We start from the raw sequence: 115,343 nt of genomic DNA on the forward strand, positions 1-115,343 counted from the left end.
CTGCGTTGCTGCGCGCTGCAAAGGCGGTGCGCAGCCGGCAGCTCGATGGTGACTGTGTTATCGATCTCCTGGTGGCAGCCTGTGAAGGAATTGAAATGCGCGGACACGCAGTGACCGGCGAGAAAACCATGGTCGATGCGTGGGAGAGTGCGGTGAAGGCGGCGCAGGTTGCCGCATTGTCCGGGGCAGACACTCAGCAGGTTCTCGTTGCGGCTGCACAGGGGGCGTGTGCGGGGGCGGACGCGACCGTTGCGATGCGCGCATCAAAAGGCCGGTCAAGTTACTTGGGGGAGCGGTCTGTGGGACATAGGGACCCGGGAGCGCAGTCCACTGCCCTTATCCTGAAGGCTGCTGCACAAACCGCCACGAACGGAGAATTCCATGACTCATGATGTTGCCCTTGTCTTTGTGTCCCATAGCCCTCACCTTGCCCAAGGCATCGTGGACTTATGTGCGCAAATGGCGCCAGACGTTGTCATGGTTCCTGCTGGAGGACTTGAGGATGGATCGTTGGGCACATCTTTTGACACGATTTCTGATGCGATTGAACGAGCTGCGGGATTTGTGGAAGACCATGATGGTCCGTTGCGTGACGTTGTTGTTTTCGCGGACCTGGGGTCTGCTGTGCTGTCGACTCAGTCAGTGCTGGAGTTCCTTCCGGCTGAACTTGATGGACGGATCACGCTGGCGCAGGCTCCTTTTGTCGAGGGTGGGGTTGCCGGCAGTGTAGCCGCAGCCCAAGGTGCAGGAGCAGCTGAAGTGGTCCGCCGGGCCCACCAAGCGGCCTCGGAGCTGCTCACTGACTTAGCTCACGACCCGACACCTGCAGCTGAGATAACCGAGGAGCCAGGGACTGTGTCCTCGTCAGTAACTGTCAGCAACGCCTTAGGCTTACACGCGCGTCCTGCGGCAGTTCTTGCTCGCCTCATCGCTGGTTTTGATGCCCAAGTGACACTGAACGGAGCGAACGGCAGCTCGGTGATTGACATCATGAAACTCGGGGCAACCGGGGGACAAGCCCTCACCGTGGTGGCGCAAGGCAACCAAGCGAAACAAGCACACGATGCAGTGGTTGAGGCCATAGCTGGTGGGTTCGGAGAGGCAGAGGTGTCATCCGATAGTCTTGGTCAGTGACCAACGCTCCCCAACCTGGTTCGCGCATTATCGCGAAACCCAGTGCACGCCGCCAGTTCCTGGCCACCACGCTCGCACTGGAGGCTTTTGTTGTTTTGTTCGCAACGCTTGTTGCTGTCCGTTTCTCGGCGGCAGGCCTGATCCAGGCACCACAAACCACCCTATGGATCATTGGTGGTTGCCTCATGGTGACTCTTCTCGTGGTCTCACGAGTGCAGCACACGCGGTTGGGTATCGTTGCGGGCGGCCTTACACAAGTGGGATGGATGGTGACTACAGCGTTCGTTGACCCCACATTCCTCATTGTGGCGTTCGTGTTCCTTGGCGTGTGGGTGGCCTCACTGGTCTTGGGAACCAAAATTGACACTGAACGAGCGCACTACGATGCGCACCACCCAGACACAGCCCCAAACGTCCCGCCACAGTAACGATGTTTCCACGCACCCAAGTGCGTTCGCTAAAGTGATGACCATGACACACACCCAGACAGAACGCACGCTCGTCCTTGTCAAACCAGATGGTGTCCGCAGGGGGCTCATCGGAGAGATTATCCGCCGCATCGAAGCGAAGGGATACCGCATCGCCGAAGCGCACCTGCGCACAGCAGACCGCGATGTGTTGACACACCATTACGAGGAACACAAAGGTAAACCATTCTATGAACCGTTAGTTTCCTTCATGTCATCAGGACCACTCATGGCGCTCGTTGTCGAAGGTAACCGTGTCATCGAGGGATTCCGTTCTCTTGCCGGAACAACAGACCCCACCACGGCCGCGCCCGGCACCATCCGTGGTGACCTTGCACGAGACTGGGGACTACCCGTTGCCCAGAACCTTGTCCACGGCTCTGATTCCCCACAATCTGCCCAACGCGAGATCGCTCTGTGGTTTCCACACATTCACCAAGGTCACTGATTGCACCTCAAAACACTGACCGTCCGCGGTTTTAAATCCTTTGCCTCAGCAACGCGTTTCGACTTTGAGCCCGGAATTACGTGTGTTGTGGGGCCCAACGGTTCAGGCAAGTCCAATGTGGTGGACGCTCTAGCCTGGGTCATGGGTGAACAGGGGGCAAAAACACTGCGCGGCGGCAAGATGGAAGACGTCATCTTTGCGGGCACTTCTGCTCGACCTGCACTGGGCCGAGCAGAAGTGTCACTCACCATCGACAACTCTGACGGGCGTTTGCCCATTGAGTTCTCCGAAGTGACTATCACCCGCACCCTGTTTCGCCAAGGTGGATCCGAGTACGCCATCAATGGCGCACCAGTCAGACTCTTGGATATTCAAGAACTCCTCTCTGACACAGGGCTCGGCCGCGAAATGCACGTCATTGTGGGGCAAGGACAACTCGACACCGTTCTTCGTGCAACCCCCACCGAACGGCGCGGATTCATTGAAGAGGCAGCCGGTGTACTTAAACACCGCCGTCGTAAAGAAAAAGCTCTACGCAAACTGGATTCCATGCAAGGAAACCTCTTACGCCTTGCCGACCTCCTTGCTGAACTCAGCCGTCAACTAGGGCCGTTGGCCCGACAAGCACAAGCCGCGCAACGTGCCGCGATCCTCCAAGCAATCGATCGAGACACAAATCAACGTCTTCTGGCCGACGACCTCACCACCGCTTCCGCACTGTTGAAGGATCGGCAACAAGTCCTTACCCAAGCGCGTGAGCAACGTGATGACATCAACCGCCAACTTGACGTCGTCCGATCCAACCTCGCTCACCAAGAAAAAGCGGCAGCAGACGCCTCCCCGCGCCGCTCAGCACTCTCACAGGCCGTCATCACACTGAGCCGCAACCACGAACGGCTTAAGTCACTGATCCACGTCGCAGAAGAACGTTTGCGTCACCTTGGTGACACCCACACAACGCCACCAATAACTACCACACACACCACTGAAGCCGCTGCCCGTCATGTACGAACCGCGATCACACAACTGGACGCACAACTCACCGAACAACGCGACAAACTCGCACGCATCACAGCCACACGAACAGCACTGACTGAACGCCTCAACAAAGCCGAGCGAGCCCACAACGACCAAGTTGCAGCGCATCGACACTACGAAAAAAAGCGTGACCAACTCACGGCAGACCTCGCCGCACACCGAGCCCTGATGGACAACATCGCTGACGACCTCGCCACAGCGCAACAGTCAGCGACCGAAGCGCTCGCAGCACTGAACAAGCTCAGCGAACCAACAGACCTACCCCCCGCACCAGATACACCACCGGACCAACTCAACCAGGCGCGCGCGATGGAACGAACCTGGGCGGCACGCAGTGCTGAGCTCGCCCGCGAACTAGCCACCGCGACGTCGAATCTGTCAGCAGCACAAGCGCGCGTAGACATTCTCACAGCCCAACTACGTGACGTACCGACACACCTGAGCGACCATCACGATGTTCACGGGACCCTCGTGGAGTTTCTTGACCCCACCGCCGCGCACGCCCCACAGATGATGGTCGTTCTTGGGTCACTTCTTGACGCTCTTGTCGTAGCAACAGAAAAGGGAGCCTACGAGCTTGCGCAAGCAGATGACAACGGGCAACTTCATCTCATCCACCTCCCACCAGTCACTGAGTCCTCATCCACACTCGCTACTTCACCTCATCTCAGTGAGCACATTCCTGGGCTTATCAGTGCCCCTGACCCACAACTGCGAGCACAACTGACCCTTTTCTTACACCAATGGCTCGCAGACACCGTTCACGTACCTCACCTCGAGGACGCCCGTGCATGGGTCAAAGCACACCCCACTGACACCGCTGTGACGGATCAGTGCGACGTTGTCCGCTCTCACCACATCAACACACGCAGACAAGGATCAGCCCACGCGCTGGTGAAAGAGGAACGGGACCGGCACCACCATGATGTAGCCACCTGGAACGCGCGGTGTGAGGAACTGACACGTGAACACAATGCCGCAGTACAGCGGCACCAAGCAGCGATCGAACAGGTTCGTGTAGCAGAAGAACAGTGGTCCAACGAACGGTCCCAGTACAGTGATCTGCGCGCCCAACACGCGCATGCATCCGCGCAACGCGAGGGTGCACGTGTCGCCCACCAACGGGCAACCTCTCACGTGACCAGCCTCATGGCGAAACATACCGCCGCCCACACGCGGGTCACTGAACTCACCACCCTGTTGAACGAGCACCTCGCTACTGAGCCTGAGCAACCAGCGGCGCAGAGCAGCAAGGAGCGTGAAGCACTCAACGGCGAGCTGCGCACAGTGTACGACCACGAGACTGAGGCGAAAGTCCACCTGCGTGCGTTGCAAGAACAACGGACCGCCCAGCAGGGAAAGTTAGCGTCGCTGACGGCAGCCATCGACCGGGAAAGGAGAGCAATTGAGGTCGCTCAGCAGTTGGCGGACCAGCGAGCGCGCCAGCGACAAGCAACGTCTGAGGTCGCGGAGCAAGCACACGCGTTGGTGATCCATGTGGAGCGGTCAGAGCGTGATGCGCGCGAACAACTGGCGCTCCTTGAAGACGCATATCTCGCTGCAAATGAGCACATTAGTGGGTTGCGGAACAAGGAACGTAGCCTGTCAGAACGCCACGATGAGGCAAAAGATCACCTCCACACAATTGACCTGGAGGTCTCGGCCTTGCACGCTGAGCACACCCGCCTCATCGACAGAGCCATGGCAGAATTTGGTTTCGACGCTGAACAACTCATTGACCAGTACGGTCCGCACCAGTACACCCCGAACTACCGGGAGGCACTGAAGAAAGGTGGGGACAGCGTTCTCGAGATGACACAACCGTTTGACCGTGCTGGCGTCGAGGCAGCACGGGAAAGTGCTCGCAAAAAGTTGTCAACCATGGGGAAAATCAATCCCCTTGCCCTAGAAGAGTACAAAGCGTTAGAGGAGCGTCACGTCTTTTTGGCCCAGCAACTCGATGATCTGAAAAAGTCACGAGCTGATCTCTTGACCCTCATCCGCGATATCGATGATGAAGTCAAAGCGGTCTTTTTGTCTGCCTACGAGGACACTGCCGCTCATTTCGAGCGGATCTTCCCTCGTCTGTTCCCAGGTGGAACGGGACGGATGACCCTGACTGACCCACAAGATCCCTTGGGGACAGGAATTGAGATCGAAGCGCGTCCAGCAGGTAAGAAAGTGACACGAATCTCCCTGTTGTCAGGTGGGGAGAGGTCCCTGGTTGCGGTGGCATTGCTCGTGGCCATATTCAAAGCCAGGCCAAGTCCTTTTTACGTCATGGACGAGGTGGAAGCCGCGCTGGACGACATGAACCTTTCCCGGCTCTTGTTGCTGTTCAAGGAACTACAAGAAGACTCCCAACTCATCGTCATCACGCACCAAAAACGCACCATGGAAATTTCCGATGCACTCTATGGGGTCACTATGCACAACGACGGTGTGTCGACTGTCATTAGCCACCGACTGACAGCTTCGTAAGGCTCCACAAATTCATCACATGTTTGGTGTTGAGGCGCGAAAATCCGTGCTAGAACTGAGAATATGACGTCAGTTTTTTTGTGGTTCTGTGGTGCTTTTCTCCTCGCCGTTGCGGTACTCATCGTGGCCGGGCATGTCACGGCCACGGGCAATGACACTGACTCACCGTATCCTCGCCGTGGTCGCACACAATGGACACAATTGTGGCGCGATGCCTGGCGCGGACTGCGCGGAAGTGGTCTGCGCCTCTTTGCCTGGGTTATCACCGTCGCAGCCATCCTGCGCATCGTTGACTCAGAGCGTGTCCGTGAAGCGCGACGCAAAGTCGCAGTCTTTGACGCCCAACAACGTCTCACCGAAGTGAACCCTGGGGCGGAGGACCAACCATCCCTTGGTTCCATCAACGAAGCCGTGGGGGAACTCACATGGGATGAATTCGTGGCTGCAACACACGCAGTGGACAACGAACAAGACACAGCAGTCTTGCTCGCCCAGCGAGTCGAGGACCTCCTCGAAAACGTTGCGGACACAGTCAGCGCGGTCCGACACTCACGAGAGCGGGCATCATCCTCCGAGTAGTCAGTGAATCTGTCACACTAATGAGGTGACAGATCTCCTCGCCTATCTCGTACCCACACTTGTTGTCCTTGGCGGCCTTGGCTATGCAGGCTTCGCGCATAAACGCCGCTCCTCCAGCAGCTCCGCAACGGACGCCCCGGCCACCACTGACACCACCGATGAGCGAACAGGCCGTGACAGCGCACGCCAGCAAGGCGCATCGACAGATGACGATGGAACCGAACAAGCGGTTGACCAGAACCAAAAATCACCGCTCGCACCAGTACACGGGCGGATGGCCCGGCTCCGACACCGTCTTGCCTCGTCTGGGTCTCCCTTGGGACAACGACTCCTGGTCATGCTGTCACAGGACCACATCGCCGACAGCGACTGGGATGACATCGAAGACCTCCTGCTCATGGCAGACCTTGGTGTAGGACCAGCAACAGAGCTTATTGACGCCCTACGGACACGGGTTCGCGTGGAAGCAATCAAAGATCCAGTTGCCCTGCGGGCTCTCGTCCGTGAAGAACTCCTCACGTTAGTGGACCCCACACTGGACCGCTCACTTCACCTCGACACTTCAGTGAGCACACCCCCGCACGCTCCAGCCGTCATTGTCGTTGTCGGAGTCAACGGCACCGGGAAAACCACAACAATTGGGAAACTCACCCGCGTCCTTGTCGCGGAAGGCAAAGACGTGCTCTTGGGGGCCGCTGATACTTTCCGTGCCGCAGCAGCCGACCAACTACAAACCTGGGGTGAACAAGTAGGAGTGCGCACAGTTCGTGCAGACCGTGACGGAGCAGACCCAGCTTCCGTTGCGTTTGACGCAGTGCGGCAAGGGCGCACAAACAGTGTTGATGTTGTCGTTGTGGACACGGCAGGACGCCTGCAAAACAAAACAGGACTCATGGATGAGCTGTCAAAGATCACTCGAGTTATCACCCGTGAAGCGCCCATCAGTGAAGTCCTCCTTGTCTTAGACGCCACAACCGGTCAGAACGGGATGAACCAAGCCCGCGTCTTTTCTGAAGTCGCTGGGGTCACCGGGATTGTGCTGACAAAACTCGATGGCACTGCCCGAGGCGGCATTGTCGTTGCCGTCCAACGAGAACTTGGTGTCCCCGTCAAACTCGTAGGTCTCGGCGAAGGCCCCGATGACCTTGCTCCATTTGACCCTGAAGAGTTCGTCGATGGTCTGCTCGGCACATCCCAGTAGAACTGGTACAACCGAACCACAACCGTGATCTGAAACACAGTGTTTACACCTTTGTGGTGACCGTGACGTGAACGAAACGCAACACTGACGCCCCCGAAACCCGCCTCCCGCACAGTTAAACCAGGTCAGCCGCCCGGCTGACAAGGGAGGTGACACCACATGATTGATTCAGGGATGACAGCATGGATGCTCATCAGCGCATCGCTCGTGCTTCTCATGACCCCGGGTCTTGCGTTCTTCTACGGCGGAATGGTTCGTGGAAAAAGCGTTTTGAACATGCTCATGATGTCCTTTGGTGCGATGGGAGTCATTGGCATCCTGTACGTCTTGTACGGATGGTCAATGTCTTACGCGGACCAATCCATCGGCGGAATATTCGGGAACCCATTCGAACAATGGGCACTCAACGGAGTGTTCACACACGGTGCGGATGGCTTTGAGTTCGCTGTCTCCGATGGCCTTCCGGTCATCGTCGACGTCGGATTCCAAGTCACCTTCGCCATGATCACCACAGCCCTGATCTCCGGGGCCATCGCAGACCGAGTGAAGTACGGTTCCTGGCTTGTCTTCAGCGGGCTCTGGGTCACGCTCAGCTACTTCCCCCTGGCACACATGGTTTGGGGACGTGGGCTCCTGTCAGACGACGGACCATTCGCATCGATCGCATCGCCCGTCGACTTCGCAGGTGGCACAGTTGTGCACATCAACGCCGGTATCGCAGCACTTATTCTGGTTCTCATCATCGGCAAGCGCAAGGGCTTCGGAACCGAAGCGATGCGGCCCCACAACCTCCCCTTCGTGATGCTCGGCGCAGCACTCTTGTGGTTCGGATGGTTCGGGTTCAACGCCGGTTCCGCCTACGCAGCAGACGGCATTGCAGGTCTCGCCTGGGTTAACACAACCACAGCCACAGCCGCAGCCATGATCGGATGGCTCCTCACAGAAAAAATCCGTGACGGACACGCCACCTCACTCGGCGCAGCATCAGGTGTTGTTGCTGGTCTGGTCGCCATCACCCCAGCTGCCGGGTCACTCAGCCCCTTCGGGGCAATCATTTTGGGCCTCATCGCCGGAGTACTGTCCGCACTCGCGGTCGGACTGAAATACCGGTTTGGTTACGACGACTCACTCGACGTCGTTGGAGTCCACCTCGTCTCAGGGCTCTGGGGAACAGTAGGAATCGGCTTCCTCGCCCTCGATGGCGGACTGTTCTACGGTGGGGGAGTATCACTGCTTGCAGTCCAAGTGATCATCGCTGTTGTCGCCATGGCCTTCTCTGCCGCCGTCACAGCGGTCCTTGCGCTCGGCATCAAAGCAACCCTCGGTTGGCGAGTCAGCGAACAAGTTGAGGTCGCAGGAATTGACCTCGCAGTCCACGGAGAAAGCGCCTACGAAACCCTCAGCGCACGAGCATACTCGGAGGTCAAGCCATGAAACTTGTGACAGCGATAATCCAACCCCACCGCCTAGACGCAGTGAAATCAGCACTCGAAGCTGCTGGAATCCGTGGCATGACTGTCAGTGAAGCAAGCGGTTACGGTCGCCAAAAAGGTCACACCGAGGTCTACCGAGGAGCCGAATACACCATCGACCTCGTCCCCAAAATCCGTCTCGAAATCCTCGTCGACGACCCAGATGCGCACCGCGTTGGAGAAGTTATCACCCAGGCCGCCCACACCGGGCGCATCGGTGACGGCAAGGTGTGGACAATCCCCGTCGACTCAGTAACCCGAGTCCGAACAGGAGAAGAAGGACCCTCAGCGCTGTAACCCCACCCACAGGGCGCGGACCGGCACACCGGTCCGCGCCCCAGCACGTTTGCGCACTATCACACAGGGGGACCCATGACACTTCTCAATCTCCGCGACACGCTCGCACAAATAGCCCGCGAAGAAGCATCGGGAAGTACACGCAGAGCACGCATCACCGCGACAGTCACCAAAGAACTCACCCACATCTGGGACAACGCCCTCAGCTCAAACCCCGACACCAACCCAGAGGGCATCGCACTGGTCGCCGTAGGGTCACTAGGCCGCGGAGACATGGGGCCGATGAGCGACCTCGACCTCCTCGTCGTCTACGACCCACAACGCACTACAGCAGATGCCGCACAAACCATCGCCCCACACGTGTGGTACCCGTTATGGGATGCCGGACTCGACCTCGACCACTCTGTCCGCTCCTTAGCTCAATGTCGACAAGTTGCCTCACACGACATTGCTGCAGCCGTCGGAATGCTCACCATGACCTGGATCGCGGGTGACAAACACATCGCACATGACGCATCGTCAGCAATCCTCACCGACTGGCGGCACGCCGCCCGCACCCGACTTGCCAGCCTTCGCACCTCCATTCACCATCGACACGAACAATTCGGAGACGTCGCATACAGCCTCGACCCTCACATCAAAGAAGGCCGTGGAGGCCTGCGCGATGCCCAAGTCCTTGACGCCATCGCAGCATCCTGGCTCACTGACCGATCACACGGCGAACTCGATGACGCGATCGAATGGATCCACGACGTCAGAGACGCCATCCACCTCGTGACCGCCCGACACGCCAACACCCTCCTCGCCGTCGACCGTGCAGACGTCGCTGCGCACCTCGGCTACGACGACCCGGACGATCTCGTCCGAGATCTTGCCCACGCAGCACGACGCATCGCCTTCGAACTTGACGTAACAATACGCCGTGCCATCGCTGTTCTCACCGGAGGAAGCGGCATCCAGCGCACCCTACTCATCCGTGGCAAACGCAGCGCACCACGCCTCCGCTATGTCGCTCCATCCGTTGTCGAACTGGCTGGAGAACTGGTGCTGCCACCCCCACCACCAGGGGGATACGACCCCCTCGTTTCCCTCCACCTTGCTGTTGCATCCGCCCGCACGGGACTCCCTATTTCCGGGTCAGTTGTCCCCAGCCTCAGCGCCATGCCGCCCCTCACCTTCCCGTGGTCAGCTCCCGCCCGCTCCCTCTTTGACCAACTCTTAGCCAGTGGGCCAGCGCTCGCGGACATCTGGGAGGTGTTTGACATTGCCGGGGTGACGTCAGGGTGGATTCCTGAGTGGGACGCTCTTCGACACCGACCGCAACGTGCTCCGATCCATCGACACACACTGGATCGGCACCTTATTGAGACGGTGATGCGGGTTCGACCGTGGCGTTCCCAGGTTGCCCGCAGTGAGTCGCTTTTTCTTGCCGCCCTGTTGCATGACATCGGTAAACCGGCTGGTGGGGTTGATCACGCAGCATATGGCGCGGAGATGGTTGGGCCCATCGTGGAACGGATGGGATATTCGCCGACTGTGGTAGCCGATGTGCGGTGTGTGGTGGCCCACCATCTGACGTTGGCTCAGTGGGCAACAACTCGCGATGTGGAGGACCCTGCAGTGGCCGGAGAGCTTGCTGATGCGCTGGAGGGAAACGTGGACCGACTCGTGATGCTTCGAGGTGTCACTGAGGCCGATGGGTCCTCGTTGGGGGAGGCTGGGTGGGCATCGTGGCGTGCTCGTCTCGTTGATGATCTGTTCCAGGCGACACTGCGCGTGATGAATCAATGAGGTTGTGGGTCTTTGTGCACTGCTGTGGTGAAGGTGTGATGGGGTGCGGTGATGGTGGTTGCTGTGTCTGCGGGGCTTGGCGGGTAGGCTAGTGCTTTGACACTGTCATTATTTTGCGAATCAAGGGAAGCACGTGTTTGCATCGCTGTCTGATCGGCTGACATCAACTTTTAAGAACCTGCGGAGCAAAGGACGCCTCAGTGAGGCGGATATCGATGCTACGATCCGCGAGATTCGTCGTGCTCTGCTGGATGCGGATGTCGCGGTGAGTGTGGTTCGTGACTTTACCGGGGCAGTGCGTGAACGTGCGTTGTCCGCTGAGGTCTCGGGGGCTCTTAACCCTGCCCAACAGGTTGTGAAGATTGTTCACGATGAGCTGGTGACGGTCCTTGGAGGGACTGCTCGTCCTCTTCAGCGCGCCAAAACTGGCCCCACAGTCATCATGTTGGCTGGGTTGCAGGGGGCAGGTAAGACGACGCTTGCTGGCAAGCTGGCCGTGCACTTGCGCGAGCAGGGCCACACGCCGATGCTGATTGCGGCTGACCTGCAGCGTCCGAACGCCGTGCAACAGCTGAAAATTGTGGGCGAGCGAGCCGGTGTGCCCGTGTATGCGCCACACCCCGGCAACCAAGGGGAGGGGGCTACGCCTGGGTTGTCGGCTGGTGACCCGGTGGCAATTGCCCGTGCTGGGTACGAGACCGCAAAAGCGCGTCAGCATGACACGGTCATTGTCGACACGGCTGGTCGTCTTGGTGTTGATGCGGAGCTCATGGAGCAGGCCGCTGATATTCGTGACGCAGTCTCACCGCACGAAATTCTTTTTGTCATCGATGCGATGATCGGCCAAGACGCAGTGGCTACTGCTCGTGCGTTCGCTGATGGAGTGGGCTTCACTGGTGTGGTCCTGTCCAAGCTTGATGGTGACGCCCGTGGTGGTGCGGCATTGTCGGTTGCTAAGGTCACCGGTCAACCGATTTTGTTTGCCTCAACTGGTGAGAACCTCACTGATTTTGAGGTCTTTCACCCTGATCGTATGGCTAACCGTATCCTTGATATGGGTGACGTTCTGACTCTCATTGAGCAGGCAGAAAAGGTCTTCGATCAGCAAGAAGCTGAGCGAATGGCGCAGAAAGTCGCTGACGGTCAGGATTTTACGCTCGCGGATTTCTTGTCTCAGATGCAGCAGCTCAAGAACATGGGCTCGATGAAGAAAATGTTGGGCATGCTGCCGGGGATGGGGCAGATGCGCGAAGCGCTCGACAACTTTGACGAGCGTGAAGTGAACCGTATTGAGGCGATCATTCAGTCAATGACACCTGCAGAACGGGACAACCCGAAAGTCATCAATGGGTCCAGGCGCGCGCGTATTGCTCGCGGTTCAGGGACCACTGTCCAGGAAATTAACCAGTTGCTGCAGCGGTTTGAGGCAGCTCAAAAAATGATGAAGCAGATGGCCAAGGCTGGTCCTGGTGTTGGTGGTGGTATGCCAACGATGGGGAAGATGCCTGGCGTGGGCAAGCGTGCGGGGGCTCGTCAACCGAAGAAGGACAAGAAACTCACCCCACAACAGCGTGCTGCGGCCGCCCGGAAGGCAGCTCGTGACAAGCAGCAAGGGAACAGTTCTGGAGGGGCATCGTTCGGTGTGCGCAAGGACATTGACGCCTCATCAGTGGAATTGCCGTCAGGGTTCGACAAGTTTTTAGGCCGGTAACGTGTCTGTGGCGTGCGTGGAACTCAACGGTTCCATTGTCCTAAACAATGGAACAACAGTGACGCGCGCCTGGTTAACAGACGAACTCACCACCGGTGCACCAGCGGGGAACCCAACACAGACATTGACAGGGTTCTTTTTCCCGGGCCTTGTCGATGCACACTGCCATATAGGGCTTGATGCACAGGGGGCAACCAGCGATCACGCTGCCAGGCAGCAAGCTCATGCGACCTGGCACAGTGGGGTAACTCTCGTGCGGGACGCAGGCTCGCCACGGGACACCAGGTTCCTTGATGGTGAGCCAAACACGCCGTCGATTATCCGTGCCGGGCGCCATATTGCCCGGCCCCGGCGATATATCCGTCATTTCGCGTGGGAACTCGATGATCCTCAGCAGTTACCTGCAGCAATCGAGGCCCAAGCGAAGGCGGGTGATGGGTGGGTCAAAATCGTGGCGGATTGGATTGATCGCTCCACCGGACAACTCGCTCCATTGTGGACACGGCGGCAGTTAGTGGAGGGGATAGCGCGAGCACATGACCTCGGTGCTCGAGTCACCGCACACACTTTTTCTACCGCAGCGTTGGACGATCTCTTTGATGCAGGTATTGATGGCATCGAACATGGCACAGGGATGACAGCGGACCATATGGCGCGCGCAGCGGATGCTGCTGTTCCTGTCACTCCCACGCTGCTTCAGGTGGGGCGCTTTTCTCAGATTGCGGATCAAGGCCACCGGTACCCCTTGTTTGCCCGGCAGATGCGCGCCATGGGTGAGCGCCGCTATGACCATGTGGCACACATGGTCGAGGCGGGCGTGAAACTGCTGGTTGGCACAGATGCAGGTGGAACTATTGAGCACGGGCGCATCGCTGATGAATGTGCCGAGCTGGTTGCTGCGGGTGTGCCCGCCCCTCGGGTCATGGACGCAGCGACTTGGCAGGCGAGAGCGTTCCTCGCGGCAGCACCGCGGGCTGCGAGGTTACCTGCTGCGGTGGTGGGGTACGAGAACGATCCGCGCCGTGATATCACTGAGCTCCACCGCCCACGTCACATTGTCGCACCGTGGCGTGGGTGACTGTTGGTGTGTCGTGTGACGCATTCATCCATCCGGCATGTAGATCAGGAGAGATGTCTCTGGCATAATCAATGCCTGTACTCGACTTCTTTGGCCCCTCTCACCAAAGTCAGTTGTGTCCGGGTGGCGTCACCTCGACTGTCCCCACGCTCGACGAGACCCACCACTCCATCCGAAACAGGAGAAACCACTCAAGTGGCAGTCAAGATCCGTCTTATGCGCATGGGTAAGATCCGTGCACCGCACTACCGTGTCGTTGTGGCAGACTCACGCAGCCGTCGTGATGGTCGCCCCATCGAAGAGATCGGGAAGTACCACCCCACGCAGAACCCGTCATTCATTGAGATCGACTCAGAGCGTGCGCAGCACTGGCTCTCCGTGGGTGCACAGCCCACTGACCAGGTGCTCAACCTGCTCAAGATCACAGGTGACTGGCAGAAGTTCAAGGGCCTTCCTGGGGCAGAGGGTCGCCTGAAGACCAAAGACGCAAAAGCTGATCCAGCTGCTGCGATCTCCAAGGTCAACGACGACGCTGAAAAGGCAAAGGCTAAAGCAGCGCAGTCGGCACCAGCTGACACCGCGAGCGATGCTTCGGAAGAGGCCTGATGCTTCCCGACGCACTCGAACACCTCGTGCGGGGAATCGTTGACCACCCCGATGACGTCACGGTGCGAACAAAGCGTTTGCGTCGCGGTGAACTTCTTGAAGTACGCGTGCACCCAGAAGACCTCGGTCGAGTAATCGGTCGTTCTGGTCGTACTGCGCGCGCGTTACGCACCGTTATTGGTGCGCTTGCCGGTGATGACACGGTCCGTGTCGACGTCGTTGACGTCGATCGTCGGTGACCTTTAGCGCGAACGAACGAGTGAGGCTCGGCCACTATTGTGGCCGGGCCTCGTCATGTTAAGTGGACAAGGAACTCAGGGATGCAACTGAAAATTGGAACAATTGGTAAGGCGCATGGCTTGCATGGTGAAGTGTCGGTGATTGTCACAACTGATGTTCCCCAAGAGCGCTTTGTGCCTGGCCACAAGATCGCCACACAACCAGCAGATCGTGGCCCGCTCACTGTGACACGGCAGCGTGCCCACCAAGATCGCTGGTATGTCACTTTTGAGGAAATCCCTGACCGTACCGTTGCAGAGAGCTACCGTGGTGTTGAGTTGGTGATCGAGGTTGATCACTCCGATGAAGACGACGCTTGGTACCCGCACGAGTTAGAAGGGCTGGAGGTTCGACGTCTCTCCGGTGCGCGAGTGGGACGTGTGGCAGGGCTTGAGCCTCTCCCTGCTCAAGATGCATTGATTATTGATGAAGATGGTGGCGAACGCGTTTACCTACCGTTTTTGAAGATTTTTGTCCCAACAGTTGATGTTGCCGGCGGCTATGTGGTGATTGATCCTCCTGGTGGGTTGCTTACCGAGGATCGTGACCAGTTGGTTGTTGTCCGCGATGATGATGGTGAGCAGTTGTCGTCATGATTATTGATGTCGTCTCCATTTTTCCCGACTATCTTGCCCCATTAGGTTTGTCGCTGGTGGGCAAGGCCCGCGAGCAAGGCACAGTGACAATCAACGTTCACGATCTGCGCCAGTGGACCACGGACCGTCACCGCACTGTGGATGACACTCCATTGGGTGGTGGCGCTGGGATGGTCATGAAGCCTGACGTGTGGGGCCAAGCCCTCGACTCGGTGTTCGCGCACGAGGAGTTGATTGCGCCCCACGGGGACAAAGAAGCGGCAGGTGTGGTGAGTCCGGATGGTGCTGTGACTGACGGAGGGGAATCCCCACCACGTCGGGTACTCATTATTCCGACCCCGTCGGGTCAGTCGTTTTCGCAACGCCATGCCCATGATCTTGCGACTGTTGACCATATTGCCGTGGCTTGTGGCCGCTATGAGGGAATCGATGCGCGTGTTGCCGATCACTACCGGGACCGTGGCATTGAGGTGGCGGAACTCTCTATCGGAGACTATGTCCTCAATGGGGGTGAGGTCGCTGCGATGGTCATGATTGAAGCGATCGTCCGACTGATCCCGGGCGTCGTGGGGAATCCGCATTCGCTTGTTGAAGAATCTCATGGTGAAGCAGGACTGTTGGAATACCCAGTGTTCACCCGTCCTCCTTCCTGGCGTGGTCTCGATGCGCCCGCAGTTCTTCTCTCGGGTCACCATGGGCGTATTGCCCGTTGGCGGCGGGACCAATCCCTTGAGCGAACTGCGCGTCGGCGTCCTGACATGATTGAGGCCCTTGACGTCACAGAGCTCGATGCGCATGATCAGGCGCTGCTCACTGAGCTGGGATTCATTGTGACCTCACACGGAGTGTGTTCCTCATCAGTAGGTGATGTGGCACAATAGTGTGTTGGTGTGCCAACAGTTCTCTGCCATGGGGGAGAACAACCGGATCTATCACGCCGAATCATGACAACGCCGAGCGTGATGCTCGCCAGATCGTTCCTGACCTGTGGCAGGGCGAGGAGAAAACATGCAGAAGCTTGACTTCGTGACAGACAGCGCCTTGCGCACTGACATTCCCACCTTCCGTGCCGGAGACACTGTGCGCGTCAACGTTAAGGTTGTGGAAGGTAACCGTTCTCGTATCCAGGCCTTCCAAGGGATCGTTATCCGCCGTCATGGTGGGGGAATCGGTGAAACCTTCACCGTCCGCAAGATGAGCTTTGGAACTGGTGTGGAGCGTACCTTCCCGTTGCACGCGCCAACCATTGACTCCATTGAGGTCATCACCCGCGGTGATGTCCGTCGTGCGAAGCTCTACTACCTGCGCAAGTTGCGTGGTAAGGCAGCGAAGATCAAAGAAAAGCGTGAGTCTGTCGCTAAGTGACCTTCGAGTCACTGTGACATGGTGTACCGCCCAGGGCGGCTCCCGCAAGGGGGCCGCCCTGTGGCGTACACTGGGTGGGCACCGCCGCCACTGACGCGATGCACCACAACGCTGACAAGCAACAATGCGTTGCACGGACAACCGAACGGCAGGGACCACGTGAGCCAGCACACCCCACACCGCGATGCCCCGCGCCCAGGGCGACTGTCACTGCTCAAAGAAACAGCAATCATTGTTGTGTCTGCGCTTGTGTTGTCGTGGCTGATTAAAACATTCCTTGTGCAGGCGTTCTTCATTCCGTCAAGTTCCATGGAAGACACTCTCCAGATTAACGACCGGATCCTTGTGTCTAAGATGACGCCTGACATCTTTGACATTAATCGGGGAGACATCGTTGTGTTTACTGACCCTGGTGGTTGGTTGAGCGGACACGAGGTTGACGACACCCCAGGGCAAAATGCTGTTCGTTCAGCATTAACGTTTATAGGAATCTTGCCGCAAGATGCAGGTCAACATGTTGTGAAACGTGTGATTGGTATGCCGGGGGATAGGGTGACGTGCTGTACCGCAGATGGACAACTGACTGTCAATGGACAGGCAATCGACGAAACTCCGTACCTGAAAGAAGGGGTAGCTCCTTCCGCCGTCGAATTCGATGTGATCGTTCCTGAGGAATCCTTATGGGTCCTTGGTGACAACCGGTCAGACTCTGGTGATTCCCGGTTTAACATGGGTGGCCCCGGAGGCGGCTTTGTGCCCTATGACGATGTTGTCGGTACTGCGTTCGTTACCATGTGGCCGCTGGATCGACTTGCGTGGCAAACCAATCCTGGTGAGGTTTTTTCTGACGTTCCAGCACCTGCTGGTTCGTAACATAAGGCAGGTACATGATGGATGAAGACACTCCTGCGCTTTTTGAACTGCGACAGGCAGTTCCCCCTGCCACCTACGGTCTCGGTGAAGTTGAAGAACTTGACCTGGGAAGCACACACGCCCCGGGGCACAGTGATGACCTTAGCGAAGGCGAGCCGCCGCAAAGTGAAGAACTCGCACTCTGGGAAGAAGCCACGCCACGAGCTCGCCGTGCCACTCGAGTCTGGGCAGACCTTACCCATGAGCGTTCCTTATTTGACCGTGGGGCTCGCCTTGTTGCCGGTGTTGATGAAGTGGGACGTGGAGCTCTTGCAGGACCAGTCGCTGTTGGTGTGTGCGTGGTTGACCCCACAACTCAACTACCGCCCGTGGGTCTTACCGACTCCAAAGAACTCTCACACGAAGCCCGCGCACTACTTGTCCCTATGATCCAAGGGTGGGCCGTCGCTAGCGCAGTAGGGCTAGCAACACCCGAGGAAATTGACGAGTGCGGGATTGTGGGAGCGCTACGTTTAGCCGGGCAGCGTGCGCTTGGGGAAATCATGCAACGTCTCGGACCAGTCGACACCGTCCTTCTCGATGGGTCCCACAATTGGTTAAGTGAACCAGTTCAAGATCTCTTCGACGCAGTGACATCAGACCAACAGACGATCGACGGGTATGAAGAGCCACGGGTGGTGACCAGAGTCAAAGCTGACCTGGCGTGTGCGAGTGTTGCTGGCGCATCAATTCTTGCCAAAGAACACCGTGACGCGATCATGAGGGAACTTGACCACGATTTTCCCCACTACGGCTGGGTGACGAACAAAGGCTACGCTTCCTCAGGTCATACGTACGCGCTGACAACCCGCGGGCCGACACCACACCACCGGATGTCTTGGCGTTTGCCCGGCGTGGACGCGGACGCAGCCGTCAACGGTGAGGCATGATGGAACGGTGAGTGCTGAAGAACTCGAGAACTACGAAACTGACCGTGAGCTAGCGCTCTACCGCGAATACCGTGATGTCGTACACCTCTTTTCCTTTGTGGTGGAAACAGAACGACGCTTCTACTTGGCGAACTCCGTTGACCTACAGGTGCGGACAGCAGCAGGTGAGGTGTTCTTTGAGGTGGCGTTGACAGATGCCTGGGTGTGGGATGTGTATCGGTCAAAACGCTTTGTGAAATCCGTGCGTGTTGTGACTTTCAAGGACGTGAACATCGAGGAACTCACGCCGGCGGAGATCTCTTTGTAGCGATGACGTCTCTCCACGCGGTGTTGTTGGTTGACCGACTTATGCGGTTGTCCACAGTGCTATGACAATCCCCTGACCACATGTGACACCTCAGCCAAGACCGCGAACCCACGCGACCCGCTCGCTTCCTGCCACGATGACGTGGACGAGAGGAAGCCATGACCACACGCACCTACACCCTTGGGCAAACCGGAGAAACCTACGCCGCGCAGTGGCTACAAAAGCGCGGGTACGCCATCCTCGAACGTAACTGGCGTGCCGCCTATCCTATGCGCGGAGAAATTGACATCATTGCACGCGATGGAGCAACGCTCGTCATCGTCGAGGTGAAAACCCGCACAACACAACACTGCGGTCATCCCAGTGAAGCAGTGACCCCACGCAAACTCACCCAGTTACGCAGACTCGCAGCAGCCTGGCTCACGCACGCTGGAGTCCGCCCACGCGAACTTCGCTTCGACGTGATCTCTGTTCTTGCGCCATCTAATCGATATGCCACCCCCACGAACGAATGGCACATCGATCACTTGAAGGACGTGCGCCCATGACACTTGGACACGCACAAGCAATGAGCCTACTCGGACTCGACGGACATCATGTTGTTGTTGAGGCGCACCTCGCCAACGCTCTTCCTGGGTTTACAATCGTTGGGCTCCCAGATGCATCTCTCACAGAAGCAAAAGAACGGGTGCGAGCCGCGATCGCTTCTTGTGGTCTGACTCTTCCACCGCGAAAAATCGTCGTAAATCTTGCCCCTGCATCACTCCCTAAATCTGGCTCCGGTTTTGACCTTGCCATTGCGGTGGCAGTCCTTCGGGCCAGTGGGATTCTCAGCGACGAACACAACGACACAATCTACTTAGGAGAACTCTCTCTCGACGGAACCCTGCAACCCATTCGTGGGATTCTCCCAGCACTCCACGCAGCACAAGAAGCAGGGCACACCCGTGCAGTAGTGCCACACGGTAACGCCATCGAGGCGCGTCTTGTTCCAGGCCTCGCCATCACTGACGTAAGCCACTTACAAGAGCTACTCCCACATCAACAATCTGTAGCGCCTCGTGCCCCCAACAGTGCCCATGCGTCAACGCGAACGCGCGAGCGCACGCCGACACAATGCACCTCCAAACCAACGTCCCCACCTGACATGAGTGACGTCATTGGGCAGGTGAGTGCACGTCACGCTCTGGAAGTCGCTGCAGCTGGAGGTCACAACCTTCTTTTTGTTGGGCCGCCAGGGACCGGGAAAACAATGCTTGCAGAGCGAATGTCTACTATTCTGCCGCCTCTCACAGATGAACAAGCAGTGTCGGTGACATCAATTCACTCGCTGTCAGGCACGCTCAATCCTACGCAAGGGCTGATCACTCAACCCCCGTTTGAGGCGCCTCACCACACGGCAACTCCGGCTGCAATCATTGGTGGTGGCTCAGGAACTCCGCGCCCAGGTGCCGCATCTCGTGCGCACCATGGTGTGCTCTTCCTTGATGAGGCTCGCAGGAACATTATTACACCTTGGTTGCGGGGCCCCAGAGTTTGTGATCGCAAGGGTGTAGCGTCGAACTGATTCAGACTCAGCGCGTTGGCTAAGCGCCTGCCGAACTGCGCAAGCGAATCTCCCATTTGATAGTGACCGATACATGGCCAGTGCCACCATAGTCCGCGGTGGGTTCGATAGACGTGACTTTGCAGAGTACATGGCCATGCTCGTTACGCATCACACCGATTGACCCAACGTCGATCTTCGGTGAATGGTGTCCGAAGTCGAGAGCATCAGGGTCGTCGATTTCGTTAAACTGCTCCGCGTACCGGGTGTGGGCGACGACGCCGTGGCGTCCTCCATTCAAGTAGATCGCATTTGCGCCACAGTTTGTCCATCGCGTTTCCCAAGTAGGCGAGTCTTTTTCTTCATCAAGCCTGATCGTGAAGCGCCCTCCGTTCTGCGTGAAATCAAACTTCGCGCCCGCGCTCACGCCGAAGCCATTAGTGAACACCCTCGTGAAGTTTGTTCCTGCTTCGTGCGCTTGTTTTCTGAGATCCTTTGGGAAGTCACGCAGCCCTATTCCTCGGTCGCGAAGGTGCTTCCAGCCAAGCCTGTAGACCTGGGGGTTCGGGTCATACTCGCCGATGTGGACTTCGACGATACCTGCCTCGGCAACCAACTCCGCGCAAGGGACTCGGGATGTGCGTGAGTTGGCACACGGCTCCATAGTCGTATAGAGAGTCGCGCCTTTGACATCAACGCCCTGCATTTCGGCCTTGTGTAACGCGATCTGTTCCGCATGTAACTTGTCTATTTCGCTCTTGTAGCCCGTCGCCAGGACGGTTTCGCCTCGTGCGATGACGGCTCCCACGCGGGCGTTATCGCTGGACTTCAATGCTTCTTCGATCGCTTTTTTCGCGTGAGCGTGTTCGACTTCACCGACAGAGATAGGCACTGGATCCGTCCCTCACCCGTCCCGCATGTTCGAAGTGCGGCCAAATTGGTACCCGCAAATAGGGTGAACATTCCATTCCGGACTTAATCGCATACGGCGACGACATGCCAACTCGAAGCGACGTTAGGCGTTGTGCGCGGCGACAGAGTTGCGCAGTGCAGCGTGTGTTTCGGCAGAACTGTTTCATATAAATGTTATTCAAAGTGGAAGCCAAAAAGGCCGCCATCATCATAGGCATCAGTTAGGCGGGGCTCGATGATGTCGTCTCTCACGGAAGGGTCGAACGGGGTTGCTTTCGCGAGGTCATCGCTGTTCATAGTTGCGATGTATTGGATACCTTCCTCGCCGCACACCGTTGCGGCGAGCTTGAGGGCTTCGCCGACCTGACGTTCGTCCACACCATCGAAAAGGTGGCTGTCGTGGACGAGGAAATCCGGTCCACGACCATTACGGTGAGCAAGCACAGCACACGTCAGATCGAAACAGAAGATGACCATCTTGCCAATACCTTGACTGTTCTCTCCTCCGATGTGGGGGGAGATATGTAAGCTCGTATCAAGGGCAGTGATGTCCACGTATGCGTCTCGGCCCGGGCCATAGAGTGCAGTGGTGAATCGTTGGAAAAGAATATTGATGTCCGTAATGTGTGACTCTCGCTCGACAAGATCACGGCTGATCTCCTGTTGCAGCTTGCTTCGTTCAAACTTGATCTCTGCTTGAGTGGCTTCGAGTTGTTTGGCTGTTTCGAACCTGTCGGTGACGGTCTGTAGTTCAGAGCGCGCAACGGAGAGCTGTTCTTGCAACCCCGTGAATGCGTCGAGAGCACCACCGTCGTGTAGAGTTCGTAGGAGGCTAGCTTGTTCGCTTCCTAGACGCTCACGTTCCTCTTGCCGTTCCTCGAGTCGTGATTCAGTACTGGTTATCTCTTCTTCGAGGTACGAACGTCTGTTGGAGAGAACAGATTCGTGGAAGGCTTGGACATCGTCGTAGTGCCGCAGAAGCGCGTCGGGCAGCACGACGCCGAGTTCCTGATATGCACGGTGTAGGTAGCTGACGTCTGGTTCATGTTCATCGCGAAGGGAGTCCCGCAAATCCTGGAGATTGCGTCGATCGGCAGCATCTTCAGTTCTCATGCGGCGGATCCTTGCATCAATTTCGTCTGCACGAAACTGAAGAAGTTCATACTCGGGCACGACTTGGAAAGCCGCGACCTGCTTTTCGAGGTCCCGCGTTCGGACGCTGGCCGAAGCAACTTGGCCCCGAAGTTCTGACACAGTGCCGACAACCAGGCCAAAAGCAGGATCCTTCATCGCCTCCCTAAGCTTGCGGCGGAGCGACTCCCGACCGGCGAGTTGCTTGTACTCTGCTGCGAGTCTCCAGTCCAGACCTAGTAGGTAGGCGGCGTTCGTGGTCGCGTCGGCGATTGACTGAGTCGGATAGGTCCTCACCGGGTCATCAAGAGCACGCTGGCTTATCCTGCGGATGTAGAGCGACAGCAGAGTGCGGGCGCTCACGCCCCCGTGTTCCTCGGGGAACGCATACAGATCCCGTCCGATCGCTGCGACCCACTCTGGGATTGTGGCGTTCCCGGCGGTCTCGAGGAGAGCGGACTCAGCTGCGACGTTCGGCTCTAGGAGTACCCGGCTCCGTTTGCTCAGTGATCGACTTACGGTCACCCTTTCCGTCGCAGTAGGCCAGTCCAACCGCAATGTGAACGTGTCGGCTTGGAGCGCAGAGTTCTTGAGTACAGAGCCTCTGAGGTCACGCATCCCGAGAAGAAAGTGTAGGATCTCGATGAGCGAGGACTTCCCAGCACCATTGCGGCTGTCCGTGTCGGTGGACCGCTCCGTCTTCTCCGCAATCAAGATGTTGCGGCCGGGTTTGAATGTGATCGATTTAAATCGTTCATTGCTGGATTGAAGTTGCCGGAGCATCAGCTCACCCGCTTTCTATAGAGCAAGCCGTCTTCGTAGTGGACCGTCCCGAGGGCATACAGAAGATCCAGCGCAAGCACAAACCATGAGAACGGCAACGCGGCACCATTGTCATGGCGGGCACGCCATGTCTTGAGCGCTTTCCACGCTTGACTAACCGTCATGGGCTCTTTCAGTACCATCGAAATCTGAGCGCCGACGGTCAGTAGTGCACGTTGCGGCGCGATGCCTTTCGTCGGTTCGATCATTGCGTAATTACCTGGCGTTGAGGCATCCAGCCATCGGGAGCGTTCTCGAAGATATCGCAGCTCTCGAAAAAGTAGGCTAAAACAGCGGTCTGTGCGCGATACGCGGGTGCGGAAGCGACTCGGTTCCCTGCCAGGAACTCTCGGAGCCGGAGCAACACATCCTCAGGCTCGAGGCCAGCACTCACTGCCTCCAGATACTCCGAATGAAATCGAGCCGCGACCTCGTCTCGCTCAGTAATATCGATTCTTCGCTCGTAGTAGTCAGAAATCATGGCTGAGTGCCTCATGCCGTAGCGCAGCTCGGACTGGCTCTCTTCCGTCAGATAGCTGTAGTTGAGCTTGTACACGGAAACCGCTTCAATCGGCGCTGGAGCAGCGTCCGGCGATCGCTGAGAAGCTAAATCCGCGAGCAACTCTTCCATCTCCTGCAACCCGACAGCTACGGCGTATTGCAGTGGTAACTGCTTCTGCAAGAGTGCTTCAACGTCTTGGCAATCCTGTTTACCGAGCAAGTCTCGGAAATGACGCATTCCCATGAGTTCGAAGGAAACACCGGGGTAATCGTTCCGGGCCTTTGCCAACGCTGCCGAGATTCCTGGATGTACGCCGCGCACATCGTTGTGCACAAATACAAAGGTCGTGAACTGGTCGGAGCGTTTGGCTATTGCTCCTTCCAAATCGGATTGAAATTTTCGTACGGTGGTCTTTGCATCTACGGTTTCAGGAGCGTAACACGCGTAGAGTTTCTGGTTGAACAATTCGAGGCCGTCGCTGGACTGATCGCCAAGCCTGCCAGCGGTGCGAACATCGACGAATCCGGGAACGCATAGGACCATCAGGTCATGAAAGAACGCTTCGAATGAATTGCCGTGTAACTCATGGAGGTGTGCCCAGAGCACTCCACGCATAGAGAGGCGCTCGTAGAAGTCCAAGCAGCCCTCCTCTCAAATTCTGCCCACCCATAGCCAGAGGCTATCAAATAACAGTGCTGTCCTGATGGAGGACTCACGTAGTGACTGGAACCATCGCCGTTGGTCCGCGAGCAAATACCCATCTTCCAGCGGATCGGCTATGGCCCAAGCAGGAGTGTGCGCGCGTCAGGTCCGCTGCTCAGAAGCGAATGGCGTGCGGACACCTCTGGCTGGTCAAGTGGCGCGGCATCTGCCAGCGGCGGAGGTGGCGGAACCTTCGGTGGACGCCCGGATTAGACTATAGGTATTGAATCACTGGGGTGTACTTTCCATTCCTTGCTGAGACTCGCGAGATCACTACTACACCTCATGAAGTGATTCCGGCGGCATCGATCTGATTCGTAAGAAGCCGCAAAGTTTTAGCTACTGCAGAGTGAACCAAGCTGCAGCACGGGGATGAACCAGTATCGGCATTGCGGACTCTCGCCTCAAGGAGCGTGACCGTCATCCGGACATCACGAGCGAATGACCGCGAAACTATGACCACGCTTCGGGTAGCTCGAAGCGATAAGCCTCTCGGTTGTGGTGAGTGATGTCTAATTGGCGGTGTTGGCATATCGACGTACTTTTATACCTACTGAGACGGCATTTTGTTGAGGCCGCGCCCCGGGCGGGCTTAGCGACCAGTCCACTCAAAAGCCTGGTCATGGCTTGCACTCACACCTAGTTGACCGTGCAAAGCTGGGACTGGCCGCCAACATCTTCTAGATTTTCTGTCTCGCTTTCAATAGTCCGAGATCCTTGTTTTTCGGCTGCTCCTGGAAACTGTCAATGATTCGTCGTTGCGCTTCGGCGCTCCAGTAAATCTTGAGCCGACTCTTGGAACGAGTGATGGCCGTGTAGAAGATGTTGTGGGTGATCTGATCCTCGTTGCTGTCGGTGATCACGAGCCGAACATAGTCGTATTCGAGCCCTTGTGCCTTGTGAATTGAAACTGCATATGCGACTTGGAAGGGCACTACTGAGGTCTTGTGTTCGTCGGTATCATCCTCATCGTTATTAGCTCGATGGAGGACTGTGAGCTTCACTGTTTGGCTATCAATGAATTCAAGACCTGATTCTTCAGCCTCCTCCTCAGTAAAAATCTTGCCAAGGAGACGAACAGTGAAATCTATGTGACTGCCATAGTCTTCTATCCCAGCCAGAACACCTTTGAGGTTGTTGTATATAAGCGGCCTGTACAAGCTCAACTCATTGAACAGCACAGGGTCTCCAACCTTATAGGTCTGCTGACCCCAGACGACCGGAGGGTTCTGGTTTGTGCTCTGTAAGAAGCCATTGATGTTATTTATCCCGTAGAGACCGTCATAGTTCAGACAGAGTATGATCTCGTCGCTGCTCTCATCGCCTCGCTCAAATATCGATTCATTCAGCTTCGTTGAGTATCTGCTCCGCGCCATGAACTCCTCAATGTTGTCTTCACGGTGCCTCACTGCATCCCAGAACATGAGCAGATTCTTGTCTGTCGTACGGAAGGGTTTCGTCAACTCAAAAATGGAGGTCGGCGGGATAACTTGACGAGCAAGACTGAACCAATTTCCGAACTTGATAGATCGAATCTGATAGACATCGCCCACAAGTACCAGCAGGTCAAAGCTGGTCTTCTCAAGTACTTTGATGAGATCTTCATTGCTGACAGTGCTGCACTCATCTATGAAAAGTATGTCGCAGCTTCCACCTTGGTTCTTGTGGCTCGCAATCGTTCGGAACTCACGGTTCGTTCCGACTCCCACCCTGTGCCGGAGGTTGTCTACTGCTGGGTGAGTTTGCGCAAGATAAAGCTTGTTGGAATCCGCAAAGTACTCCGAGACGTGCTTGATCATTGTTGATTTTCCGGTACCAGCAGCACCGTATATCAAGGCGACTTTGGATTGCGAGAACAGTTCACGAATCGCTGATCGCTTGACTTCATCTCCAATGGGATACACCCCACTGTCCAGCCACGCGTCGACTGATGCGGTGTATCCTTGCACCCCTGAGCAGCTCAGCTCATCGAGGCGATTAAGGATTCTTGCGCTGGTCTCTTCATACTCCTGGATACAAACGTGACCCTTATCAAGGATGAGAGTCCGACCTGGGTGAGAATTGGGCAGTCGTGCGTTGTAAAGCCGTGAAAGGCGTTCTACGTCGCCGAAGCTTGCAAGCTCAGCGATGGGCGTGTAAAGCGAGGCACGCTGTTCCACGTTGGATCGAATTCTTCGTGCGAGCATTTCATGCTCTCTGCCTTGAAAACCTACTGAAGCGAAGACATCAGCAAGCGGCGGATTGTGCTCAGCGAGCGATGCATAGAATGGCATCTTCTCAAAGGAATAGGACTTCCTTCGGATCCTGGTGTCACCCAGACCCTCCTCGCCCCAAGAGGTCTTCTGTCGTTTGATCCATTCGTTCCGTGCGCGGAAAAGGAGATAGCGAATCACGTTTGTTCCGACTTCTTTCCGCCGACAGTAAGTGCGTACTTGGACGAGCAAATCTCTGATTCTTGAGGTGCTACTCGCTTCCGTCATGCGATCCATGAGTTCAGCAAAATCATGATCCGAAAGGTCAATGATGTCCAGAAGACAGTAGTGATAACGAGTCATATAACTCATCAGTACTCGGTAGTCTTTGCTGCGCCGAATTCGTTCCATATCCCCGAAGAGGCGACCAAGGTTCTCAAATTCACATGGTCTAACGGAGACCGACCATGCCCTGATCACCCGAATCGGCATCTTTTGCTTGAGCACGCCTATTTCATGATCAACGAGTTCAAGGTCAACAGCGTGATTGTCTAGGATTTCTAGGTCTGTGAAGGCGATGAGCCTGTCGAATTTGCTTGACCATCCGACGGCAGGGGTGAAAGTCACCTCGTACATGATTCGTCCCCCAACAAAAATTGGGACGATCTTGTGAATATAGAAGTTTGACGAACGGCTAGGCAAGCGAGGATTCAGCTTGTCTTCTAAGACCCGTTCTGCAATCTTCTGGTGATACTCGGTAAGCGCAGGATCCAGGTCGAGCGGGAAGTCGCTCAGATTGTGAAAGATCTCGATCTGGTGCGCGGACCACAGATACTGCTTGATCCTTAACAGATACTCGTAGTACTTGAGCATCAATCGCTCAGCTCCATCACCATCAACCGTGTAGTGAGAAGCTGAAATATCAAGATGGCCGTAGAACTTGTGTAGGAACTTCAAGTCCCCTCGACCGGCGACGTACTTTTTAGCTTTATGAAGACCGCCCCAATTGCTATCTGTCGTCTTGTCGCCCGTGAAGGCGAGCAAGCTCACCTGATCAACTAGATTTCGGGCCTGTGCGAGAGCATTCTGCGAAAGCAGCCCTCGGTTCATCGAAAGTTCAGCGATATTGTTGCTAATCACTTCATCAATTGCCGCGATTTCCTCAATCACTGTGGCCACTCTTACTGCCCTCAACTTTCGTTAGCCCGTAGCTCGCAACGATAAACAAGCTCCTGAGCTGATTATCTCAACAAACACAAACAGTTGGGCTTAGCTCATGAGGCGTCCCATGTGTGGTCGTTGGTTCGGGATGCCGCAGACGAAGGAAGTCTGCGATCGGTGCGTGCTCTGACAACGCTCGCCGATATGCTCGGCTATGACAGTGCTCAACAGCGAACTGGGCTGGCCAAGTGGGCGCAGCGGTGGAACGCTCGTATGCCTGCGGTGGACAATGAACGAGATCTGCGCGCCGCAAGAACCCTCGGCGCGCACTTGCTTACCCCATCCCACCCTCACTGGCCTCGCCAGTTGGATGACCTCGCAGAGACGTCGCCCTGGTTGTTGTGGGTGCGAGGTAAGAGCAGCATGGTGAATGCAGACGCTTCGGTGTCCATCGTTGGTACGCGGACACCGAGCGCATACGGTGACTACGTCGCACACGCCATTCTTGCAGGAATAAGCACATCAAAGATCCTCGTGGTGTCCGGTGGGGCATATGGCATTGATGCGCACGTCCACCGTGGTTCTCTCGAACACAACCTTCCCAGTGTTGCCGTTTTAGCTGGTGGTGTTGACCGTCTCTACCCCCAAGGAAACAAAAAACTCCTGCAGCGTCTCATCGACCACGGCGCTCTGGTCAGTGAGATGCCGGTAGGGGTAGCGCCCTCGCGAGTGCGCTTCCTCCGCCGAAATCGCATTATTGCCGGTTTGGGTGACGTTACAACTGTGATCGAGGCAGCATGGCGCTCTGGGTCTCTATCCACCGCGCACCATGCTGCAGGGTTGGGGCGCGCGGTCATGGCAGTTCCTGGACCAGTCACGTCTGCTCAGTCGGCTGGATGTCACCGTCTCATCGCAGAAGGGTATGCGGCCCTCCTTGGCCACCCAGCAGACCTTGAAGCCATCGTCAACCACCGGTCATCGGACCGCAGGGAACGTCACGCTGACATAGGTAGTGACCAGCGGGAAAATAGTCATGCAGAACCAGGAGTACAAAGGGCCGGAGACATGACGGGGTCGCACCGGCAAGACGATCTCTTCTCGCGCGAGAGTGACTCCCTCCACGAGGGCGAACGGCTCGTGTATGACGCCCTAAGTCCGTTCCGGGCTCGATTCATTGATGACCTCGTGGCCGCAAGTGGCCTGAGTCATCTCGAAGTTCGAGAAATTCTCGGTATTTTAGAGCTGAAACAATTAGTGATCTGTGAACAGCAAGGTTACCGGCGAGTAGCCGAAAACCGCTCACCTGGAAAGTATTGAGGCTGGTGGAGGAGAAAATGTGAAGAAAGAGTGAGGGGGGCCAAGGGGATGGGGCGGGCATTTTTGGGTTTAGTGTTGCTGGAAAACTCACTCCAATATCGCATGGGGACTAGTGCCCATTGGAGTTTTCTAATAGTCTACTCTCAACGAACGCGGAACTATTGCGATCCTCGCGCCAGTCGCTAAAGTGTGCTAGGCATGCGAAAGGGACGAAAGGCCCAGGAGGCAATGTTGATTAACGGAGTCATGGATGACCCTGCTCGATGAGTATGACAAGCACGTGACACTGCGTAAAGGCCTTGCTGCCGCAACGGCTGTAGCCTACCGCAGTGACCTTGTTGACCTCTTCGCGCACGTTCATGCCCGCCGTACTTCACGTCGGCACGCACAGGAAAAGCTCACGAAGTACAACAAAGCGCACTCTGAGCGCCTGTCGGTCACTGATGCACAGACGGATGAGTATGCGGTGACTATCACGCTGGAAGAACTGCGTGAATGGTTGGCTCACAGCCTTACGCAAAACCTGTCACGCTCGACAATTGCTCGTCGTGGCGCCAGTGCTCGACAGTTCTTTGCCTGGCTCGTGGAACGCGGTATTCGTCATGATGACCCCAGCAAGCGCCTGACTACTCCGACACCACATTCTGCGTTGCCGCACGTGTTGACGGTGGCGCAAGTCAAGCAACTCCTCGCTGCGGTAGAGCGTGTATACCTGCCCGAAACGACAGATACAAACACAGAGCTTAGCCGGGCACGGACCGATCGTTTACGGGCCGCTGTTGAACTGACCTATTCCAGTGGCCTGCGGATCGCAGAACTTGTGTCGCTCAACGTCGGCGACATCGATCATGAGCAACGTGTGATTCGCGTTACTGGTAAAGGGAACAAGCAACGACGCGTCCCGCTAGGACTTCCTGCGCTCCAAGCCTTGGAGCGTTGGATCGCAGAGTCTCGGCCTATCATGCAATCCACATCCGAGGAAGCGCTTTTCCTCGGAGTTCGCGGGGGACGGTGGAATGCGCGACAGGTTCGTGACGAGCTGAACAAGGCGGCTCTTCACGCTGACCTTGATGTGGTGCGTCCTCACGACCTGAGGCACACCACAGCAACGCATCTGCTCGAAGGGGGAGCAGATCTGAGGAGTGTTCAGGAGATCCTTGGACATTCATCTCTCCGTACGACCCAGAGATACACGCACGTCACCATGACGCGCCTTCGAGATACGTACGCACACGCACATCCACGTGCGTGATTCCACCCCCCACCTTGGTTTACCGCCATAAACATCAAGGAACACTATGTCTCCCCTCGCACCTACAGCAGCAAATCAGACAACTGTCGGCACCGATGCCCCGGTTGCAGAACCATCAGACAACACCAACTGTCCTCGCACCGTGCGTCAGTTATGGGATGCCTATAAGGCGAATCCCACCGCGCTGGGTCGTGAGGAACTCATCCTGCACTACGCGCCCTTGGTCACGATGATTGCCGGACGTGTGGGGATGAAGCTTCCCAATACTGTGGAAGCTGCGGATCTTGTGTCGTATGGGATGTTTGGTCTTATCGACGCGATTGATAAGTTCGACCCGTCCCGCGACATTAAGTTTGAAACTTACGCGTCAACTCGAGTTCGTGGTGCCATCATTGACGAGCTGCGGGCCCTCGATTGGATCCCCCGCTCAGTGCGATCACGGGCCCGGGAATACGACCGAGCTTGTGAGCACCTCGAAAACACACTGCACCGGGAACCCACAAGTGGTGAAATTGCCCAACACCTGGGGGTCCCGGAAAAAGACGTATGGCAACTTCAGTGGCAAGTGTCCTCGGGGCACGTTATTGCGCTCGATGAAGTGGTATCCACTGGTGACCGTGTGGATCAAATCTCTGCCATGGACAGTGTTCAGGAAACACTTGCAGTCGATCCTGCTCAATCGTTTGCGCAAGGAGAAATGCGCGAAATTCTTGCACAGGCTGTCGACCACCTCAATGAACGCGAACGTGCCGTGGTGACGCTCTATTACTTCCGCTCGATGACATTGAGCGAGATTGGCAAGCTCCTGGGGGTAACAGAGTCTCGGGTATCGCAAATGCACTCAGCAATCATCGTGAAACTGCGTAAGCAATTGATCGCTTTGGATGCAGCACACTAGTTGTCACCCGTCACAGGTTACTCAAGGAGTCGGACGCGCACCCAAGGATTGATCAGTGTGAGTGGGTCAACGTAGGTGTCGCCGTCTTTGACGCCCCAATGGATACACCCCTCACCTGAACAATGCGACACCGCATCAGGGAGCCGGTGCGCGAAGATGCGACCTTTCTCGACGAAAGTGCCTACTGGCAATTGAGTTGTTACAGGCTCAAAACTTGATCGCAACCCATTGTCGTGCTGAAGGACGACCACGTTTTTGCCAGCCACAACACCTGCGAAGGTGACTGTTCCACTGGAGGGGGTGTAGAGCTCAGTAGCGTCCGACGCTCGCAGATCAATACCTCGATGCCCCGCCTGCCACCGTTGGGCTGGCGGATCAAAATCGTTGATGATGATGCCTTCTCTGACTAGAGTTGCACGATCTACCGCGGCAACGTCTCCGGGAATCGGCAAAACGGTGGGCATCATGGTAACCGTGGGGGGTGTGGCAAGGCCAAGTGTCCACACGGCAGCGAGAATCAGTGACAACATAGATTGACTGTAAAAGGTGGTGGAGCCTGTTGTGAGATATCCACAGAGCGTGAACGCGTCTCATTGATCTGGTGGTGTTGTGTGGTGAATCACGGCATTGCCTACGTCAGTGGCCCCGTGTCCACTGCCTGAATCAGGTAGCATAGTGTGAGCAGCAGTGCGCTTATGTGCTGTTGACTAAAAACACCCGGTGATCCTCCCCGTTCATGACGGGACAGATTCTGGCGTGCGCTGTGGTCCTTCGGGTGCGCAAGCCAGGGGTGTGGAGCAGCCCTCGCCTCTATGGGCTGAATAACCCAAACGCGGTTCATGCCGCCTGATCTCGCGCGCACGCGCATCGAAAGGAACACTGCCATGGCAGTTGTCACCATGCGTCAACTTCTTGACGCTGGTGTCCACTTCGGACACCAAACCCGTCGCTGGAACCCCAAGATGAAGCGATTCATCTTCACCGAGCGCAACGGCATCTACATTGTCGACCTCCAGCAGTCACTGAGCTACATTGACCGTGCTTACGAGTTTGTCAAAGAAACCGTGGCTCGCGGTGGGTCAGTGCTGTTCGTTGGGACCAAGAAGCAAGCACAAGAACCTGTTGCAGAACAAGCATCACGCGTGGGCATGCCCTACGTTAACCACCGTTGGCTTGGTGGGATGCTCACCAACTTCCAGACCGTCAACAAGCGTTTGCAGCGTCTGAAGGAACTTGAGCAGATCGACTTCGACGATGTCGCAGGTTCCGTCTACACCAAGAAGGAACTTCTCATCATGCGCCGTGAGAAGGACAAGCTGGCTCGCACCCTTGGTGGGTTGCGCGACATGTCTCGTCTTCCTTCTGCTTTGTGGGTTGTTGACACCAACAAGGAACACCTCGCTGTTGACGAGGCGCGCAAGCTGGGGATCCCGGTTGTTGCGATCCTCGACACCAACTGCGACCCCGACCACGTTGATTACAAGATTCCTGGCAACGACGATGCAATCCGCGCCGTTGCACTGCTGACCCGCGTGGTTGCTGATGCAGTTGCTGAAGGTCTTGTGGCACGTAGCAAGGGCGGCAAAGCAGACGCTGAGCCTCTCGCTGAATGGGAACGTGAGCTCCTTGAAGGTGGGCAAGAAAAGGCACCAGAAGCCGACGCTGCACCAGCTGCCGATGCTCCCGCTGTGGACGCTGCTGAGAACACAGAAGCTCCAGCCGCTCCAGCCGAGTAAGACGATCTGGTGGCACCGGTTGGCCGGTGCCACCACGCTTATCCATTCCAGCTAACCAAGGGAAACATCATGGCAAACTACACTGCCGCTGACATTAAGGCCCTACGCGAGCGCACCGGTGCCGGCATGCTCGACGTCAAGAAGGCACTGGACGAAGCTGCCGGTGACATGGAAAAGGCCACAGAAATCCTTCGCGTGAAGGGTTTGAAAGGTGTGGCGAAGCGTGAAGGTCGCGCTACCTCTGAGGGTTTGGTTGCCGCACACATCGCCGAGTCCGCAGCCGGCCAACGCGGTGTGCTCATTGAGGTCAACTGCGAAACGGACTTCGTTGCAAAGTCTCAGAAGTTCATTGACCTCGCTGACAAAGTTCTTGCAGCTGTTGCAGCGTCCGGTGCTGACAACGCTGACGCAGCTCTAGCTGCCGAGGTTGATGGCACGACCATCCAAGTGATGATTGATGAAGAAGCGGCAACGCTCGGCGAGAAGATCGTTCTTCGTCGCGTTGCTGTCGTTGAAGGCCCGACTGTGACACAGTACCTTCACCGCACTGCAAAAGACCTCCCCCCGTCAATTGGTGTTTTTGTCGTCACGAACGCCCCCGGGCAAGCCGTTGCTAAAGACATCGCACAGCACATCGCTGCTCTAGCTCCAGAGTTCCGGGCTCGTGAAGACGTCCCTGCTGAACAAGTGGAGAACGAGCGTCGTATCGCAGAGGAAACCTCACGTAATGAGGGCAAGCCTGAAGCGGCGCTCCCGAAGATCGTGGAAGGTCGCCTCAACGGGTACTTCAAGAGTGTTGTTCTCCTCGAACAGCCCTTGGCCAAGGACCCAAAGAAGACGGTCGACCAAACGCTGTCCGAGGTTGACGGAGAGCTCCAGGAATTCGTTCGTTTCCGCGTCGGTTCCTGACACTTATCACCCGCGATGCCCGGCTCACGTCATGTGAGCCGGGCATCCGCGCACGTACGATCGATGTGCACAACACCTTCACGTTTCCACAGTGCGGAGAATCCCATGTCTATGTCCACAGCAACAGCAACGACCCCTCCTGACATCGACGAGCCTCACGCCCGCCGTGTCTTGCTCAAGCTCTCTGGTGAAGCTTTTGGTGGTGGACAAATCGGTTTAGCCTCGCATGTGGTGCGCCGAGTCGCCGCAGAAATCGCAGCCGCCGTCGCCCAAGGAGTTCAAGTTGCCATTGTTGTGGGCGGCGGAAACTTCTTCCGTGGTGCTGAGTTATCGCAGCAAGGACTTGATCGTGCACGTGCCGACTACATGGGGATGCTGGGGACAGTGATGAACTGCCTGGCATTGCAGGACTTCCTTGAACAGGCGGGTGTGCAAACACGGGTGCAAACCGCGATCACCATGGGACAAGTTGCTGAACCGTACATCCCACTGCGCGCGATCCGGCACCTGGAAAAGGGTCGTGTCGTCATTTTTGGTGCGGGTGCAGGAATGCCCTACTTCTCCACTGACACAGTCGCTGTCCAGCGGGCATTGGAGACGCACTGTGATGAGGTCCTGATGGGCAAGAACGGTGTTGACGGTGTCTACACTGATGACCCACGGACCAACCCGGATGCCACACTGTTGACACAGCTCACCTACACCGACGCTCTCGTCCAAGACCTGGGGGTGATGGACGCCGCTGCGATGAGTTTGGGGCGTGACAACAAGCTCCAGATGCGTGTCTTTGGAATGGATGAAGAAGGTAATGTTACTCGTGCGCTTGTGGGAGAGAACTTCGGAACCACGGTGACCAGCGAGTAGGCTGGAGTGACCATAGACGACACACGCACTGTCAGTTGAAGGAGAGTTATGTCAGACGAAATTTTGCTTGAGGCAGAAGAAAAGATGGATCGTGCTGTTGAGGTAGCGAAGGAAGAGTTCGCAGCCATCCGCACGGGCCGCGCGAACGCCGCCATGTTCTCAAAGATCACGGTGGATTATTATGGGGCTCCAACTCCTTTGCAACAGCTTGCCTCGATGAACATTCCTGAAGCGCGCACAGTGTTGATCTCTCCTTATGACAAGTCTGCAATGTCTCTCATTGAAAAAGCTCTGAGAGATTCAGATCTTGGGGTGAACCCGTCCAATGACGGGAATGCCATCCGCATCAATCTTCCTGCTTTGACAGAAGAACGCCGCCGTGACTACGTCAAATTGGCAAAGAACAAAGGCGAAGAAGGTCGTGTCTCCGTCCGCAACATTCGACGGAAGGCTAAAGACCAATTGGACCGTCTTGTGAAAGATGGTGAACTGTCTGAGGACGAAGGAACTCGAGCGGAAAAAGAGCTCGAGGCGCTCACTCGCCGGCACGTCGACGAGATCGATACTCTGCTTGCTGGTAAAGAAGCTGAACTTCTCGAGGTCTGATGAGTTCAACGGAAGGACTATCCGACACTGTCACAGCGAAAGCGGGCCGTAACCTACCCGCAGCCATCGCTGTTGCGCTTGTGCTTCTTGGGGTCGTTGGAGCGTCATTGTGGTTCCGCAAGGAAGCATTCCTCCTTGTCGCTCTTGTTGCAGTGTGTGTTGGGTTGTGGGAGTTGGCGCAAGCTCTGTCTCGACGCGACATACACGCACCCCTGATGCCCATGTGGGTGGGTGCGGCAGGTATCCTCGTCTCGTCCTACCTTGCTGGCCCTGAAGCGCTGATGGTGTCCTTCATCCTGACCGTTGCCGGTATCGTCGTGTGGCGGGTGATTGACGGTGGTGGCCAGCACGCGGTACGTGACTCCGCAGCAGGAATTTTCTCCACTGCTTACCTGCCGCTTATGGCAGGATTTGTGGCTCTCATGCTGGCTGAGGATGATGGGCCGATCCTGGTGGCAGTCTTTATTCTCCTGGCGGTCGCCAATGACACTGGCGGCTACGTTGCCGGGGTGTTGTTCGGCCGGCATCCACTGGCACCATCGATTAGTCCGAAGAAAAGTTGGGAAGGTCTTGCGGGATCGTTCATCCTGTCCCTCGCTGTGGGAATAGTAGGCTCCGCGGTTGTGTTGGACTATAACCCGATGGTGGGAGTGGCTCTTGGGTTACTCACTCCTATTACTGCAACAGTTGGTGATCTTGCCGAATCGTTGATTAAGCGAGATCTCCAACTCAAAGACATGGGAACAGTCCTTCCTGGACACGGTGGAGTGCTTGATCGTATTGATTCCATGCTCATCACTGCTCCTTTTGTTTATCTCCTTTTCACCGCCGCTGCACAGCTCCCAACAACACCGTTGCCAGGTGCCTGACGATCTGGTCGTGCCCCTACTGAAAGAACCCCATGCCTGACGTACTTCCCACCCCGTCCCTCGTTCCGCTTCAAATGACAGCCCCAAAGCGTGGGAAAGCGCCCCGCCACTTTGCGGACATGACCCCCCAGGAACGACGCGATGTTGTGACGGAACTTGGACACCAACCGTTTCGTGCCAAGCAGCTAGAAACTCACTATTTCTCACATCTCACGGACAATGCAGATGAGATGACGGACCTGCCTGCGCAAGCAAAATCTGAACTTGTCGGAGCGTTGATGCCTCCGTTAGTGTCAAAAATTCGTACCCTCGAGGCCGACGGAGGGGCAACGGTCAAAACGTTGTGGCGTTTGTTCGATGGAATCAAAATCGAATCCGTTCTCATGCGGTACCCCACCCGTTCGACGTTGTGTGTGTCAAGCCAGGCAGGATGCGGGATGGCGTGCCCATTTTGTGCTACTGGTCAAATGGGATTGACCCGAAACCTGTCCACAGCTGAGATCGTTGAACAAGTCCGACAAGCGGCTCGCGCCCTGGCTCAGGGGGAGATTCCCGGAGGCGCAACGCACCTGAATAATCTCGTGTTTATGGGGATGGGAGAGCCTTTAGCGAACTACAAAGCTCTCATGGGAGCGGTCCGACAATTTGTTGCGCCGAGCCCACAAGGGTTTGGGCTATCTGCTCGCAACATCACGGTGTCAACTGTCGGGCTGGTGCCAGCCATCAATAAACTCGCCAAAGAGGGTTTGCCACTGACACTAGCGTTGAGTTTGCACGCCCCTGACGACGAATTACGCTCTCAACTTGTTCCGATTAACACCCGGTGGACTGTGGATGAGGCGCTCGATGCTGCTTATGGCTACTACGATGCAACGGGTCGTCGAGTCTCGATCGAGTATGCCTTGATCAAGGACATGAACGATCATGCATGGCGTGCGGACCTGTTAGGGGAAAAACTCAACGCGCGCGGCCGCGGATGGGTGCATGTGAATCCTATTCCGTTGAATCCAACACCAGGGTCAATTTGGACTGCCAGTGACCGTGATGTTGAGCAGGAGTTTGTGAGGCGCTTGCGTTCGCACAATATTCCGACAACAATTCGTGACACGCGGGGGAGTGACATCGATGGTGCCTGCGGTCAACTGGCCGCAGAGGACGAGTAAGGTGGGACCATGTTCTCGACTGTCTCCAAAACGAAGATTGGCTACGACATCGATGATGTTGATGACTTCTTCGCTCAAGCTCGCGAAACTTATGAGGGGATTACGAACGACATCCTCACGTTTCGTGATGTGAATACCTGTGTCTTTGATACTCAGCGCGGTGGTTATGATCCTGCTGAGGTGGATGCCGCTTTGGAGCGCTTAGAAGTTGCGTTTGTCGCCAAGGAACGCCAAGAGTTCACTGCTCGTGGTGGGCCGCAGGTGTGGATGGCGCAGATCTCTGAACGGGCGCAGACGCTGTACCCGCGGTTACAGCGCCCGGCCGGTGAGCGTTTTTCTTCCCCGTCGAAGGGGCCGGGCTACGCGAAAGAAGAGGTCGACGTGCTGTGCAAGCGCCTCATTCGTTTCTTTGAGGGGAAAGGGCCGTTAACGTCGGCTGATGTTCGCGCCGCCACGTTTAGCCCAGCACGGGGGAAGTCGGCGTATGAGGAATCGTCTGTCGATGCGTTTCTTGCTCGTGCGGTGGAAGTCTTGTTGGGAGTCGAGTGAGTAACGCCACGCCACCACGCCGTCGAGTGATCCTGTTGGGCTCAACGGGGTCAATTGGTACTCAGGCAATTGATGTGATCTCGCGCCATGAAGCGATGTTTGATGTGGTGGGTTTAGCAGCGGGGGGGAGTTCTGTTGAGCTCTTGCTCGAGCAAGCTCATCGTTTTCGTCCAGTAACAGTTGCGGTTCATGACAACAACGCTGGGCGTCAGGTGCGAGCCGAACTTGCACGTACGCTACCTGAGTGTGAGGTGTTGGTCGGTGATGGTGCGGCAAGCACCTTGGCGGGACGCCCAGCGGATGTTGTTCTGAACGGTATGACGGGGGCTGTTGGGTTGGGTCCGACGTTGGCGGCGTTGTCTGCGGGGACGACTCTTGCGTTAGCCAATAAGGAGTCCCTTGTGATGGGCGGGCACCTCGTGATGGATGCCATGGTGCGCCCTGATCAGATTGTTCCCGTGGATTCCGAGCATTCAGCGATGGCCCAGGCACTTCGTGCTGGTCAGCGCAGCGAGGTCAGCAGATTCATTTTGACTGCATCAGGGGGACCGTTTCGGGGAAAGAAACGTGATGATCTTGTGCATGTCACTGCGACTGAAGCGTTGAACCATCCCACGTGGTCAATGGGGCCGGTGGTCACGGTGAATTCTTCGACTCTTGTCAATAAAGCGCTTGAACTCATCGAAGCGCATCTTCTTTTCCACGTGCCTGTTGATGATATTGAGGTTGTTGTTCACCCACAGTCGGTGATTCACTCAATGATTGAGTTCCGTGACGGTTCGGTGATTGCCCAAGCTTCTCCTCCTGATATGCGGCTGCCCATTGCTTTAGGGTTGTCGTGGCCTGATCGCATTGAATCAGGGGCTTCTGCGTGCTCCTGGTCCTCTCCGACACAATGGTCATTTGAACCGGTGGATACCCACACTTTCCCGGCAATCGATATTGCTCGCAGAGCTGTGAAGTCCTCGATGTGGCACCCTGCTGTCTTCAACGCAGCCAATGAAGAACTAGTCGATGCGTTCTTGTCCGAGCAGATTCCGTATCTGTCAATCGTTGACACGTTGGTCAGTGTCCTTGACGCATGTGACGAGGTTGTTGCTTCGGGAGAATTCGCCGACAGCCTAGACGGTATTGTGCGCGCTGATCAGTGGGCGCGTGGTTGGGTACACAACATGGTCCTTACCCCTCATCGTGAAACGATACCTGCGGAAGAAGGTTAGGCACGAACATGGAATACCTTGTTGGTGTGCTCATCATTGTGGTGGGATTGCTCCTGTCCATTGCGTTACATGAGGTCGGTCACCTGGTGCCGGCTCAACGTTTTGGGGTCAGGGTGCCGCAATACATGGTGGGTTTTGGTCCAACACTGTGGTCGTGGACGCGGGGCGAGACCGAGTATGGCATCAAGGCGATTCCCTTGGGCGGATACGTTCGTCTTGTGGGGATGTACCCGCCGCAGTCGCGTCCCGTCCGGGGGCCGCGCGCGGTTCGGGAGTTGATCAGTTCTGCCCGTGAGGCAAGTCTTGAGGAAATTCGCCCGGGCGAGGAACACCGCGCTTTCTACCGGTTGTCGACCCCAAAGAAAATCGTCATCATGGTCGGCGGACCCGCAATGAACTTAGTGATTGCAGCGGTCATGTTCACCGTTGTTGTTCTTGCTTTTGGTGTCTCGCAGCCTTCTACCCAATTGGCAGACATCTCCCAGTGTGTCGTCCCCGTGACTTCGGAATCGCGGACAGAATGTCTGGATGAGGATCCGCCTGCGCCTGCTGCCGCCGCTGGACTGCAACCGGGGGATACTGTTGTTGCGATTGGAACAATGAAGGTGACGACGTGGGATGAACTGTCCGCCGCCATCGCTCAAGCGGGCGGGGAGACAGTGGCCCTTTCGTATGAACGAGACGGGGAGCTTGTGACCACGTCAGTAACTCCTCTTGTGACTGAGCGTCCGGTCACGGATCGTTTTGGTGTCCCACAATACGATGACCAAGGACAGTTGCGCACTGAACCACGTGGTTTTCTCGGAGTTGCCCCAGCGTATATAACCGTCCACCAGCCACTAACTCAGGTTCCCCATATGTTGGGGCAATCCTTTGCTGGAACGTTTGATGTCATTCTTAGTCTGCCGCAACGAATGGTGGACGTGTGGCACGCTGCATTTGGGGGAGAGGAGCGCGGGCTGGACTCTCCTGTTGGGGTTGTGGGAGTGGGACGAATAGCAGGTGATATCACTTCAGCGGACCAGCTCGATGGTGAACTAGCAGCCCAGACACAACAATTGCTGCTACTCATAGGTTCACTGAACGTCGCCCTGTGCGCGTTCAATCTCATTCCTTTGCCGCCTCTTGACGGAGGTCATGTGGCCGGAGCTCTTTATGAGGGGGCCCGGAGAAGCGTTGCCCGACTTCGTGGGCGTCGTGATCCAGGAAATGCAGATACAGCGCGCTTACTTCCACTCGCGTATGGGGTGTTTGTCCTGCTCGCGGGGATGGGGCTGCTTCTCATTTACGCAGACCTCGTCAATCCAGTTCGACTCATCCAGTAATCTGGTACGGGGCATCCATGTGTGATGTCCGCTCATCCTCGACCTAATGTCCGAGGTCGATCGTGACGTGATCACCGCCATGGTGTGGGAAAGCGTAGGCAAAGGAGATAATAGAAACTGTGACTGTACCTATCAGCCTTGGCATGCCGCAGGCGCCCGCTCCCGTCCTCGCTCCTCGCAGGAAGACCCGAAAGATCAAGGTGGGGAAGGTTGATGTTGGTGGCGATGCACCTGTGAGCGTGCAGTCGATGACCACCACGCCCACAACCGACATTAACGCGACGTTGCAGCAAATCGCTGAACTGACTGCATCTGGCTGTGACATTGTCCGGGTCGCTGTTCCGAGCGCTGACGACGCTGCAGCGCTGCCCGCTATTGCCAAGAAGTCGCAAATTCCTGTGATTGCTGACATCCACTTTCAACCGAAGTATGTCTATGCAGCTATTGACGCTGGCTGTGCTGCAGTGCGCGTCAACCCAGGAAATATTCGCAAGTTTGACGACCAAGTCAAGCAAATTGCCGCTGCAGCTGCTGATGCGGGAGTGTCCATCCGAATCGGGGTCAATGCGGGGTCGCTGGATCCACGGTTGATGAAGAAGTACGGGAAGGCAACACCAGAAGCACTGGTAGAGTCCGCAGTCTGGGAAGCGTCACTGTTCGAAGAGCATGGTTTCCACGACTTTAAGATCTCGGTCAAACACAATGACCCGGTTGTGATGGTGCGTGCTTATGAACTGCTTTCTGAGCGTGGTGATTGGCCTCTGCACCTCGGTGTGACTGAGGCAGGCCCAGCATTTCAAGGGACAATCAAATCGGCCACTGCGTTTGGAGCGCTGTTGTCGAAGGGGATCGGCGACACAATCCGTGTGTCTTTGTCGGCACCGCCAGTGGAGGAAGTGAAAGTCGGCAATGCCATCCTCGAATCCCTCAACCTCAAACCTCGTAAGCTTGAAATTGTGTCATGTCCCTCGTGCGGTCGAGCTCAAGTGGATGTGTACACACTTGCAGAGCGGGTCACTGCGGGACTTGAAGGGCTTCCTGTGCCACTTCGAGTCGCGGTGATGGGGTGCGTGGTGAACGGTCCAGGTGAAGCGCGAGAAGCTGATCTTGGTGTCGCGTCTGGAAACGGAAAAGGCCAAATCTTCGTGAAGGGTGAGGTCATCAAGACGGTTCCAGAATCACAAATTGTTGAAACTCTTATTGAAGAAGCGATGCGAATCGCCGACTCGATGGAGAAGACAGGAGAGAGCCCCTCCATTACCGTAGGCTGATCTGTCATGGAGCGGCTACGCGACGACGTCACAGTTCTTACTGATTCGCGGGACATCAATGACGTCGTTCGGTGTGCCCGCACCGACTCAGTTGCTTACGTCCTTGCTCTGGCCCATCTGGAAGAAGCGCAGCGCACAGGCGTGATGCCTGGAGAGGTGTGGGGGTATACCCATGAGGGTGCAGTGATTGCCGCGTTGTGGGTGGGGGCAAACTGTATTCCACTTGTTCCGCAGCGCCTCACCGACCCGCGGGTACGCAGAGATATTATCGCTGCTTTCGCGCACCGTGCGCGTCGTACCGGTCGTCGATCGTCCTCACTTGTGGGGCCTGCTCGCGACGTGTTGGCGTTGTGGGAAGCCCTCGATGGGGCATGGTCTGCGCCACGTGAGATTCGTCCATCCCAGCCTTCGATGGTGTGGGCTCAGTCAGATCAGTTGCATGCTGATCCGAGAGTCAGACTCGCCCGACTCTCTGATTTTGATGCTCTTCTTCCCGCGAGTGTCCACATGTTCGTGGAAGAAGTGGGCGTTTCTCCTTTAAGGTACGGGTCAGTGCACTACTCGCGGCGTGTTCGGGAACTCATCGCTGAGTCACGCACATACGTGATGCTTGCCCGCGACGTTGATTCAACTCTCACCGGTGCCGAGGGAAACCGTGTTGTATTCAAAGCAGACGTCGGTTCGATGTGTGCTGATGTTGCCCAGATTCAGGGTGTGTGGATTGACCCAGGTTATCGAGGCCGTGGTTTATCAGCATCAGCCATGGTCAGTGTGGCTCGTGACGTGACATCAAGGCTGGGGCTGACGGTCTCTCTGTATGTCAACGACTACAACCATCGGGCAATCCGTGCCTACCGCCGGGCCGGATTCACCGAGGTTGGGACTTACGCCACTGTCATGTTCTAAGAGATGTTTTCTTTTCCTAGCCCGCTGGGTATTACGCTGGGAACATGCTGCTACGCCTATCCACACTTTTTGTGCGCACCTTGCGCGAAGATCCTGTTGACGCCGAGGTTGCGAGCCACCGGTTGCTTGTTCGCGCCGGCTACATCCGCCGGGCAGCGCCTGGTATTTATTCGTGGCTACCTTTGGGGCTGCGCGTGCTCGATAAAGTGGACGCGGTCGTACGCGAAGAAATGGAACGTGCCGGAGCTCAGCGGGTACATTTCCCTGCGCTGCTGCCACGAGAACCTTACGAAGCGACGGGCCGATGGACAGAATATGGTCCCAATCTCTTTCGCTTGCAGGACCGTAAAGACGGCGACTATTTACTCGCTCCCACACACGAAGAAATGTTTACTCTCCTTGTCAAGGACTTGTATTCCTCCTACAAGGACCTTCCTGTCACGCTGTACCAAATTCAAACGAAGTACCGTGACGAAGCCCGGCCACGTGCGGGACTCATTCGCGGTCGCGAATTTATCATGAAAGACGCCTATTCGTTTGATCTCACTGAGGAAGGCTTAGCTGAGTCCTATCGGGCTCAACGTGACGCCTACGAACGGATTTTTCGCCGTCTCGGACTGGATTACGTCATTGTTGCTGCCACTTCAGGGGCCATGGGTGGGTCACGTTCCGAAGAGTTCCTTACCCCAACAGACATCGGTGAGGACACGTTCGTGCGATCACCGGGAGGGTACGCGGCAAACGTCGAAGCGGTCACAACTATTGCCCCACCCGCGCAAGACGCGACCAATGTTCCCGCTGCACAAACTGTCAATACACCAGGCGCATCGACTATTGATGCGTTAGTGACCTGGCTTAACGATCACGAACCTCGTGAAGACCGAGCCTGGACCGCCGCAGACACGTTGAAGAATGTCGTTGTCGCTGTGACCCACCCAGATGGTGAACGGGAAGTTCTCGTCATCGGTATCCCCGGTGATCGGGACATCGACATGAAACGGTTGGAAGCGAGCCTCGCACCCGCAGAAGTTGACACCGCAACAGATACCGACTTCGCGCGCAATCCTCACCTCGTTCGAGGTTACATTGGCCCGCAGATCCTTGGCCGTCATCACACCCACGATGACGACGCGATCCGTTACCTCGTTGATCCGCGCATCGCAGATGGTACTGAATGGGTGACCGGTGCCAACATTACCGACCACCACCAGTTGCACGTGGTTGCAGGGCGGGATTTCCACGCTGATGGAACCATTGAAGCAGCGCAGGTGCGGGCAGGAGACCCTGCCCCTGATGGGTCTGGCCCCTTAGATCTCGCACGGGGAATAGAAATCGGGCACATCTTCCAACTTGGCCGGAAATATGCTGAAGCTCTCGGGCTGAAGGTGTTGGATGTGAACGGTAAACACACGACGGTGACCATGGGCTCCTACGGTATTGGAGTGACCCGAGTCATGGCGGCACTGGCTCAAGCTCACCATGATAGTCAAGGCCTTGCCTGGCCGATCCAGGTCGCACCGGCTCACGTGCATCTTGTGGCCACCGGTAAAGATGCCCGAATTTTTGAGGCTGCAGAGTCACTTGCTCAACGTCTGAGCGACCGAGGGGTCGAAGTGATCTATGACGACCGGGTCAAAGTTTCACCAGGAGTGAAGTTCAAGGATGCAGAACTGTTCGGTGTTCCTTTTATCGTTGTTGTCGGTCGCGGACTCGACGAGGGGACTATTGAGTTCCGTACGCGAGTGGGTGAGCCGCAACAAGTGCACATCAACGATGCAGTTGATGTGGTGACAGATGCTGTCGCCGCGCAACTTGGGGGCAACCACTAGGAGTCGATGTGTGGGGTGAGACGGCTGACCGTCTCACCCCACACGTGTACCGGCCCCGCATCTTCGGGGTTGACACTCTATTGATGGACTGAGGTTACGAGTCAGAAAGTGCGCCGTCGATGATACCCACCTGATCAGGGTCGACGATAAACGGGAAAGGGCCAAGGTCAACACCTAAACGATCCGCAGCCAGCGCATCGTCAACAACGACGTCAAGCATGATGGCGCGATCTTTAGGGTCAACCTCCCCAAGGAGGGACAACGCGAATGCGCCATGGTCAAAGGCAAGGGATTGAGCCAATTCCCGGACCTCATTGACTGGAGGTACAGGCTCATCATCAGTGAGCGTCCACGGCAGGTCATAGCGCACCGCACGAGGATCTTCACTTGTTCGATCAACGGCTGCGGCAAGAGCAAGGTCATGGGCCGACCGGCGGTAGTGGCGAGCTCGCTGTTCATACAGGGAGCGAGCGTCAGGTTTGCGCATTGCCGCAGCGACCTCAAATCCATACGCAGCACTATCGTCGCGAACAATCCATTCCAACACTTGTGCTCGTGGTAAGGCACTCATTCTGTCAGTAGGGGTGCTTTCCACAAAGTCGGCGGGAATTTGCCATGGGGTCTCAGAACGGCTCGCCCAGTCACGCGCCTGCACCAAAAACCACGCGGACAAAGACCCATACACCTGGGCAGAATCTGGTGTTGTTGGTAGGTCAAGTGTCGCTCGGATTCGGGTTGCCGACTGGGTGAGTCGGTCAACAAGGGCGGCAGCAGTGACGGGTTCACCGTCACCACTGGTAGGGGAGGACTCTGCTCGGGGAGTGCGTAACTCTTCAGGGAGCCCTGAATCGTAGACTCCACCCAGCGTGTGCGCGTGCTCACGAAGCGCCTGAGATAACGCCAGTACATCGTCTTTGTCTTGCGCGGAGATATCTGGGGCATCAGCAAATGCATGGGCAAGCTCAGCGGTCGCAAGCAAATCGTTGACGGCAGCCTGCCGCGCGATTTCATCAGAAGTCGGGGCAGGCTCAGTAGGTGGTGCTGTTTCAACACGCACACCACAGGCGCCGAGGAGAAGCGCACAGAAAACGACAGCAGGAAGGACGAAAAAACGTGAGTGGGTCACAGGGTAGTCGCTTCTAAGTCGGGACATGACAAGTCGATCTTACCGACACAGACACAGGTGACGAGACATCCGCCACCAATGCGACGCGCGTGACACCAGATGTGGCATGCGCACCACCAAAATCTCGGTAGTCTTATGGGTGGACAAGTTCATACCGGTCTGTTGTGTCCGGTAGCCAACACAACGGCAGGAGGGCAAATGGCTCGATTAGATGTTCCAACCCAGGTGCATGATGCGGTAGCGCCCATCGTTCATGACGCTGGATTGTTCCTTGAGGATCTGGAATACCTTGGGTCTGGCCCGACCACGACTATTCGAGTCACTGTCGATCTTCCGGAGGACGTATCTGGCCCGGTGGGATTGGAGACGATCTCGAGTGTTTCGCGTGACCTGTCTACCGCTCTCGATAGCGTCTCTGTTCTTCATTCCCAGTACACGTTAGAAGTGTCATCACCGGGAACATCACGGCCGCTGACTCAACCACGTCATTTCCGGCGCAATGTTGGACGACTGATCAGCGTGAAGACAGTCAACGGAGAACGATTCACAGAGCGTTTGGTGGAAGTCACTGATGACGCCGTGTTGTTCGACACGCGCCGGCACGTGGCACTTGCAGACATCAGGCGAGCAAAGGTCGAGGTTGAGCTCGGTCGGGTAGAGCTCGTGGATGATAACGATTTTCAGGATGTAGCCGGTGCTGACAGTGGCCGGTTCGACGATAGTGAGGACTAACAATGCATATTGATATGGCTGCGCTGCGCATGCTGGAGCGGGAGCGCGAAATTTCGTTGGATGTCCTCCTTGAGGCGATTGAACAAGCCCTTGCACTGGCCTACCAACGTACCCCTGATTCACTCCGCCACGCGCGAGTCGAAATTGACCGAAAGACCGGGCAGGTCGTGGTGTGGGCACGCGAGGAAATTGAGCGCGAGCCAGCGCGAGTTGACGACGAAGGTGCCTACGTGCCTCCGGTGCGTGAATTGGGTGACGAGTTTGATCACACGCCGAAAGACTTTGGCCATGTGGCGACAGCAACGGCGCGACAGGTCATCTTTCAGCGGATGCGTGACGTGGAAGATGACCAGGTCCTTGGGCAGTTCAAAGACAAAGAAGGTCATGTTGTTTCAGGAATTATTCAGCAAGCAGCCCACCCGCGGGCTGTCAATGTTGATCTAGGCAATGGTGTGGAAGCGGTGCTCCCTGAGCATGAGCAAGTGCCGGGGGAAGACTACCGCCACGGAGCCCGGGTCCGAGCGTATGTTGTGGAGGTTGCACGCAAAGCGAAAGGTCCCTCTATTACGCTGAGCCGAACTCACCCGAACCTTGTTCGTCGACTCTTTGAGATGGAAGTACCTGAGGTTGCTGACGGGGCAGTGGAAATCATCGCCCTCGCACGCGAAGCAGGTCACCGGACGAAAATGGCGGTCACATCAACAATTCCGGGACTCAATCCCAAGGGGGCCTGTATTGGCCCCATGGGGCAGCGAGTACGCGCGGTGATGGCTGAGCTGGGTGGTGAAAAGATCGACATTGTCGATTATACGGAGGACCCAGCGCAGTTCATTGCATCAGCGTTGTCGCCAGCTACGGTGTCTTCGGTGTCGATTTTGGATGAGCGTGCCCGGATGGCCCGGGTCATTGTCCCGGATTATCAACTGTCTCTTGCGATCGGCAAAGAAGGACAGAACGCGCGCCTAGCAGCGAAACTGACTGGGTGGAAGATTGATATTCGTTCTGACGCTGATGACCAAGGCGCGGAGGTCGAGCTCGCAGAATCGCCGACCAGCGAAGAAAGCTGAACATCGCCTCGAGCGGAACGCCGGGTTGAGCGCAAGCCAGAACGCGACTGTGAGCAATCCCTAGTCGTTTGGTCAGGGCGTTCCTGCCCGTATCGTGCTTGTACGCGGTAGGATGGTGTGGAATAGCCGTCCGTACATCGCTATAATTCGAACGGCAACCTCACTCCCCGCCAGCAACAATATGGCTGAGAGTGACCGTCAGACACAGTGAAGGACCACACCGTTGAGCGTTGTTGACCGTCATGTCCCGCAACGGACATGCATCGGTTGCCGCGTACGGTGTGATCAACCATCGCTGATCCGACTCGCACTTGTGCGAACCGGACATGCACACGACACTCGCATCGTTGTAGACATGCGCCGCACCACACACGGACGTGGCGCATGGATTCACGCCGACGCAGCATGTGTCGAACATATGCTGCGAAAGAAATCATGGATGAGAGCGTTTCGTGTGTCACAAGGGATGGATATCTCAGAGCTGAACACGTTACGAGAGCGAATCACACAAACTGACACCACACTGCGGTACCGGAATCCGCATACTGCCACAGACAACGTGGTAGTAGACACGTCGACAGGAAGCGGGTAAGAAGCCGATGGGCACCCGATGAGTACTCAGCGATGAGTCCGAGAAACTAACGACGGTCCTCCCAGTCACGGGTGGACCGAGACTGGAGAGTTGTGGCTAAAATCCGCGTCTACGAGCTCGCAAAGGAGCTCGGGGTGGAAAGCAAGACAGTAATGAGTAAGCTCAACGAACTCGGAGAGTTCGTGCGGTCAGCTTCCTCAACCATTGAAGCGCCAGTAGCGCGCCGCTTGCGGGACTCCTTCCCTCAATCGGGCAGTGCCGCGCCTTCCGAACAAACACCGCGAAAAGCGGCACCTAAACCAGGTGCGCGCCCCGCAAAACCAGCCCCACGTGCAGCAAAAGAACCACAGGGCGACAGCACCCCCTCGACACCGCCCACCACAACGGCACCGGTTGAGGCAAAACCAACAACACTGCCTGCACCCAGTGCGAGCGCATCGGCAAACACTGCCCCCAGCAAGCCAGCAGCCGCTGCAGCTGAGACAACCGCGCCCAGTGAACGACCTGCCGAAACAACCCCTGAGCGTTCCGAAGCACCTGCACCCCAGGAGCAACGCGCATCAGCATCCCCATCGCCAAAGCCAGGGCCGAAGCCAGCTGCACCTAAGCCAGCTCCGCGGTCACGGTCCACGGAAACAAACCGTTCCGGTGGCCCCCGCCCAGGCAACAACCCGTTCGCGTCGCAGCAAGGTATGCCGCGGCAAGGGTCACGCCCATCAGGGCAAGGCGGTCAAGGACAAGGGCGCCAAGGTCGAGGCAACGCTGGTAGCGGTGGTCCACGGCCAGGTGCTCCCCGTCCAGGTAACAACCCCTTCGCAACTCAGCAAGGAATGCCGCGCGGTGCCGGGCGTCCAGAACGTGGTGCAAAGCCACAAACTGACAACGCAGCACATGCAGAGCGTTCTGGTGGTCCACGGCCAGGTGGTCCACGTCCAGCCGCACGCCCTGCGGGTGGTGCACCAGCCTCTGGTGGACCTCGTCCAAACCCTGGGATGATGCCAGGGCGCACGAGTGCGCCACGTCCAGGCGACCGTCAACCTGCTGGTGCTGGTGGTGGCCGTGGTGGCCGCGGTGGCCGCGGCGGTTCAGGTGGCGGTGCTCCAGGTGGTGGCGGTTTCGGGCCCCCTCGTTCTGGTGGCGGCGGACGCCCAGGACCAGGTGGGCGTGGAACCACAGCTGGAGCTTTCGGGCGCCAGGGTGGAAAACCAGTACGTGGTCGGAAATCAAAGCGGGCGAAACGCCAAGAATTCGAACAGATGCAAGCGCCATCCCTGGGCGGTGTCACTGTTCCACGTGGCGACGGTTCTACCGTTATCCGGTTGCGTCACGGCGCTTCGTTATCAGATTTTGCAGACAAAATTGATGCGAACCCGGCAAGTTTGGTGACTGTGCTATTCCACCTCGGTGAAATGGCAACAGCAACCCAATCTCTTGACGAGGACACGTTCGGAACCCTTGGTGCTGAACTGGGATACGTCATCGAAATGGTGTCGGCAGAAGACGAAGACCGTGAGCTCCTTGAGGGGTTCTCCATTGACCTCGAGGCCGAGTCTGCTGCCGAGGGTGACGATGAACTGTCAGCCCGTCCTCCTGTTGTCACCGTGATGGGTCACGTCGACCACGGTAAGACACGCTTGCTTGATGCGATCCGTCACTCTGATGTGATCTCGGGTGAGGCTGGCGGTATCACCCAGCACATTGGTGCTTACCAGGTACGGCACGACATTGATGGTAATCAACGTCCTCTGACCTTTATTGACACCCCGGGTCACGAAGCATTTACTGCAATGCGTGCTCGTGGTGCCCAGGTCACAGATATCGCGATCCTCGTTGTTGCTGCAGACGACGGTGTGATGCCTCAAACCATTGAGGCGTTGAACCACGCGCAGTCGGCGAACGTTCCCATCGTTGTGGCTGTCAACAAGGTGGATAAAGACACCGCTAATCCTGCCAAGATTCGCCAGCAACTGACTGAGTACAACTTAGTTGCTGAAGAGTATGGTGGCGACACGATGTTTGTTGATGTCTCTGCAAAGAACAACATGGGCATCGACGAACTGCTTGAAGCAGTGATCTTGACTGCTGATGCGGCTCTCGATTTACGTGCAAACGCAGACAAAGATGCTCGTGGTGTCGCTATTGAAGCCAATCTTGACAAGGGTCGCGGTGCTGTTGCCACTGTTCTTGTGCAATCAGGAACACTGCGTGTCGGTGATGCGATTGTTGCTGGGACCGCTCATGGCCGTGTCCGTGCAATGTTTGACGAGCACGGTACTGCTGTGCAAGAAGCTGGGCCGGCGCGACCAGTGCAGGTGCTGGGGTTGACCTCTGTTCCACGAGCAGGCGATGTCTTCCTTGTCACCTCAGATGACCGCACTGCCCGCCAGATCGCTGAAAAGCGTGAGGCTGCTGCGCGAGCCGCACAGTTGGCCAAACGGCGCAAGCGCATCAGCTTGGAAGACTTCACCCAAGCTCTTGAGCAAGGCAAAGTTGAGACACTCAACCTGGTCCTTAAGGGCGATGTGTCTGGTGCGGTCGAAGCGCTCGAAGATGCATTGTTGAAGATTGATGTGGGCGACGAAGTTGCGCTGCGAATCATCCACCGTGGTGTGGGTGCGATCACACAAAACGACGTCAACCTCGCAACCGTCGACAACGCCATCATCCTTGGTTTCAACGTGAAGCCAGCAGAACGCGTCACAGACCTCGCGGACCGTGAGGGTGTGGATATTCGGTACTACTCGGTGATCTACCAGGCAATTGAGGATGTGGAAGCAGCCCTCAAGGGAATGCTCAAACCCGAGTATGAAGAAGTTCAATTGGGCACAGCAGAGGTCCGAGAGATTTTCCGTTCGTCGAAGTTCGGAAACATCGCCGGGTCGATTGTTCGTTCCGGGTTGATTCGCCGTAACACCAAGGCACGTGTTCTGCGCAACGGTGAGGTTGTCGGAGAGAACTTGTCCATTGAATCGCTCAAGCGATTCAAGGACGACGCTACTGAAGTTCGTGAAGGCTACGAATGTGGTATCGGACTCGGTTCTTTCAACGACCTGACCGTAGGTGACATTGTGGAAACCTGGGAAATGCGCGAAAAACCTCGCGCCTGACCTCGACTGATTGTGGGAGCCGTGACAGCAGTCACGGCTCCCACGTCGTTGTTCAGCATGAAGACTTTGTCTTTCTGCCAGTAAAGTGAGGGAAGCCTCGAGAAAGGAAGTGACATGGTTGACCATCCACGTGCACGACGGTTAGCGGAGCGTATTCAGGTGATTGTTGCCGAGATGCTTGAGGGGCGCATTAAGGATCCTCGCCTTGGATTTGTGACGATCACGGATGTGCGTGTCACTGGCGACCTTCAGCACGCGTCAATTTTTTACACGGTGTATGGCGACGAACAAGAACGGCGCAAGAGTACTCGCGCACTCAATAGTGCGCGTGGCACCATTCGTACCGAGGTAGGGAAGCAAATCGGAACTCGGTTGACTCCAACCATTGAGTTTCACCTTGACGCTGTCCCTGAGTCGGCTGCAAGTTTGGACCGGGCTTTGCATGAGGCGCGTCTTCGCGATGCAGAGTTGGAGAAGATCCGTGAGGGAGCTCAGTATGCTTCTGATGCTGACCCTTACCGCCGTCCTCAAGGTGACGGGGACGAAGCAGAAGATGAGGGTGATGACCGCGAGTGAATGATCCTCGGGAGCAACTGCAGTTCGGTCACAAGGGATCTCGTGGTAAGGACGCTCAGCCACGGCAACCTCGGCGTCCCACGGCTGCTGACGGCATCATTGTGGTTGATAAGCCAACAGGTATGACGAGCCACGACGTCGTCGCGATAATGCGTCGGCTGGCGGGGACACGCAAGGTTGGGCATGCGGGAACCCTTGATCCGATGGCGACCGGACTTTTGGTCGTGGGTGTGGGGCGGGGAACGCGCCTACTTCACTTTCTGACGGCCGCGGATAAGTCCTATACGGCAACTGTGCGTCTTGGGGTGGCCACTGTGAGCGAGGATGCTGACGGTGATGTCACGGACACGCAACCGTGTGATCATGTGACTCGAGAACAATTGCAGGCTGCTGCTGCTCGACTGACTGGAGTTATCGACCAGGTTCCTAGCGCTGTCAGTGCTGTGAAGATTGATGGGCGTCGTGCCTACGACCGTGTCCGTGCGGGGGAGGACGTGGTGTTGCCTGCCCGTTCGGTGACGGTGAGTCGGTTTGACATTGTCGATGTCGTTGACGGTCCGCCACATCACGGTGTGGCGACAAAGGATGTTCTTCTGTCAGTCGATGTGTCAAGTGGAACCTATGTGCGGGCGCTTGGCCGGGATTTGGCTCAAATTGTGGGAACTGTTGGACATTTGGTGGCGTTGCGGCGGACCCGTGTCGCTGAGTGGACTCTGGCTGAGGCCCGTAGTGTGCCGCAATTGCAGGACACCGATCCGACTGTGCCGCTGGATGTCATGGATTTGGGCTCTGCGGCTGAACGCGCGCTTCGTGTGTGGCGGGTCAGTGAGGCTCAGGCGGGGCGTCTTGCGCATGGTCAGCGTCTGACTACTGAGTTGTCTGGGCAGTATGCGGCGGTGAGTGAGGCTGGCGAGTTGGTTGCGGTGGTGCAGTGCGGTCAAGGGGTGGCACGGCCGGTGACGGTGTTTGTGTCGGGTGTACAAGGAGCGTCCTCGTGAATGTGTGGTGGTCGCTTGAGGAAGCCTTGGCGCACCGTGCTCCTAGTGTGGTGACTATTGGTAATTTTGATGGTGTGCATCGTGGCCACCATATGGTTATTGATGCGGTCATTGCGGAGGCGCGGCGTAGGCAGGCGTGCGCTGTCGCGATGACGTTTGATCCTCATCCTGCGCATGTGCATCGCCCGGAGCAGGCTGCTCCGCTGCTGACAGGATTGACGGATCGTCTGGAGTTGTTGGCTCAGCTTGGACTTGATGCGGTGTGTGTTGTTGAGTATTCGCTGGAGTTTGCTCAGCAATCTCCGCGTGATTTTGTCAAGACATGGATTGTTGATGCGCTTGCGGCGACGGCGGTGGTGATTGGTCGCGACGTGCGGTTTGGTCGGGATAATTCTGGCGACTTGTCCACTCTTCGTGACCTGGGTCAGGAGTTTGGGTTTGATGTGGTTGTCGTTGACGATCATGGTTCGCCTGGGGGTGGCGAACGGTGGTCGTCTTCGATCGTCCGCCAGTTGGTGCGTGGCGGTGAGATGGGGGCGGTGACGCAGCTCTTAGGGCGCCCGCATCGTATGCGGGGCGTGGTTGTTCACGGCGATGCTCGGGGGCGTGAGTTGGGTTTCCCCACAGCGAACTTGTCTCCTGATTCTGACGGAATGGTCCCTGCCGACGGGGTGTATGCGGGGTATGTGTCAGTTGTTGGTGGGCAACGGGCATTGCAAGGGCTCCCAGCAGCAATTTCTGTCGGAACCAACCCAACATTTGATGGCCAAGAACGACGTGTTGAGGCGTATGTGATTGGGCACAATAATTTGGACCTCTATGACAAGAACATCATGGTTGAGTTTGTTGAACGGCTCCGTCCTACAGTGACGTTTTCCTCCTTGGATGCGCTCATTGACCAAATGCATGACGATGTGACCCGGGCGAAATTGCTGCTGCGCTAGTTTTCACCCCGGGTTTGACTCCTTTCACTCAGACATCAGCGCTCATTGCCGATAGTGGTGGGATGGCGGGATCAGTGCGATCTCGTGCACACGTGGGGAGGGGGCCAATTCTCCGTGCGTGTGGAACGCCTTGAGGGGGAGTTGTATGCGTCGTGTCATCGTCTTTGTAACGACGGTAGCGCTTGCTGCTGCTGGAGTTGTGGCACCGGTTGTGTCGTGGTCACCATTACCTGCGCAAGCTGCTGAAGTTGAGACCTGGGATATACCTATTGACGGTGTGGAGGAGGATGTCTCTGCTGCACCTCAACTCCTTGATCCAGTGGAAGTCATTGAGGATGTGCCGGATACCGCAGTGGGTGATGCGCAGTTCCTTGGTGGCCTTGAGCAGGCTCCAAGTAGCAGCGATCAGGTGAGCGCATCGGACGTCACAGAGCGTCTCGCTGCGGTGACTGAGCACGTTGATGTTGAGCCGTTTGTGCTGGCTGGTGTCACGTGGGACATTCGCGCGTATCAGGACATTCTTGAGGTTGCCGTTCAGGTCGAGGAAGATGGCCATTGGACGCAGTGGCAAGCCCTTGAAGTGTTGCCGCTGATGGAAAATGCGTCGGTCAGTGGTGCAGAACCGCTGTTGACAAGCGGTGCGACCGGGATTCGTGTTCGTGTGTTAACGGAGTCTGGTGTGGCGCCCGCGGGGTTGTCGGTTGAGCTCATTGATCCGGGTTTATCTGCCGCAGATGCGCAAGCGGCGTCGGCACATACCGTTGCGTCAGCGGCTGTAGCTGCTGCGTCACAGCCAGCGATTGTGCCGAGGTCAACGTGGATGGCCTCAGGACATGAGAAGTACACAACGTGGTCTCCGAAAAACTCGCCGCGGCTTGATGCCATGTATATCCATCACACGGCCGGGTCGAACACGTATTCTGCAGCGCAGGCAACGGCGCAGGTTCGAGCAATTTATACGTACCATGCGCGCACCTTGGGTTGGGGTGACATTGGTTATAATTTCTTGGTTGACCGATTTGGGACCATTTACGAAGGCCGTAAAGGCTCATTGGGTGGCATCCCGCAGGGTGCACACGCTGGCAATTACAACGCAAACACCATCGGGATTTCCGGGATGGGCAATTTTTCGTCTCTTTCTGCCCCGAGTGCCATGACGAATGCGATGGTCAAGGTGCTTGCGTGGAAGGGTGCGCAGTACGGGATTAATCCACGTGGGACGGCAACGCTCAAGACGGGGTCCTCAAAGAACTCCACGGGTCGGGGTAAGCCAGGTTCGCTGGTTGAAGTTCCCACAATCTTGGGTCACCGCGAAACGAACTACACGGCCTGCCCTGGTGACAAACTCAATTCACGATTGCCAGCAATCCGTAGTGCTGTTGCTAGTGCGATGGCCACGGGAACTGTGACTGCGCTTGCCAAGCCGAAGGTAGCCTATTTGAAGGCCCCCTATCGTCCTATTGCGTTGAACAACAAGATCCCGCTGACCTGGGGAGGAGTGAGTGGCGCCTCGCGTTATGAGGTGGGCCTGAAGTTGGCACCGCATGGGAAATCGTTCGGTGCGGTCAAAGTTGTCGCATCGACAACTGCCCGTCAACACACGGTGAAACTTCCCACCGGGGTAAGCGCTCGTTTGTATGTGCGTGCAGTGGCAAACGACGGCCGCCGCTCAGCGTGGTCATTCTATGGAACCTTGACGCGTTCACTGCCAACGTCTGAACTCAAGCGCACAAGCGGGAGCTGGAAGAGAGTCGCTTCGTCGAAGTTTTACCGAGGTTTCACTTATCAGTCCCGAGTGAAGAACTCGAGGATCAAGGTGTACAACGCCAAGGATGTCTCTCGGGTGCAGCTTGTTGTGGGCAAGGGGAAGGGGTACGGGCGTGTTGCTGTGTACGCAGGAAAAACGCGGATCAAAACTGTTTCGCTGAACTCGTCAAAGAAAACGTATCGATCAACTGTCACGTTGACTTTACCGAAGCGTTTTTCTGGCACAATCACACTCAAGACACTCGACAATAAACCTGTTCGGGTGAGCGCTGTCACGGTCGCTCGCTAACTGGAAGGCTCAGAAAAAACGACGGCACCTGTTAGACTTGGACAGCCGTCAGAACGGCCGCGGGTACACAGAGCCCGGGTGAACAGGCCCCGGCGCGCCGCGCAACGACCGAAGGGAGAGCCGTGCCGCTCGATCAGGAGACAAAAAAAGGTATCATCGCCGAGTATGGCAACAAAGAGGGCGACACCGGTTCGCCTGAGGTACAGATTGCACTGCTCACGCAGCGCATCAAGGACCTGACCGAACACCTGAAGGAACACAAGCACGACCACCACTCACGTCGTGGACTGCTTCTCATTGTGGGTCGTCGCCGTCGCCTCCTTGGTTACCTCCAAAAGATCGACATTGACCGTTACCGTTCGCTCATCGAACGTCTCGGTCTGCGTCGCTGACATACTCTTCACTTTCCAGCCCGGACCTTGAGGTCCGGGCTGGAGTAGTGTACGGGTTAAGTGACGATGCGTGTCGCATCGTCACAGACAAGTATCACCACCCTGCTGACGAACCAGTTCGGTCCTCGGTAGTGGCCCCCGGAGTCATCCTCCGTGAGCCCCGATCGAAGACCGCCGATGGTGACCAGCAGGCCGCATAGTTAGGAAGGCCCTATGGAAGGCCCAGAAATTCAGTTCGCCGAAGCCGTCATCGACAATGGTCGTTTTGGTACACGCACCGTCCGCTTTGAAACTGGTCGTCTTGCACGCCAGGCAGCAGGAAGCGCGTGCGCATACCTCGACGGTGACACCATGCTTCTTTCAACGACTGCCGTGGGGAAACACCCCAAAGATCAGTTTGATTTCTTCCCCCTCACCGTCGATGTTGAAGAGCGCATGTACGCCGCGGGGCGGATCCCCGGCTCGTTCTTCCGCCGTGAAGGACGCCCCTCCACTGAAGCGATCCTTGCGTGCCGTCTGATTGACCGCCCGCTGCGTCCAAGCTTTGTCAAGGGGCTTCGTAACGAGGTGCAGGTTGTCATCACTGTCTTGTCGATCCACCCTGATGAGGCATATGACGTTCTTGCTATCAACGCAGCATCGATGTCGACTCAACTATCTGGTCTGCCCTACTCAGGTCCAGTTGGTGGAGTACGTGTTGCGCTCATTGATGACCAATGGGTTGCGTTCCCGAAGCACTCGGACAAAGAACGTGCCGTGTTTGACATGGTTGTTTCTGGTCGCATTGTTGGAGACGACGTTGCGATCATGATGGTGGAAGCTGAAGCCACCGAAAACTCGTGGAACCTTGTGAAGAACCAAGGTGCGACAGCCCCGACTGAGGGTGTCGTGGCAGAAGGACTTGAAGCAGCGAAACCATTCATCCGCGCTTTGTGTGAGGCACAAATCGAGCTGGCTGCGAAGTCTGCGAAGCCTCAAATGGAGTTCCCGCTCTTCTTGGACTACCAGGACGACGTCTACGAAGCTGTTAAGAACGCTGCGACAGATGACTTGCGCACTGCGTTAACGATCGCCGACAAGCAGGAACGCGAAAATCGACAAGACGAGATCAAGGACGCAACTCTAGCCTCGTTGGCTGAGCAGTTCGAGGGACGTGACAAAGAGATCAGCGCAGCGATCCGCTCGTTGACCAAGTCCCTTGTACGCCAGCGCGTCTTGACTGACGGTGTGCGTATCGATGGCCGTGGACTTGCGGACATCCGTACGCTCAGCGCTGAGGTTGAGGTTGTCCCGCGCGTTCACGGTTCGGCGCTCTTTGAGCGCGGCGAAACCCAAATCATGGGGATCACCACCCTCAACATGCTGAAGATGGAACAGCAGATTGATTCTCTTGGCCCAGAGACGCGTAAACGCTATATGCACAACTACAACTTCCCGCCGTACTCAACGGGGGAAACTGGACGCGTTGGAAGCCCGAAGCGCCGGGAAATCGGCCACGGTGCGCTTGCTGAACGCGCGCTTGTCCCTGTGCTCCCAAGCCGTGAAGACTTCCCTTACGCTATTCGTCAGGTCTCTGAAGCTCTAGGGTCGAACGGTTCCACATCCATGGGATCTGTCTGTGCATCGACATTGTCGCTGCTCAACGCCGGTGTTCCATTGCGGGCGCCTGTTGCTGGTATTGCAATGGGACTGATCTCAGACACAGTCGATGGTGAAACCCGCTACGCTGCCCTGACGGACATTCTGGGCGCTGAAGACGCATACGGCGACATGGACTTCAAGGTTGCGGGGACCCGCGATTTTGTCACCGCGATCCAGCTTGACACCAAGCTTGACGGTATCCCTGCTTCGGTTCTTGCCGGTGCATTGACTCAAGCACGTGATGCCCGCTACACGATCCTTGATGTCATCGAAGAAGCTATTGATCAGCCAGATGACATGAGTCCTCATGCACCACGTGTGATCGCAGTGCAAGTTCCTGTTGACAAGATCGGTGAGGTTATTGGCCCCAAGGGCAAGATGATCAACCAGATCCAAGAGGACACGGGCGCTGACATCACTATTGAAGACGACGGAACTGTCTACATTGGTGCTGCAGATGGCACATCTGCTGAAGCGGCACGCGCTGCAATTAACGCGATTGCCAACCCGCATGTTCCTGAGGTCGGAGAACGCTTTGTGGGCACGGTCGTGAAGACCACAACCTTTGGTGCGTTCGTGTCACTGACCCCAGGTAAAGATGGGTTGCTGCACATCAGCCAAATCCGTCGCCTGGTGGGTGGACGCCGCGTGGAGAATGTTGACGACGTTGTATCTGTCGGGCAAAAGCTTCAGGTTGAAATTGCTGAGATTGACCCCCGAGGCAAGTTGTCACTTCACGCAGTGGTTGACGATGAAGCAGCAGAACAGGGCGACAACTGAGTGGTGTGGTCACTTCCACTCGAACACGCAGGACACCCAGATAACACACTCAACGCTGGGCAGGATGGAACGCTCATTCGGCGTTCCGTTCTGCCCGGCGGGGTGCGCGTCATCACGGAACAGATGCCAGGGCAGCGGTCCGTGACAGTCGGCGCCTGGTTTAATGTGGGGTCGCGTGATGAAGCAGACGGACATTATGGTTCCACTCATTTCCTTGAACATCTTCTGTTTAAAGGAACACCACGGCGCACCGCATTCGATATTGCCGGCGCTTTCGATTCAGTGGGTGGCGAAGCAAATGCTGTGACTGGCAAAGAAAACACGTGTTACTACGCCCGAGTGTTGGACACGGACCTTCCGATGGCGGTCGATGTGATCCTCGATATGGTGACGTCTGCCAGCCTTGACGCGCATGAACTGGAAATTGAGCGCGGGGTCATCCTCGAAGAACTTGCCATGAATGATGACGATCCCGGTGATGTCATCCATGAGCATTTCACCTCTCATGTTCTCGGCGACCACCCATTGGGGCGCCCGATTGGTGGAACAGCGCACACGATCACTGCCGTACCCCGGGAGGCCGTCTGGGCGCATTACCGTGCGCACTATGTTCCAGAGGGGCTCGTCGTGACGGCTGCAGGATCTGTTGACCATGATGTGCTTTGTGACATGGTGCTTGAGGCGTTGGACCGTGGCGGGTGGGATCTCGCGTCCGCTGCAACACCTTTACCGCGTCGATCAGCGTCACCGCTAGATGTTCCGTTGAGCGAACACAGAGTTGACATTCCTCGTGCTACGGAACAAGCGCATGTCATTGTGGGGTGTCAGGGGTTGAGTGCTGCTGATGAGCGCCGCTTTGACATGTCGGTCCTCACTGCAGCGCTTGGGGGCGGTATGTCCTCACGCATATTCCAAGAAATTCGTGAAAAGCGCGGCTTGGCCTATTCGACCTATTGTTTCGGTTCCAGCTACAGCGGGATCGGAACATTTGGCCTGTATGCAGGGTGCGCGCCAGCCCGAGTGCGCGACGTGGAATCGCTCATGGTTGCGGAACTCGAGAAGCTTGCCGCACACGGATTGACTCACGAGGAGATGGTTCGGACTCAAGGGCAACTGCGCGGGTCGTTGGTCTTGGGCGTCGAGGACTCCGGCGCCCGAATGAACCGTCTTGGACGGGCAGAATTGGTCACGGGTGAGTTGTATTCACTTGATGAGTCGATCCACAAAATCAATGCTGTCACTGCTGAGCGGGTGCAGTCTCTTGCCCAGGAACTCGCAAGGCGTGTTCGGGTGACTGCGACCATAGGATTGCAGGAATAATCACTTTATTGAACAGGAGAACGCCATGATCAAAGTTGCCGTGTTGGGTGCGCGTGGCCGCATGGGAACGCAGGTGTGCGATGCTGTGACAGCCGCTTCCGATATGGAATTGGTTGCGCAACTCGATCAGGGCGACCTTGTGAACGAGCTGTCTGCTGACAATGTTGATGTAGCAGTGGACTTCACTATTCCGGCGCACACTGAAAACAACGTTCATGCGCTGATCGACGCGGGTATTCACGCAGTGGTGGGAACAACAGGGTGGACTGACGCGTCGCTTGTGCGTGTGGAACAACGCCTTGAGACGGTGGGGAATCGCACGGGTGTGCTCATTGCGCCGAACTTTGGATTGTCCGCAGTCCTGGCTATGTCGTTTGCGCGTCAGGCTGCACGGTTCTTCGAGTCGGTTGAAGTCATTGAATATCATCATCCGGATAAAGTGGATGCTCCGTCTGGAACTGCCCGGCATACCGCAGCACAGATCGCTGCCGCGCGCCGGGATGCAGGTCTCGCCCCGTCACCTGACGCAACGACTGACGGGTTCGAGGCGCGCGGAGCGGACGTCGACGGTGTGAGGGTCCATGCTGTGCGGCTTCGGGGGCTAGTCGCACACGAAGAAATCCTCTTGGGTAATCCTGGAGAACAGCTGACAATTCGGCAAGATTCGTTCGACCGCAGCTCCTTCATGCCTGGGGTGCTGTTAGCGGTCCGTGCGGTCCAGGAACGGCCAGGACTGACCGTTGGGCTAGAGCACATCATGAATCTGGGTGACATCTCATGACACGACGCGAAGTCGTTGTGCCAGTGCTCCTGATGGGTGTGCTGGGGATCTTTTTATGGGCGGTGGTGGGACGCCTGCTTGCACTTGCGGCAACGGGAGAACCAGCACTGGTGGGGCTTGCCTGTGCGGCGGCAATTCTTGTTGGGCTCATTGTTTACGCCCTCGTGCGTGAGTGGCGGTTGGCTCTGATTGTCGCGACGATGGGGCGTGACCTTGCGCAGCGTGGTCTCCTTCCTGTTGACGACTTACCGCGAAGCCCAGGAGGACGCATTGATCGCGTCGCTGCTACGGAGCACTTTGATCGTGCCCGCCACGCGGTGGATGCATCTCCCCACATGTGGGAAACCTGGTACAACCTGGCTTTTGCGTATGATGCTGCTGGTGATCGGCGTCGCGCCCGAGCGACGTTACGGCGCACCGCGGCGCTCTATCGCCGCCGGGATGATGACTCGTTCACACCGCCCTCAGCAGAAACACGCACCGAGAACGACCTCTCCTAAGACGTTGGGTCACTGTCAGACTCAGACAGGGACGCAGTCCACCGCTCCTCGGTGAGCGACGTGGTTGCCTGCTCTCCAATGTCCAGCGTCCGCACGCGACCGCTTGGTGCGAGCCCTGCGCTGGCCAGGAACCGTTGGCGCGGTTCGTCATGGCGCGGAACCCAGCAGGTCACGGTGGCGATCCCATCGCCGCGTAGTCTCTCCACACAGGCTGCAAGGAGCCTGGACCCATGCCCTTGGCGCTGGTGTGTGGGGGATACCTCAAGGGCGATCAGAGCTGTGGGGATGAGGGCCGCAAATCCGACAACTTGGTCGGAGGCGAGTGCGGTCATCACTGCGTGACCTGGTTCACCTGCTTGTTCGATTGTTGTGTTCCACTGGCGGGTGATGGCGTCAGCGTCGAGCGCAGCCATAATGTTGTCACCAATGATCGGGGTGTGCATGACCTGCCATGCCTTGATCTGTATCGCTGCGATAGCTGATGCGTCTGAGGGGATTGCAGGGCGAACTGAAACGTCAGCATGTGGTGTCAGGAAGCTCATGCCATCACTTTCACTAGGGGAGCACAGGCGATAAGTGTGCCTGCCGTGGACCCAACCGTATGCGACAGTGCCACGATCTGATGTCATATGCAAGAGTGTCGTTGGGTTCAACGAAGCACCCACACCTCGAGATGCCCCCTTGTGGAGATGGGAATAGTGAGACACTTTGTCTATGGCCCTCAACACCGCGTACGAAGACCTCTTGGCTTTGACTCTCCAGCACGGCACGCCCAAGAATGACCGCACTGGTACGGGAACAACAAGCATATTTGGCCACCAGATGCGTTTTGATTTGCGGGAGGGGTTCCCGTTGATCACCACAAAAAAGGTTCACCTGAAGTCTGTGGTCGGTGAATTGCTGTGGTTTTTGCGGGGCGAATCCAACGTCCAATGGTTGCAAGATCATGGCATACGCATTTGGAATGAGTGGGCGGATGCTCGCGGTGAATTGGGGCCGGTTTATGGGGTGCAGTGGCGGTCATGGCCCACCCCTGATGGTCATCACATCGACCAGTTGTCCCAGGTCGTTGACACGCTCCGAACCGACCCCGACTCGCGTAGGATGCTGGTGTCTGCATGGAATGTGTCAGAGCTTCACAAGATGGCACTTGCACCATGCCACGCATTTTTCCAATTCTATGTCGCTGATGGCACGCTATCGTGCCAGTTATACCAACGCTCAGCTGACCTTTTCCTCGGTGTCCCCTTTAATATCGCTTCCTATGCTTTGCTGACCCACATGGTCGCGCAACAAACAGATTTGGCGGTGGGAGAGTTCATATGGACCGGTGGGGATTGTCATATTTACGACAATCACAGATCACAGGTTAACGAACAATTGACACGAGACGTACGCCCATTTCCGCGCTTAGAACTGAACCGTGCGGACTCGCTCTTTGACTATTGCTTTGATGATGTAGTCGTGCACGACTACGAACCGCACCCCACTATTCGCGCGAGTGTAGCGGTATGACAACGTCCTTAGCGGCCAAGCCTCAGCTCTCCCTGATTTGGGCCCAGAGTCTCAATGGTGTTATTGGGCGAAGCGGAACAATTCCGTGGCATGAACCTACCGACCTCGCGCACTTCCAAAAGACAACTCGGGGTGGTGTTGTCATTATGGGGCGACACACCTGGGAGTCACTACCTGTCACGCCGCTACCTCAACGAGTCAATATTGTGCTCACCTCAGACCGTGACTACCGCGCCCCTGGAGCGCGGGTGGTGACAACCCCACAACAAGCCCTAGATTTGGCTCACTGGTACACGCAGGTTGGGCACCAGGCAATTTGGGTGATCGGCGGGCGTCAGGTGTATGACACCTTCATGGACTATGCAACACAACTCATTGTCACAACTGTGGGTACCGTGATCGAAGGAGACACTGAAGCACCCCGCATTCCCCCACATTTTGTCCCGCAAGAACCGCACCAACTTGCCACTCATTCCGATTATGAGGTGACTGTGACAACATGGCTTCGAACAGCAAGCCCACTCACCTCTCCACGCTTGTCGCGTGACCACGTCAAGGACACGGTAGATTAACACCCATGGAAGACAGTTCGTTGAACCAGCCCTTTGGTACGCTCCTCACCGCTATGGTCACTCCCTTTCACGAAGATGGGCGTGTTGACATCGAGGCAGCGGTAGCACTTGCTCGCCGTTTGATTGACGACGGTAACGACGGTCTTGTACTGAACGGGACAACCGGCGAGGCACCCACAACCCACACACCGGAAAAATGTGAACTGATTGCAGCGGTGGTTGAGGCAGTAGGTGACCGGGCACATGTGATCGCAGGTGCTGGCTCGAATGACACCAAGCATGCAGTGCGAATGGCGGAGCAAGCAGCAGAAGCCGGAGCACATGGACTTCTTGTGGTGACGCCGTATTATTCACGCCCCTCGCAACGAGGAATAGTCGCCCACACACGCGCTGTCGTTGATGCAACCGAACTCCCCGTCATGCTCTATGACATCCCTGGGCGAACCGGGGTTCGACTCACCACAGACACCTATAAGACGCTCGACGAGCACCCACAAATCGTTGCGGTGAAAGATGCCACTGGTGACCTGGCAGGGGCCGCACACAACATGGCTGCCACATCGTTTGCCTGGTACAGCGGAGATGACGGACTGTACTTGCCGTTCCTCGCCCAAGGGGCTGTGGGGCTCGTGTCGGTCACCTCGCATTTGGCATCCAAGGATTTTGTTGACCTCTACAACTCATACGCTCGCGGGGATCATGATTCAGCGATTGCTCATGCCCGCGCTCTGGACCAGCTAATTGACGCTGTCATGGGTTCTGGACAAGGTGTGGTCCTTGTCAAGGAGGCACTCAAAATTCTCGGAATAATTCCTACAAGCACACTTCGGCTGCCGCATGTTGGCGCCTCAGAAACTGAAATCGCGGCACTGACCAGCGCACTGATGGCGTATGGACTTCTTGACGCCGCCGCGTCGTCGCAACACTGACCCCAGGAGGGTACATGAGTCATCCCCATCCCGAACTTCCCACCCCACCTGCTTTGGCCGACGGTACGCTCCGTATCGTTGCGCTCGGTGGGTTAGGTGAGATAGGCAGAAACATGGCGGTCCTCGAGTACGGAGGACGGCTTCTTATCATCGACTGCGGAGTGCTTTTCCCCGAGGATCACCAACCAGGCGTCGACCTCATCCTGCCTGACTTCAGTTACATCGCTGATCGCATGGACGATGTAGACGCGATTGTCTTGACGCACGGCCATGAGGACCACATCGGTGGAGTTCCTTACTTGCTGCGGTTGCGTCGTGATGTGCCGATCATCGGATCAAAGCTCACGTTAGCTTTTATCGAAGCCAAGCTTAAAGAGCATCGCATCACCCCCACCACGATTGAGGTGAAAGAAGGGGAGAAGCTTTCTCGCGGGATTTTCGATCTTGAATTTGTTGCGGTGAACCACTCCATCCCTGATGCGCTTGCTGTTGCTGTCTCCACCCCGGCGGGACGTGTCTTGCATACTGGTGACTTCAAAATGGACCAGTTGCCGCTCGATGGTCGCATCACCGATCTTCGTGCGTTTGCCAGGCTTGGTGAGGAAGGGGTTGACCTTTTTATGGTTGACTCCACAAACGCTGAAGTGCCTGGGTTTGTGACTCCAGAACGTGAGATCGGACCTGTCCTTTCTGATGTCTTCTCACGCTCGGAGGGCCGTGTAGTTGTTGCGTCGTTCGCCTCGCATGTGCACCGTGTTCAACAGGTTTTGGATGCAGCACACGAGCATGGTCGCCATGTCGTTTTTGTGGGGCGGTCTATGGTCCGGAACATGGGCATTGCGGCTGATTTAGGGTACTTGAAGGTGCCAGATGGGGTCCTCGTTGATCTCAAAGCGGTTGACCACTTGCCGGACAACCGTGTGGTCTTCATGTGCACGGGTTCGCAGGGCGAACCTATGGCTGCTTTGTCGCGCATCGCGAACCAGTCCCACCGGATTGCTGTGGGGCAAGGGGACACAGTGATTCTCGCGTCGTCGATGATTCCGGGCAACGAGTCACAGGTGTACCGCGTGATTAACGGGCTGATGCGACTGGGCGCGAAGGTCGTGCATTCAGGCAACGCGAAGGTCCACGTGTCGGGTCACTCTTCGGAGGGGGAGTTGACGTATTGTTACAACATCTTGCGCCCGCGTAATGTCATGCCCGTGCATGGTGAGGTGCGACACCTCATTGCCAATGGTGCTATTGCCGTGAAAACAGGTGTTCCACCGAAGAACGTGATCCTCGCAGAGGACGGTGTTGTGGTGGATCTTGTCGATGGGCAAGCCACAATTGTGGGTGCTGTGCCGTGTGGCTACGTGTACGTGGATGGCTCAAGTGTCGGGGAAATCACCGAAGCTGAACTGAAGGATCGCAAGATCCTGTCTGAAGAAGGGTTTATTTCGCTCTTTGCTGTCGTTGATGCGTCGACCGGAAAAGTGGTCGGTGGACCACAGATCCTTGCACGGGGGTTTGCTGAGGAAGACTCTGTCTTTGATGACATTCGCCCCCAGGTTGTGGCCGCCTTGGAGGAGTCGGCTGCGTCAGGTAACGCCGATACTCACCAATTGCAACAGGTGATGCGTCGCACGGTTGGTCGATGGGTGGCAACGAAGTTGCGCCGTAAACCCATGATCATCCCGGTGGTTGTTGAGGCGTAGAACTCCTTTGTGAAGACCAGTAGGAGCGGATGTGACCAGGAGGCTGGTCACATCCGCTCTGTGCGTTGTTCGCCCCTTGCCCTCCTGCTTGTGTGCAGTTCGTGGTACTGAGAGTGGTGTGAGCCATCAATATCGGGATGACGCCGGGTCAATGCGCGCTCTGATGCTGCGGGGGCGCTACATTAGGGCATATGGCTCCGCGATCTCGTTCGTCTGCATCTACTCGGCGTGCTCCGCAGTCGCGGTCTGGGAAATCTCAGTCTGCGTCTCGGGGTTCCGCTTCGTCATCTCCGGCGAAGAATCAAGGCTCTGATCATGCGTTGGATGCGTTGGGGTTGGTGCTCATTGCGATTGCTATTGCCAGCGCGACCGCTGAGTGGTTTGGTGTGGATGCTCCAGTTGCCCGCTGGTTGCATACGGCTGCCGGGTTTGTGGTTGGTGGGTTGTCGTTTGTGGTGCCGGTTGTTCTTGCGGTGTGGGCTATTCGGTTGTTGACACGGCGTCGACGTGCGGACCGAACGCACCGCGTGACAGTGGGGGTGTTGTGTTTGCTCCTTGCGGCCACCGGAATTGTTCATGTGGTCCGGGACTATCCGAGCTTGCTTGACGGTGTTGAGCGGATCAGTGCTGCTGGTGGTGTGACTGGGTTCGTGCTGGGATATCCCCTTGCGGTAGGGCTCACACCGGTCCCTGCGGTGCTCATTTTGTTGGTGCTTGCGTTTTTTGGAGTGTTAGTCGTCACGAAAACTCCGGTGTCTGCGTTGCCTGAGCGGCTTGCTGATGTGCGTGAGTGGTTGTTTGGTGCGGCGAGTGAGCCTGTGAATGATGACGGCGGTTTGGAGTTCGCGGAGGGTGTGTCGCGCCACGACGGGCAAGAAACGGTTGTTGTTCCTCGCCCGGCGCGTCGTGGTCTGTTTGGTCGTCGTTCACGTAAGGAACGCGCGCGCGATGGGCACACGTCAGTGTTGAACCGCTATGCAGGGGATGAAGCGTTTACTCGGGCGTTAGAAGCAGAAGAGCGTGAGGCTGCTCGGTTGGCCCAGCAGGCTGGTGATACTGATCAAGAGACCCAGGTTGTTGGTGGGGCAAAGTCGCGGCGCCGTGGTCGAAAAGCGAGCGTTGAGCAGAATTCTGCGCACGAACCGGACGCGCCAACGCCTGATACGTCGACGCCGGCTCAGGGTGCTCCAGTAGCTGCAGGTGTTTCCCCGGTGACTGAGCCAGGTGCTGTCCGTGGTGAGGACGGTATCTTATTGGATCCTGATGTGCCTGACGATGCACCAGACCCGGGGCCAGCAACTCCGCAGTTGGCGCCCCCAAAACCGGCAGGTGTTCCGCGTGGGGAGCAGCCCATGCTGGAAGGAGACACGGTGTATGTGCTTCCTGATGAGGATGTGCTGACTCGGGGGGCTCCACATAAAACTCGATCGGCGGCGAATGATCGGGTGGTTGAGGCATTAACAGGTGTGTTTGATCAGTTTGGTATTGACGCCAGTGTGACTGGTTTTATGCGTGGGCCTACGGTGACCCGGTATGAGGTTGAGGTCGGCCCTGGGCTCAAGGTTGAGCGGGTGACAGCATTGTCGAAGAACATCGCTTATGCGGTTGCTTCAGCTGATGTGCGGATCTTGTCACCGATCCCAGGGAAATCGGCAATTGGTATTGAGATCCCAAACTCTGACCGAGAAACAGTGGTGTTGGGAGATGTGCTGCGTTCCTCTGTGGCCCGGAAAACTGATCATCCGATGGTCATGGGTGTGGGCAAGGACGTTGAAGGTGGATATGTTGTTGCCAATCTCGCGAAGATGCCGCACATTTTGGTGGCAGGGGCGACAGGGGCTGGTAAGTCGAGTTTCGTGAATTCGATGATCACCTCGATTTTGATGCGTTCGACTCCCGATCAGGTTCGGATGATTTTGGTGGATCCTAAACGTGTGGAACTCACAATCTATGACGGGATTCCGCATCTGATTACTCCTATTATCACGAACCCAAAGAAGGCTGCGGAGGCGCTGGAATGGGTGGTGCGGGAGATGGACGCACGGTATGACGACTTGGCGATGTTTGGCTTTAAACACATTGACGATTTCAACGCCGCTGTGCGTGCCGGGAAAGTCAAGCCTCTCCCTGGGTCTGAGCGCAAAATCGCCCCGTACCCGTATTTGCTTGTTGTGGTTGATGAGTTAGCGGATCTGATGATGGTTGCCCCCCGTGACGTGGAGGCATCGATTCAGCGTATTACTCAACTTGCCCGTGCTGCGGGGATTCACCTTGTGTTGGCAACGCAGCGCCCATCAGTTGATGTAGTCACTGGTCTGATTAAAGCGAATGTGCCGTCTCGGTTGGCATTTGCCACCTCGTCGTTGGCTGATTCGCGTGTTGTTTTGGACCAACCTGGTGCGGAAAAGCTCATTGGTCAAGGTGATGCGTTGTTCCTCCCAATGGGTGCGTCTAAGCCGATGCGCGTACAAGGAGCGTGGGTTAACGAATCAGAAATTCACAAGGTGGTGGACCATGTGAAGGGCCAACTGACCCCGATTTACCGGCAAGACGTGACTCAAGCTGCGACAAAGAAAGTAGTTGACGACGATATTGGTGATGACCTAGATGTGTTGTTGCAGGCCGCGGAGCTGGTTGTCAATACACAGTTCGGATCAACGTCAATGTTGCAACGAAAATTGCGGGTGGGCTTTGCGAAGGCTGGTCGTTTGATGGACTTGTTGGAATCGCGAGAGATTGTGGGGCCTTCAGAAGGGTCCAAAGCCCGTGAAGTGCTGGTTAAGCCCGAGGATCTTCCCTCCGCTTTGGCGTTGATCCGCGGGGAGCCGGCTGAGGGCGGTAGCGATCAGGACAATGGGGGCGTGGATGACCATATGCCAGAGGTGGCTGTGGACTACCATGATTCCGCGGATACCGACGATGATGGGTGGACCGGGCCTGTGCGATAGCATCATGGTGCACAAGATGTCGGTGTGGCAGGTAGCGCCCGGTTGGGTGTGAGCAGACCTTAGGGCGACAGGGGACTAGTGAACGTACACGAAACGCGAGACAGTTCGGCACCGTGGTGGAATATTGCTAATGTCATCACGATGGCGAGAATCGCGATGGTCCCGTTTTTTCTCGCGGCTCTCCTCATCCCCGATGGGGTGGTGTGGCGGCTCGTTGCCTTGGTCATTTTTCTTGTTGCTGCCATTACTGACCGTCTTGATGGTTATCTTGCCCGTTCCCGGGGGTTGGTGACGAACTTAGGGAAGATCCTTGATCCCATCGCTGACAAGGTTCTGACGGGAGGGGCCCTTGTCGCGTTGTCGTGGTTGGGGGAGTTGCCCTGGTGGGTCACTGTGGTGATTTTAGGGCGAGAATTCGCGATCACCATGATGCGGTTTATTGTGATACGAATTGCTGTTCTTCCCGCGTCGCGAGGTGGGAAGTTGAAAACAGTGACGCAAATTGTTGCGATTTCGTTGTGGTTGCTTCCCCTGACGTCTTTACCAGGTTTCGTTACTGTTGTTGCGTGGATCGCTATGGGTGGCGCTGTGGTGGTTACTGTCGTCACTGGTGTGGAATATCTTGTACACGGTGTGCGGGTGGCACGCAATGGGCGGGGACCTGAGGGTGGCGATCGGTCGTGAACGATGTGCTCATTGGCGACCGGACTGATGATTTAGCGGCTCGGTGTGTCAGGAGCCTCATTGATCGTGGCGCGACGTTGGCTGTTGGTGAATCGCTGACGGGTGGGTTGCTTGCCGATGCTTTTGTGCGGATCCCTGGAGCTTCTCAGGTCTTTGTTGCCGGACTAGTGACGTATACGAACTCGATGAAACACGCTCTTCTCGCAGTGAGTACTGATCTTCTCAACCGCGAAGGCGCGGTACATCCTGATGTGGCGTTGGCGATGGCTGGTGGTGTGCGGCAGACCACGGGGGCATCAGTGTCCCTTGCAACAACTGGTGTGGCGGGACCAGGACCGGCCGATGGTCACCCAGCTGGACGTGCGTATATTGCCGTCATGAGCCCCGAATTCACTGCCGTGCGGGAGGTGAATTGTGATCCCGGTGATCAGGGAACCTCACAACGGAACGCGATCCGCCGATGTGTTGTTTATGAAGCTGTGGCGCTTCTCGCCGAAGCGCTCGCTGTGCCGAATCGCGAGAAACAGATGTGATGAGGGACATAAGTCAGGTACGCTCTGGCGGGAACAAGATAACGTCATCACACGTTGACACACACGTAGGGTACAGCTTAATCTCTCCGCTTCGATGGGCTGAGGGGCCCGAACGAGACTGTCCTTGCAAGACATGACACAATGGAGACACGGACACGGGAGGAGGTAGCGAGATGGTCGTACTACGCCGAGAAATCGGAGACGTGTTACGCAGTGCTCGGCAACGTCAGGGTCGTACACTCCGAGAAGTGTCCTCTGCCGCACGGGTGTCACTGGGGTACCTCAGTGAAGTTGAGCGTGGTCAAAAAGAGGCTTCCTCTGAACTGCTTGGCTCAATCTGTGACGCTCTTGACACGCCACTGTCGTTGATTCTTCGTGAAGTCAGCGATCGAGTAGCGGTTGCTGAAGGACTTGACATTCCAGACACGATCCCCGCTGACATGGTGATCGACCGCGTGCCAGCACGCGTGTAGTTCGCTCTTTGACACAACATAGGTGAGGGCTCTGTGACCGACAGTCACAGAGCCCTCACCTATGTTGGCAGGTTGGACAGTAAAAAGCGGGCCGTTGTGCAGTGGGAGGGCCAACAAGACGCCGCGCGATGGGGGTTCCGCAGCGCATGCATGGTTGCCCGCGCCGACTGTGGACATGAATACGACGCCCTGCAACAGGACGCACAACACCTCGAATAAGATGCCCGCGGATACTCGCGAGCAACGGGACGAGCGGAGTATCAGCCAGAGGGCGCATCGGCGATATTCGGTGTGTGAACAAACCCTCTGCCATGAAAATGGTACCGATACCAGAGACCACACTCTGATCAAGAAGCGTTTCCCCAATGGGGCGTGTCTGCGGCTGCGCTGCAAACCGAGACAACGCCTCAATCCAGTCTCTGTCCGACACGAGCAGAGATGTGTGTGCGCGCCGTGGGGCAAGGAAGCGGGCAGGGTCCGCACGGGCCTGGTCGAGGAGGTGAGTGGGAACACACTGGTCTGCAAGGATGTCAGGACCAAGATGCGCAATCAGATCACGTTCTCGAGCAGTGGGAACAATATCCATCATGCCGAGTTCATATCCAACACACGTCCACTCAGATGTGGCAAGCACAGCCCGCACTGTGGGCGAACTTGCCTGTGCTTCACGGCTTCCCGTGGGGACAACGCGCCAGACACCATCCATACGCAGATGTGTGTGAAGGGAGACGCCAGATGCAAACCTGACAAAAAGGTGTTTCGCATAGGCATCAACGTCGTGGACGACACCGCGGTTAAAAGCGTCCACTGACACCGAAGGCCACCGCAGATCAACGCGGGTTAATGAGTGCCCGCCGAGGACCTCATGAAGTCGATTCGCGACACTAAGCACGGTGTCACCTTCGGGCATGCGAGTTCCTTCCGCGATAGGACAACCCAGAGGGTGTGAGTGTCCACCCCGCCTGTGTCAGTGCGTCAACAATATCCGGGTGCTCATGTGATCTGACAAGGGCAAGAACCTCCATGCCGTTGATTTTTGACACTTTCATGGGGGAGACCCTGCCATCATCGACTGCCTCGCGAAGAACAGTGCACACACGGTCAAGAGTGGGACGTGGCAATGGCGCAAACACGACCGAACGGCCTGTGTGATCGACATAGCAGACGCACTCACCACGATGAATAACCACATGCGCACCAGCCCGCCGAGTTGGACGCGCCACTGAGAACGAGTCAGGCCACGCAAGTGTGCTCCCATAGGGTTGGGCAGGATCCCACACTGACAATAACCGTGTTTCACCCGGCAAGGGCCCACCCCCAGAACGTGCAGTGTCCGCCACACGCAAAGCATCCACCGCTAAAGGAGCAGCAAACTGCGAACCTCCCAGGTGCTCAACAAAGTACCCACGGCGAAGAGCGCCCGTCGTTTCAAGGTGAGACAAGGCCCGGTACAGCTCAGTAAAACGGAACCCACTATCCTCTGAGCCCAGGACTGAACGGGTGATGACGCCGTACCGATCCAACAACACAGTAGTCCAGGCGGCCAAACTCTCTTCGCGCCCTACGAAGGGGCGCGCCACCGCGGACCAACGTCCCACAAGAGTTGGGTGTTCACTCAGCCGATCTGAGTTCACAGACGCCAACTGCCCAAAACGCGACCCAAGGCGCCGGGGACGACGACTCGCCGTGGACCGCGACCGGGGTGCAGCACGCTGACGACCGAGCAACGCACGTAAGGGCGCGAATGAATCGTTCGTCACGTACCCAGCCCACACCAAATCCCACAACGCATCGCCAAGCACCGTGAACGAACAACCAAGTTGAGCAGCAAGCTGATGGGCAAAAAAACCACCAGAGTTCTCCAACACCTCCCACACATCTCGATGAATAGACTCAACAACGAAATCGTCATTGTTCTGCAGGGGCGGAACAGCAGGAAGCGTGAGGTGAGCCGACAACGGGTCATGGAACGACACGATTCCATCACGTCCACCACGTAACCCAGATAAGGATCGGTGTCCCACCCACATCACTTCACCGCCGACCATCAACTCATCAAGAAACTCAGGTCGATAACCCACGACCCGTGCCGGCAAAATATCAGCCTCCAACGTAGACACCGGAATGGGAGCCCCAACCAACTGCTCAAGAGCAGTCGCAGTCCCATCAACCCCACGCAACTCACCCAACCGGTGCCACTGAGGGAGAAACACAGCCAACGTTGAGGGCACCACAGGTTCCACATCAGCACGCAACGCCGCCAGCGATCTGCGCCGCAGTACACGCATCACATCGGCATCACAGTACTCGTCGCCCACGCCCCCAAAGGTGCTGGGCAACAATCGGCCAGCAACAACAACACCCGACGCCACCAAACGCCGCACCACGTCAAAGACCACTGCTCGGCCCACACCAAACCGTTCCGCCACATCATCGACCGTGAAAGGAACGTGAGTTTTGGCGTAACGGCGCACCATATCACCCAGCGGGTCACGCACCGGGGCTGACCACTCATCAGCGATACCCGGTGGAATAGCGACCCCCAACGCGTCCCGCAACCGACCCGCATCAACGATCGATGCCACATACTCACGTGGCCCAGAACGTGTCATCAACCGCACCGGAAAAACACGACGCGACTGCACAAGCTCCGCCACGACATCACGTGCCCAATCAACTCCGCGCGGATCAGGACATGAGAGTGCATCAACAGAACGGTTGAGATGATGGGGGTCAACCTGGACCAGGTCATCACGATCAATACCCACCCAGCGAGCACCCAAACCCTCCACCGTAATAGGGCCCCAACGCTGCAGAAAATCCCACACATCTTCCGCATGACGGAGCCGTCGATCACCCACACCAGCGAGCTCCAACGCGGTCTTCTCCACCACACCCTCATCAAGCAGATCCGCTAAATCACCGGAACCACTAGCCCCCAACAACTCAGCCAATAGCGTTGGATCCAGGGTGAGCGCAGCTGCGCGCCGCTCCGCCAAAGGCGCATCCGAGTCATAAATGAACTGAGCCGTGTACCCAAAAAGCAGGGTCTGAGCAAACGGTGACGCACGTGGAGTCGTCACCTCCACCACACGCAGCGTCCCCTCCTCAACACGTTCCATCACAGAACGCAAAGCAGGAACATCATAATCATCTTGAAGACACTCACGAACAGCTTCCAACACAATAGGAAAATCAGGGAACTGCGCCGCGACTGACAACAACTGAGCTGAGCGTTGACGCTGCTGCCACAACGGCTGACGCCGGTCTGGGCGAGCCCGAGGCAACAACAATGCCCGCCCAGCAGCTTCACGAAAACGGGCAGCAAACAACGACGAATCCGCAACGTGTTCCCGCACCAACGACTCCACCGCATCGCCAGCCACCATCAGGTCATCAAAGCCCACACCACCAGCGTTCTCTGACGCCCCATCACTCACAGCCCCGGCCACATCATAGGGATCATCCGCAGCAGGAAGACGAATAACAATCCCGTCATCGGAGTGCATCGTTGCCGTATCAAACCCATAACGCTCACGCAACCGGGCTCCAATCACCAAAGCCCACGGCGCATGAACTCGCGCGCCAAAAGGCGTATGGATGACCACTCGCCAATCGCCGAGCTCATCGCGGAAACGTTCCACGACGATCGTGTCATCAGTGGGCAAAACGCCCGTGGCTTCTTCCTGCTCACGAAGATATGAGCGCAAGTTCGATGCCGCACGCTCATCAAGACCAGCCCACACCGCATCGTCGTCGTCATGGCGGCCGCGCCGTAACCACTGCCCGATCGCTACCCCTAACGAGAAAGAACGACCCAGACCATCGCCCTTCCAAAAAGGGAGCCGCCCAGGCACACCAGGCGCCGGAGACACCAAAACGCGGTCAGGTGTGATCTCCTCAATTCGCCACGTCGACGAGCCCAACGTGAACACGTCACCCACCCGCGATTCGTACACCATTTCCTCGTCAAGCTCGCCTACCCGCTTACCGCCCACCAGCCTGACCTTCCCAGCGCGCGGAACGCCTGGCGCATCGTCCACAGACGTATCAACCACACCATCAGACACCGCTGCGGAATCGACGAGAAAGACCCCATAAAGCCCTCGATCAGGAATAGTTCCCCCCGACGTCGCAGCTAAGCGCAAGGCACCAGGACGCCCTGTCAACAGGTTTGTCGCCCGATCCCACACGATCCTCGCCCGTAACTCACCAAAATCCTCAGACGGGTAGCGCCCAGCCAGCATGTCGAGCACAGCCACAAACGTCGCATGACCCAACCCCATAAAAGGGGCTGACCTACGAATTGTTGTGAACAACTCATCCTTGTCCCAGTCATCAACGGCAAGCATCGCCACGATCTGCTGGGCAAGGACATCCAGAGGATTAGCTACCCGATGAAGAGGCTCCAACGTCCGCGTCCGCATCCGTTGCGCAATAATCGCAGCCGGAACCAACTCCCCACGATGCACCGGGAAAATGCGTCCACGCGACACTGCGCCCACACTGTGCCCCGCCCGACCCACACGCTGCAACCCAGAAGCTGCCGACGGGGGAGGACCAACCTGGACAACCAGATCGATCGACCCCATGTCAATCCCCAACTCCAACGACGAGGTCGCCACCACGCACGGCAGCACTCCATTTTTGAGATCACTCTCAGTCCTTGACCGTTCGCTGCGGCTCATCGACCCGTGGTGCGCACGAGCGATGACATGATCGACATCCAAAGCTGCCCCTGACTGCGCTTGGATTGCAGCCGCATGCATCGACCCTGCATCCGGGACATCCTGCCCCGAACGCCGAGCTGCTATCTCATTCATCCGCGCAGTGAGCCGTTCCGCACCGCGACGCGCATTAGTGAACACCAGTGTTGTGGTGTGTTGCTGAACGAGGTCAACGATTCGCTCTTCGACATGTGGCCACACCGATGCCCGTGCTCGAGGTTCTTGCGCCGCGTCCCCGGACAGCGACACATCAAATTCTCCCGTCTGTTGGGGATCATTCAGGTCCTCAAGAGGCACCTCCACGGAAATGTCGAACTTCTTGGACACAGGTGGCGCAACCACCGTGACGGGTCGGCCACCGTCTGAGATCGACCGCCCACCTGCGAGCCAGTCGGACACGGCATCTACGGGCTCGACCGTCGCCGACAAACCAATACGCCGGGCGGGGCGTTCAAGAAACGCATCGAGGCGTTCCAACGACACCGACAAGTGTGCCCCGCGCTTTGTTCCGGCAACAGAATGCACTTCGTCAATGATGACGGTGTCAATTCCGCTCAGTCCAGAGCGAGCTTGGGACGTCAACATCAGGAATAGAGACTCGGGTGTAGTGATCAAAATATCGGGTGGATGTGTGCCAAAACGTCGCCGTTCTGATGGCGGTGTGTCCCCGGTGCGTACTCCCACCTGCATCGTGTAAGGCGTGCCGCCAGTACGCGCAATAGCCTGTTCAATTCCGCGAAGGGGAGCGCGCAGGTTACGCTCGACGTCTGTTGCGAGGGCTTTGAGAGGCGAAACATAGAGCACCGAGCAACGATTGAGCGGGGAAGATGGGGCCTGGGTGCGAGCGGAGATCTTGTCAATCGCCCACAAGAACGCAGCCAATGTTTTACCTGAACCAGTGGGTGCAACCACAACTGCATGATGATCGCGGGCGATTGCGTCCCAAGCGCCCCATTGTGCCGCTGTCGGTTCATCAAAAGCGCCGGTAAACCATTCGACCGTTGGTGTGCTAAACAGTGCGCTCATGCGCGCTGTTGTCGACTGTGCCGCGCCGTGGTCATCGGTGTGTATTGGCGAAGGTTCTCCACCAGGGGCGAGACGGGAAAAGGGCGACGCTGATTCAGAAGTCACTGTTCCATTGTGGCGGTGGTGTGTGACATCCGCACTGGGCGGACTTGAGAAAGGGGGAAATCACAGCGATGTGTGGCCGGGGCCGTGGCAAGATGAGGATCATGCGATTACGAGACTTCTGGCTCCTTGTTGATGAGGTTTTTGATCCTCGTTACGGACGCACCCTCGTGTCAGAGCACCATCTGGATGCGCTGGATAACCTCACCGCCGCGCAAGCCCTTGAGCGTGGTGCGGAACCTCGCGATGTGTGGCATGCGTTGTGTGACTCACTTGATGTTCCTGACCGTACTCGGTGGGGGCATGACCCGTTTCGTCAGGCACCGCCACGGCGCTAACGAGAAAAACCGGCGCTGCGACATGCCGTGCCCAACCTCGCGTTCGAACATGTGTTCGGTATAGTGGGTCATGTCCCATGGGAATGTGAGCGGTATCAAGTTGGCAGCGTGGGGCTGTCATTCTCCTGTGGATACAACGCCATATGTCAGTGGGGGTCGGTATTCTTCCAAGGAGCACGGCATCCGCGTGGGTGCGAGAACAATCAGCGGCAGGGCTTTGCATCCTGCCTCAGAGAATGGATCAATGAGTCATGGCTGTCACTCCGGATCGTGAAAAAGCTCTCGAAGCAGCACTCGGGCAAATCGATCGTCAGTTTGGTAAAGGATCGATCATGCGTTTGGGTGATGACAATCGCCCGAAGGTGGATATCATCCCCACGGGGTCGATTGCGCTTGACGTTGCCCTTGGTATTGGTGGGCTTCCGCGCGGGCGAATCGTTGAGGTGTATGGGCCAGAGTCCTCTGGTAAGACCACCGTTGCGCTGCATGCTGTTGCCAATGCGCAAAAGAACGGCGGGATCGCTGCATTCATTGACGCCGAGCACGCTCTTGACCCGGTGTATGCACAGAAGCTAGGGGTTGACACAGATGCGCTCCTTGTGTCGCAACCGGATACGGGTGAACAAGCCCTCGAAATTACGGACATGCTCATTCGTTCCGGGGCCATTGACCTCATCGTCGTTGACTCTGTGGCGGCTCTCGTTCCCAAAGCGGAAATTGAAGGCGAGATGGGAGACTCCCATGTTGGACTTCAAGCGCGGTTGATGTCCCAAGCTCTGCGTAAGATCACCGGAGCATTGTCCACCACGGGCACGACTGCAATCTTCATCAACCAGCTGCGGGAAAAAATTGGTGTGTTCTTCGGTTCTCCTGAGACGACAACGGGTGGTAAAGCACTGAAGTTCTATGCATCAGTGCGTATGGACATTCGTCGAATTGAGACACTCAAAGAAGGGTCGGAACCGGTAGGTAACCGCACGCGAGTAAAGGTTGTCAAGAATAAGATGGCGCCCCCCTTCAAGCAGGCAGAGTTTGACATCCTTTATGGTGTGGGGATTTCTCGAGAAGGCAGCCTCATTGACATGGGTGTGGACAATGGCATCGTCCGCAAGTCGGGCTCGTGGTTTACCTATGAAGGCGACCAGCTCGGCCAAGGAAAAGAAAACGCGCGTAAGTTCCTGCGTGATAACCCTGAACTTGCTGCAGAAATCGAGCGGCGCATCATGGTGAAACTAGGAATCATTGATGGGCCTGAGGGTGCAGAGGATGCAGATGCTGCAAAGGACGCGTCGGTTACTTCCCCTCCTGCATCGGTCAAGAAGACAGCTGACGCAAAGAAGAAGTAACTGCCATGCAGTTTGTGTCCTACGACGAGGCGGATATCCCTGAGGAATCTCGGCTCCGAGTTGATCCAGAGCTTGAACGGGCCCGTCATGTTGCGCTGTCGATTCTTGCTTCAGGTCCTCGGAGTCGAGCCGACCTGGAAAAGCGGTTGGAACAGCGGGGCCATGAACCGGATGTTGTGTGTGAACTTCTCGACAACTTTGAGCGAGTTGGTCTCCTGAATGACGCCGACTTTGCAAGTACCGTGGCACGCACGCGGTTTCGTGAACGTGGGCGCGCGCGAAGGGCGATTGCTGAGGAACTGAACCGAAAGGGGCTGGGGCAGGCTGACATTGCCGAGGCTCTTCAAGAGATCACTGAGGACGACGAACGTGCTGCGGCCCTGAGTCTTGCCCGGAAGAAATTCGCGATGGATCGCCGTGGTGATGCCGCTGCCCGCCAGCGGAGGCTGATTGCCTACCTGGGGAGGCGAGGCTATTCCGCGGACATTGTGATGTCATGTGTCGCAGCCGTGACTTCTGCCACAGAAGAAGGATGAGTAGGGAAACCGTGACATTTGTTGCCGTGTATGGTCAGTGAGAGTCGGTGCTTTGTATTACGGTGGGATAACGATCCGCCACCGTGACGGTTCGTCATTAACGTGATCAGTGAGAAAACACCATGAACCTTGACGAATCCGGGTTTATTGTCGCAACGCTACTTATCGCTCTCATCGCGCTGCTTCTGGTTTTGGCAGCACGCCGTGACGCACAAGTGGTTCGTGACAATGCCCGAACTGATGCTGACCATCTCATTGCCTCTGCCGAGCGGCGGGATAAAGAATCCCGTGACCGAGAGTCACGCCTCGACGAACGTGAGCGGCAACTCGATGAGGCACGCGACACGATAGCAACCGAACAACGCGACATTGCGGAACAACGGGAGCGCCTTGACAGGGACCGAAAGGAGCACCAATCTCAACTCAGTGCGCAGCATCGGCAACTGACTGCAGAACTGGAACGAATCAGTGGGCTCACAGCCGACCAAGCAACTCTACAGTTACGTGAGCAAATAGCAGCCGACAATGATGCCTATGTGCGAACCGCACTTCGTGAGCGAGAACTCCTGACCCGAACCAAGGCTGACGCCCAAGCGCGCAGAATCATTGCCGATGCCATGTCCCGGTTAGCAGTTCCTGTCTCCACACAGATCGCACAAGAAGCGGTAGAGTTGCCGGCCCCAGAGTTCCGGGGGCGCATCATCGGTAAAGAAGGGCGCAATATTCGCACCTTTGAGGCGCTCACCGGTGTGGATGTGATCCTTGATGACGACTCATCAAGTGTGGTGCTGTCATCCTTCGATGCAGAGCGCAGGGATGTAGCTGTGACCGCCATGAAGGAACTGATCGCTGACGGGCGAATCCACCCCGGGCGCATTGAAGAAGTCGTTGCCGGTGCTCGAGAGTCAATGTCTAGCCGTACTTTGAATGTTGGATATGACGCGGTCAAGGCTGCTGGGGTTGGTCCACTGCCCACAGAACTGGTTGCGACGATCGGACGGTTACGGTTTCGAACCTCTTACGCTCAAAACGTTCTCGATCATTGTGTGGAAACCGCACTCATTGCGGGAGCGATCGCCGACGAGCTTGGAGCTGACGCTGCCGTTGCGCGACGCGCTGGTTTGCTCCACGATATTGGAAAACTTATGACCGCGGCCCAACCTGGTTCCCATGCGAAGTTAGGTGCGCAACTGATCCGTGACTATGGTGAGAGCGAAGACGTCGCACATGCGGTGCGCGCCCACCATGGTGAAGAGGAATTCCGCACCGTTGAAGCGGTCATCGTCCAGATCGCCGATTCTATCTCCGCTGCACGCCCAGGTGCTCGACGCGACGACCTGTCGAGCTATGTGGAACGTGTCACACAACTGGAAGACGTGGTTACTGCTCACGAGGGTGTCGCTCATGCCTACGTGGTGTCTTCGGGGCATGAGATCCGGGTTGTGGTCGAGCCGGAACGTGTCACAGATGATGACCTTCATGTACTGGCGGGAACCATTGCTGATGCGGTGCAGCAGCACACAACGTTTCCTGGTGAAGTTGCCATTACTGTTATCCGTGAAACGCGCGCCACCTCCAGGGCAGGTTAGCCTCTGGGCGCATGTGCAGGAACGCGGTGTACGGCATCGATGGGTATTCAGGTGTGAGGGATACCTCGGTGCCGCGAACCCAGGAAATTCGTGGCCTTCCTTGGTGAGCGCCTATCCTAACTAGGTACCTGTGTCAGCCGTATGGAAAGCAGCTTCCCACCATGACATCCCCACATGTTCCGCAACGTGCGTTGGACACCCAACCTCGGACCTACACCGTGAAGACCCTTGGGTGCCAGATGAACGTCCACGATTCTGAACACATGGCGGGGTTGCTTGAGCAAGCAGGGTATGTGAAAGCCCCCGATGGATCAGATGCCACTGGCGACGCGGACATTGTGGTCATCAACACCTGTGCAGTGCGGGAAAACGCAGCCAATAAGCTGTATGGCCAGCTAGGGCAGCTCGCAGCGATCAAACGCACCAAACCAGGAATGCAAATTGCTGTTGGTGGTTGCTTGGCCCAAAAAGATCGCGGAGTGATCGTTGAACGCGCCCCGTGGGTGGACGTTGTTTTTGGCACCCACAACCTCGATGTGTTGCCGGTGTTGTTGGAACGCGCACGCCACAACGAGGAGGCTCAGGTTGAGATCGCCGAGTCGCTCCAGGTGTTCCCGTCGACCTTGCCAACGCGGCGAGAGTCGGTTTATGCGGGTTGGGTCAGTATTTCTGTGGGGTGTAACAACACGTGCACTTTTTGTATCGTTCCGCATCTGCGCGGTAAGGAACGTGACCGTCGCCCCGGTCAGATCCTTGCCGAGGTTGAGGCCCTTGTCGCTGCCGGTGCTGTGGAAGTGACTTTATTGGGACAGAACGTCAATAGCTATGGCGTCGAGTTCGGGGATCGAGGAGCTTTTGCCAAGCTCCTTCGTGCCTGTGGTGATATTGAAGGGTTGGAGCGTGTTCGGTTCACCTCGCCGCACCCCGCAGCGTTCACTGACGATGTCATCGAAGCGATGGCTCAAACTCCTAACGTGATGCCATCCTTACACATGCCATTGCAGTCGGGATCGGATCGAATCTTGCGCGCGATGAGACGTTCTTATCGATCAGAGAAGTTTTTAGGAATCCTTGATCGAGTGCGCACCGCAATGCCGGATGCGGCGATCACCACGGATATTATTGTCGGTTTTCCTGGGGAGACGGAAGAAGATTTCCAGGCGACCCTTGATGTTGTCCGGCAGTCACGATTCGCGTCAGCCTTCACGTTCCAGTATTCGCCTCGACCGGGAACGCCGGCTGCGACGTTAGATGGGCAACTGCCTAAAGAGGTGGTTCAAGAACGCTATGAGAGACTTCTTGCTGCTCAAGACGAGATCAGTGCTGCAGAGTCACAAGCACTTGTCGGCCGAACGGTTGAGGTGCTTGTCGCCGAGTCCGATGGGCGCAAGGATGACGCGAACCATCGTTTAACCGGGCGAGCCCAAGACAATAGACTGGTCCACTTCGCGTTGCCGAAGGGCGTGGATTGGGATGGTGCACAGGTTCATCCTGGTGATATACGCCTAGCAGATGAGGTCCCAACGCTTGTTCCCCGCCCGGGGGACATGGTGAAGGTGGATGTCACGCGGGGAGCCCCGTTTTATGTTGTTGCCGACTCAGCGGTCAATGGGGGGCGGTTTGAGGTACGGCGCACCCGGGCGGGGGATGCGTGGGCTCGCCGTGAAAAAACTCGGTTGGGGCTTCTCGCTGAAGAACACTCCCATGGAGGGCCGCCGACTACTGCTGGTGGAGTACTTCTGGGTATGCCACAACGACGTCAGTGACGTAGTTGAGAGATGGGGGAGCACTTCTTGTTTCCTCACCCACTGATGCGTTACGTCTGTGGCGGGTCTGTGTCGTTCTCGGGGTTGTCAGGAAGGACTGTGCGGGCCATGTGGTCGTAGAACTGCGCAGTTGTCTGCAAGGCCACGTGGAGGTAGTAGTCGAGTTGATCACTGGTGGCCCCGTCACAAAAGTCATGGGTGGTTTCCGTGTAGGCGGCCCATGATTGAGGGCCTTCCTCGCGAAGGAACACTTTGGGCCAGAGGTGATCGCGGTTCCAATCACTGACTGCCAGGAGCGCGGCGTCCATTCCTTGTGGTCCGATGGCTCGTTGCCACCGTGACCGCACTTGAAGGAATGTTTCCTCTGGTCCAAGCAGGAGGAACCACACCGTGTTCCCGTCCCACACCCCAACTATGTCGCCGTCAGAGTCTCTGGTGTGTTGGTATCCCGCTGCGGTGAGGACATGCGCGACACGTTCTCGGGTGACGGGTGTGACAGGACGTTTGACGGCATCGTTGTGTTCTGCCTCTTGGACGGTATGGCCTCGAAGCTTGCTGAGAAGATCACGGATAGTCATGGTCGGTGCAGTGCCGGGTCGGGGATGTGGCGGTCTAGTTCGTCAAAGAACTGAGTGGTTGTTTGGATGGCACAGGCAAGGGTGGTGCCGACCTGGTCGTAGGTGGCCCCGTGCTCGAAATCCATGTTTGATTCGCCATACACTTCGATGATTCCGTCATCGCGAACCCGGTGGTATGCCTTAGGCCATATCTTTGTGGTGTTCCAGTCGTTACATAACGCCCGGATCTGTTCGGCGCGCTCAATTGTTGCGTGCCGGTTCCACCGGCCTCGAATGTGGAGGACTTCTTTGTGTTGTCCGATGAGAGCGAACGTGAAGATACGCGCAGTGTGGATTGCGCCGGCTGTGCCGTCGGAATCGATGAAATACGGCAGGTCATGCGCGGTCAACCACGTGGTGATGTGGTCTTGACTGAGCGGAATTGGGACAGAGGCGTCAGCGTGGCGTTGGTGATGTACACGTCCAGGCGTGACCGTTGTCTCCGCTCGTGTTCCTCCTGTGATTCGGGATCGTAAGGTCCTCCAGTTCATGGTGCCCATAGGTCAAGAGTACCTGGCGTTGCTGGTGTGGGTGGGCGACGGTGCTACCGTGATGGTCGTGACTGGTGTGATCGTTATGAGTGAGGCGTCGCCGATGGTGCTTCCGGGGGTTGGGGGAGCGGCGGATCCTGGCGCCCAGCTGCGTGAGGTGATGCTGTCGATGGTGGCTGGTGTGGCGGCTGATCTACCGTGGGTTGTGCTCAGTGAGGAACCACGTGATGGGATGCGTGCTGGCTTTGGTGTCACTGATGAGACGTGGACGTGGGAGCAGGTGAGGTCCACATCGTTTCTTGAGGTCTACGGTGCTTTGGGGATCAACGTGAGAGTTCCGGCGCTGAGCGGCATTGTGAGGCGCTGGCCGCGCGTTCTGCGGGGGCAACTCGAGCGCCACATGGTTAGTGTGGGGGCTGAGGTGGTGCGGTGGCTCCTGGTTCACGCCTATGACCACGTGCCAGGGGGTGTTGCGCCGCCGTGGGTGCGTTTCATTGCTGGAGTTGATAAATCTGCGTGGGCGCACATTTGTGCCACTGACGTCAATGTGCTGATTGCACGTCCTGTTCGTTGTGATCGTAGTGGTGTGCCAGCAGACATTGATGTGTGGGGGACAGAGGTTGATGCGTGGGTTGGAGATGCGGTCAGTGTCGGGTGGGTGTTGGTTTCGCCGGAGCAGGGTGAGGTGCTGTTGTGAAGGGTGAGCTACCTCCGTTGGTGGCGATTGTGGGCCCGACGGCGACGGGGAAGTCGTCGTTGGCGGTTGCCGTTGCACATGCGTTGGGCGGGCCTGATCGGGTTGAGATCGTGTCGGGTGACGCGTACCAGTTGTACCGCGGCATGAGTATTGGGACCGCCGCGATGACGATGCACGAGCGGCAGGGGATTGTGCACCACCTTGTTGGTGTGGTTGACCCCCAGGTGGATTTGTCTGTTGCGCAGTATCAGCGTGATGCACGCGCTGCAATTCAGGATGTTGAAATGCGCGGTAAACGGGCAATTTTGGTGGGTGGGTCGGGTTTGTATATTCGCGCCGTTGTGGACGATATGCAGTTCCCTGGTACTGATGATGCGGTGCGGGGTGAGCTGGAGAAGCGGGCAGCTGAACATGGCAGTCAGGCGTTGTTTGAGGAGTTGGTTGCGCGTGATCCACAAGCAGCGCACCGGATGGGGGCGTCCAATGAGCGTCGTATCATTCGGGCGTTGGAAGTCATCACGATCACGGGTCGTCCGTTTACTGCTTTTTTGCCGCAAGCAACATATGTGCGCCCTACTGTGACGATCGGGGTGGATTGTGATCGGAGTGTGCTGGATCAACGGGTCGAAAGTCGTGTGCACACGATGATCTCTCAAGGTCTTGAGGACGAAGTGCGCAGTGTTCTCCAGCAGGGGATGGGGCGGACTGCGTCGCGAGCCGTTGGTTATGCGGAATTTCTCCGCTATTTTGATGGGGAAATTTCCCGGGACCAAGCAGTTGCTGACATCATCACTCACACCCGCCGCCTGACACGCAAACAGATGGGCTGGTTTGGTAGAGATTCACGCACGCAGTGGATCGATGCGCTATCCCCATCTGTCCTGCACGATGCGTTGGTGTGCATTGATCGTGCCGATCACGGTGAGATCTTTTTGTCCGACACCACGCCCACACGTCGTAGGCTGGGTACATGACGACTTTGCCCTTCACTAAAGGCCATGGCACCCGCAACGATTTTGTGATCCTTGATGATCCACAGGGCGCTATTGATCTGACCGAGGAGCTCGTGCGGGCTCTTACTGATCGCCGTTCCGGTGTGGGCGCAGATGGGGTCATCCGGGTGATGCGTGCCCAGTTGAGCGAGGAAGTCCGTGATCTGGTGACAAGAGATCCGCGCGTCGAGTGGTTTATGGATTACCGCAATGCTGATGGGTCTATTGCGTCGATGTGCGGAAACGGTGTCCGAGTTTTCGCCCGCTTCCTCGAAGAACGTAAAGGTGTGACGGCCCTGGGCGCGGCATACCCCATTGCTACCCGGGCTGGCATTCGCACGATACGAAAGATCGGTGACTGGTATGAAGTTGGAATGGGGCCAGCCCAGTTTCTCGATGACACTGCAGCCCGCACAACCGGTCATGACGCAACAGTAACGATCCCGATGCAACCTCACGAGCCGGCGCGTCCAGGGATTTCCGTATCAATGGGCAACCCGCACACGGTTGTTGCCCTCCCCGATCATGACACTCTCGCTGAACTAGATCTCACCCGCTCACCGGGAGTAGACCCGGTGCCTGTGCACGGAACAAACGTTGAGTTTGTTGTTCCTGACGGCGTGGACACAGCAGCGGATGGAACAGTTGTTGGGCGAGCTTCTATGCGTGTGTATGAACGAGGTGTTGGTGAAACTCAATCATGTGGGACTGGCGCGTGTGCAGCAGCTGCAGCGCTCCACCGATGGGCCGGAGAGTCTTCGCCACGGACATGGACAATCACTGTCCCCGGAGGAAGGGTCCAGGTGACTTTAGGGACTCACGAGGTGTTGCTCGCAGGCCCCGCTGAGCTTGTTGCTGACGGCCACATCACGATCACTTCATTGAATGTTTAGTGGTCTGGCCGAGCAACCTGTTCAGCAACGTGCACTGTTTCGAGCACTCGAAACCCCTTCGCGCTGGCCCGCTTGGTTGTGACATACCGCCCTGGGGTCACCCGATCTTCTCCAGCGAATTGGGCGTTCATCCATCTCATCAACGAATCAGCACCCAAATGGCGTTGGACAACCCATACAGCCCGCCCACCTGGGCGCAGCCGCACCAACCATTGCGTAATTAAGGCGTGTAGTGCTTCTTTGCCAATACGGATCGGCGGGTTCGACCACAGCTCATCCACCACAAAATCCTCAGGAATATCTGAGGCAAGAACCGCGTTGATGCAGTGAAGATCAAGACGCTGCGCGTTGCGTGCCGTCAAAGCAACGCTTCGCTCATTGACGTCCACCGCCCACACCTGAGCATCGGGATTACGCATCGCCATTGTGAGGGCAATAGGACCCCACCCGCACCCCACATCAACCACCGTGCCGCTGGGTGGGGCACCCACTGTCCGGAGTAAAACAGAGGTGCCTGTGTCGATGTGGCCAGGAGAAAACACTCCCGCTGATGTCATCACCTCGACGTCTCGACCGTCAAGACGAACCGGGATCACCCGGGTGTCATCCTTTGACGTGGGGGAAACGTCAAAATACTGGTTGGTCCCCTGTGGGGCTTGCGCATCACTCACCATCCAAGCCTACCGCCACACACACCAGCCAACAGAGAACCACAACCGAAAAAGCCGTGCTCGCGTCTCCACGCCATGGCACGATAGCGACAGCAACGCCCAGCACAAGAGCACTACACTAGAAACACCCATTGACGAGAGGCATGCATGCACGACGATAATTCTCCCCGTTTGCCCACAGAACACACACAACCCGGGGAGACTCGCGCCGAAAGGGACGTGGCAACAGACGTTGTCCAACGCATCCTCGCGCGCGCAGGAACAGCCGTCCAGGACGGCGATACCACGCACTCCCGCTTTGACGGTGACCAGCTCGATCTTGCCGAGCGCAGCGCGCTGCGACGAGTCCAAGGTTTATCCACTGAACTCGATGACGTCACTGAGGTGGAATACCGCCAACTGCGCCTCGAGCGCGTGGTGCTGGTTGGGCTGTATACCCGCGGAAGCGCTCAAGAAGCCGAAGTGTCGTTGCGTGAGCTGGCTGCGCTCGCCGAAACCGCCGGATCTCAAGTTCTTGATGGGTTGCTTCAACGCCGTGCAACACCGGACCCTGGAACATACCTGGGATCAGGAAAGGCAAGTGAACTGGCCGACATCGTGCAACAGGTCGGTGCGGACACGGTCATTGTTGATGGTGAACTTGGTCCCTCACAGCGGCGCGCGTTGGAAGACATCATCAAGATTAAGGTGATTGACCGCACTGCTCTCATCCTCGACATCTTCGCTCAACACGCGAAATCACGGGAGGGCAAAGCCCAGGTTGAGCTCGCCCAACTGGAATACCTCCTGCCACGGCTTCGAGGATGGGGCGAATCCATGTCTCGCCAAGCTGGTGGCCAAGTGGGTTCGGCGGGCGCGGGGATGGGAAGCCGTGGTCCTGGTGAAACGAAGATTGAACTTGATCGTCGCCGTATTCGCACACGAATGGCGAAACTACGCCGTGAAATCGCCGCAATGAAACCGGCGCGAGAGGCGAAACGTTCCTCGCGTCGAAAAAACGCAGTGCCAGCGGTTGCGATCGTGGGGTACACAAACGCCGGGAAATCCTCGCTTCTCAACGCGCTCACGGGGGCTGGTGTCCTGGTGCAAAACGCACTGTTTGCCACCCTCGACCCGACTGTTCGCCGGACGAAAACTCCCGATGGACGGGTCTATACTCTCGCGGACACTGTCGGGTTTGTGCGTCACCTTCCCCATCAATTGGTCGAAGCTTTCCGATCTACCCTTGAGGAAACAGCTGACGCCGACATCATCGTCCATGTTGTGGATGGAGCTCATCCAGATCCAGCCGGACAAATCGCCGCGGTGCGCACAGTCCTTGCCGATATTGACGGGGTGAGCGACATCCCTGAGATCATCGTTGTGAATAAAGCTGACATTGCGCCGCCAGAGGCAATTGCGCAGATCCGCTCCATGGAACGTGACGTGTGGGCGGTATCAGCGCACACCGGGGCGGGTATCGAGGAACTGTTAGGGCACATCGCTGATATCCTTCCTGCTCCGGGAGTCGAGATCCATCTCACGGTTCCGTACCACAGAGGAGATTTGCTCTCACGGATGCACGCTGAGGGCGAGATTGATGAGTTACGCCACACTGAGCAGGGAACATTTGTAGCGGGTAGGGTGCCCGAAGACCTTGCTGCTGACCTTCACCGAGTAGCGATTGACGGAGAATAGCAAACCAGGTGCCGCGAGCGTGTTTCACAGGTGTGAGTGTGTGGACGCTGCGAGTCTTTCGGGTGACACCCACTAGCATGGCACTGTGACTCCTCCCGCAACCGCTTCCGCTACGGTGAACTCGTTACTTGACATTGTTGTGACGAGCCTCGGTGGGGCGCCGCGACGTGGGCAGCAAGACATGACTTCCGCCGTGTTTGATGCAATGGAAGGTCATCATCCGCTGATTGTGCAAGCGGGTACCGGGACGGGGAAGTCCATGGCTTACCTTGTTCCGGCTGTCGCGCACGCCGTTGCAACTAACGAACGTGTGATTGTTGCGACCGCCACACTAGCGTTGCAACGTCAGATCATGACTCGTGACTTGCCTTTGCTTTCTCAGGCGCTCCAACCGCATCTCGATCGGCAACCAGATGTGGCGTTGCTGAAAGGGTGGAGCAACTATGTGTGCCTCCACAAGGCACAGGGGGGGTACCCGCAGGAGGAGGCCACACTTTTTGCGCCGGACGATCCCGTTCCGGCTGCAGGGACAAGCACGGCAGATCACCCCGATACCGCTGAGGTGGAGTCCCTGGCTGACCAGATGCGACGCATTGTCACCTGGGCCCGAGACACCGACACCGGGGATCGCGACGACTTAGTTCCGGGTGTCTCTGATCGTGCGTGGCGTGCGATGTCCGTGGACAAGCTGGAGTGCATTGGTTCATCGTGCCCGTTGATCCATGAGTGTTTTCCCGATAACGCCAGGAAAACTGCGTTTGATGCTGACCTTGTCGTCACGAACCACACGATGTTGGGAATTGCCGCCTCTGGTTCAGCGGGTGTGTTGCCAGAACATGACGTCATTATTGTCGATGAGGCACACGAACTTGCTGATCGTGTGACGTCGGCTGCGACTGTTGATCTTTCTGCGGGGTCCATCGACAAGGCGGCGCGTCTTGCTCGCCGCCGTGGCGGACGTGTGACAGATGCGCTTGATGACGCCAGCGCCCAGTTAGCGCTCGCCCTGATTAATCAGCCGGACCAGACGTTCACCGGTGGCTTGCCCGCTGAGCTTCACGATGCGGTCAGTGCTGTGCGTGACGCCTCCCGGCTGTTGGTGTCTGAGTTGAAACCGGAAAAGAAGGACGACACCGCTGATGCAGGGTTAAAACAAGCGCAGGCTGCTGTTCTGTCGATCTTTGAGATCGCGGAACGAATGACGGCTGAGGACACATCCGCCGACGTGCTGTGGTGCGCCAGGCCGCGGATTGGTTCTGATACGGCGCCCCCTCGTCTGTATGCTGCCCCATTGAGTGTGTCGTCGTTGTTGGCTCAAGCGCTGTGGCCGGAGCATACTGCGATCCTCACCTCAGCAACGTTGGCTATCGGTGGGAACTTTGATTCGGCAGCTCGAACCGTGGGGTTGGCTGGGGTGGACGACCTTGTCACCAAGGATGTCGCGTCACCTTTTGACTATCCGCGTCAGGGAATTTTGTATCTTGCTCGCGATTTACCTGTTCCTGGATCAAGCCCAACAACTGATGACCAGCTCGCCCATATTGAGGAGCTCATCAACGCTGCGCATGGGCGGACATTGGGCCTTTTCTCCTCGCGAAAAGCTGCGCAGCGAGCCGCAGAAGTTCTCAAAGAACGCGTGAGTTACCCGATTTTGCTCCAAGGAGAGGACCAGTTGCCCACACTTGTGCGGCTGTTCCGTGAAGACCCCCAGACATGTCTTTTTGGGACTTTGTCGTTGTGGCAGGGTGTTGATGTCCCAGGGGACGCATGTCAGCTTGTTGTGATCGATCGGATTCCGTTTCCTCGACCAGATGACCCCGTTCGTTCGGCGCGCACGAAAGCAGTGGCACAATCAGGGGGGAATGGTTTCATGACAGTGGCTGCTCATCATGCTGCGCTTCTCCTCGCGCAAGGAGCCGGACGGTTGATTCGGTCAACTGATGATAAGGGTGTTGTGGCCATCTTGGACCCACGGATTGCCACAGCGCGATACGGCCAGTACCTTCTATCTGCTCTGCCTCCGATGTGGCGAACCACGCAGAAAGCTACCGCAGTCTCAGCTCTTCACCGTTTAACCTCTCGCAGCGGTGACTAACCCGGTACAGTGTTGACCAGCACCGACTACGCAAGGAGACACCATGTACTTTGAGCCTCAGCCAAGTGATTCCCTACAAGCTGCACGCCCGGAGCGGCGGACCTCAAAGGTAGCTATTGTGGGCGCAGGTGCGGTGGGAGCGACCATGGCATACGCAGCATTAATGCGCGGCTCAGCACGAACTGTAGCTCTCTATGACATCAATGCGGCAAAGGTTAAGGCCGAGGTTCTTGATCTTGCGCATGGGATTCAGTTCATGCCTATGGCTGAGGTTATTGGGTCCGACGATGTTGAGGTATGCCGGGATGCTGACATCATCATGGTGACTGCAGGGGCCAAGCAGAAGCCTGGGCAAACACGTATCGATCTTGCGGCAGCCACTATTGGATTGATTAAAAAGATCTTGCCGCAATTGCAAGACGTTGCACCCAACGCGGTGTACGTCATGGTGACTAACCCTGTCGATGTTGTGACTTACGCTGCTCTGAAAGTCTCTGGTCTTCCCCGTGAGCAGCTGTTTGGTTCTGGTACAGTCCTTGACTCTTCCCGTCTCCGCTATGTTCTGGCGCGTGAGTGTTCGGTTGCCGTCCAAAATGTTCACGCCTACATGGTCGGTGAACACGGTGACTCAGAATTTCCGTTGTGGAGTTCGGCAACGATTGGTGGTGTCCCACTCCTTGAGTGGCCCGGGATCGATGGTCTTAGCCCCTTGTCGGAGGCACGCCGTGAGCAAATCGCTGACGAGGTTGTGTCCTCCGCATACCGAATTATTGAGGGAAAAGGCGCCACTAACTATGCCGTAGGCCTTGCGGGGTCACGAATCATTGAGGCGGTCCTCAATGACGAACACCGGGTGCTACCTGTATCAACCGAACTCCGTGACTACTACGGCGTGTCCGATGTGTGCCTTTCAGTTCCCTCCGTGGTGGGGAGAAATGGATGCACAGAACGCCTGTTAGTACCCATGTCTGATAGCGAACAACGGCGTTTGCGTGACTCTGCACAGTCGTTGCGGTCAGTCGCTCAGCAGTTTGGTTTCTAACATGTGGTGGCGCGCCCTACATGGCACGAATCACTGAAACAACTTTTCCAAGGATCTCGGCGTCATCACCAAGGATGGGGTCGTAAAGCGGGTTGTGAGGCATGAGCCACCGGTGCCCATCTTTGAGTTTAAGCGTTTTCACTGTGGCTTCACCATCGATCATGGCTGCGACGATCTCACCGTTTTCGGCAACACCTTGTCGACGCACGACAACGAAGTCTCCGTCACAGATGGCTGCATCAACCATGGATTCTCCCGACACCCGAAGCATGTATAGTTCGCCATCGCCAACAAGTTGGCGGGGCAGAGTGAACACATCTTCAATGTCTTGGTCAGCCAAAATAGGTGCACCCGCGGCAATGCGTCCCACAAGGGGAACCGGGCGGAGATCGGATGTTCGTGAACCGTGGGGGATCATGACCACGTTCTCAGTGTTCCTCGAGGAATGATGCAGGCCAGGATCCGGTGAAGGAGAGGACGTGTCCTTCTCTCGAGGAGTGGGAATAACCTCAATCGCGCGTGGTCGGTTGGGGTCGCGCCGGACAAAACCGCGTTCTTCGAGCACCTTGAGTTGGTGTTTCACGCTGGAGGGGCTAGTGAGGCCGACCTCTCGGCCGATCTCCCGCATGCTCGGCGGATAGCCTCGATCTTTCAGAGATTGAGTGATGCAGGCCAACACTGCACGTTGACGCGATGTCAGTGGTGCGTCAGACAGGTGCTGTGGTGTGGATTGCTCGGTCATGCGATCTCCTGTCGTGCACGCAGTAGGCGTCAGCAGCGAGACAGGGAGGTGCTGAGAGGTCTCGCTTAACGCTTTCGCGCTGATGGTAGCCATGCTCTGTCTTTGTCAGTGGTGCGTGATGAACTGACACTCGTGTGTTCTTACTCTATGTGAAATCAGGTGATTTTCAAACACCTGTTCGACTATTTCTCGAACAGGTGTTCACAAAACCCATATCCGTTCGTACACTTGTTCTACGAACGTATGTTCGATCATCTGTCGGTGGCCTCAACCCCCAAGGAGACCGTAGTGAGTCAGTCAGTGATGAACGCCCAACTCATCGAGTTCCCCCGTGAACGCGTATACCCTGGCGCTTCGCAGCAATCTCAAGCATCACAAGGTGTGCCTGTGCCAGCACGTACACCTCGCGAAGCGTATGGATTTTTGGGGTTAGGGGGGATGCGACTCACTCGACGGGGGCGGGTGCTGGTGTGGTCCCTCTCGTTGACGTTCGCTGTGGGTGTAGGAGTTTTGTTGGGTCAAACTGCTATGGCTGACACACCGCACGATCCCCAAGCCGTCACTGAGTACGTGGTGAGTGGGGGAGAGACTCTATGGTCTATCGCGGTCGCCCATGCGCCCACAAAGGACCCTCGAGACACCATCGACGCCATCAAGGATCTGAATCAACGACTCTCAGGGGCGTTAGATGTCGGAGAGGTGTTGTATTTACCTACGTCTTCGTGAGTGTGCTCTTGGGTGCGCGCGGTCTTATTGCGTACAGTGGACTGAAGAACTTTCCCGGAGGAGTCTCAGTGCACTGTCCTTTTTGTCGACACCCAGATTCACGCGTTGTCGATTCGCGTACCTCTGATGACGGTGCCACTATCCGCCGTCGTCGCCAGTGCCCCCAATGTCAGAAACGATTTACCACCATCGAAACCGCGAGCCTGTCAGTAACAAAAAGGTCAGGGGTTACGGAGCCGTTTTCACGCCAAAAGGTCATCAATGGTGTGAGAAAGGCCTGTCAAGGGCGGCCGGTCAATGACGATGACCTCGCCAAGCTTGCACAAACCGTAGAAGAAACAATCCGGGCTCAGGGGAGTGCCGAGGTTGGTGCCAACGACGTTGGATTGGCAATTTTGGGGCCGCTGCGCGAGCTTGACCAGGTGGCATACTTGCGTTTTGCCAGTGTGTACCAGAATTTTGATTCGCTCGACGATTTCGCTCAAGCTGTCGAAGATCTACGCCATAGTCACAAAGACGACGAACGCTGAGCCCACAAATTGATTCCAGCATCGGTTGCCCACTGATCAATACGAATCAGCACATCGGGAGTCAATACGGGTGCCTCAGTCGCGTGAAGGAGTTCACGGAACTGTGCCGGTGTTCTAGCGCCCACGAGTACTGAGCTCACCCTCGGATCACGGAGAATCCACGCCACCGCCATCTGTGCAAGTGAGAGACCCAGTTCTTGGGCAATGGAATCTAGTTCTCGCACTCGACGTAGATTCTCTTCGCTGAGATATTCCGGACGAAACGACGACGATAGCGCTGCGCGTGAGTCACTCGGTACGTGATTGAGGTACTTGTCAGTCAGTAGACCTTGCGCAAGTGGAGAAAAAGCGACAACGCCAAAGTCATGGTCATTCGACAAAGACAGGACACTATCACCCTGGGCGTCAGGTTCTTCAATCCATCTGTTCACCAGCGAATAGGACGACTGATGGACAGATAAAGGGATCCCGTAGTCACGAGCGATCGCGAGAGCTTCACGGGTACGTTGCGGCGAGTACGACGAAATGCCAACGTAGTGTGCTTTTCCTTGTGCAAGCGCTGTCGCAAGCGCCCCGATAGTTTCTTCAAGCGGTGTGGTGGGGTCATAACGATGGGAGTAAAAAATATCGACCACGTCAGTGCCTAGCCGTGACAAACTCGCGTCCAGAGACGAAAGGAGATACTTGCGTGAGCCACCCTCACCGTAAGGCCCAGGCCACATCCGGTATCCGGCTTTCGTTGCAAGGAGCATTTCATCTCGATGGGCGCGTAGCGAGCCGCGGAGCAGCGTTCCCACAAAAGATTCTGCGGCACCCGGTGGGGGGCCGTAATTATTGGCAAGGTCTAAGTGAAAGACCCCGAGGTCCAAGGCGGTTGTGATGAGAGCCGTTGCGTCCTCGCTCGCTGCAGAAGCACCAAAGTTTTGCCACAGGCCCAAACTGATTGCGGGGAAGCGCAGACCAGAATGTGGGACCGAACGGATGGGCTGCTGTGAAAGTACCGGCTCTGTGGTCATACCACAAAGGTACGGGACTGGGTGGAAGTCAGCAACGACTGACTCCCACCCAGTAAGAGGGGCGTGCGAGCGCCCGACGTTCTCACCGCAAGTGAGATGGGGGCATCACACGGATGCGAATGTACTGGTCAATATCTTTCAATGCGTTCAGAACTTCAGGGTCAACTGAGGAACCAGCGTCAGTGACGACATACCCAAACTCACCGCGTGTCGCCAACAACTGGCCGTCGATGTTGACGTTGTGCGTTGCGAGCGCATTGTTGACGGCAGCAAGCACCCCAGGGGTGTTGCGGTGGAGGAATGCGATGCGGGTGATCGAGCCAGTCGTTTCAAGTGCCAGGTTCGGAAGATTCACAGACAGAGTCGTCGAACCGGTGCGGACATAGTCACGTAGCTTGTTGGCGACGAACTCACCAATAGATTCCTGAGCCTCAAGGGTGGAACCACCAATGTGAGGAGTGAGGATCACGTTCGCCAACCCACGCAGTTCAGAGTCAAACGCGTCCCCACGTTTTTTCGGTTCGGTGGGGAACACATCGACTGCCGCTCCTGCGACATGACCTGACATGATGGCGTCACGGAGTGCCTCGTTGTCCATGACAAAACCCCGCGAGAGGTTGAGGAAAATAGCGCCTCGTTTCATGGCAGCGAACTGTTCTGCACCGAAAAGGCCAGCGTTACCAGGCCTGCCATCGACGTGGATTGTCACCACGTCTGCGGCGCCCAACAACTCTTCCAAGGTGGTAGCCCGTCGTGCGTTCCCCAGGGCGAGTTTTTCAGCCGTGTCATAGAAAATGACCGACATTCCAAGGTTCTCAGCAAGGACTGATAACTGAGTACCAATGTTTCCGTACCCAATGATGCCCAGGGTCTTCCCGCGGATCTCGTGAGATCCATCGGCGGTTTTGTCCCACACACCGTCGTGCATGGCCTTATTACGTTCTGGTAGCCGGCGTGTCAGCGAGATCATTTCAGAGATCGCCATCTCGACAACTGAACGAGTATTTGAGAACGGAGCATTGAAAACACCGACTCCACGTTCCGCTGCTGCGCCTAAGTCGATCTGGTTGGTGCCGATACAAAATGCGCCGATCGCGATGAGGTCAGGGGCGTGATCAATGACCTGACGCGTTACCTGCGTCTTTGATCGGATGCCGAGTAGATGGACGCCTTGGAGAGCTTCGATGAGTTCCGCCTCATCGAGTGCCCCAGATCGTGTAATGACCTCGTATCCATGAGAGGAGAGGATTTCTACGGCGGTGGGATGGACGTTTTCCAGAAGCAGCGCTTTCAACACGCCTCCATTTTCTTCCTGAGTGGGTTTGGTCACCACCAAGTCTTTAGTGGTGAACCGACGTTACGCACGGTGTCACGACGAACATGGGTCTGTTGTGTTCACTGGGCGGAGAACCACGGTGCACGAGATGGTGTCAGGACACAAAGGTGCTGGGTTGGTCTCGTTAAAGCAACGAACAGATCCGAAGCCCCAACTTCATCCTCGATCTCCTGAGGGTCAACAAGAATGACTGCATCGAATTCTAGACCTTTCACCGCGCGTGGTGTCAGGGTGTCCACGGATCCACGCCGAACATCACCGTGACGAGCAACGCACGTGTCGACCAGTGACGTGATGCGAGACAACTGTCGTGAACTTGTGATGACGGCGACTTGCCCTCGGTCGGCCGAGATAAACCGGCTGATCGCCTCGTTGACAGCGGTCACAAGAGTGTTGTCCCAGCCATCATCAGGAACCCGAATCACATCGAGTGCTCCTGCGACATCACGAGCCGAGGTGAGAGGAGACGTGGTCAGTCCTGCATGATGCGCATAACGCATTGCCGTGTCAGCGATCGCAGCTGGAGTACGGTAGTTAATAGTCAACGTATGCTGGGTCCAGTGCTCGCGAAACACGGGTGTGAACATACCCTCCCAGGTCCGTGCACCACCAGCTCGCGAAGTTTGGGCTGTATCACCCACGATGGTGAAGGACCGTGTTGGGCAGCGGCGTATCAGCATTCGCCAGTCCATCGGAGACAATTCTTGTGCTTCGTCCACGATGACGTGACCATATGTCCATTGCCGGTCACTGCCAGCTCGTTCAGCCAAGGACATGACCGGACCGTGGGCTCGAAATCGTGCTTCCAAATCGTGGGCGCTTACTAAACCCGCAACACCAGTTTCGTTGATCACCGCTTGGGCGTATTCGTGGTCGACACTGGGGGAGGGCGCTTGGTGGTTGCGCCCTGGCAACGGGCCGAGGAGTTCCTCAGCTTCATCCAGTAATGGGATGTCCGAGGTTGTCCATGCGGAGCCAGGAGGTCGAAGAAGAGCTGATCGTTCAGCGTCGGTTAGGTCTGGAGCTGCCTGGAGGAGGCGATGTGGGCGCGACAGGAGCGCATCAACGAGTTGCGGGGCGCTGATGGGGAACCACGCAAGGTTGATCAGGCGGCGTACCTCGCGATGTGAGCGCAACTCAGCAATGATGTCTGCGCGGTCTTCTGCTGCAACGTGGTATGGCATGTCTTGGGCGTACTGCGCGGCCAACTTATTGAGCATGTCACGAGCGAAGATGTCCCATCCTTCGTTGTGCGGTTTGTTGGCCCGTCGTGCACGGGTCATCGATTCTTTAACGTCACGGGGGGTGACCACAAGCAGATGACCGTCGATGCGCAGTGTTGTGTTTTGCGACGGCACCTGTTGGCGGGCTTTGACAGCGGCACGCACATAGCGCGCAAAGCGCACGTCACCCTTTAAGGCTGCGGCCTCAGGGGAGTCTTCTGCTTCCGCAACAACACCGGGCATCAATGAGGCTAGTGTTGTGGACACTACACCTGTCTCGCCAAGTGAGGGAAGAACTTGGTCGATATAGCGAAGAAACGCTGACGAAGGCCCAATCAAAAGAACCCCGGAGCGTTCCAATACTCGGCGGTGTGCGTACAACAAATATGCTGCACGGTGTAAAGCAACAGCAGTTTTTCCGGTTCCTGGCCCGCCTTGAACAACGTGGGCCCCGTGGAGAGGAGCGCGGATTATCTCGTCTTGTTCGCGCTGAATTGTTGCGACAATGTCGCCCATCTTTCCGGTCCGGCCCCGGGCCATTGCAGAAAGCAGTGCCCCCTCCCCCTGCAGGGGTGGAAGTTCCTCATCTGAGTCACTCAACGTGAGTAACTCATCTTCGACAGCAGTGACCTGACGCCCCGAGGTGGTTAAGTGCCTGCGCCGGATTACCCCCTGTGGATGCGCTAATGTCGCACGGTAAAACGGTTCCGCAGCCGGAGCGCGCCAGTCCGTCAAAATAGACTGATGCTGCGCATCAGTTAACCCCACCCGCCCAATATGGCGGGTTGAATCATCAGTCAGTGACAAGTGACCAAAGACAAGACGCTCTTCCACCGCGTGGAGCAACGCGAGCCGATCCTCATAATGGGTTGCAAATGAATCCCGTTCAGAACGGTTTTGCGGCGAGCCAGTTGGTCCCTGTTTACGAACGGCAGCGAGCCGAGCAGCAGTCGCGTCACGCAACTCATCCAACCGTGCGTAAAGCGCATCGACGATACGCTGTTCCTGTGCGAGGGTGTCGCGGTGTTCGGCCACAGGCTTCCCCTGATTCACGTGATCTTTGGCAGTAGGTCAGTTCCCCTCAACACGACATCACGCGATGCACGAGTCAGTATCAGGCGACCGTCTATTATCCACCAAATCAGGTGTGATAGCGACACCAGGATGCACCCAATGAACCTCACGGGATAAGGTCACCACACCTCACCGTTCCTGTTCGGGAACAACACGTGGACCAACGACGTTGGAGATCGTGACACAAGGACCAGTGAAAGGACCTGCCATGAGTTCGGATCTTTATGACTTCCACAAAGACACCTATGACGAACTACGGACCCGGACCGAGACGTCAGCGGTAGGACCTGTGCTTGTGCTTGCACTACGTCCACTTGTCGACGCCGGCCATGTCACAGAGATCATCGCCGAACACCTCACCGCTCATGGAAACCCGCGTCCCTTTGCCACCTTCGACCACGACCAATTGATTGACTACCACGCCAGGCGTCCCACCATGGTATTCGACGTCCACCATTGGACTGAATACCGGCAACCCCATATTTCCCTTGACCTGCTCCACGACGCCGAAGGCACCGACTACCTTCTCCTTCATGGCTTGGAACCTGACCGGCGCTGGGACGGCTTTACCCAGGCGGTCCTTGACCTCATTGAGGACTTCAACGTGTCGTTAGTCGTGAGCGCGTATGGACTTCCCATGGGCATACCCCACACGAGAGAACACGGAGCGATTCTCCACGCCACTCGGGAAACCTTATTGACAGCCCAACCCAAATGGGTCGGGAAAGTGGAAGTACCCGCGACAGTGAGTAACCGCATCGAGTTTGAACTAGGCCTTCGTCACCGTGACGCAGTAGGAATCGCGGCCCACGTCCCGCATTACCTCATCCAGTCGCAGTACTACCCTTCAGCGCTCACTGCCGTCACTCGAGTCGAAGACGTGACAGGGCTGGACCTCGCATCAGCGGACATCGCGCAAGCAGCTGTGGAAGCACGAATCGAAGTGGACCGGCAAGTAGCACAATCGCCCGACATCCACGAGGTAGTCACCGGACTGGAGAACCAGTACGACGCCTTCATGGCAGCAAAAGACCGTGAATCGTTACTTGCAGATGATCCGCTTCTTCCCAGCGCCGATGAACTTGGTGCGGAGTTTGAGGCGTTCCTCCAGCGTGAATGGCGCAAAGGTCAATCCCACTGAGTGTCGCGGTCAACTAGGCCCAAAAGGTTGTGCATCAGCAACAAAGTGCTGAATCTGTTCCCCGTGCAAGATACTCGCCGGGACTGCCATGGACCTCAACGACCGGTACAGCGTCTCGCTGGTCTCAAAAGGGCTCATGGGGTTCTCGGCGTCTGGTCGAACTGCACACAGAACAACATTGCCGTAACGCTTCTTTTTCACTATTGAGGGTTCGGCAATGAGCGCGAGATAATCCCAGGGATCCCACGAGGAACTGACCTCAGATGCGTTGAGCTGGTGTGTCTGGGCAATACTGTGCGCCAATGTCGCCAACTCGCGTTTGACCAGCGTTAATGGTTGTCGGTCGGCACTATTGACGAGATACAAGCCGCCAGGTCGAAGAACTCTCATCACCTCGCCAGCCATCGTCGAGGACACCACATGCTCGGGAATCACCCCGGCCGTGAAAATATCGCGCGTCAGTACATCGATACTCCCGGAACGCAACGACACCACCTGCTCCAGCGCATCACCCGGCCTTAACTTCAGCGCAGGAGAACGGGGCAGATCGAACCATCTGCGCACTAACTCCAACAACTCACCATCAATGTCAATCCCGATTTGCTCAACAGCTGGAATAGAAGCAGCGCATGCGCGCGCAAGACTCGCACCCGCGACACCGAGATGTGCAATCTTCCGTGAAGTTGGCGCAAGGTCAACAATGACCCGATGCATGATATCGAGATACTCAAACCCCACATGGAGCGGATCGTCTAGGTCAATAAATGAACTAGGTGTGTCATCAAGGAAAAGCGTCAGGCGCCGGTCATGGTCTCGATCTGCTGCTACGCGAACGGTCTGATATGCAGTGCGGATCGGATCGGTGGGCAGCGCCACCTGAGGACGGCGAGACGGACGAGAACGACGAGAGGCCATGACCCAAGCAAACCACACAACGTAGCACGGCACTTGCCAAAATCGAACAGGTGTTCGATGATAGTGATGAGGTGATCTCGATGACGACGCGCAGGAATCGCCACACGCGACAACAAGCACCATCGCTGGGGAAGGGCGCACTACGCCGCCGCGACATGTCGACCCTCGTCTACAAGGCGCTCGCACTGATGGACGATGGCAACAGGTTGCTTCACGCTGCGCGACGCCATCGTGATCCCGAGGATGCCTTTCGGTTCATTCACTACGCTGCGCTGCGGTATGCAGGCGCAGTGACGGTACACCAGGCTTCTCGTCGTCCTCAGCGTCCTGTGTGGGATGCGCTCGTTCAGGACAATCCTCAGTGTGGTCGCTGGGTGACGGTATGGGAAGCGAGTGCGCAGGTGAGGTCGAGGCTGGATCGCGGAGATAGAGGTGTCATCACAGCCGCAGATATCAACCAGTGGCACGAGACATGCCTCGCGTTCCGCGAAGAGATGTGGACCATCCTGGTCCATCAGTACCCAGAACTTACCCATCGTGCGCACGAAAACCGCAGTCGCGCGAGGGCGGGCACGGGAGTGATCTGAGGTGAGTAATGCTGTACGAGTGACCCAAGCGCGCCGGGACTGGGGCAGCGATGATACCGGGCTGAACGTCATGCATGTGGACATGGATGCTTTCTATGCGTCGGTTGAGATTGCGCAACGGCCAGAGCTGCGGGGGCAACCAGTCATCGTGGCTGGAGGCGAACGCTCGGTCGTCTTAGCCGCCTCTTACGAAGCTCGAGAGCTAGGCGTGCGATCTGCAATGCCCACCCAACGTGCCCGGCTGCTTGCGCCGCACGCTGTCTGGGTGGCGCCTAGACATCACGAATATGCGCGGATATCTCGTTCGGTGATGGACTACCTCGACACCATCACTCCATGGGTAGAACAAGTTTCGATTGACGAGGCGTACCTTGACGTATCTGGAATACGTGGACCACAAGGAACCCTCTCTGCCCGTGCGCAAGAATTGAGAGCTCAGGTTAAAGCCCACCACGGGGTCACCTGCTCGGTTGGTGTCGCCGCCAATAAGTTTCTGGCTAAGCTCTGTTCCACACAAGCAAAACCGGATGGACTACTTGTCCTGCCTCGTGGACAGGAACAAGAATTCCTCAACCTATTGCCCATCGGGGCGCTGATGGGTATCGGTGACAAGAGCGAGCGTCGATTGAAACAACACGGACTCCATACCATCCGGGACGTCGCTGCGCTGGAGCCAAGCTATGTCGTCGCGCTCCTCGGTGCGACGCTGGGAAACCGCCTTATCCATCTTGCCCGAGGGATTGACGACAGGCCTGTTACCCCAACGCGCGTGGAAAAGAGCGTCGGTGCAGAACACACATTTGCTCAGGACGAAGGAAGCAGAGAAGTATTGCGTGCCACCGTTCGCTCTTTGGCGGACACCGTGACATCGCGGCTGCGAAGTCGGGGCCTGCTTGCCCGCACCATATCGGTCAAGATCCGCGATGTGAACTTCCACACGATCACCCGGCACGTGACTCTTCATTCACCTAGCCAGTCACTTCACGTGGTCTTTAGTCAGGCGTGGACTTTGGTCGACCGTCAACTTTTGCCGGGTCAACGCGCACGTTTGCTAGGCGTAAGAGCGGAACAGCTTGTCCCAGAAGAAGGCCAGCCATTGACGTTGACGCTCGAGGAATCTCTCACGGACCACCATGACACGACAAGAAAAACTGAGGAGACAATCGACGCGATTCGGGCGAAATTTGGGTCACGGGCTATCTCACTTGGAGTACAATCAGGTCTTCAACTACCCAAGAGTTGATGGCCTCCACTATCCTGGAACCAGGGCATCGACGGAGACGAGAATCGGGGGTTGCCATGCCTCTGTCAGAACACGAGCAACGCATACTTGAACAGCTCGAAAAAGAATTGCGGTCCGAGGACCCGCGGCTCGCCTCGACGATGAGTGGACGCCAAGGAACAACGACCGCACGGTTTATCACTGCAGTTATTGCAGTCGCGGCAGGCCTTGGTCTGCTCATCGTTGCGGTGACAACTGCGCTGACGTGGATCGGTGTGATCGGTTTTGTGGTGATGTTCCTCGGTGTGACGTATGCACTGTCGCGGCCAAAAAAAGAGCCTACGCTTCGTGTTGTCGATGGCCAGGGAGTTCGTCACTCATCGGCGAAAAAACGGTCGACTGCACGCGGAGGGCAGAAAACCTTCATGCAGCGGATGGAAGAGAGATGGGACCGCAGGCAACGGGGAGAATGACGTAGCTCACCGACACGGACGATCAAGTGTGAGACTGAGTCTCACTGCATGACGAGATAGGCACAGGGCTGGAAGCAGGATGACCTGCTTCCAGCCCTGTGCGTTGCCACAAACAACCTCCACTTCGCTCCACAGTCAACGGCATGCTGGTTTGACAAGTCCACTCGCGGATTGCGCCGCGCTGAGTGTGCTGGTCGCGGCGTTATATGACGAGCAATTGGCATAACTGTTGCCATTGCGTGTGGCATGCGGCCCGCGGCGCGGCAAAAACCCTCCACTTCGCTCCCCAAGATCTCACCAGCACTTTCACTTAACTCGAGGTGAAAAATGCCGACATTATGAGAGACTGTGGAGGGAAATGGAGTAACGTGGAGTTGAGCGGAGGGTAGAGGATGAACGGCGTTTCGGCGATGAGCACTTCTCCCCATAGCGAAACCCGCAATGTCACGAGTGGAGAGGGGACGCACGATGCACGACATCATGGGTGCCATCCCACACCTGTTTTTGGGGACTTACACCCCAAAACTCGACGACAAAGGCCGATTGATCCTTCCATCGAAGTTTCGTGGTCAGTTTTCTTCTGGCTTGGTCATGACGCGAGGACAAGAGCGCTGCCTCTTCCTTCTCCCCATGGAAGAGTTTCGGCGCATGTATGAACACCTACGTCAAGCACCAGTGACCTCGCGACAGGCGCGTGACTATATGCGTGTTTTTCTGTCGGGAGCAAGCGACGAAATGCCAGACAAGCAAGGGAGGGTATCTATTCCCACTCCATTGCGAACATATGCCGGGTTGGATCGCGAGGTCGCCGTCATTGGTGCGGGATCCCGGGTCGAGATCTGGGACGCAAGGACATGGGAGGACTACCTCGAAGAAAAGGAAGAAGGATACTCGCAAACAGCTGAACAAATATTCCCTGACCTCCAGTTTTGATCTGCTCTATGAGGTCTCCTACCGTCATCTGACGCCACTTCCCCGGTGCCAGATGGCGACGGTGGGAGCCCTGGTGGAGTAGGTAACTACCAACAACATCGCCGACAGTTAAGGTTCCCATGAACGAGTTCCAGGATGAATCACCGGCCTCGCGTCGGCACATACCCGTGCTGCGTGACCGTTGCCTTGAACTAATGGCTCCCGCGCTGAACTCCCCTCAGGCGCTGTATGTTGATGCCACATTGGGTATGGGGGGCCATACACGTGCTGTACTTGAAGCGTTTCCGAATGTCATAGCGATTGGCATCGACCGTGATGCTCAAGCTTTGGCGCTTGCCAGTGAACGGCTTGAGTCGTTTGGTCAACGGTTTCGCGCAGTGCACACCACCTACGACAACATCTACCGTGTGATCCATGAGGCTGGGTTTGATGGTGCACAGGCAATACTCATGGACCTGGGCGTATCCTCACTTCAGATTGACGAGCGGGAACGCGGTTTTGCTTACGCACACGATGCCCCACTTGATATGCGTATGGATTCATCAGCACCGTTGACCGCAGCAGACATCCTGAACACTTACGACGAAAAGCGACTAGCCACGATCCTCAAAACCTATGGCGAGGAACGGTTCGCTCCGCGTATCGCACGGGCCATTGTCCGCCGCCGAGAGGAGCGTCCCTGGGAGCGATCAGGGGAACTTGTTGATCTCATTCGCGAATCAATACCAGCAGCAGCGCGCGCTACGGGAGGCAATCCCGCGAAACGCACCTTTCAGGCCTTGCGTATTGAAGTCAACGAAGAGCTTGATGTTCTGGCGCATGCGCTCCCGGCAGCAATTGAAAGCCTTGTTATTGGTGGCCGTCTTCTCGTGGAGTCATACCACTCCCTAGAAGACCGGATGACCAAAGTCGAATTCACACGAGGTCTTCAATCCAGTGCTCCGCCTGATCTTCCCATCGAACCAGAGACTCATCGCCCCTACCTACGTGCCCTCACAAGGGGAGCGGAAAAGGCGGATGAGAACGAACTGCAGTCAAACCCGCGGTCCGCATCGGTTCGACTTCGAGCAATTGAACGAGTACGACCAACCCCGGCACACCTGAGAAATGGAGAGTACACGTGAGTGCATCGCCAACAGCTACAGCACGTGCAGTGTCTTCATGGTCAACCTCGGCACCACACGCCGCACCCGTCACATCTACTCCACGAAAACCTGCTCTTGAAGTCGTCACGGCACCAGAACCGCGCGCATCGTTGGGAGTGTTTCTCGCAGGGTGTGTTGCGCTACTGGGCCTGACGATCGCTGCGATCCTCATCTTGAACGTGGAGATGGCACACGGCGCCTACAAGCAGACAGACATGAAGGCACAACTCTCACACGAGGTGCTCGTTACTGAACAGCTGTCAAGTGACCTTGATGATGTGTCAACAGCGGAGAACCTTGCGCAACGCGCACGCGACCTGGGAATGGTGCAAGAACTGACGCCTGGTGTGATTCGATTGGAAGACAAGACGATTCTTGTGGAGCCCGACGGAAAGTAGTGGCTAGTGAGCGAAAAGACACCACGAGCGAGGCGTGGAGGTCAGGAGCGACGGGGGCAACAATCACCACAAAGCGCAAGGGCCTCCTCACGTTCACGAGCACAGAATGGTTCAGAACGAAAATCCGGATCGACCCCGTCATCGCAATCATCGAAGAGGGGTCCTCGTCCCTCTGAACGGGACGGGGTGCGCAGCGCACCACAGCGCGGTACGCAGGCGGCGCGAGCATCGCGCACCGCAGGTCCACGAAGTGATTTAGGTACCCAACGCAGGTCTTACGCATCAGCGCGACCAGTTGGCTCCCCACGAGGGCGCGCGAAACTGACTGAGAAACAGCGGAGAGCTCAGGAGGAACGAGTTCGCTCCCGAGCGCGCCGGGCACAACAGCGTGCACGTGGGCCGCTGGGGTACCGAATGCCGACGAGGCGCTTGAGGTTTGTTTCTTTCCTTGTCACCGTTCTTCTTTGCGCCTTCGCACTACGTCTGGGACAAGTCCAACTCGTTTATGGTGATGAACTGCGCGAAAAAGCACAGGCCATGCGCACCAAAACTATGCCTCTCAAAGCGGAGCGCGGCCAAATCACAGACCGTCACGGAGTTGCGATCGCCAAATCCGTCACGAGATACAAGGTCTTTGCCGACCAAGAGCTGATCGAAAAATGGAGTCAACTCACACCTGATGGTGAGAAAAAAGGTGGCCCGCGTTACGCTGCTGAACTTCTTGCGCCATTGCTTGATCTGAATGCGCAAGAGCTGGCTGCCGAACTCACAAAATCACCAGAAACCGATAGGTACAATAAATACCTTACGATCGCGACAGACATTCCCCCTGAAACGTGGGATGCCATCCGCGCATTGCGGATCTCGGGGATATTCCCTGAATCAACGTCAAAGCGAATGTACCCTGCGGGGGAAACCGCAAAGTCGATTATTGGCGCAATGGGAACAGATGAAGGTTTGTCCGGTCTCGAATACTCCCAAAATTCTCTCCTCACAGGGACAGACGGTTCGATGACCTACGAACAGTCTCGTAATGGCCATATTCTTCCCTCAGCGCCTGTGACAGAAGTGCCTGCCAATAGTGGACACACTGTGGTGTCTACTCTTGACATGGACATTCAGTGGCACGTGGAAAACGCGCTTGATGAACAATTGAAAAAGACAGGTGCTCGAGGTGGTTATGTCATTGTCCAAGACGTGAAGACATGCGAGGTGATTGCGCTTGCCGATCGATCAGCGACATCGGACGACACAACGAGCATTACTGGACGCCTGGGATCTGTTCAAGACATTTTTGAACCAGGATCCACAGCCAAGGTCGTCACCATGGCTGCCGCTCTCGAAACGGGGGTAGCAACGCCCACAAGCAAGTTTCGAGTACCAGATCAGTACACAACAAGCAACGGACAAACATTCCGTGACGCCCATGAACACGCCACCCATAATCGAACACTAACTGGCATCCTCGCTGATTCATCGAACACAGGCACCGTGCAAATTGCTGAACTCCTCACTAAACAGGTGAGATACGACTATCTCAGTAAATTTGGGTTCGGCCAGCGGACCGGAATCGAACTCGGGGGAGAGTCACGTGGTTTGCTCGCAGAACCAGATCAATGGGATGGACGAACCCAGTACTCGGTCATGTTTGGCCAGGGGATGGCAGGCAACGCCCTTCAATCCACCAACGTGTTCGCCACGATAGCCAACGGTGGACAACAATGTACCCCCCACTTAGTTGCAGGAACCACGGACCAAGACGGTACCTACACTCCATCCCCGAAAGCCGAGACACGTCAAATCGTCTCGAAGGAGACGGCCGATGCGGTGCTTTCCATGATGGAGTCGGTAGTCGTAGAAGGAAGCGGCGCGGCAGGGAAAGTCAGCGGCTATCGGGTTGCGGGGAAGACGGGTACCGCACAAGCGGCAGATGAGAACGGACAACTCACATCGTTTGTGTCATCGTTCATTGGGGTCGCGCCGGTCGACGATCCGGCAATTGTGGTGTCAGTCATTCTTCGTGATCCCAAAACCTCCGTTTATGGTGGCGAAGTGGCAGCACCAGTTTTTGCCGATGTGATGGCCTATTCCCTGCAACGGCTTGAAGTCGAACCCACAGGATCACGTCCCTCCCTGTACCCCATTGATTGGTGATGCGCTAGCCGCTTGAAGCCAGTGGGGACGTCCACCGTTAAAATCAGGGGTACGCACTCACCCAGAAGTATGAACTGCCGTTGCCAGGGGAGTGCTCCACCCCTTACCGCATCGGTTCGCGCCGATTTTCACCCGCAGAAACGATAGATTGGGACTATGCAGCCAACCGCTGACGATCTCATGCGTCCGCACCGCCCACCATCGGTGCCCCTTCAGTCTCTTGTTCATACCGTGCCGGTCCAGGTGCACGCAATGGCAGATGCCCAGGTATCGGGTCTCGCCATACAAACAGCCCGTGTGCGTCCAGGTGATCTCTTCGTGGCCGTGGCCGGACAACGCAGCCACGGTGCCCAGTACATTGAACAAGCAATTCACGCTGGCGCCCGCGGTGTGCTCACAGACGAAGCCGGGTACCGCATCGCCCGTGAGTTAGACGCATCCGTTGGTCACGAATTACCAGTTCTCGTTGTTGACGACGGACACGATGTACGAGAAATTGCAGGGCAGGTGGCAGCAACAATATATGGTCAGCCGGCTGCGCGGCTGACCACTGCCGGGATCACCGGAACAAACGGAAAAACAACAACCACCTTTTTCCTCGACGCGATTCTTCGGACCGCCGGCCATCACACCGGACTCATGGGGACTGTGGAAACCAGACTCGGCGACCACACAGTATCTTCCACTCGAACAACAGTTGAAGCTCCAGAGCTTCAAGGCTTTCTTGCACGATGCCTTGAAGAAGAGGTCACGGCGGTCAGCATGGAAGTGTCATCACATGCTCTGGCGCTACACCGGATCACCGGCACACAGTTCGATGTTGTTGGTTTCACCAACCTCCAACGTGACCATCTTGACTTCCACGGATCGATGGCAGAGTACTTTGCCGCCAAAGCTCAGCTTTTTCACAGTGACTATGCGCGGGCGGGTGTCATCAACGTTGATGATGACTGGGGTGTGCAATTGCACCACCAAGCGACGATTGACACCTGGAGTGTCGCAACGACTCCCGAGCGTGCTGCACACGTGCACGCCGACTGGACGGTCGTTGAGGTCGGTGATTATCAACCCAATTATGGGACGCAGTTCGTACTTCAGGGCCCGCATGGGCAGAGGCTGCGCTGCCATAGCGCCCTCCCCGGCACAGTCAACGTGGCCAACGCCGCACTTGCTGCACTCATGGCCCGGTTAGCAGGTGTCAGCGACAACAACATCACAGAAGGTCTGCGTTCCCTGCATTCAATCCCCGGTCGAATGGAAGTCGTGTCGAAGCCTGCACAACCACTGACCATCGTGGACTATGCCCACACAGCGGAAGCTTTGGATTTTGCGTTGTCCTCCCTACGCCAAGACCTCGCCGCTCGTGCGCACGAATCTGGTACACATGGTGTCTTACGTGTGGTTTGTGGTGCGGCCGGCGACCGTGACCCGTCAAAGCGCCCAGAAATGGGGGCAGTAGCAGCCCGCCTGGCAGACGTCGTCTACATTGCTGATGATGATCCACACGGCGAGGACCGTGCAACGATCCGTCAAGACCTCCTTAAGGGAGCGCAGTCAGAAGCCCAACGACAGGCCGCGCATGGGCGCATCATTGACGTGAAAGAATATGATCAGCGGGAATCTGCAATCGACGATGTGATCGCTGCAGCAAGTGATGGGGATATCATCTTGATCGCAGGGCGCGGGCACGAAACAGTTCAAGACATGGCTGGTGTTCCTCACGAACTCGATGATCGTCGTCATGCTCGTCGAGCTCTTACGCGCTGGAGTAATCAGCATCACTAGTGCGCCTCGGTGCGGCTGCAGCCGCACCGAAGTCACGAATCCCAATGAGCCTATGGCAGTAAGGACGTATAGCAACGTGTTCACAGCGCAGGAGATCGCTTCCATCACCGGCGGTGAGTTATCTTGTCCGTCAGATGTCACAGTGACAGGACAGGTCACGATCGATTCGCGAACAGTGTCGACTGGGGACTTATTTGTTGCCGTGGTCGGGGAACGCTCTGACGGCCACGACTATGCTTGCGTGGCCCACTCGCAAGGTGCAGTGCTCGTGCTCTCCCAGAAAAACATCAAGGGGGTTCCCTGTGTGGTTGTCGCTGACACCCAACGCGCCCTCGGTGATCTGGCACGAGCACACCTTGCCAGACTGCGGGAGAAGGGGCATATCCGCGTCATCGGAGTAACCGGATCTGCGGGAAAAACCACAACAAAAGATCTTATGGGGCAGATGCTCGCAACTTATGGGAACGTTGTGGTTCCCGCTGGGTCACTCAACAATGAACTGGGCTTGCCACTGACAGTACTGAAAGCGGACGAAACAACGGATTTCCTCGTCACAGAAATGGGCGCATCGGCAGTTGGGGATCTTCACTACCTCACATCTATCGCCCCCCTCGATATTGCAGTGGTGTTGATCGTTGGCCTCGCACACCTTGGTGGCTTCGGATCTGCGGAACTGGTCGCACAAGCGAAAAGCGAACTTGTCACAGGTCTCCTCCCGCAAGGAATCGCAGTTCTCAACGCAGATGACCACCGAGTCATCGCGATGAAGGAGCTTGCACACGGCCAAGTACGCACCTTCGGGTCGGTCCGTGGAGCAGATATGCGAGCCATCAATGCCCGCACAGACGCCGCAGGGCGCGCCCACTTTGACGTCGAAACAACAGCAGGGGACACAGCGTCGGTGACTTTGACTCTTGTGGGCGAACATCATGTCACCAACGCGCTCGCGGCACTGACAGCAGTGACCGCACTGGGAATGCCACTTGACCAAGCTGCTGTTGCTCTGAGTGCTGCACGAGCAACCAGTCCGCACCGTATGGATGTTGTGGACCGTCCAGATGGTGTCACCATTATTGACGACTCCTACAACGCCAACCCAGATTCCATGCGTGCCGCTCTGCGAGCTTTGGCCACTGTTGCTGGCCGTCAACGCCGGACTGTGGCAGTGCTCGGGGAAATGCGTGAGCTTGGCCCCCAATCACGTACCTACCACGATGACATCGGGCGCCTAGTCGTGCGGCTCAATATCTCGCGGCTTATTGTCGTAGGACAGGGAGCGCAGGGAATTGCTGACGGCGCCCTGCAAGAAGGGTCGTGGGGAGACGAGGTCGTGGAAGTCGCTGACCTCAATGCAGCGCATGCTGCCCTCAACGACTACCTTCAGCCTAACGATGTGGTGTTAATCAAAGCGTCTCACGGTTCTGGCCTGTGGCAACTCGCCGATGAACTGACTGGAAAGGCAGCAAACTCGTGAAAGTTGTCCTCGTTTCAGGTGCTGTTGCACTCCTTGTGTCGCTCCTAGGCACCCCCATGTTTATCCGTTTACTCGTTCGTCGCAATTACGGCCAGTTCATTCGGCAAGACGGTCCAACAGCGCACTTCACGAAGCGCGGCACACCCACAATGGGTGGGGTAGTCATCATTGCCGCGACAGTACTTGGATGGTTGGCAACCATCCCCGTCACTGGACGAATTCCCACCGCATCTGAGTTCCTCCTCATTTTCCTCATGGTGGGTATGGGATTAGTCGGTTTTCTCGACGATTTCATTAAGATCTCCAGACAACGAAGCCTGGGATTGTCTCCGATGGGCAAGATCATCGGGCAAGGCGTTGTGGGCATCGTGTTTTCTGTCCTGGTATTGCAGTTTGAAAACTCGCGAGGGGTCACCCCGGCGTCGACTGCAATTTCTTTCACTCGTGACACGAATTTTGACCTCGCCTTCGCAGGGGCTGGGATTGGAATAGCGCTGTTCGTGGTGTGGGCAAACTTCCTGATCACTGCCTGGACAAATGCTGTTAACCTGACCGATGGTCTTGACGGCCTCGCCACAGGAGTGTCACTGTTTGTTTTCGGCGCTTACCTCTTTGTCTCCATCTGGCAGTACAACCAGAACTGTGCCTGGCGACCAATTGCTGAAAGCGCCTGCTACGAAACCAGAGACCCCCTTGGTCTTGCCATCATCGCAGCCGCAATCGTTGGTGCGTGCTTTGGGTTCTTGTGGTGGAATGGTTCGCCGGCACAGATTTTTATGGGGGACACTGGGTCTCTCGCGCTGGGTGGAGCGCTTGCTGGTATCTCCATTTTGACCCGGACAGAAATACTTGCCGCGATCATCGGTGGCTTGTTTGTCCTCATTGTTGTTTCAGATGTCATCCAAATTGGGTTTTTCAAGATGACAGGAAAACGAGTCTTTAAGATGGCCCCCCTGCACCACCACTTTGAACTGTCAGGTTGGGGGGAAGTGACAATCGTCATCCGGTTCTGGATCATCGCTGGTCTTTTCGTTGCAGCAGGGCTCGGCCTGTTCTACGGTGAGTGGATCGTCAGTTGAACCGTCATAGTGAACTCGCGAAATCTCTTGCTGATAGTCACGTGCTTGTTGCTGGGCTGGGAGTGTCAGGTCAGGCTGTTGTTGACGTGCTCACTGAGCTACCCAATGGCCGACACCCAGCCTCCGTCAGTTCACTTGACGCCCAGGCAGAGGGCGCTCACTATTCATCCTCTTCGCAGGTGCCGTGGGACAGCATTGACCTTGTCATTGCGTCTCCCGGCTGGCCACCACACCACGAGGCGCTGACTGCCGCCGCTGACCACGCAGTGCCTGTGTGGAGTGAGATCGAGCTTGCGTGGCAACTGCGAGTGAACAACGAACACACAAACAAACCAGCACCGTGGCTCGCTGTCACTGGAACCAATGGGAAAACCACCACCGTTGAACTCTTAGCAACAATTCTTCACGCTGACGGCCTTCGTGTGGCAACGGTTGGCAATGTGGGTGCACCTGTCATCCGGCAGATCCAGAACCCCACAATCGATGTCTTTGTCCTTGAACTCTCCAGCTTCCAACTCCACTTCACCTACTCGATGGAACCGCTTGCCTCCGCGATCCTCAACATTGCTGAAGACCACGTTGATTGGCACGGATCATTTGACCAGTACGCTTCTGACAAAGCGCGGATCTTCACTCACACCCACCGCGCCTGTGTATATAGCGAAGGTGATGACCGTGTCGTTAGGTTGCTTCACGAAGCTGACGTTCACCCTGGTGCTCGAGCAATCTCAGTGAGCGCTGAAAGCCCAACTCCTAGCTCGCTGGGGATTGTGGATGGTGTTCTGTGTGATCGAGCATTTACGGAGCCACTGACCGGCCCTCAGCGATACCGCCATGCGGCGGAACTTGCCCAACTGTCAGACCTGGCGCACCTCGCTGGCCCAGATGGTGTCGTCGGTTCGCACACCATCACTAATACGCTGTTCGCTGCGGCTCTCGCCCGCGCCTATGGGGTGGCCCCTCGTGCAGTCCGGGATGGGGTCAAGAGCTTCCAACCTGGACGCCACCGCATCGAGCATGTCGCAACGGTGGCGAAGAATGATGCCCCGCAATCTGGGGTCACATTCATTAACGATTCGAAAGCTACGAACGCTCACGCAGCCCGCGCATCGCTTCTCTCGCTCCCGTTATCGTCCACTGTGTGGATTGTTGGGGGGGTTACTAAAGGAGCGAACCTAGATTCTCTCATCGCCGAAATTGGCCCCCAACTGCGAAGTGCAGTCGTCATTGGTGTGGAGCATCAGGAGATTGTGCGCGCATTTGCTCGACACGCCCCACACATCCCGGTCCACGTCGCCTCTGCAGACGACACTGGGGGAGTGATGCGCCATGCAGTGAACACGGCATGGAAAGCAGCAGAACCCGGGGATGTTGTCATCCTCGCGCCCGCGTGCGCTTCGATGGATCAGTTTGATTCCTACGCGCACCGTGGAGATGAGTTCGTGCGGTGGGTCACAGAGTTGATCCCACCTGGCCAACAACGCAAGGAGTAGAAGGTGGGGGTACGGTCCACATCAGGAGCGGACGCAACGCGTAGCGGGCGTTGGCTAGGTGTGTGGAACTCGGCTACCACAAGCTACTACCTTCTGCTGATCTCCTCGATCTCGCTTGTGATCCTCGGGCTCATCATGGTTCTTTCCGCATCGTCAGTTGAGTCGCTCAACTCTGGCGGGTCTGCGTATGGGATCTTTCAACGCCAAGCGATGTTTGCCGTGCTCGGTGGTGTGATCATGGTGATTGCTGCTCGCGTGCCTACGACGTGGGTGAAGAAGAATGCTGCGTTGGGATTGGTCCTGGGTATTGCCATGCAATCTCTTGTCCTCACCCCATTGGGAGTATCACGGTTGGGAAATACCAACTGGATTCAGATCCCAGGCACAACTGTCACTCTCCAGCCGTCAGAGTTTATGAAAGTCGCGTTGTGCGTGTTTCTCGGAACTGCTATTTCTCGGAAACTGATGACGTCAAAGGAGTGGATACACGTCCTCCTCCCGTCCCTGACAATGTCAGCGTTCGCTGTAGGTTTCGTCATTCTTGGCAACGACCTGGGAACGGCGATGGTCTACATCCTCATGATCGCTGGTGCACTGCTTGTCGCCAACATCCCCATGAAATGGTTTGCCTCTGCTGGCGTGATTGCTGCGATTGTGGTCGCTATTCTTGCGTTAGTGAGTGACAACCGGATGGGTCGCATCATGGCGACATACGACTCGCAGTGTGATTCTTCGGACCTGTGTTATCAGGTGACACGAGGACTTGAAGCGCTTGGTTCCGGTGGTCTCACTGGAGTGGGCTTGGGCGCTTCTAGCGAAAAATGGGCGTATCTCCCCGAAGCGCAGAACGACTTTATCTTTGCGATCATCGGTGAAGAACTTGGCTTCCTCGGGGCGCTCCTTGTCATTGTGCTGTTTGCGGCGTTAGGGATAGGGATGATGCGAGTGGTCATCCGCCATGAGGATCCCATGGTGAAGATCTCCACGGCAGCGATTGCTGCCTGGATTTTGGGACAGGCGATTTTTAACATCGGCGTTGTCACGCGTATATTTCCTGTCATCGGCGTTCCCCTCCCCTTTGTGTCCGCCGGTGGTTCAGCACTCATCGCGACGATGCTGGCCATCGGACTTGTTCTTGGTTTCGCGCGTACAGAGCCAGGTGCTCACGATGCGTTTGCTCGCAAACCGTCTGTCGTACGAAAAACAGCGGCAATTGTCGCGCGATCTACCCGCTCGATTTCTCGACGGTCCTGATGGAAAGTGGTTGCTGTGGTTGCTTCAATTTTGTTGGCTGGCGGAGGAACCGCTGGTCACGTCAATCCGCTACTTGCGATTGCCGGTGAAGTGCGGCATCGGTACCCCGATGCGTCAGTTCGTGTCCTTGGAACAAAAGAGGGACTCGAAGCGCGCTTAGTGCCGCAAGCAGGGTTCACGCTCGACTTTGTACCCAAGGTTCCGTTGCCGCGGCGCCCGAGTTCGCAGTGGATGTCATTACCCGGCAACTTGCGACGAGCCGTACAGGCGGCCCACGACGTGATGAGTGACCAGAAACCAGACATCGTCATGGGATTTGGTGGGTACGTCTCCACTCCGGCCTACTTAGCGGCACGACAACTGGGAATCCCCGTTGTCATTCACGAGCAAAATGCGAGACCTGGACTCGCGAATAAACTAGGGGCCCGGTTTGCTGCGCAAGTCCTTGTGACCTTTGAGAGCACGCAACTGCCCGGGGCTGTTCCGGTGGGGCTTCCCTTACGCGCCGACCTTGGGGCACTTGCCGTTGCCTCACCACAAGCGTTAGCTCACACTCGACTCGAAGCTGCTGAACGTTTCGGGTTGTCGCCTCACGTACCAACCCTCCTTGTGACCGGGGGATCGTTGGGGGCAGTGTCCCTCAACCGAGCGGTGTCAGGAGCAGCAAAAGCACTACTTGCAGCCGGTGCCCAAGTCCTCCACGTCACGGGAAAAGACAAATCGCAGGCAGTGATCGAGCAACTTGATGGAATCGATGACAAGGACCGAGGGCGTTACGTCGTCGTTGAGTACATGGATCGAATGGACCTTGCATATGCGGCAAGTGACTTGGTGATGTGCCGTGCTGGAGCAGGAACAGTGTGTGAATTGGCGGCACTAGGAATCCCCGCTGTGTTTGTTCCACTTCCGATCGGAAACGGAGAACAACGGCTCAACGCCCAACCGCTCGTGCATGCAGGGGGCGCATTGCTGGTCGCAGACGAAGATGTGTCCTCAGATTGGGTAGAAGCATCGCTTCCTGGCCTCCTGCGTGATGCTGCACGACTCGCCCGGATGCGAGATGCGGCAAAGAGTGTGGGACACCCCGGTGCGACAGCACACATCGTTGATCGTCTGGAATCCTTAGCAGGGTGGAGACAATGACAGATCAACACCGCCAAAACGTCGCTTCGCTGCACCTGCACTTTATCGGTGTCGGTGGCGCGGGAATGTCTGTGATCGCACATATGTGTCACGCCGCAGGTGCGCGTGTGTCAGGATCTGACATGCGCGCTAGCGCCACAGTGACCGCGCTACAAGACGCTGGAGTTACGGTCAATATTCCCCATGACGCATCACGAGTCAGCAATGAACACACCGTCGTTGTGTCCTCAGCGATCCGAGACGACAACGTCGAACTTGTTCGTGCTCGAGAGATGGGCCTGACTGTTCTTCATCGATCACAAGCGCTGGCCATGCTCATGAATGACCACGATGGTATTGCGGTCGCAGGGGCCCACGGGAAAACCACAACCTCTGGGATGATCGCGGTTGCCGCGCAAGCGCTAGGAATGGATCCCTCATTCGCAGTAGGGTCAACAATGCGCACTCCCAACGGTGCCATTCCAGGCGGACATCTTGGACACGGAAAGATCCTTATCGCCGAAGCAGACGAATCGGATGGGTCATTCCTCAACTATCGCCCCACCATTTCCGTTGTCACAAATATCGAACCTGATCACCTCGATCACTACGGCAG

Annotated in this window: 104 protein-coding genes (2 of these 104 cut by a window edge); 86 read left to right on the top strand and 18 right to left on the bottom strand. The window is 56.8% G+C overall.

The window, feature by feature from the left end; translation table 11 throughout:
• The 22 genes from dhaL to JDEN_RS04980 all read left to right on the top strand — a co-directional run.
• Positions 1-392 carry the 3' portion of a dihydroxyacetone kinase subunit DhaL gene (gene dhaL, locus JDEN_RS04875; protein ID WP_015771257.1) on the top strand. It extends 259 nt beyond the left edge of the window, so 392 of the gene's 651 nt are visible here — the last part of the coding sequence; its start codon lies off the left edge, out of view; it ends in the stop codon at positions 390-392.
• The gene (dhaM, locus tag JDEN_RS04880; protein WP_015771258.1) at positions 382-1,134 is read left to right on the top strand and encodes a dihydroxyacetone kinase phosphoryl donor subunit DhaM; all 753 of its coding nucleotides are present in this window, start codon (positions 382-384) and stop codon (positions 1,132-1,134) included. The genes dhaL and dhaM overlap by 11 nt, the downstream gene beginning before the upstream one ends.
• The gene (locus tag JDEN_RS04885; RefSeq protein ID WP_015771259.1) at positions 1,131-1,562 is read left to right on the top strand and encodes a DUF4233 domain-containing protein; all 432 of its coding nucleotides are present in this window, start codon (positions 1,131-1,133) and stop codon (positions 1,560-1,562) included. The genes dhaM and JDEN_RS04885 overlap by 4 nt, the downstream gene beginning before the upstream one ends.
• Positions 1,563-1,605: 43 nt before the next feature.
• Positions 1,606-2,049, top strand: a complete 444-nt coding sequence (gene ndk / locus JDEN_RS04890; protein ID WP_015771260.1) for a nucleoside-diphosphate kinase — start codon at positions 1,606-1,608, stop codon at positions 2,047-2,049.
• Entirely contained in the window at positions 2,050-5,568 is a 3,519-nt protein-coding gene (gene smc, locus JDEN_RS04895) for a chromosome segregation protein SMC (RefSeq protein WP_015771261.1), read from the top strand.
• A 63-nt stretch (positions 5,569-5,631) separates the two neighbouring features.
• Positions 5,632-6,147 carry a hypothetical protein gene (locus JDEN_RS04900; protein ID WP_015771262.1) on the top strand — a complete coding sequence of 172 codons (516 nt, stop codon included), beginning with the start codon at positions 5,632-5,634 and terminating at the stop codon, positions 6,145-6,147.
• Between the two features lie 25 nt (positions 6,148-6,172).
• Positions 6,173-7,348: a signal recognition particle-docking protein FtsY gene (gene ftsY, locus JDEN_RS04905; RefSeq protein WP_015771263.1), complete on the top strand. Its 1,176-nt coding sequence runs from the start codon at positions 6,173-6,175 to the stop codon at positions 7,346-7,348.
• Between the two features lie 159 nt (positions 7,349-7,507).
• Positions 7,508-8,782 carry an ammonium transporter gene (locus JDEN_RS04910; protein WP_015771264.1) on the top strand — a complete coding sequence of 425 codons (1,275 nt, stop codon included), beginning with the start codon at positions 7,508-7,510 and terminating at the stop codon, positions 8,780-8,782.
• A complete protein-coding gene (locus JDEN_RS04915) occupies positions 8,779-9,117 on the top strand; it encodes a P-II family nitrogen regulator (RefSeq protein WP_015771265.1) in 339 nt (112 codons plus the stop codon). Before JDEN_RS04910 ends, JDEN_RS04915 begins: the two co-directional genes overlap by 4 nt.
• Positions 9,118-9,192: 75 nt before the next feature.
• Positions 9,193-10,908 carry a [protein-PII] uridylyltransferase family protein gene (locus JDEN_RS04920; protein ID WP_015771266.1) on the top strand — a complete coding sequence of 572 codons (1,716 nt, stop codon included), beginning with the start codon at positions 9,193-9,195 and terminating at the stop codon, positions 10,906-10,908.
• 133 nt (positions 10,909-11,041) lie between these two features.
• Entirely contained in the window at positions 11,042-12,619 is a 1,578-nt protein-coding gene (gene ffh / locus JDEN_RS04925; protein ID WP_015771267.1) for a signal recognition particle protein, read from the top strand.
• 1 nt (position 12,620) lies between these two features.
• Positions 12,621-13,697 (top strand): amidohydrolase family protein, encoded by a 1,077-nt coding sequence (locus JDEN_RS04930; protein WP_015771268.1) that lies wholly within the window; start codon positions 12,621-12,623, stop codon positions 13,695-13,697.
• A gap of 195 nt (positions 13,698-13,892) precedes the next feature.
• Positions 13,893-14,303: a 30S ribosomal protein S16 gene (gene rpsP, locus JDEN_RS04935; protein WP_015771269.1), complete on the top strand. Its 411-nt coding sequence runs from the start codon at positions 13,893-13,895 to the stop codon at positions 14,301-14,303.
• A complete protein-coding gene (locus tag JDEN_RS04940; protein ID WP_015771270.1) occupies positions 14,303-14,542 on the top strand; it encodes an RNA-binding protein in 240 nt (79 codons plus the stop codon). Before rpsP ends, JDEN_RS04940 begins: the two co-directional genes overlap by 1 nt.
• Before the next feature lie 81 nt (positions 14,543-14,623).
• Entirely contained in the window at positions 14,624-15,178 is a 555-nt protein-coding gene (gene rimM, locus JDEN_RS04945) for a ribosome maturation factor RimM (protein ID WP_015771271.1), read from the top strand.
• A complete protein-coding gene (gene trmD / locus JDEN_RS04950; protein ID WP_015771272.1) occupies positions 15,175-16,059 on the top strand; it encodes a tRNA (guanosine(37)-N1)-methyltransferase TrmD in 885 nt (294 codons plus the stop codon). Before rimM ends, trmD begins: the two co-directional genes overlap by 4 nt.
• A gap of 127 nt (positions 16,060-16,186) precedes the next feature.
• Positions 16,187-16,543, top strand: a complete 357-nt coding sequence (rplS, locus tag JDEN_RS04955; RefSeq protein ID WP_015771273.1) for a 50S ribosomal protein L19 — start codon at positions 16,187-16,189, stop codon at positions 16,541-16,543.
• 159 nt (positions 16,544-16,702) lie between these two features.
• Positions 16,703-17,416, top strand: coding sequence for a signal peptidase I (gene lepB, locus JDEN_RS04960; protein ID WP_226926599.1), 714 nt, complete (start codon positions 16,703-16,705; stop codon positions 17,414-17,416).
• Between the two features lie 14 nt (positions 17,417-17,430).
• Positions 17,431-18,345: a ribonuclease HII gene (locus JDEN_RS04965; protein ID WP_226926598.1), complete on the top strand. Its 915-nt coding sequence runs from the start codon at positions 17,431-17,433 to the stop codon at positions 18,343-18,345.
• Between the two features lie 7 nt (positions 18,346-18,352).
• The gene (locus JDEN_RS04970; RefSeq protein WP_015771276.1) at positions 18,353-18,652 is read left to right on the top strand and encodes a DUF2469 domain-containing protein; all 300 of its coding nucleotides are present in this window, start codon (positions 18,353-18,355) and stop codon (positions 18,650-18,652) included.
• A 158-nt stretch (positions 18,653-18,810) separates the two neighbouring features.
• Positions 18,811-19,200, top strand: a complete 390-nt coding sequence (locus JDEN_RS04975) for a YraN family protein (protein WP_015771277.1) — start codon at positions 18,811-18,813, stop codon at positions 19,198-19,200.
• Positions 19,197-20,219, top strand: coding sequence for a YifB family Mg chelatase-like AAA ATPase (locus JDEN_RS04980; protein WP_015771278.1), 1,023 nt, complete (start codon positions 19,197-19,199; stop codon positions 20,217-20,219). The genes JDEN_RS04975 and JDEN_RS04980 overlap by 4 nt, the downstream gene beginning before the upstream one ends.
• Positions 20,220-20,238: 19 nt before the next feature.
• Here JDEN_RS04980 and JDEN_RS04985 read toward each other — a convergent pair whose 3' ends face one another.
• From JDEN_RS04985 to JDEN_RS05005, 5 genes are all read right to left on the bottom strand, one after another.
• Entirely contained in the window at positions 20,239-21,090 is an 852-nt protein-coding gene (locus JDEN_RS04985) for a deaminase (RefSeq protein ID WP_015771279.1), read from the bottom strand.
• A 194-nt stretch (positions 21,091-21,284) separates the two neighbouring features.
• Positions 21,285-23,024 (bottom strand): ABC-three component system protein, encoded by a 1,740-nt coding sequence (locus JDEN_RS04990; RefSeq protein WP_015771280.1) that lies wholly within the window; start codon positions 23,022-23,024, stop codon positions 21,285-21,287.
• Complete coding sequence (locus JDEN_RS04995; protein WP_015771281.1) at positions 23,024-23,272, bottom strand: ABC-three component system middle component 6; 249 nt, start codon at positions 23,270-23,272, stop codon at positions 23,024-23,026. The genes JDEN_RS04990 and JDEN_RS04995 overlap by 1 nt, the downstream gene beginning before the upstream one ends.
• Positions 23,269-24,204, bottom strand: a complete 936-nt coding sequence (locus tag JDEN_RS05000) for an ABC-three component system protein (protein ID WP_015771282.1) — start codon at positions 24,202-24,204, stop codon at positions 23,269-23,271. The genes JDEN_RS04995 and JDEN_RS05000 overlap by 4 nt, the downstream gene beginning before the upstream one ends.
• A gap of 743 nt (positions 24,205-24,947) precedes the next feature.
• Positions 24,948-27,629: an ATP-dependent DNA helicase gene (locus tag JDEN_RS05005; protein WP_143713247.1), complete on the bottom strand. Its 2,682-nt coding sequence runs from the start codon at positions 27,627-27,629 to the stop codon at positions 24,948-24,950.
• 168 nt (positions 27,630-27,797) lie between these two features.
• On the opposite strand from JDEN_RS05005, the gene dprA reads away from it, so the two are divergent.
• The 3 genes from dprA (at position 27,798) to JDEN_RS05020 (ending at position 31,087) form a co-directional block, all read left to right on the top strand.
• On the top strand, positions 27,798-28,937 hold the full coding sequence (gene dprA, locus JDEN_RS05010; RefSeq protein ID WP_143713250.1) for a DNA-processing protein DprA: 1,140 nt from the start codon (positions 27,798-27,800) through the stop codon (positions 28,935-28,937).
• Positions 28,938-29,187: 250 nt separating this feature from the next.
• Positions 29,188-30,189: a tyrosine-type recombinase/integrase gene (locus JDEN_RS05015; RefSeq protein ID WP_015771285.1), complete on the top strand. Its 1,002-nt coding sequence runs from the start codon at positions 29,188-29,190 to the stop codon at positions 30,187-30,189.
• A gap of 46 nt (positions 30,190-30,235) precedes the next feature.
• The gene (locus tag JDEN_RS05020) at positions 30,236-31,087 is read left to right on the top strand and encodes a FliA/WhiG family RNA polymerase sigma factor (RefSeq protein ID WP_015771286.1); all 852 of its coding nucleotides are present in this window, start codon (positions 30,236-30,238) and stop codon (positions 31,085-31,087) included.
• 17 nt (positions 31,088-31,104) lie between these two features.
• Here the strand turns inward: JDEN_RS05020 and JDEN_RS05025 are convergent, their stop codons facing one another.
• Positions 31,105-31,617: a M23 family metallopeptidase gene (locus tag JDEN_RS05025; protein ID WP_015771287.1), complete on the bottom strand. Its 513-nt coding sequence runs from the start codon at positions 31,615-31,617 to the stop codon at positions 31,105-31,107.
• A 354-nt stretch (positions 31,618-31,971) separates the two neighbouring features.
• Between JDEN_RS05025 and rpsB the strand changes: the two genes are divergently transcribed.
• From rpsB to JDEN_RS05085, 12 genes are all read left to right on the top strand, one after another.
• The gene (gene rpsB / locus JDEN_RS05030; RefSeq protein WP_015771288.1) at positions 31,972-32,823 is read left to right on the top strand and encodes a 30S ribosomal protein S2; all 852 of its coding nucleotides are present in this window, start codon (positions 31,972-31,974) and stop codon (positions 32,821-32,823) included.
• A gap of 69 nt (positions 32,824-32,892) precedes the next feature.
• Positions 32,893-33,732 carry a translation elongation factor Ts gene (tsf, locus tag JDEN_RS05035; protein ID WP_015771289.1) on the top strand — a complete coding sequence of 280 codons (840 nt, stop codon included), beginning with the start codon at positions 32,893-32,895 and terminating at the stop codon, positions 33,730-33,732.
• A gap of 105 nt (positions 33,733-33,837) precedes the next feature.
• Complete coding sequence (gene pyrH, locus JDEN_RS05040; RefSeq protein WP_015771290.1) at positions 33,838-34,596, top strand: UMP kinase; 759 nt, start codon at positions 33,838-33,840, stop codon at positions 34,594-34,596.
• 48 nt (positions 34,597-34,644) lie between these two features.
• Positions 34,645-35,202 carry a ribosome recycling factor gene (frr, locus tag JDEN_RS05045; protein WP_015771291.1) on the top strand — a complete coding sequence of 186 codons (558 nt, stop codon included), beginning with the start codon at positions 34,645-34,647 and terminating at the stop codon, positions 35,200-35,202.
• Positions 35,202-36,071, top strand: a complete 870-nt coding sequence (locus JDEN_RS05050; RefSeq protein WP_015771292.1) for a phosphatidate cytidylyltransferase — start codon at positions 35,202-35,204, stop codon at positions 36,069-36,071. The genes frr and JDEN_RS05050 overlap by 1 nt, the downstream gene beginning before the upstream one ends.
• Before the next feature lie 32 nt (positions 36,072-36,103).
• On the top strand, positions 36,104-37,234 hold the full coding sequence (gene rlmN, locus JDEN_RS05055; RefSeq protein ID WP_015771293.1) for a dual-specificity RNA methyltransferase RlmN: 1,131 nt from the start codon (positions 36,104-36,106) through the stop codon (positions 37,232-37,234).
• A 9-nt stretch (positions 37,235-37,243) separates the two neighbouring features.
• Complete coding sequence (locus JDEN_RS05060; protein ID WP_015771294.1) at positions 37,244-37,783, top strand: DivIVA domain-containing protein; 540 nt, start codon at positions 37,244-37,246, stop codon at positions 37,781-37,783.
• Positions 37,780-39,003, top strand: a complete 1,224-nt coding sequence (dxr, locus tag JDEN_RS05065; RefSeq protein WP_015771295.1) for a 1-deoxy-D-xylulose-5-phosphate reductoisomerase — start codon at positions 37,780-37,782, stop codon at positions 39,001-39,003. Before JDEN_RS05060 ends, dxr begins: the two co-directional genes overlap by 4 nt.
• Positions 39,004-39,011: 8 nt before the next feature.
• A complete protein-coding gene (locus tag JDEN_RS05070; RefSeq protein ID WP_015771296.1) occupies positions 39,012-40,328 on the top strand; it encodes a M50 family metallopeptidase in 1,317 nt (438 codons plus the stop codon).
• Between the two features lie 143 nt (positions 40,329-40,471).
• A complete protein-coding gene (gene ispG, locus JDEN_RS05075; RefSeq protein ID WP_174564714.1) occupies positions 40,472-41,599 on the top strand; it encodes a flavodoxin-dependent (E)-4-hydroxy-3-methylbut-2-enyl-diphosphate synthase in 1,128 nt (375 codons plus the stop codon).
• A 6-nt stretch (positions 41,600-41,605) separates the two neighbouring features.
• Positions 41,606-42,505 carry a GNAT family N-acetyltransferase gene (locus JDEN_RS05080; protein ID WP_015771298.1) on the top strand — a complete coding sequence of 300 codons (900 nt, stop codon included), beginning with the start codon at positions 41,606-41,608 and terminating at the stop codon, positions 42,503-42,505.
• Between the two features lie 44 nt (positions 42,506-42,549).
• Entirely contained in the window at positions 42,550-44,334 is a 1,785-nt protein-coding gene (locus JDEN_RS05085; RefSeq protein ID WP_015771299.1) for a proline--tRNA ligase, read from the top strand.
• Positions 44,335-44,428: 94 nt separating this feature from the next.
• On the opposite strand, the gene JDEN_RS05090 is transcribed toward JDEN_RS05085, so the two are convergent.
• Positions 44,429-45,460 carry a DUF4439 domain-containing protein gene (locus JDEN_RS05090; RefSeq protein WP_049754426.1) on the bottom strand — a complete coding sequence of 344 codons (1,032 nt, stop codon included), beginning with the start codon at positions 45,458-45,460 and terminating at the stop codon, positions 44,429-44,431.
• A gap of 198 nt (positions 45,461-45,658) precedes the next feature.
• On the opposite strand from JDEN_RS05090, the gene JDEN_RS05095 reads away from it, so the two are divergent.
• From JDEN_RS05095 to JDEN_RS05155, 13 genes are all read left to right on the top strand, one after another.
• A complete protein-coding gene (locus tag JDEN_RS05095; RefSeq protein WP_015771301.1) occupies positions 45,659-46,192 on the top strand; it encodes a ribosome maturation factor RimP in 534 nt (177 codons plus the stop codon).
• A gap of 2 nt (positions 46,193-46,194) precedes the next feature.
• Positions 46,195-47,259: a transcription termination factor NusA gene (gene nusA, locus JDEN_RS05100; protein WP_015771302.1), complete on the top strand. Its 1,065-nt coding sequence runs from the start codon at positions 46,195-46,197 to the stop codon at positions 47,257-47,259.
• A gap of 223 nt (positions 47,260-47,482) precedes the next feature.
• Positions 47,483-47,851 (top strand): YlxR family protein, encoded by a 369-nt coding sequence (locus JDEN_RS14290; protein ID WP_083775116.1) that lies wholly within the window; start codon positions 47,483-47,485, stop codon positions 47,849-47,851.
• 92 nt (positions 47,852-47,943) lie between these two features.
• Positions 47,944-50,958 (top strand): translation initiation factor IF-2, encoded by a 3,015-nt coding sequence (infB, locus tag JDEN_RS05110; RefSeq protein WP_015771303.1) that lies wholly within the window; start codon positions 47,944-47,946, stop codon positions 50,956-50,958.
• A 114-nt stretch (positions 50,959-51,072) separates the two neighbouring features.
• Positions 51,073-51,534, top strand: coding sequence for a 30S ribosome-binding factor RbfA (gene rbfA, locus JDEN_RS05115; protein WP_015771304.1), 462 nt, complete (start codon positions 51,073-51,075; stop codon positions 51,532-51,534).
• Positions 51,531-52,532 carry a tRNA pseudouridine(55) synthase TruB gene (gene truB / locus JDEN_RS05120; protein ID WP_015771305.1) on the top strand — a complete coding sequence of 334 codons (1,002 nt, stop codon included), beginning with the start codon at positions 51,531-51,533 and terminating at the stop codon, positions 52,530-52,532. The genes rbfA and truB overlap by 4 nt, the downstream gene beginning before the upstream one ends.
• Complete coding sequence (locus JDEN_RS05125; RefSeq protein WP_015771306.1) at positions 52,529-53,476, top strand: bifunctional riboflavin kinase/FAD synthetase; 948 nt, start codon at positions 52,529-52,531, stop codon at positions 53,474-53,476. Before truB ends, JDEN_RS05125 begins: the two co-directional genes overlap by 4 nt.
• A 145-nt stretch (positions 53,477-53,621) precedes the next feature.
• Complete coding sequence (locus tag JDEN_RS12965) at positions 53,622-55,532, top strand: peptidoglycan recognition protein family protein (RefSeq protein ID WP_015771307.1); 1,911 nt, start codon at positions 53,622-53,624, stop codon at positions 55,530-55,532.
• Between the two features lie 122 nt (positions 55,533-55,654).
• Positions 55,655-55,924 carry a 30S ribosomal protein S15 gene (gene rpsO, locus JDEN_RS05135; protein WP_015771308.1) on the top strand — a complete coding sequence of 90 codons (270 nt, stop codon included), beginning with the start codon at positions 55,655-55,657 and terminating at the stop codon, positions 55,922-55,924.
• Between the two features lie 213 nt (positions 55,925-56,137).
• Positions 56,138-58,345, top strand: a complete 2,208-nt coding sequence (locus JDEN_RS05140; RefSeq protein ID WP_015771309.1) for a polyribonucleotide nucleotidyltransferase — start codon at positions 56,138-56,140, stop codon at positions 58,343-58,345.
• A complete protein-coding gene (locus JDEN_RS05145; protein WP_015771310.1) occupies positions 58,346-59,665 on the top strand; it encodes a M16 family metallopeptidase in 1,320 nt (439 codons plus the stop codon).
• 25 nt (positions 59,666-59,690) lie between these two features.
• Positions 59,691-60,446: a 4-hydroxy-tetrahydrodipicolinate reductase gene (dapB, locus tag JDEN_RS05150; RefSeq protein WP_015771311.1), complete on the top strand. Its 756-nt coding sequence runs from the start codon at positions 59,691-59,693 to the stop codon at positions 60,444-60,446.
• Positions 60,443-60,946 (top strand): hypothetical protein, encoded by a 504-nt coding sequence (locus tag JDEN_RS05155; protein ID WP_015771312.1) that lies wholly within the window; start codon positions 60,443-60,445, stop codon positions 60,944-60,946. Before dapB ends, JDEN_RS05155 begins: the two co-directional genes overlap by 4 nt.
• On the opposite strand, the gene JDEN_RS13630 is transcribed toward JDEN_RS05155, so the two are convergent.
• Positions 60,943-61,488, bottom strand: coding sequence for a GNAT family N-acetyltransferase (locus JDEN_RS13630; protein WP_015771313.1), 546 nt, complete (start codon positions 61,486-61,488; stop codon positions 60,943-60,945). The two genes, JDEN_RS05155 and JDEN_RS13630, sit on opposite strands and share 4 nt — an antisense overlap.
• 172 nt (positions 61,489-61,660) lie before the next feature.
• Between JDEN_RS13630 and JDEN_RS05165 the strand changes: the two genes are divergently transcribed.
• The 8 genes from JDEN_RS05165 to JDEN_RS05200 all read left to right on the top strand — a co-directional run bounded on the left by JDEN_RS05165 (position 61,661) and on the right by JDEN_RS05200 (position 70,300).
• Positions 61,661-62,461 (top strand): thymidylate synthase, encoded by an 801-nt coding sequence (locus JDEN_RS05165; RefSeq protein ID WP_015771314.1) that lies wholly within the window; start codon positions 61,661-61,663, stop codon positions 62,459-62,461.
• A complete protein-coding gene (locus tag JDEN_RS05170) occupies positions 62,458-63,033 on the top strand; it encodes a dihydrofolate reductase (protein ID WP_015771315.1) in 576 nt (191 codons plus the stop codon). Before JDEN_RS05165 ends, JDEN_RS05170 begins: the two co-directional genes overlap by 4 nt.
• A 5-nt stretch (positions 63,034-63,038) precedes the next feature.
• Complete coding sequence (dapA, locus tag JDEN_RS05175) at positions 63,039-63,962, top strand: 4-hydroxy-tetrahydrodipicolinate synthase (protein WP_015771316.1); 924 nt, start codon at positions 63,039-63,041, stop codon at positions 63,960-63,962.
• A gap of 14 nt (positions 63,963-63,976) precedes the next feature.
• The gene (locus JDEN_RS05180) at positions 63,977-65,662 is read left to right on the top strand and encodes a ribonuclease J (RefSeq protein WP_015771317.1); all 1,686 of its coding nucleotides are present in this window, start codon (positions 63,977-63,979) and stop codon (positions 65,660-65,662) included.
• Between the two features lie 191 nt (positions 65,663-65,853).
• Positions 65,854-68,610 (top strand): FtsK/SpoIIIE family DNA translocase, encoded by a 2,757-nt coding sequence (locus JDEN_RS05185; protein ID WP_015771318.1) that lies wholly within the window; start codon positions 65,854-65,856, stop codon positions 68,608-68,610.
• Between the two features lie 78 nt (positions 68,611-68,688).
• A complete protein-coding gene (pgsA, locus tag JDEN_RS05190) occupies positions 68,689-69,294 on the top strand; it encodes a CDP-diacylglycerol--glycerol-3-phosphate 3-phosphatidyltransferase (RefSeq protein WP_015771319.1) in 606 nt (201 codons plus the stop codon).
• On the top strand, positions 69,291-69,827 hold the full coding sequence (locus JDEN_RS05195) for a CinA family protein (RefSeq protein WP_015771320.1): 537 nt from the start codon (positions 69,291-69,293) through the stop codon (positions 69,825-69,827). The genes pgsA and JDEN_RS05195 overlap by 4 nt, the downstream gene beginning before the upstream one ends.
• Before the next feature lie 173 nt (positions 69,828-70,000).
• Positions 70,001-70,300 (top strand): helix-turn-helix domain-containing protein, encoded by a 300-nt coding sequence (locus JDEN_RS05200; RefSeq protein WP_015771321.1) that lies wholly within the window; start codon positions 70,001-70,003, stop codon positions 70,298-70,300.
• Positions 70,301-70,355: 55 nt separating this feature from the next.
• On the opposite strand, the gene JDEN_RS05205 is transcribed toward JDEN_RS05200, so the two are convergent.
• Positions 70,356-71,210, bottom strand: coding sequence for a DNA-formamidopyrimidine glycosylase family protein (locus tag JDEN_RS05205; protein WP_015771322.1), 855 nt, complete (start codon positions 71,208-71,210; stop codon positions 70,356-70,358).
• Positions 71,197-76,053, bottom strand: coding sequence for a DEAD/DEAH box helicase (locus tag JDEN_RS05210; protein WP_015771323.1), 4,857 nt, complete (start codon positions 76,051-76,053; stop codon positions 71,197-71,199). The genes JDEN_RS05205 and JDEN_RS05210 overlap by 14 nt, the downstream gene beginning before the upstream one ends.
• Before the next feature lie 206 nt (positions 76,054-76,259).
• Here JDEN_RS05210 and JDEN_RS05215 point away from each other — a divergent pair, with 206 nt between their 5' ends.
• From JDEN_RS05215 to miaB, 5 genes are all read left to right on the top strand, one after another.
• Entirely contained in the window at positions 76,260-76,493 is a 234-nt protein-coding gene (locus JDEN_RS05215) for a DUF3046 domain-containing protein (RefSeq protein ID WP_041287831.1), read from the top strand.
• Positions 76,494-76,744: 251 nt separating this feature from the next.
• The gene (gene recA / locus JDEN_RS05220; protein WP_015771325.1) at positions 76,745-77,839 is read left to right on the top strand and encodes a recombinase RecA; all 1,095 of its coding nucleotides are present in this window, start codon (positions 76,745-76,747) and stop codon (positions 77,837-77,839) included.
• A gap of 5 nt (positions 77,840-77,844) precedes the next feature.
• Entirely contained in the window at positions 77,845-78,375 is a 531-nt protein-coding gene (locus tag JDEN_RS05225) for a regulatory protein RecX (protein WP_015771326.1), read from the top strand.
• A gap of 122 nt (positions 78,376-78,497) precedes the next feature.
• On the top strand, positions 78,498-79,964 hold the full coding sequence (gene rny, locus JDEN_RS05230; protein ID WP_015771327.1) for a ribonuclease Y: 1,467 nt from the start codon (positions 78,498-78,500) through the stop codon (positions 79,962-79,964).
• Between the two features lie 161 nt (positions 79,965-80,125).
• Positions 80,126-81,730, top strand: a complete 1,605-nt coding sequence (gene miaB / locus JDEN_RS05235; protein WP_015771328.1) for a tRNA (N6-isopentenyl adenosine(37)-C2)-methylthiotransferase MiaB — start codon at positions 80,126-80,128, stop codon at positions 81,728-81,730.
• A 50-nt stretch (positions 81,731-81,780) separates the two neighbouring features.
• Here the strand turns inward: miaB and JDEN_RS05240 are convergent, their stop codons facing one another.
• Entirely contained in the window at positions 81,781-82,308 is a 528-nt protein-coding gene (locus JDEN_RS05240) for a YbjN domain-containing protein (RefSeq protein ID WP_015771329.1), read from the bottom strand.
• Entirely contained in the window at positions 82,305-82,847 is a 543-nt protein-coding gene (locus tag JDEN_RS05245; RefSeq protein WP_015771330.1) for a YbjN domain-containing protein, read from the bottom strand. Before JDEN_RS05245 ends, JDEN_RS05240 begins: the two co-directional genes overlap by 4 nt.
• Here JDEN_RS05245 and JDEN_RS05250 point away from each other — a divergent pair.
• Genes JDEN_RS05250 through dapF form a run of 3 tightly spaced genes read left to right on the top strand, consistent with a single transcriptional unit; the run spans position 82,777 to position 85,420 of the window.
• Positions 82,777-83,535 carry a hypothetical protein gene (locus JDEN_RS05250; protein ID WP_169304096.1) on the top strand — a complete coding sequence of 253 codons (759 nt, stop codon included), beginning with the start codon at positions 82,777-82,779 and terminating at the stop codon, positions 83,533-83,535. The two genes, JDEN_RS05245 and JDEN_RS05250, sit on opposite strands and share 71 nt — an antisense overlap.
• On the top strand, positions 83,532-84,509 hold the full coding sequence (gene miaA / locus JDEN_RS05255; RefSeq protein ID WP_015771332.1) for a tRNA (adenosine(37)-N6)-dimethylallyltransferase MiaA: 978 nt from the start codon (positions 83,532-83,534) through the stop codon (positions 84,507-84,509). The genes JDEN_RS05250 and miaA overlap by 4 nt, the downstream gene beginning before the upstream one ends.
• The gene (gene dapF / locus JDEN_RS05260; protein ID WP_015771333.1) at positions 84,506-85,420 is read left to right on the top strand and encodes a diaminopimelate epimerase; all 915 of its coding nucleotides are present in this window, start codon (positions 84,506-84,508) and stop codon (positions 85,418-85,420) included. The genes miaA and dapF overlap by 4 nt, the downstream gene beginning before the upstream one ends.
• On the opposite strand, the gene JDEN_RS05265 is transcribed toward dapF, so the two are convergent.
• Positions 85,417-86,094, bottom strand: coding sequence for a class I SAM-dependent methyltransferase (locus JDEN_RS05265; protein WP_015771334.1), 678 nt, complete (start codon positions 86,092-86,094; stop codon positions 85,417-85,419). The genes dapF and JDEN_RS05265 overlap by 4 nt on opposite strands.
• Before the next feature lie 144 nt (positions 86,095-86,238).
• Here JDEN_RS05265 and hflX point away from each other — a divergent pair, with 144 nt between their 5' ends.
• From hflX to JDEN_RS05280, 3 genes are all read left to right on the top strand, one after another.
• Complete coding sequence (hflX, locus tag JDEN_RS05270) at positions 86,239-87,768, top strand: GTPase HflX (RefSeq protein WP_015771335.1); 1,530 nt, start codon at positions 86,239-86,241, stop codon at positions 87,766-87,768.
• An 85-nt stretch (positions 87,769-87,853) separates the two neighbouring features.
• On the top strand, positions 87,854-89,863 hold the full coding sequence (locus JDEN_RS05275) for an ATP-dependent DNA helicase (protein WP_015771336.1): 2,010 nt from the start codon (positions 87,854-87,856) through the stop codon (positions 89,861-89,863).
• A gap of 43 nt (positions 89,864-89,906) precedes the next feature.
• Complete coding sequence (locus JDEN_RS05280) at positions 89,907-90,905, top strand: L-lactate dehydrogenase (protein WP_015771337.1); 999 nt, start codon at positions 89,907-89,909, stop codon at positions 90,903-90,905.
• A gap of 16 nt (positions 90,906-90,921) precedes the next feature.
• Here JDEN_RS05280 and lexA read toward each other — a convergent pair whose 3' ends face one another.
• Positions 90,922-91,647 carry a transcriptional repressor LexA gene (lexA, locus tag JDEN_RS05285; protein WP_015771338.1) on the bottom strand — a complete coding sequence of 242 codons (726 nt, stop codon included), beginning with the start codon at positions 91,645-91,647 and terminating at the stop codon, positions 90,922-90,924.
• 288 nt (positions 91,648-91,935) lie between these two features.
• On the opposite strand from lexA, the gene JDEN_RS05290 reads away from it, so the two are divergent.
• Together JDEN_RS05290 and nrdR are read left to right on the top strand one after the other, a co-directional pair.
• On the top strand, positions 91,936-92,373 hold the full coding sequence (locus tag JDEN_RS05290) for a LysM peptidoglycan-binding domain-containing protein (protein WP_015771339.1): 438 nt from the start codon (positions 91,936-91,938) through the stop codon (positions 92,371-92,373).
• Between the two features lie 68 nt (positions 92,374-92,441).
• The gene (gene nrdR, locus JDEN_RS05295) at positions 92,442-92,903 is read left to right on the top strand and encodes a transcriptional regulator NrdR (RefSeq protein ID WP_015771340.1); all 462 of its coding nucleotides are present in this window, start codon (positions 92,442-92,444) and stop codon (positions 92,901-92,903) included.
• Here the strand turns inward: nrdR and JDEN_RS05300 are convergent.
• From JDEN_RS05300 to JDEN_RS05310, 3 genes are all read right to left on the bottom strand, one after another.
• Positions 92,882-93,919: an aldo/keto reductase gene (locus JDEN_RS05300; protein ID WP_015771341.1), complete on the bottom strand. Its 1,038-nt coding sequence runs from the start codon at positions 93,917-93,919 to the stop codon at positions 92,882-92,884. The two genes, nrdR and JDEN_RS05300, sit on opposite strands and share 22 nt — an antisense overlap.
• 82 nt (positions 93,920-94,001) lie before the next feature.
• Positions 94,002-95,216, bottom strand: a complete 1,215-nt coding sequence (serA, locus tag JDEN_RS05305) for a phosphoglycerate dehydrogenase (protein WP_041288214.1) — start codon at positions 95,214-95,216, stop codon at positions 94,002-94,004.
• A gap of 98 nt (positions 95,217-95,314) precedes the next feature.
• On the bottom strand, positions 95,315-97,513 hold the full coding sequence (locus tag JDEN_RS05310; protein WP_015771343.1) for a HelD family protein: 2,199 nt from the start codon (positions 97,511-97,513) through the stop codon (positions 95,315-95,317).
• Positions 97,514-97,760: 247 nt separating this feature from the next.
• Here JDEN_RS05310 and JDEN_RS05315 point away from each other — a divergent pair, with 247 nt between their 5' ends.
• Entirely contained in the window at positions 97,761-98,693 is a 933-nt protein-coding gene (locus JDEN_RS05315; RefSeq protein WP_015771344.1) for a PAC2 family protein, read from the top strand.
• 9 nt (positions 98,694-98,702) lie between these two features.
• Here the strand turns inward: JDEN_RS05315 and JDEN_RS05320 are convergent, their stop codons facing one another.
• Positions 98,703-99,608, bottom strand: a complete 906-nt coding sequence (locus JDEN_RS05320) for a spermidine synthase (RefSeq protein ID WP_015771345.1) — start codon at positions 99,606-99,608, stop codon at positions 98,703-98,705.
• A 188-nt stretch (positions 99,609-99,796) separates the two neighbouring features.
• On the opposite strand from JDEN_RS05320, the gene JDEN_RS14295 reads away from it, so the two are divergent.
• From JDEN_RS14295 to murC, 14 genes are all read left to right on the top strand, one after another.
• The gene (locus JDEN_RS14295; RefSeq protein WP_226926657.1) at positions 99,797-100,195 is read left to right on the top strand and encodes an SAV_6107 family HEPN domain-containing protein; all 399 of its coding nucleotides are present in this window, start codon (positions 99,797-99,799) and stop codon (positions 100,193-100,195) included.
• A gap of 1 nt (position 100,196) precedes the next feature.
• On the top strand, positions 100,197-101,438 hold the full coding sequence (gene dinB / locus JDEN_RS05330; RefSeq protein ID WP_015771347.1) for a DNA polymerase IV: 1,242 nt from the start codon (positions 100,197-100,199) through the stop codon (positions 101,436-101,438).
• Positions 101,438-101,890, top strand: coding sequence for a DUF3040 domain-containing protein (locus tag JDEN_RS05335; protein WP_083775118.1), 453 nt, complete (start codon positions 101,438-101,440; stop codon positions 101,888-101,890). The genes dinB and JDEN_RS05335 overlap by 1 nt, the downstream gene beginning before the upstream one ends.
• A 498-nt stretch (positions 101,891-102,388) precedes the next feature.
• Entirely contained in the window at positions 102,389-102,823 is a 435-nt protein-coding gene (gene mraZ / locus JDEN_RS05340) for a division/cell wall cluster transcriptional repressor MraZ (RefSeq protein WP_192940862.1), read from the top strand.
• Between the two features lie 119 nt (positions 102,824-102,942).
• Entirely contained in the window at positions 102,943-103,947 is a 1,005-nt protein-coding gene (rsmH, locus tag JDEN_RS05345) for a 16S rRNA (cytosine(1402)-N(4))-methyltransferase RsmH (protein WP_015771350.1), read from the top strand.
• Positions 103,944-104,366, top strand: a complete 423-nt coding sequence (locus JDEN_RS05350) for a hypothetical protein (RefSeq protein ID WP_015771351.1) — start codon at positions 103,944-103,946, stop codon at positions 104,364-104,366. The genes rsmH and JDEN_RS05350 overlap by 4 nt, the downstream gene beginning before the upstream one ends.
• 414 nt (positions 104,367-104,780) lie before the next feature.
• Positions 104,781-106,520 (top strand): peptidoglycan D,D-transpeptidase FtsI family protein, encoded by a 1,740-nt coding sequence (locus JDEN_RS05355; RefSeq protein ID WP_015771352.1) that lies wholly within the window; start codon positions 104,781-104,783, stop codon positions 106,518-106,520.
• Positions 106,521-106,772: 252 nt separating this feature from the next.
• Positions 106,773-108,305: a UDP-N-acetylmuramoyl-L-alanyl-D-glutamate--2,6-diaminopimelate ligase gene (locus JDEN_RS05360; RefSeq protein ID WP_049754430.1), complete on the top strand. Its 1,533-nt coding sequence runs from the start codon at positions 106,773-106,775 to the stop codon at positions 108,303-108,305.
• Entirely contained in the window at positions 108,250-109,779 is a 1,530-nt protein-coding gene (locus JDEN_RS05365) for a UDP-N-acetylmuramoyl-tripeptide--D-alanyl-D-alanine ligase (RefSeq protein WP_015771354.1), read from the top strand. The genes JDEN_RS05360 and JDEN_RS05365 overlap by 56 nt, the downstream gene beginning before the upstream one ends.
• Entirely contained in the window at positions 109,776-110,858 is a 1,083-nt protein-coding gene (gene mraY, locus JDEN_RS05370; RefSeq protein WP_015771355.1) for a phospho-N-acetylmuramoyl-pentapeptide-transferase, read from the top strand. Before JDEN_RS05365 ends, mraY begins: the two co-directional genes overlap by 4 nt.
• Positions 110,843-112,351 carry a UDP-N-acetylmuramoyl-L-alanine--D-glutamate ligase gene (gene murD / locus JDEN_RS05375; protein ID WP_015771356.1) on the top strand — a complete coding sequence of 503 codons (1,509 nt, stop codon included), beginning with the start codon at positions 110,843-110,845 and terminating at the stop codon, positions 112,349-112,351. Before mraY ends, murD begins: the two co-directional genes overlap by 16 nt.
• 3 nt (positions 112,352-112,354) lie before the next feature.
• Positions 112,355-113,605: a putative lipid II flippase FtsW gene (gene ftsW, locus JDEN_RS05380; RefSeq protein WP_015771357.1), complete on the top strand. Its 1,251-nt coding sequence runs from the start codon at positions 112,355-112,357 to the stop codon at positions 113,603-113,605.
• A gap of 15 nt (positions 113,606-113,620) precedes the next feature.
• Positions 113,621-114,748, top strand: a complete 1,128-nt coding sequence (gene murG, locus JDEN_RS05385) for an undecaprenyldiphospho-muramoylpentapeptide beta-N-acetylglucosaminyltransferase (protein ID WP_015771358.1) — start codon at positions 113,621-113,623, stop codon at positions 114,746-114,748.
• A protein-coding gene (gene murC, locus JDEN_RS05390) for a UDP-N-acetylmuramate--L-alanine ligase (RefSeq protein ID WP_015771359.1) crosses the window boundary here: on the top strand, positions 114,745-115,343 show its 5' portion. Its footprint extends 880 nt past the window's final position; only the first 599 of its 1,479 coding nucleotides appear in the window; it begins with the start codon at positions 114,745-114,747; its stop codon lies off the right edge, out of view. Before murG ends, murC begins: the two co-directional genes overlap by 4 nt.

This window comes from Jonesia denitrificans DSM 20603 (assembly GCF_000024065.1).
In the GTDB taxonomy this organism is placed as follows: Bacteria; Actinomycetota; Actinomycetes; order Actinomycetales; family Cellulomonadaceae; genus Jonesia; species Jonesia denitrificans.

Coding starts and splice junctions, on each gene's coding strand:
- dhaM (WP_015771258.1), top strand. CDS start 382: ATGACTCATGATGTTGCCCTTGTCTTTGTGTCCCATAGCCCTCACCTT.
- ndk (WP_015771260.1), top strand. CDS start 1,606: ATGACACACACCCAGACAGAACGCACGCTCGTCCTTGTCAAACCAGAT.
- JDEN_RS04900 (WP_015771262.1), top strand. CDS start 5,632: ATGACGTCAGTTTTTTTGTGGTTCTGTGGTGCTTTTCTCCTCGCCGTT.
- JDEN_RS04910 (WP_015771264.1), top strand. CDS start 7,508: ATGATTGATTCAGGGATGACAGCATGGATGCTCATCAGCGCATCGCTC.
- JDEN_RS04915 (WP_015771265.1), top strand. CDS start 8,779: ATGAAACTTGTGACAGCGATAATCCAACCCCACCGCCTAGACGCAGTG.
- JDEN_RS04920 (WP_015771266.1), top strand. CDS start 9,193: ATGACACTTCTCAATCTCCGCGACACGCTCGCACAAATAGCCCGCGAA.
- JDEN_RS04940 (WP_015771270.1), top strand. CDS start 14,303: ATGCTTCCCGACGCACTCGAACACCTCGTGCGGGGAATCGTTGACCAC.
- rimM (WP_015771271.1), top strand. CDS start 14,624: ATGCAACTGAAAATTGGAACAATTGGTAAGGCGCATGGCTTGCATGGT.
- trmD (WP_015771272.1), top strand. CDS start 15,175: ATGATTATTGATGTCGTCTCCATTTTTCCCGACTATCTTGCCCCATTA.
- rplS (WP_015771273.1), top strand. CDS start 16,187: ATGCAGAAGCTTGACTTCGTGACAGACAGCGCCTTGCGCACTGACATT.
- JDEN_RS04965 (WP_226926598.1), top strand. CDS start 17,431: ATGATGGATGAAGACACTCCTGCGCTTTTTGAACTGCGACAGGCAGTT.
- JDEN_RS04975 (WP_015771277.1), top strand. CDS start 18,811: ATGACCACACGCACCTACACCCTTGGGCAAACCGGAGAAACCTACGCC.
- JDEN_RS04980 (WP_015771278.1), top strand. CDS start 19,197: ATGACACTTGGACACGCACAAGCAATGAGCCTACTCGGACTCGACGGA.
- JDEN_RS04990 (WP_015771280.1), bottom strand. CDS start 23,024: ATGCTCCGGCAACTTCAATCCAGCAATGAACGATTTAAATCGATCACA.
- JDEN_RS04995 (WP_015771281.1), bottom strand. CDS start 23,272: ATGATCGAACCGACGAAAGGCATCGCGCCGCAACGTGCACTACTGACC.
- JDEN_RS05015 (WP_015771285.1), top strand. CDS start 29,188: ATGACCCTGCTCGATGAGTATGACAAGCACGTGACACTGCGTAAAGGC.
- JDEN_RS05020 (WP_015771286.1), top strand. CDS start 30,236: ATGTCTCCCCTCGCACCTACAGCAGCAAATCAGACAACTGTCGGCACC.
- JDEN_RS05025 (WP_015771287.1), bottom strand. CDS start 31,617: ATGTTGTCACTGATTCTCGCTGCCGTGTGGACACTTGGCCTTGCCACA.
- rpsB (WP_015771288.1), top strand. CDS start 31,972: ATGGCAGTTGTCACCATGCGTCAACTTCTTGACGCTGGTGTCCACTTC.
- tsf (WP_015771289.1), top strand. CDS start 32,893: ATGGCAAACTACACTGCCGCTGACATTAAGGCCCTACGCGAGCGCACC.
- pyrH (WP_015771290.1), top strand. CDS start 33,838: ATGTCTATGTCCACAGCAACAGCAACGACCCCTCCTGACATCGACGAG.
- frr (WP_015771291.1), top strand. CDS start 34,645: ATGTCAGACGAAATTTTGCTTGAGGCAGAAGAAAAGATGGATCGTGCT.
- JDEN_RS05050 (WP_015771292.1), top strand. CDS start 35,202: ATGAGTTCAACGGAAGGACTATCCGACACTGTCACAGCGAAAGCGGGC.
- rlmN (WP_015771293.1), top strand. CDS start 36,104: ATGCCTGACGTACTTCCCACCCCGTCCCTCGTTCCGCTTCAAATGACA.
- JDEN_RS05060 (WP_015771294.1), top strand. CDS start 37,244: ATGTTCTCGACTGTCTCCAAAACGAAGATTGGCTACGACATCGATGAT.
- JDEN_RS05070 (WP_015771296.1), top strand. CDS start 39,012: ATGGAATACCTTGTTGGTGTGCTCATCATTGTGGTGGGATTGCTCCTG.
- ispG (WP_174564714.1), top strand. CDS start 40,472: ATGCCGCAGGCGCCCGCTCCCGTCCTCGCTCCTCGCAGGAAGACCCGA.
- JDEN_RS05080 (WP_015771298.1), top strand. CDS start 41,606: ATGGAGCGGCTACGCGACGACGTCACAGTTCTTACTGATTCGCGGGAC.
- JDEN_RS05085 (WP_015771299.1), top strand. CDS start 42,550: ATGCTGCTACGCCTATCCACACTTTTTGTGCGCACCTTGCGCGAAGAT.
- JDEN_RS05095 (WP_015771301.1), top strand. CDS start 45,659: ATGGCTCGATTAGATGTTCCAACCCAGGTGCATGATGCGGTAGCGCCC.
- nusA (WP_015771302.1), top strand. CDS start 46,195: ATGCATATTGATATGGCTGCGCTGCGCATGCTGGAGCGGGAGCGCGAA.
- rbfA (WP_015771304.1), top strand. CDS start 51,073: ATGGTTGACCATCCACGTGCACGACGGTTAGCGGAGCGTATTCAGGTG.
- JDEN_RS12965 (WP_015771307.1), top strand. CDS start 53,622: ATGCGTCGTGTCATCGTCTTTGTAACGACGGTAGCGCTTGCTGCTGCT.
- JDEN_RS05140 (WP_015771309.1), top strand. CDS start 56,138: ATGGAAGGCCCAGAAATTCAGTTCGCCGAAGCCGTCATCGACAATGGT.
- dapB (WP_015771311.1), top strand. CDS start 59,691: ATGATCAAAGTTGCCGTGTTGGGTGCGCGTGGCCGCATGGGAACGCAG.
- JDEN_RS05155 (WP_015771312.1), top strand. CDS start 60,443: ATGACACGACGCGAAGTCGTTGTGCCAGTGCTCCTGATGGGTGTGCTG.
- JDEN_RS13630 (WP_015771313.1), bottom strand. CDS start 61,488: ATGAGCTTCCTGACACCACATGCTGACGTTTCAGTTCGCCCTGCAATC.
- JDEN_RS05165 (WP_015771314.1), top strand. CDS start 61,661: ATGGCCCTCAACACCGCGTACGAAGACCTCTTGGCTTTGACTCTCCAG.
- JDEN_RS05170 (WP_015771315.1), top strand. CDS start 62,458: ATGACAACGTCCTTAGCGGCCAAGCCTCAGCTCTCCCTGATTTGGGCC.
- dapA (WP_015771316.1), top strand. CDS start 63,039: ATGGAAGACAGTTCGTTGAACCAGCCCTTTGGTACGCTCCTCACCGCT.
- JDEN_RS05180 (WP_015771317.1), top strand. CDS start 63,977: ATGAGTCATCCCCATCCCGAACTTCCCACCCCACCTGCTTTGGCCGAC.
- JDEN_RS05185 (WP_015771318.1), top strand. CDS start 65,854: ATGGCTCCGCGATCTCGTTCGTCTGCATCTACTCGGCGTGCTCCGCAG.
- JDEN_RS05200 (WP_015771321.1), top strand. CDS start 70,001: ATGGTCGTACTACGCCGAGAAATCGGAGACGTGTTACGCAGTGCTCGG.
- JDEN_RS05205 (WP_015771322.1), bottom strand. CDS start 71,210: ATGCCCGAAGGTGACACCGTGCTTAGTGTCGCGAATCGACTTCATGAG.
- JDEN_RS05210 (WP_015771323.1), bottom strand. CDS start 76,053: ATGAGCGCACTGTTTAGCACACCAACGGTCGAATGGTTTACCGGCGCT.
- JDEN_RS05215 (WP_041287831.1), top strand. CDS start 76,260: ATGCGATTACGAGACTTCTGGCTCCTTGTTGATGAGGTTTTTGATCCT.
- recA (WP_015771325.1), top strand. CDS start 76,745: ATGGCTGTCACTCCGGATCGTGAAAAAGCTCTCGAAGCAGCACTCGGG.
- JDEN_RS05225 (WP_015771326.1), top strand. CDS start 77,845: ATGCAGTTTGTGTCCTACGACGAGGCGGATATCCCTGAGGAATCTCGG.
- rny (WP_015771327.1), top strand. CDS start 78,498: ATGAACCTTGACGAATCCGGGTTTATTGTCGCAACGCTACTTATCGCT.
- miaB (WP_015771328.1), top strand. CDS start 80,126: ATGACATCCCCACATGTTCCGCAACGTGCGTTGGACACCCAACCTCGG.
- JDEN_RS05240 (WP_015771329.1), bottom strand. CDS start 82,308: ATGACTATCCGTGATCTTCTCAGCAAGCTTCGAGGCCATACCGTCCAA.
- JDEN_RS05245 (WP_015771330.1), bottom strand. CDS start 82,847: ATGGGCACCATGAACTGGAGGACCTTACGATCCCGAATCACAGGAGGA.
- dapF (WP_015771333.1), top strand. CDS start 84,506: ATGACGACTTTGCCCTTCACTAAAGGCCATGGCACCCGCAACGATTTT.
- JDEN_RS05265 (WP_015771334.1), bottom strand. CDS start 86,094: ATGGTGAGTGATGCGCAAGCCCCACAGGGGACCAACCAGTATTTTGAC.
- hflX (WP_015771335.1), top strand. CDS start 86,239: ATGCACGACGATAATTCTCCCCGTTTGCCCACAGAACACACACAACCC.
- JDEN_RS05280 (WP_015771337.1), top strand. CDS start 89,907: ATGTACTTTGAGCCTCAGCCAAGTGATTCCCTACAAGCTGCACGCCCG.
- lexA (WP_015771338.1), bottom strand. CDS start 91,647: ATGACCGAGCAATCCACACCACAGCACCTGTCTGACGCACCACTGACA.
- JDEN_RS05300 (WP_015771341.1), bottom strand. CDS start 93,919: ATGACCACAGAGCCGGTACTTTCACAGCAGCCCATCCGTTCGGTCCCA.
- JDEN_RS05315 (WP_015771344.1), top strand. CDS start 97,761: ATGAGTTCGGATCTTTATGACTTCCACAAAGACACCTATGACGAACTA.
- JDEN_RS05320 (WP_015771345.1), bottom strand. CDS start 99,608: ATGGCCTCTCGTCGTTCTCGTCCGTCTCGCCGTCCTCAGGTGGCGCTG.
- JDEN_RS14295 (WP_226926657.1), top strand. CDS start 99,797: ATGGACGATGGCAACAGGTTGCTTCACGCTGCGCGACGCCATCGTGAT.
- JDEN_RS05335 (WP_083775118.1), top strand. CDS start 101,438: ATGGCCTCCACTATCCTGGAACCAGGGCATCGACGGAGACGAGAATCG.
- rsmH (WP_015771350.1), top strand. CDS start 102,943: ATGAACGAGTTCCAGGATGAATCACCGGCCTCGCGTCGGCACATACCC.
- JDEN_RS05355 (WP_015771352.1), top strand. CDS start 104,781: ATGCCGACGAGGCGCTTGAGGTTTGTTTCTTTCCTTGTCACCGTTCTT.
- JDEN_RS05360 (WP_049754430.1), top strand. CDS start 106,773: ATGGCAGATGCCCAGGTATCGGGTCTCGCCATACAAACAGCCCGTGTG.
- JDEN_RS05365 (WP_015771354.1), top strand. CDS start 108,250: ATGATCGTCGTCATGCTCGTCGAGCTCTTACGCGCTGGAGTAATCAGC.